83 protein-coding genes and 1 pseudogene (1 of these 84 running past the window's edge) are annotated in these 89,888 nt (G+C 61.7%); 52 read left to right on the top strand and 32 right to left on the bottom strand.

Going from position 1 to position 89,888, the window contains the following annotated elements; translation table 11 throughout:
• Positions 1 to 48: 48 nt before the first annotated feature.
• From FJ443_RS21300 to FJ443_RS21280, 5 genes are all read left to right on the top strand, one after another.
• A complete protein-coding gene (locus FJ443_RS21300; protein ID WP_348641936.1) occupies positions 49 to 9,858 on the top strand; it encodes a DUF5801 repeats-in-toxin domain-containing protein in 9,810 nt (3,269 codons plus the stop codon).
• A 26-nt stretch (positions 9,859 to 9,884) separates the two neighbouring features.
• Entirely contained in the window at positions 9,885 to 10,253 is a 369-nt protein-coding gene (locus FJ443_RS21295; protein ID WP_140665718.1) for a hypothetical protein, read from the top strand.
• Positions 10,254 to 10,706: 453 nt separating this feature from the next.
• Positions 10,707 to 11,906: an ABC transporter substrate-binding protein gene (locus tag FJ443_RS21290; RefSeq protein WP_140665715.1), complete on the top strand. Its 1,200-nt coding sequence runs from the start codon at positions 10,707 to 10,709 to the stop codon at positions 11,904 to 11,906.
• A 19-nt stretch (positions 11,907 to 11,925) separates the two neighbouring features.
• Positions 11,926 to 12,612 (top strand): thermonuclease family protein, encoded by a 687-nt coding sequence (locus FJ443_RS21285; protein ID WP_140524689.1) that lies wholly within the window; start codon positions 11,926 to 11,928, stop codon positions 12,610 to 12,612.
• 104 nt (positions 12,613 to 12,716) lie between these two features.
• The gene (locus FJ443_RS21280; protein WP_140665713.1) at positions 12,717 to 13,463 is read left to right on the top strand and encodes a GGDEF domain-containing protein; all 747 of its coding nucleotides are present in this window, start codon (positions 12,717 to 12,719) and stop codon (positions 13,461 to 13,463) included.
• Between the two features lie 124 nt (positions 13,464 to 13,587).
• Here FJ443_RS21280 and FJ443_RS21275 read toward each other — a convergent pair whose 3' ends face one another.
• The 5 genes from FJ443_RS21275 to FJ443_RS21255 form a co-directional block, all read right to left on the bottom strand.
• Complete coding sequence (locus FJ443_RS21275; protein ID WP_140665710.1) at positions 13,588 to 14,400, bottom strand: formylmethanofuran dehydrogenase subunit C; 813 nt, start codon at positions 14,398 to 14,400, stop codon at positions 13,588 to 13,590.
• A complete protein-coding gene (gene fhcD / locus FJ443_RS21270) occupies positions 14,397 to 15,305 on the bottom strand; it encodes a formylmethanofuran--tetrahydromethanopterin N-formyltransferase (RefSeq protein WP_140515165.1) in 909 nt (302 codons plus the stop codon). The genes FJ443_RS21275 and fhcD overlap by 4 nt, the downstream gene beginning before the upstream one ends.
• Positions 15,293 to 16,924: a formylmethanofuran dehydrogenase subunit A gene (locus FJ443_RS21265; protein ID WP_140665707.1), complete on the bottom strand. Its 1,632-nt coding sequence runs from the start codon at positions 16,922 to 16,924 to the stop codon at positions 15,293 to 15,295. Before FJ443_RS21265 ends, fhcD begins: the two co-directional genes overlap by 13 nt.
• Positions 16,918 to 18,024, bottom strand: coding sequence for a tungsten formylmethanofuran dehydrogenase (locus FJ443_RS21260; protein ID WP_140498161.1), 1,107 nt, complete (start codon positions 18,022 to 18,024; stop codon positions 16,918 to 16,920). Before FJ443_RS21260 ends, FJ443_RS21265 begins: the two co-directional genes overlap by 7 nt.
• Before the next feature lie 118 nt (positions 18,025 to 18,142).
• Entirely contained in the window at positions 18,143 to 18,523 is a 381-nt protein-coding gene (locus tag FJ443_RS21255) for a 4a-hydroxytetrahydrobiopterin dehydratase (RefSeq protein ID WP_140498164.1), read from the bottom strand.
• Positions 18,524 to 18,680: 157 nt separating this feature from the next.
• On the opposite strand from FJ443_RS21255, the gene FJ443_RS21250 reads away from it, so the two are divergent.
• From FJ443_RS21250 to fae, 7 genes are all read left to right on the top strand, one after another.
• On the top strand, positions 18,681 to 19,652 hold the full coding sequence (locus tag FJ443_RS21250; protein WP_140524695.1) for a beta-ribofuranosylaminobenzene 5'-phosphate synthase family protein: 972 nt from the start codon (positions 18,681 to 18,683) through the stop codon (positions 19,650 to 19,652).
• A 30-nt stretch (positions 19,653 to 19,682) separates the two neighbouring features.
• Positions 19,683 to 20,576 (top strand): NAD(P)-dependent methylenetetrahydromethanopterin dehydrogenase, encoded by an 894-nt coding sequence (locus tag FJ443_RS21245; protein WP_140566625.1) that lies wholly within the window; start codon positions 19,683 to 19,685, stop codon positions 20,574 to 20,576.
• Between the two features lie 46 nt (positions 20,577 to 20,622).
• Positions 20,623 to 21,684, top strand: coding sequence for an ATP-grasp domain-containing protein (locus FJ443_RS21240; RefSeq protein ID WP_246681234.1), 1,062 nt, complete (start codon positions 20,623 to 20,625; stop codon positions 21,682 to 21,684).
• Complete coding sequence (gene mch, locus FJ443_RS21235) at positions 21,681 to 22,637, top strand: methenyltetrahydromethanopterin cyclohydrolase (protein ID WP_140515161.1); 957 nt, start codon at positions 21,681 to 21,683, stop codon at positions 22,635 to 22,637. The genes FJ443_RS21240 and mch overlap by 4 nt, the downstream gene beginning before the upstream one ends.
• 51 nt (positions 22,638 to 22,688) lie before the next feature.
• Positions 22,689 to 23,636: a RimK family alpha-L-glutamate ligase gene (locus FJ443_RS21230; protein WP_140515160.1), complete on the top strand. Its 948-nt coding sequence runs from the start codon at positions 22,689 to 22,691 to the stop codon at positions 23,634 to 23,636.
• 12 nt (positions 23,637 to 23,648) lie between these two features.
• A complete protein-coding gene (locus FJ443_RS21225; RefSeq protein WP_140515159.1) occupies positions 23,649 to 24,509 on the top strand; it encodes a triphosphoribosyl-dephospho-CoA synthase in 861 nt (286 codons plus the stop codon).
• A gap of 148 nt (positions 24,510 to 24,657) precedes the next feature.
• Complete coding sequence (fae, locus tag FJ443_RS21220; protein WP_140498176.1) at positions 24,658 to 25,164, top strand: formaldehyde-activating enzyme; 507 nt, start codon at positions 24,658 to 24,660, stop codon at positions 25,162 to 25,164.
• Between the two features lie 135 nt (positions 25,165 to 25,299).
• Here the strand turns inward: fae and FJ443_RS21215 are convergent, their stop codons facing one another.
• A complete protein-coding gene (locus tag FJ443_RS21215) occupies positions 25,300 to 26,091 on the bottom strand; it encodes a HisA/HisF-related TIM barrel protein (RefSeq protein WP_140665704.1) in 792 nt (263 codons plus the stop codon).
• On the opposite strand from FJ443_RS21215, the gene FJ443_RS21210 reads away from it, so the two are divergent.
• Positions 26,041 to 27,087 carry a hydantoinase/oxoprolinase family protein gene (locus FJ443_RS21210; RefSeq protein WP_140665702.1) on the top strand — a complete coding sequence of 349 codons (1,047 nt, stop codon included), beginning with the start codon at positions 26,041 to 26,043 and terminating at the stop codon, positions 27,085 to 27,087. The two genes, FJ443_RS21215 and FJ443_RS21210, sit on opposite strands and share 51 nt — an antisense overlap.
• 20 nt (positions 27,088 to 27,107) lie before the next feature.
• Here FJ443_RS21210 and FJ443_RS21205 read toward each other — a convergent pair whose 3' ends face one another.
• Genes FJ443_RS21205 through FJ443_RS21185 form a run of 5 tightly spaced genes read right to left on the bottom strand, consistent with a single transcriptional unit; the run spans position 27,108 to position 31,712 of the window.
• A complete protein-coding gene (locus FJ443_RS21205) occupies positions 27,108 to 27,692 on the bottom strand; it encodes a DUF447 domain-containing protein (RefSeq protein ID WP_140524700.1) in 585 nt (194 codons plus the stop codon).
• A complete protein-coding gene (locus FJ443_RS21200; RefSeq protein ID WP_140665699.1) occupies positions 27,693 to 29,087 on the bottom strand; it encodes a DUF6513 domain-containing protein in 1,395 nt (464 codons plus the stop codon).
• Positions 29,080 to 29,631 (bottom strand): flavoprotein, encoded by a 552-nt coding sequence (locus FJ443_RS21195; RefSeq protein WP_140515154.1) that lies wholly within the window; start codon positions 29,629 to 29,631, stop codon positions 29,080 to 29,082. The genes FJ443_RS21200 and FJ443_RS21195 overlap by 8 nt, the downstream gene beginning before the upstream one ends.
• 3 nt (positions 29,632 to 29,634) lie before the next feature.
• Entirely contained in the window at positions 29,635 to 31,461 is a 1,827-nt protein-coding gene (locus tag FJ443_RS31705; protein ID WP_140623845.1) for a (5-formylfuran-3-yl)methyl phosphate synthase, read from the bottom strand.
• Positions 31,458 to 31,712: a hypothetical protein gene (locus tag FJ443_RS21185; protein WP_140560484.1), complete on the bottom strand. Its 255-nt coding sequence runs from the start codon at positions 31,710 to 31,712 to the stop codon at positions 31,458 to 31,460. The genes FJ443_RS31705 and FJ443_RS21185 overlap by 4 nt, the downstream gene beginning before the upstream one ends.
• A gap of 38 nt (positions 31,713 to 31,750) precedes the next feature.
• On the opposite strand from FJ443_RS21185, the gene FJ443_RS21180 reads away from it, so the two are divergent.
• From FJ443_RS21180 to FJ443_RS21155, 6 genes are all read left to right on the top strand, one after another.
• Positions 31,751 to 32,980 (top strand): ABC transporter substrate-binding protein, encoded by a 1,230-nt coding sequence (locus FJ443_RS21180; RefSeq protein WP_140632166.1) that lies wholly within the window; start codon positions 31,751 to 31,753, stop codon positions 32,978 to 32,980.
• Positions 32,981 to 33,022: 42 nt separating this feature from the next.
• Entirely contained in the window at positions 33,023 to 33,973 is a 951-nt protein-coding gene (locus FJ443_RS21175) for a YVTN family beta-propeller repeat protein (protein ID WP_246673098.1), read from the top strand.
• Positions 33,974 to 34,002: 29 nt separating this feature from the next.
• A complete protein-coding gene (locus tag FJ443_RS21170; protein ID WP_140557423.1) occupies positions 34,003 to 34,446 on the top strand; it encodes a hypothetical protein in 444 nt (147 codons plus the stop codon).
• Between the two features lie 70 nt (positions 34,447 to 34,516).
• Positions 34,517 to 35,305, top strand: coding sequence for an ATP-binding cassette domain-containing protein (locus tag FJ443_RS21165; protein ID WP_140632171.1), 789 nt, complete (start codon positions 34,517 to 34,519; stop codon positions 35,303 to 35,305).
• A gap of 11 nt (positions 35,306 to 35,316) precedes the next feature.
• On the top strand, positions 35,317 to 36,177 hold the full coding sequence (locus FJ443_RS21160) for an ABC transporter permease (protein WP_181175123.1): 861 nt from the start codon (positions 35,317 to 35,319) through the stop codon (positions 36,175 to 36,177).
• Positions 36,177 to 36,803, top strand: a complete 627-nt coding sequence (locus tag FJ443_RS21155; protein WP_140498203.1) for a hypothetical protein — start codon at positions 36,177 to 36,179, stop codon at positions 36,801 to 36,803. Before FJ443_RS21160 ends, FJ443_RS21155 begins: the two co-directional genes overlap by 1 nt.
• 101 nt (positions 36,804 to 36,904) lie before the next feature.
• Here FJ443_RS21155 and FJ443_RS21150 read toward each other — a convergent pair whose 3' ends face one another.
• Positions 36,905 to 37,837: a LysR family transcriptional regulator gene (locus FJ443_RS21150; RefSeq protein WP_140498205.1), complete on the bottom strand. Its 933-nt coding sequence runs from the start codon at positions 37,835 to 37,837 to the stop codon at positions 36,905 to 36,907.
• A 124-nt stretch (positions 37,838 to 37,961) separates the two neighbouring features.
• Between FJ443_RS21150 and FJ443_RS21145 the strand changes: the two genes are divergently transcribed.
• From FJ443_RS21145 to gph, 10 genes are all read left to right on the top strand, one after another.
• On the top strand, positions 37,962 to 39,008 hold the full coding sequence (locus FJ443_RS21145) for a class 1 fructose-bisphosphatase (RefSeq protein WP_140515144.1): 1,047 nt from the start codon (positions 37,962 to 37,964) through the stop codon (positions 39,006 to 39,008).
• 8 nt (positions 39,009 to 39,016) lie between these two features.
• Positions 39,017 to 39,889, top strand: a complete 873-nt coding sequence (locus tag FJ443_RS21140) for a phosphoribulokinase (protein ID WP_140498210.1) — start codon at positions 39,017 to 39,019, stop codon at positions 39,887 to 39,889.
• 10 nt (positions 39,890 to 39,899) lie between these two features.
• Positions 39,900 to 41,909, top strand: coding sequence for a transketolase (tkt, locus tag FJ443_RS21135; protein WP_140557417.1), 2,010 nt, complete (start codon positions 39,900 to 39,902; stop codon positions 41,907 to 41,909).
• An 11-nt stretch (positions 41,910 to 41,920) separates the two neighbouring features.
• The gene (gene fba, locus FJ443_RS21130; protein ID WP_140498214.1) at positions 41,921 to 43,000 is read left to right on the top strand and encodes a class II fructose-bisphosphate aldolase; all 1,080 of its coding nucleotides are present in this window, start codon (positions 41,921 to 41,923) and stop codon (positions 42,998 to 43,000) included.
• 21 nt (positions 43,001 to 43,021) lie between these two features.
• The gene (locus tag FJ443_RS21125; RefSeq protein WP_140498217.1) at positions 43,022 to 44,515 is read left to right on the top strand and encodes a ribulose-bisphosphate carboxylase large subunit; all 1,494 of its coding nucleotides are present in this window, start codon (positions 43,022 to 43,024) and stop codon (positions 44,513 to 44,515) included.
• A gap of 18 nt (positions 44,516 to 44,533) precedes the next feature.
• A complete protein-coding gene (locus FJ443_RS21120) occupies positions 44,534 to 44,968 on the top strand; it encodes a ribulose bisphosphate carboxylase small subunit (RefSeq protein WP_140498220.1) in 435 nt (144 codons plus the stop codon).
• A gap of 7 nt (positions 44,969 to 44,975) precedes the next feature.
• Entirely contained in the window at positions 44,976 to 45,914 is a 939-nt protein-coding gene (gene cbbX, locus FJ443_RS21115) for a CbbX protein (protein WP_140515140.1), read from the top strand.
• A 61-nt stretch (positions 45,915 to 45,975) separates the two neighbouring features.
• On the top strand, positions 45,976 to 46,662 hold the full coding sequence (gene rpe / locus FJ443_RS21110; RefSeq protein WP_140665693.1) for a ribulose-phosphate 3-epimerase: 687 nt from the start codon (positions 45,976 to 45,978) through the stop codon (positions 46,660 to 46,662).
• A 21-nt stretch (positions 46,663 to 46,683) separates the two neighbouring features.
• Positions 46,684 to 47,241, top strand: a complete 558-nt coding sequence (locus FJ443_RS21105) for a thioredoxin family protein (protein WP_140665690.1) — start codon at positions 46,684 to 46,686, stop codon at positions 47,239 to 47,241.
• The gene (gene gph, locus FJ443_RS21100) at positions 47,238 to 47,939 is read left to right on the top strand and encodes a phosphoglycolate phosphatase (RefSeq protein ID WP_140665687.1); all 702 of its coding nucleotides are present in this window, start codon (positions 47,238 to 47,240) and stop codon (positions 47,937 to 47,939) included. Before FJ443_RS21105 ends, gph begins: the two co-directional genes overlap by 4 nt.
• A 48-nt stretch (positions 47,940 to 47,987) precedes the next feature.
• Here the strand turns inward: gph and FJ443_RS21095 are convergent, their stop codons facing one another.
• Positions 47,988 to 48,368, bottom strand: a complete 381-nt coding sequence (locus tag FJ443_RS21095; RefSeq protein ID WP_140498230.1) for a cytochrome c family protein — start codon at positions 48,366 to 48,368, stop codon at positions 47,988 to 47,990.
• A gap of 360 nt (positions 48,369 to 48,728) precedes the next feature.
• Between FJ443_RS21095 and FJ443_RS21090 the strand changes: the two genes are divergently transcribed.
• The 6 genes from FJ443_RS21090 (at position 48,729) to FJ443_RS21065 (ending at position 53,477) form a co-directional block, all read left to right on the top strand.
• A complete protein-coding gene (locus FJ443_RS21090; protein WP_140498232.1) occupies positions 48,729 to 48,938 on the top strand; it encodes a hypothetical protein in 210 nt (69 codons plus the stop codon).
• A 31-nt stretch (positions 48,939 to 48,969) separates the two neighbouring features.
• Positions 48,970 to 49,956 carry an ABC transporter substrate-binding protein gene (locus FJ443_RS21085; RefSeq protein WP_140665684.1) on the top strand — a complete coding sequence of 329 codons (987 nt, stop codon included), beginning with the start codon at positions 48,970 to 48,972 and terminating at the stop codon, positions 49,954 to 49,956.
• A gap of 77 nt (positions 49,957 to 50,033) precedes the next feature.
• Positions 50,034 to 50,780 (top strand): ABC transporter permease, encoded by a 747-nt coding sequence (locus tag FJ443_RS21080; RefSeq protein WP_246681233.1) that lies wholly within the window; start codon positions 50,034 to 50,036, stop codon positions 50,778 to 50,780.
• Positions 50,749 to 51,489, top strand: coding sequence for an ATP-binding cassette domain-containing protein (locus FJ443_RS21075; RefSeq protein ID WP_140498534.1), 741 nt, complete (start codon positions 50,749 to 50,751; stop codon positions 51,487 to 51,489). Before FJ443_RS21080 ends, FJ443_RS21075 begins: the two co-directional genes overlap by 32 nt.
• Positions 51,490 to 51,497: 8 nt before the next feature.
• The gene (locus FJ443_RS21070) at positions 51,498 to 52,496 is read left to right on the top strand and encodes a quinoprotein relay system zinc metallohydrolase 2 (protein WP_348641935.1); all 999 of its coding nucleotides are present in this window, start codon (positions 51,498 to 51,500) and stop codon (positions 52,494 to 52,496) included.
• A 30-nt stretch (positions 52,497 to 52,526) separates the two neighbouring features.
• On the top strand, positions 52,527 to 53,477 hold the full coding sequence (locus FJ443_RS21065; protein ID WP_224655931.1) for a quinoprotein dehydrogenase-associated SoxYZ-like carrier: 951 nt from the start codon (positions 52,527 to 52,529) through the stop codon (positions 53,475 to 53,477).
• A gap of 52 nt (positions 53,478 to 53,529) precedes the next feature.
• On the opposite strand, the gene FJ443_RS21060 is transcribed toward FJ443_RS21065, so the two are convergent.
• Positions 53,530 to 53,883: a hypothetical protein gene (locus tag FJ443_RS21060; protein WP_140498241.1), complete on the bottom strand. Its 354-nt coding sequence runs from the start codon at positions 53,881 to 53,883 to the stop codon at positions 53,530 to 53,532.
• 686 nt (positions 53,884 to 54,569) lie between these two features.
• Here FJ443_RS21060 and FJ443_RS21055 point away from each other — a divergent pair.
• From FJ443_RS21055 to pqqE, 8 genes are all read left to right on the top strand, one after another.
• Entirely contained in the window at positions 54,570 to 56,471 is a 1,902-nt protein-coding gene (locus tag FJ443_RS21055) for a methanol/ethanol family PQQ-dependent dehydrogenase (protein ID WP_140498243.1), read from the top strand.
• 176 nt (positions 56,472 to 56,647) lie between these two features.
• Positions 56,648 to 57,172: a c-type cytochrome, methanol metabolism-related gene (locus FJ443_RS21050; RefSeq protein ID WP_140515133.1), complete on the top strand. Its 525-nt coding sequence runs from the start codon at positions 56,648 to 56,650 to the stop codon at positions 57,170 to 57,172.
• On the top strand, positions 57,144 to 58,037 hold the full coding sequence (locus FJ443_RS21045) for a substrate-binding domain-containing protein (RefSeq protein WP_140515132.1): 894 nt from the start codon (positions 57,144 to 57,146) through the stop codon (positions 58,035 to 58,037). Before FJ443_RS21050 ends, FJ443_RS21045 begins: the two co-directional genes overlap by 29 nt.
• Positions 58,034 to 58,594: a PQQ-dependent catabolism-associated CXXCW motif protein gene (locus FJ443_RS21040; RefSeq protein ID WP_140515131.1), complete on the top strand. Its 561-nt coding sequence runs from the start codon at positions 58,034 to 58,036 to the stop codon at positions 58,592 to 58,594. The genes FJ443_RS21045 and FJ443_RS21040 overlap by 4 nt, the downstream gene beginning before the upstream one ends.
• A gap of 413 nt (positions 58,595 to 59,007) precedes the next feature.
• Positions 59,008 to 59,946, top strand: coding sequence for a pyrroloquinoline quinone biosynthesis protein PqqB (gene pqqB, locus FJ443_RS21030; protein WP_140665679.1), 939 nt, complete (start codon positions 59,008 to 59,010; stop codon positions 59,944 to 59,946).
• A complete protein-coding gene (gene pqqC, locus FJ443_RS21025) occupies positions 59,943 to 60,701 on the top strand; it encodes a pyrroloquinoline-quinone synthase PqqC (RefSeq protein WP_140498254.1) in 759 nt (252 codons plus the stop codon). Before pqqB ends, pqqC begins: the two co-directional genes overlap by 4 nt.
• A complete protein-coding gene (gene pqqD, locus FJ443_RS21020; protein WP_140665675.1) occupies positions 60,698 to 60,994 on the top strand; it encodes a pyrroloquinoline quinone biosynthesis peptide chaperone PqqD in 297 nt (98 codons plus the stop codon). Before pqqC ends, pqqD begins: the two co-directional genes overlap by 4 nt.
• Positions 60,991 to 62,112 (top strand): pyrroloquinoline quinone biosynthesis protein PqqE, encoded by a 1,122-nt coding sequence (pqqE, locus tag FJ443_RS21015; protein WP_140557402.1) that lies wholly within the window; start codon positions 60,991 to 60,993, stop codon positions 62,110 to 62,112. Before pqqD ends, pqqE begins: the two co-directional genes overlap by 4 nt.
• A gap of 9 nt (positions 62,113 to 62,121) precedes the next feature.
• Here the strand turns inward: pqqE and folP are convergent, their stop codons facing one another.
• Entirely contained in the window at positions 62,122 to 62,898 is a 777-nt protein-coding gene (gene folP / locus FJ443_RS21010; protein WP_246679502.1) for a dihydropteroate synthase, read from the bottom strand.
• A 557-nt stretch (positions 62,899 to 63,455) separates the two neighbouring features.
• On the opposite strand from folP, the gene FJ443_RS21005 reads away from it, so the two are divergent.
• Positions 63,456 to 64,295 (top strand): hypothetical protein, encoded by an 840-nt coding sequence (locus tag FJ443_RS21005; RefSeq protein ID WP_140515124.1) that lies wholly within the window; start codon positions 63,456 to 63,458, stop codon positions 64,293 to 64,295.
• A gap of 109 nt (positions 64,296 to 64,404) precedes the next feature.
• Here the strand turns inward: FJ443_RS21005 and FJ443_RS21000 are convergent, their stop codons facing one another.
• Both FJ443_RS21000 and FJ443_RS20995 read right to left on the bottom strand, forming a co-directional pair.
• Positions 64,405 to 65,028 carry a GNAT family N-acetyltransferase gene (locus FJ443_RS21000; RefSeq protein ID WP_224680293.1) on the bottom strand — a complete coding sequence of 208 codons (624 nt, stop codon included), beginning with the start codon at positions 65,026 to 65,028 and terminating at the stop codon, positions 64,405 to 64,407.
• A gap of 60 nt (positions 65,029 to 65,088) precedes the next feature.
• A complete protein-coding gene (locus FJ443_RS20995) occupies positions 65,089 to 65,985 on the bottom strand; it encodes a LysR family transcriptional regulator (RefSeq protein ID WP_140560465.1) in 897 nt (298 codons plus the stop codon).
• Between the two features lie 276 nt (positions 65,986 to 66,261).
• Between FJ443_RS20995 and FJ443_RS20990 the strand changes: the two genes are divergently transcribed.
• A complete protein-coding gene (locus FJ443_RS20990; protein WP_140665669.1) occupies positions 66,262 to 66,996 on the top strand; it encodes an SDR family oxidoreductase in 735 nt (244 codons plus the stop codon).
• Positions 66,997 to 67,082: 86 nt separating this feature from the next.
• Positions 67,083 to 67,685 (top strand): NAD(P)-binding domain-containing protein, encoded by a 603-nt coding sequence (locus tag FJ443_RS20985; protein WP_140498270.1) that lies wholly within the window; start codon positions 67,083 to 67,085, stop codon positions 67,683 to 67,685.
• A gap of 292 nt (positions 67,686 to 67,977) precedes the next feature.
• On the opposite strand, the gene FJ443_RS20980 is transcribed toward FJ443_RS20985, so the two are convergent.
• The 13 genes from FJ443_RS20980 to FJ443_RS20920 all read right to left on the bottom strand — a co-directional run bounded on the left by FJ443_RS20980 (position 67,978) and on the right by FJ443_RS20920 (position 81,235).
• On the bottom strand, positions 67,978 to 68,862 hold the full coding sequence (locus tag FJ443_RS20980; protein ID WP_140581050.1) for a LysR substrate-binding domain-containing protein: 885 nt from the start codon (positions 68,860 to 68,862) through the stop codon (positions 67,978 to 67,980).
• Entirely contained in the window at positions 68,849 to 69,688 is an 840-nt protein-coding gene (locus FJ443_RS20975; protein ID WP_140632201.1) for an alpha/beta hydrolase, read from the bottom strand. The genes FJ443_RS20980 and FJ443_RS20975 overlap by 14 nt, the downstream gene beginning before the upstream one ends.
• A gap of 5 nt (positions 69,689 to 69,693) precedes the next feature.
• Positions 69,694 to 70,800 carry a zinc-binding dehydrogenase gene (locus FJ443_RS20970; protein ID WP_181165318.1) on the bottom strand — a complete coding sequence of 369 codons (1,107 nt, stop codon included), beginning with the start codon at positions 70,798 to 70,800 and terminating at the stop codon, positions 69,694 to 69,696.
• The gene (locus FJ443_RS20965) at positions 70,800 to 72,050 is read right to left on the bottom strand and encodes an FAD-dependent oxidoreductase (RefSeq protein ID WP_140581057.1); all 1,251 of its coding nucleotides are present in this window, start codon (positions 72,048 to 72,050) and stop codon (positions 70,800 to 70,802) included. The genes FJ443_RS20970 and FJ443_RS20965 overlap by 1 nt, the downstream gene beginning before the upstream one ends.
• Positions 72,051 to 72,056: 6 nt before the next feature.
• The gene (locus FJ443_RS20960) at positions 72,057 to 73,058 is read right to left on the bottom strand and encodes a fatty acid desaturase (RefSeq protein WP_140581060.1); all 1,002 of its coding nucleotides are present in this window, start codon (positions 73,056 to 73,058) and stop codon (positions 72,057 to 72,059) included.
• Positions 73,059 to 73,155: 97 nt separating this feature from the next.
• A complete protein-coding gene (locus tag FJ443_RS20955) occupies positions 73,156 to 74,643 on the bottom strand; it encodes a sugar ABC transporter ATP-binding protein (RefSeq protein WP_181170011.1) in 1,488 nt (495 codons plus the stop codon).
• Between the two features lie 5 nt (positions 74,644 to 74,648).
• Complete coding sequence (locus tag FJ443_RS20950; protein WP_140581066.1) at positions 74,649 to 76,199, bottom strand: FGGY family carbohydrate kinase; 1,551 nt, start codon at positions 76,197 to 76,199, stop codon at positions 74,649 to 74,651.
• A 16-nt stretch (positions 76,200 to 76,215) separates the two neighbouring features.
• Positions 76,216 to 77,244, bottom strand: a complete 1,029-nt coding sequence (locus tag FJ443_RS20945) for an ABC transporter permease (RefSeq protein WP_140632206.1) — start codon at positions 77,242 to 77,244, stop codon at positions 76,216 to 76,218.
• On the bottom strand, positions 77,241 to 78,239 hold the full coding sequence (locus tag FJ443_RS20940; RefSeq protein WP_140632209.1) for an ABC transporter permease: 999 nt from the start codon (positions 78,237 to 78,239) through the stop codon (positions 77,241 to 77,243). Before FJ443_RS20940 ends, FJ443_RS20945 begins: the two co-directional genes overlap by 4 nt.
• A 76-nt stretch (positions 78,240 to 78,315) precedes the next feature.
• Positions 78,316 to 79,614: a sugar ABC transporter substrate-binding protein gene (locus tag FJ443_RS20935; RefSeq protein WP_140581075.1), complete on the bottom strand. Its 1,299-nt coding sequence runs from the start codon at positions 79,612 to 79,614 to the stop codon at positions 78,316 to 78,318.
• A 52-nt stretch (positions 79,615 to 79,666) separates the two neighbouring features.
• Positions 79,667 to 80,014, bottom strand: a complete 348-nt coding sequence (locus FJ443_RS20930; protein WP_181165314.1) for a non-heme iron oxygenase ferredoxin subunit — start codon at positions 80,012 to 80,014, stop codon at positions 79,667 to 79,669.
• A 338-nt stretch (positions 80,015 to 80,352) separates the two neighbouring features.
• Positions 80,353 to 80,808 carry a carboxymuconolactone decarboxylase family protein gene (locus tag FJ443_RS20925; RefSeq protein ID WP_140498278.1) on the bottom strand — a complete coding sequence of 152 codons (456 nt, stop codon included), beginning with the start codon at positions 80,806 to 80,808 and terminating at the stop codon, positions 80,353 to 80,355.
• A 13-nt stretch (positions 80,809 to 80,821) separates the two neighbouring features.
• Positions 80,822 to 81,235, bottom strand: coding sequence for a cupin domain-containing protein (locus tag FJ443_RS20920; protein WP_140557381.1), 414 nt, complete (start codon positions 81,233 to 81,235; stop codon positions 80,822 to 80,824).
• Positions 81,236 to 81,321: 86 nt separating this feature from the next.
• Here FJ443_RS20920 and FJ443_RS20915 point away from each other — a divergent pair, with 86 nt between their 5' ends.
• Positions 81,322 to 82,749, top strand: coding sequence for a PLP-dependent aminotransferase family protein (locus FJ443_RS20915; RefSeq protein ID WP_140498280.1), 1,428 nt, complete (start codon positions 81,322 to 81,324; stop codon positions 82,747 to 82,749).
• 22 nt (positions 82,750 to 82,771) lie between these two features.
• On the opposite strand, the gene FJ443_RS20910 is transcribed toward FJ443_RS20915, so the two are convergent.
• On the bottom strand, positions 82,772 to 83,683 hold the full coding sequence (locus tag FJ443_RS20910; protein ID WP_140498281.1) for a LysR family transcriptional regulator: 912 nt from the start codon (positions 83,681 to 83,683) through the stop codon (positions 82,772 to 82,774).
• A 111-nt stretch (positions 83,684 to 83,794) separates the two neighbouring features.
• On the opposite strand from FJ443_RS20910, the gene FJ443_RS20905 reads away from it, so the two are divergent.
• From FJ443_RS20905 to FJ443_RS20890, 4 genes and pseudogenes are all read left to right on the top strand, one after another.
• Entirely contained in the window at positions 83,795 to 84,970 is a 1,176-nt protein-coding gene (locus tag FJ443_RS20905) for an alkene reductase (protein WP_140498282.1), read from the top strand.
• Between the two features lie 155 nt (positions 84,971 to 85,125).
• Positions 85,126 to 85,242 (top strand): annotated as a pseudogene (locus FJ443_RS20900) (SDR family NAD(P)-dependent oxidoreductase); the annotation flags it as partial.
• Between the two features lie 194 nt (positions 85,243 to 85,436).
• Positions 85,437 to 85,649 carry a hypothetical protein gene (locus FJ443_RS20895; protein ID WP_181168590.1) on the top strand — a complete coding sequence of 71 codons (213 nt, stop codon included), beginning with the start codon at positions 85,437 to 85,439 and terminating at the stop codon, positions 85,647 to 85,649.
• A gap of 527 nt (positions 85,650 to 86,176) precedes the next feature.
• Positions 86,177 to 86,575, top strand: coding sequence for a hypothetical protein (locus FJ443_RS20890; RefSeq protein WP_140498284.1), 399 nt, complete (start codon positions 86,177 to 86,179; stop codon positions 86,573 to 86,575).
• Positions 86,576 to 86,731: 156 nt separating this feature from the next.
• On the opposite strand, the gene tssH is transcribed toward FJ443_RS20890, so the two are convergent.
• Positions 86,732 to 89,491 (bottom strand): type VI secretion system ATPase TssH, encoded by a 2,760-nt coding sequence (gene tssH / locus FJ443_RS20885; protein ID WP_140524738.1) that lies wholly within the window; start codon positions 89,489 to 89,491, stop codon positions 86,732 to 86,734.
• Between the two features lie 321 nt (positions 89,492 to 89,812).
• Between tssH and tssA the strand changes: the two genes are divergently transcribed.
• A protein-coding gene (gene tssA, locus FJ443_RS20880; RefSeq protein WP_140557377.1) for a type VI secretion system protein TssA crosses the window boundary here: on the top strand, positions 89,813 to 89,888 show its 5' end (the start). It continues 1,097 nt past the right edge of the window; the window shows 76 of its 1,173 coding nt (coding positions 1-76); its start codon is at positions 89,813 to 89,815; the stop codon falls past the right edge of the window.

Genomic DNA, 89,888 nt, shown 5'->3' with positions numbered 1-89,888 from the left:
GTCACGGCGACCGATGGCGACGGCGACCACGTCACACAAAGCGCCGACATCTCCCAGACCATCGTCTTCGAGGATGACGGGCCGAAGGCCGTCGGAACCGCCTCGATCACGGCGAATGTCGACGAAGACGGGCTTGCCGGGCACAACCCAGATGCCGGCAGGCCGGGTGAGACGGGAGCGATCGGCCTTTCCGCGACCGTCACGGGCGCTGCCGGCGCGCTGACCGCGCTCGTCGGCTTCGGCGCCGACGGCCCGGGCGCCCAGGCGTTTCATCTTGCCTCGACGGCCGTGCCGGCGGATTCCGGCCTTACGTCGCAGGGCGCGCATGTGCTCATCGTATCCGATGGGAGCACCTTGCATGGTTATGCCGAGGCAGGAAACGGCGCCGGCTTCTCGGCCGGCGACCGCGAGATCTTCCAGCTGACCGTGGGGGCCAACGGCTCCTACGTCTTCACGCTCAAGGATCAGATCGATCATCCGGCGCTGGACGGCCAGGCCGGAGACAATGGTGAAAACCAGCTGACGAGCCCGATCGATCTTTCCTCGTATATCGTCGCGACCGACGGTGACGGCGACTCCATCCCCCTTGGCGCCGGGACCTTCCTGATCCAGGTCCTCGACGACATTCCGGTGCAGACCAGCGCCACCGTCTCCGGCAATGTCGGCGAGGACGCGCTTTTGCTGGCGAACTCGAATGGTCATTCCGTCGGCAATCCCGACGGAGATGGCCTCGGCACGGTCGCGACCGGTTCGCTGAGCTCGCTGGTCTCCGCCGGGGCGGACGAACCCGGTTCCTTCTCGCTGATCCAGAACCCCGCTGGCTTGCCGGCGGCGACATCGAAGGGCGAGGCGATCGTCTACCACGTCGACGGCACGGTGCTGACCGGCTATGTCGAGAGCGGAACACCCGGCCTCGATGCGGGCGACCGCAAAGTCTTCACCCTCGATGTCCAGCCGAACGGCACCTACACCTTCACCTTGCTGGACCAGATCGACCACCTGCCGAACTCCCCCGCCAACGATGACAACCAGAAGCTGGTGCTCGACTTCACACATGCGCTCCAGTTCACCGACGCCGACGGCGACACGATCGCGATCACCGGCGAGACGACGACCACCACAGCCACGACAGGCCTGAGTCTGCATTCCGGCCATTACGGCACCTATACCGTGGGCGGCGTTACGTTCGACGGACTAACGTTCAAGGGAGCCTTGGCTCACGATTTCAACAATGGCGCCGGAAGCGATTCCTTCAACGTTTCGGGTCAGGGCGTCGGCATCGGCGACAATCATATCCATGACAATGAGGGCTTCATCTTCTCGCGGCCCGGCACCGATGCGGTGAGCTTCACCATCAACGGCAACGGTTCGGGCACAATTTCCTGGGAAGCCTACAATGGCGCCGGCGTGCCGGTTTCCGGCAGCTCCGGTTTCCAGATAGGAACGATGACTGTGCCGGCCAACGGCTCAGTCGTCACGATCGACCCGGCGGGCACGTTCGACCATCTGGTGATCCGCTTCGATCTCGACAGCGGCGACAAGATCCGCGCCGAAAATTTCCTCTATACGTCGACCACCACCACCAGCGGCGGCGTCTTCACCATTGGCATCGAGGACGACATTCCGGTAGCGCTGAACGGCAGCGCCACTCTTCCGACCGTCTACGAAGACACGCTGACCGGCCTGTCGAGCGGAAATTCGGAAGGCGGCAGCCAGCCAACCTCGGTTACGTTTGGGGCATCGGCCTTCGTCCCACTGCTTTCGATCGGCGCTGATGACGACGCGACTTTCTCCTTCAACGTCGAAAAGAATGGAACTCAGGCGGGCGTGTCGTCGGGGGGATCGGCGGTTCATTTCGTTGTGGGTGTCGATGCCGTCGATGGCGTCGCGGCGGACGGTCGCACCGTATTCACGATTGCGGACAACAACAACGGCACCTTTACGCTGACGCTGCTCGATCACCTCGACCATAGCCTCAATTCCGGCGACAGCGGGACGATGGCGATCGACATCGGCTCGCTCTTCAAGGCGACCGACTTCGACGGCGACAGCGTCAACCTGGCCGGCACGTTGAACATTGTGGTCGAAAATGACAGGCCAGTGATCGCTGCGGCGGAGGCCACCGTGGCGGAAAGCACCGCAGCGGGTTCCACAAACGCATTCAACGCGGCCTCCGCGACCGGCTCGCTGGGAATCTCGTGGGGAGCCGACGACGCCAATCCCAACAGCGGCATTCACGACCGCTCGGTTGCCTTCAATCCGGCGTTGGCCGGCGTCCAGGCTGGCCTGACGTCCAATGGCGATGCCATCACCTACACTCTGTCCAGCAACGACACCGTGCTGACGGCGACCGCCACGCACAACTCGGTCATCCGCACCATCTTCACCGTGTCGATCAACGATCAGACGAACGGCAACTATTCGTTCAACCTGGAAGACAATATCGACCATCCGGCTGGAGCCGACCACAACGACAAGGCCCTGTCCTTCGGCTTCAACGCGACGGATTCGGATGGCGACAGCACGTCGTCCGCCTTCACCGTGCATGTCACCGACGACATTCCGGTCGTCACCAGCCCTGCGGGTACGGGCAATGTGTCGGAGAGCCTGCTGCCCCTGGTACAGCCGACATCAGGCAATCTCAATATCGACTGGAATGCGGACGACAAGGGATCGAGCCATCTCGAATTCGCGCGCGGTCCCGGCAACACTCTCATGGCGCCCGAAGAGCTGACCTCGGGCGGCGTTTCGCTGGACTACACAGTCCGTCTTGCCGCCAACGGCGTCGATGAGGAACTCGTCGCCTTCAAGCAAGGCGACACCGTATCCAATCCCGTCTTCATGGTGACCCTGAACGGCGTGGGCACCCCGACCTTTGTCTTCACCCTCTGGCAGCCGCTTGACCACGACCACATCGGCGGCAGCGACGCCTCGCTGCCGCTCGGCTTCACCATCAAGGCCGTCGACGGCGACGGCGACTCCGTCACCCAGAGCTTTACGGTCAATGTCGCGGACGACGTGCCGGCGGCAGCGATGAATGCACAGGTCCAGCTCGATGACGACGCGCTGGGCGGCAATCCCGATGGCACCGGCGATGTCACTCCCGACACAGCCCACGCATCCGGTACGCTCGGCCACACCTACGGCGCCGACGGCGCCGGTACGACGCTGCTCACCGGCGCAACGCTGCCGGTTGCGGGCGGGTTCTCGGTGACCTCGAACTCGGGAACCGACCTGATCATCAGCCAGATGCAGAACAACGTCGTCGTCGATGTGCTGAAGGTGCATCTGGCCGACACCACATCCGGCGCCTACACGGTCACGCAGCTTCATGCGATCGAGCACCCTGCCGGCGACGACGAGAACAATCTGCAGTTCGGGGTCAACTACACCGTCACGGACGGCGACCACGACACGGCCACCGGCACGCTGTCGATCGATGTCGACGACGACACGCCGACGGCGAGTGTGAGTGCCTCGCAAAACGTCGCCGAGGGCACAACGGTCACCGGCGTGCTGGACTTCGTCGCCGGCGCCGATGGTGCCACGGTGACGCAGATCAACGGCAAGACCCTGGTGTTCGGCGCCGATGGCTACTCGCAGCCAATCGTCTTCGAGCACGGCACGATGGCGGTCATGGCGAATGGCAGCTACACATTCACCGCGCAAGGCGACGACGTCTATCTTACTGGAGGCACCGCAACCGGCACCTTCACCGTAAAGGATGGCGACGGCGATACGTCGACCGCCAACTTCGGCTTTGCGATAAACGACACCACCAACGACACGACGGTCAACCTTAGCGCCTCGACGGTGTCGGAAGGAGCGGTGGCCAACTACGTCTTCACGGCAACACTGTCGAACGCCTCCCAGGGCGTGACCACGATCACAACCAACCAGGGCGACATCACGATCGCGAACGGCCAGACCACCGGCACGCTGACGATTGCCTCAGGCAATGATGAGGACGTCTATCTCGACGCGTCGAGCCGGACCGCGACCATCATCAACACCAGCGGTGGCAATTTCGAGCATCTCCTGGTCGGCGCCGCAACGGCGACGGCGCAGGTCACTGACACTACCAACACGGTGACGGCGACGCTCACGTCCTCAACAATCCCGGTCTCGGAAAATGGCGGCTCGATCCTTTATACGGTGACGCTGACCGGCACTCCTGGTTCGGTCGCACCGACCGCACCACTGACCTTCACGCTGGCCAATGGCGAGACAGTGACAGTCGCCACCGGCGCTACAACAGGATCCGTGACCCACACCTACACGGACGCCCAGATCACCGACCAGGCGAATATTTCCAATTCGATCGCGTCGGTGCAGTCGGGGGGCAGCGAATACGAGCATCTGGTCACGGCGGGCTCGACCACTGTCGACGTCAACTACTTGACGACGCTTACCGGTCTGACGCTGCAAGCTTCGGGCGGGGATACGTTCGTCGATGAAAAGGGCCTGGATATCCGTAGCGGCGAACCTGCGGGATCTGGCGAAAACGACAACAATCCGGCTACCAATTTCGATCCGTCGGAAAGCAACACCGGCGCCTTCGGTTTCACATCGCCCGACGGCCTGGTCACGATGACGATCGGGACCACAGCGCTGACCTTGTCGGAGTTACAGGCCGCCTCGCCTGGAGCGCCGGTGACCATCTTGGGCGGCCCGGCCTACGGATTGCTCCAGGTGACAAGCTTTGTCGGAGACGCGACCGGCGGCACGGTGACCTACAAGTTCACCTTGCTCGACAATGTCACTCATCCGAATACAACGGCGGATGCGACGCCCGGTGACCGTGGCCTCCAGGATCAGGTGTTTGCGAACTACGGTGTTGTCGTTACAGACACCGACGGCAGCAGCACCACCTCTTCGCTCGACATCGCGATACGCGATGATGGCCCAACGGCCCACAATGACACCGATTCCTTCGGCACGGGCATCATAGGCAGCTCGATCCTCGGCAATGTGACAGACGGCACCGGCACCAACGAAGGTCTGCACGGCACCGGTATCGACACCCTGGGTGCCGACGGCGCCAGGATCAGCGGCGTCACTGGCTCTGGTGGATCGGACACCGATGTGGCTGGCGGCGGCTTCGTCGTCAGCGGCCAATTTGGCACGCTGGCTCTGCAGGAGGACGGCAGCTACGTCTATACCCGTGTCTCCGGCCTGGCCGGCAGCGACGTGTTCACCTACACGCTGAAGGACGGCGACGGCGACACCTCGACCGCGACGCTGACCGTCGGGCTCGACAGCACCGGTCAGCCGACCGCCACCTCGTCAAGCATCGTGGTCGACGAGGACGATCTTGCCGCGGGCGTCCACAACACCAATAGCACGGGCGACGATACGACTTCGAACCCCGCGGACATATCGCTCGGCAGCTATGGACCGGACGGGCATGGCTCGCTCAGCTTCGACGTTGCCAATGGCGACACCGTCATGGACGGCGCTTTCACAGTGAAGCATGACGGCGTCGCGCTCCACTATTACTACGACACGGCCTCACACACCTTGTACGGCACGACCGACACGTCCGGCGCGACGGCCGCAGCCAACCACGCCGTCTTCAAGATCGAGGTCAACCAGACAGCGGCGACCTATAACTTCACGCTGCTGCAGGAGGTCGATCATCCGCAAGGCGGCGGCGAGAACGACATCAATCTTTCGCTTGGGTACACCATCACCGACTCCAACGGCGATCACGCCCACGGCGCGATCGGCATCAAGATCGACGACGATATGCCGGTGGCGAAGGCGGATACCGTGCAAGTAGACGAAGGCAGCAAGCCGACGCTCAATGCGATCCTTGTGCTCGATCTTTCGCTCAGCATGAACAGCGATCCCGATGGCGGGGGCGGCTTCACTACCCGGCTTGCACTCATGCAGTCGGCCGTCCAGAATTTCCTGAGCAGTTCGACAGTGATCTTCAACCAGATCACGATCTACTCTTTCGGAGTAGGAGCCGAGCTCGTCGGCCAGTATACGATCGGCGAAGGCAACTACATCCAGAGTGCCATCAACACCGTAAACGGGTTCAATTCGAATAGTCTCTCGGCTGGCACGCAATATGACTCCGCCGCCAACCTGATCGACGGCAGAAGCAATAGTGCCTATCGCTACGCGAATTTGCCGCATCCCACGGCCGACGCCACCAACATCTACTTCCTGAGCGACGGCGACCCGCAATCGGGAGCGAGCCTGGACGCGAACGAGCAGACCAGTTGGAGTAATTTCCTGGCCACCAGCCATGTGAACCAAGTCTTCGCGCTTGGCTTCAGCGATATCGCCAATACAACCTTCCTGGCGCAGATCGCCTCGCGCCCAGGCGATATTGCCGAAGCGGTGACGGATCCGACCGAGCTTTCATCGACGCTGGCGGGTGCGCTGCCATCGTCCGCCTCGGGCAGCATTCTTGCCGATCATGGCCTTGGCGCCGATGCGTTTGGCGCCGACGGCGGCCACATCCAGTCGATTGCGATCGACGGTACGACCTATACGTTCAATGGAACGAACGCCATCAGCCTTTCCGGCGCATTACCCGGCGCGCATCTGCTTGCAAACGACGGCAAGTCGATCGAGGTGACCACGAGCGCCGGTGGGAAGCTGACATTCTATTTCGCCGACGAGGGTATCCATCATGCGGGCGACTACGATTACACCGCACCGGTGAACGTCAATGCGGACAAGACCGAGACATTCCACTATGTCCTGGTGGATGGCGACGGCGACACGGCCGGAGCGGATCTCACAATAACGGTCCACAATATTCCTGAACCGCCGCGCATCGATCTGGACAATCATGCGACAACAACTGGCAATGTGACCGACAATTTCTCGTCTGGTAACTATAGCGGCGGCACGGGATGGGCAGGCAACTGGACGGAGACCAGCGATGACAGCAGCGCATCCGGTGGCGATATCCGCATCGTAAATGGGCAGTTGCGCCTCGGCGACAATTCGAGCAACACCGGCGGGGATGCCTTCATTCAACGCAATGTGGATTTGTCGAATGCCACGAGCGCAACGCTGACGTTCGACTATAACAAATCCGGGCCGGACGGTGGCGAAGACCTGATCGTCCAGGGATGGAACGGAACGGCCTGGGTTGAAATCGGCCGGATCGACGGGGACTCTGCCGACGGCAATGGCAGCATGAACATCGCGCTAACATCATCGTTGATCTCAGCCAGTTCTGCTATCCGTTTTGTTGCCGACGATAACCTCGACCAAAGCGAGTACTACTATATCGATAACGCGAACATTGCCTGCTCCAGCGTCGACACAGCCACCGGCAGCACCGCTACTTTCACCGAAGGCGGTCCGGCGGCGGCTATCGCCACCGTCAATTCGCTGATCACCGATGCAGACAGCGCCGACATGGCCTCGGCCACGATAGTACTGACCAACAAGCAGGCCAGCGACGAGTTTGTCATCGCCGGGACGCCGGTTTCAGGCGGCGACATCGGCACGGTGAACGGCATCGGCTATAGCGTTGCCGACAATGGCTCGCAGGTCACCATCACACTGACCGGCAATGCAGCGAAAGCCGACTATGAAACGGCGATCGAAGCCATCGCCTTCCACAACACCTCGAACGCCCCGGCGACAGTTGACAGGACCGTGCAGGTCACGGTCAACGACGGAACGTCGAATTCCAACACCGCGGTCTCGACGATCCATGTCGTGGCGGGGAACGACGCTCCGACGCAGACTGGCGACCATGCTGCGACCGTGGCAGAAGGCGGCACTTACGTCATCACCACTGCCGACCTGAACTTCACCGACCCTGACGACACTGCGGCGGGTGTGACATTCACGGCATCCTCGCTTACCAACGGCATCATCCAGGTCAACGGCGTGACGCAGAACACTTTCACCGGCACACAGTTGCAGGCCGGTCAGGTGACGTTCACCCACAATGGTTCGGAGACGACAGCGGCGAGCTTCCAGATCAATGTCGAGGATGGCAACGAGGACAGTAGCACACCGGTCAACTCGGCGTTCGATTTCACCGTTACGCCGGTGAACGACGCCCCGATCGGGGCCAATGACTCGATCATCATCAGCGCGACGACAAACGAGACTGTCACAATTCCAAATTGGGCTTTGCTGCTCAACGACAGCGACCCAGATGGAAACAGCCTGACTTTGACCGCAGCCTCCGGGGCAACCAGTGGAACCGTTGCTTCGGACGCATCCAATGTGACTTTTACCGACGTTGGCAACAATAATGGCCAGGCGGGTGGATCATTTACCTACACGCTGTCGGACGGAACTGCGACGGATACAGCAACCGCAACTGTTTCGCGTGATACGAGCGGAAGCTTGGACGGCACCGCAAACGCTGACATCCTGATCGCCACCAGCGCGAGTGGTGAAACTATCAACGGAGGCGGTGGCAACGACATTCTTGTCGGTGGCGCAGGGGCAGATACCCTGACTGGAGGAACAGGCGCCGACACCATGATGGGGGGGGGCGGTGCCGATACCTTTGTGATTGCGAGCGTCAATTCGCCGGGGACAACCGGCGGCATCCTGAATTCCGGAACCATAACCGGCTTTGACGTTATCACCGATTTCGATCCTACGTCCGACAAGCTTACGCTGGCTGGGACACCCTTTGCCGCCGCCAATGTCGGGATTCCCACCCATGTCGATGGAACAAATTCCAGCCTGACCATCGGCAATAGCCTGATCAGCCAGCATAGCATTACGAATGGCATCATCACGTTCTACAACGCATCGAACACGGCAGTGGCGCTGGGGTCAGCGGCGAACGTCGCCGCTGTTGTCCAATATCTGCACAACAATGATCTGGGTAACGCTGGCGTGACGGTCGCCTTCACCGCGACTTACGGCAGTGCCAACCACACCTTCGTCTACGAGCAAGTTGGAAATAATCCGAACTCCGCCAATGACATTCTCATCGATTTGCAAAATGTACCGGGCGGTATCTCCAATCTGGGGACATTGATTGGCAACGGTCACATAGATCCCATTATCCTCGACCTCAACCACGACGGCTTTGCCTTCTCCGACCTCAGCCACGGCGTTCAGTTCGACATCAACGGCGATGAGACAAAAGATCAGATCGCATGGAACACATCGCACGACGGCATGCTGGCGGTCGATCTCAACCATGACGGCAAGATCGACGACGGCACGGAACTGTTCACGCCGAGCTTCGGCGGCGGCAAGTTCGCCAGCGGGGCGGCGGCACTCGCCTCGCTCGACGGCAATCATGACGGCGTCATCGATCACAACGACGCGGCGTTCAGCAGCCTGCTGATCTGGAAGGATGCCAATGCCAACGGCACTAGCGAGGCCGGGGAATTGTCACACCTCGCTGATAACGGTATCGTCTCCATCAGCACGGCGGCCAACCCGGCCGTGGGCGAAATCGACGGACAGACCGTGACAGGCAACGGCACGTTCCAGATGGCGGACGGCACCACCGGCAACTATGTCGAGGTCGAACTCGACACCTCGCTCGGTGCCCCCGCACAGCCGACCGTCGCCTCCGACGGCACGAAGACCTTCGCCATCGGCTCTCTCGAGGTGACCGATCTGATCGCCGACTTCCACGACGGCGCCAAGGGCGACCAGATCGATCTTACGGCATTGCTGAAGGGCCTGGCCGGCGTCACCGATCTCGAAGCCGGCGGCTTCGTGGAGATCGCGCAGTCCTCGGCCAATGCGGCGAACGCCGAGGTCAAGGTCGACACCAATGGCGGCGGCGACAACTATCACACGGTGGCCGTCCTTGAGAACTATACGTTCCACAGTGCGGCCGAAGCAGTCAAAATACTCTATGACGACAGCCACGGTACCAAGCAGGACGTGGCCTAAGGGGCGAAAGGAACGGGGTGAGCAACATGAACAGAATCTTGCGGGTGGCTTTGGGGGCCGGTCTGCTGTCGATCTTGTCGACGGGCCTCAATGCCGCCGACATCATCGAAGGACCCACCGGCGATTATTGCGGTGTCGTCGGCACCTCCAACCTGGTGCTGAACGACAACATCGTCGATCTCAGGGATCAGGTTGTGAAGCTGATGGACGAGTCGGTCGTCGTCGCCAACAGCTCGGAGTGGATCAATTCGTCCCGGCCGGTTTTCGTCTGGGCCTCCGAAGCCAAGGTCGCCTGCGGCATGGCTTACGGCTATCTTAAGACGAACTACAAGGACGAAGACACGCTCAACAAATGCGAGTGTTTCCACGATCGCATGGTCGAGTACATGCACTGACCGGATAGGCAACCTGCGCCTGTTGGCCACCATGGCAGCGGACGGATCAACTCCTGAAGGCGATCGCCGCAACGATCGCCCTGGCCGGCATTGGCCAAGTCGTCACGCTGGCTTGCGCCGACCGGCTGGAGCAGCCTCCCATGGCACAACCTCCGTCGTCCGGCTCGGCGCAGCCGATCCCATTGTGACGCAACCGCAGTGTGGTATGCGACAGACATTCAAGGCGTTCGCGAGCTATCAGCCGACCGTGCCGTTGCCGATGGCGACGTTCGGCGTTTCCGCGTTTTCGTCGGACCGCGATACCTTCTCAGGGCAAGCGCGACGGGTCGGGGCGCTGAGGGCCCGGCTCTTCGGCGGCTGAAGAAAAACAGGACGGCACGACCAGTTCGCCGTAACATGCGTCGGAGACCAGACCGGGAATAATAAGCCGGCGGTGAACAGGGTGGGACAATCATGGAAGCTGGCCGACGGGTCCGTGGGCTGAAGATTTGGGCAACCGCCTTCGCGCTCGCCGCGGTATTGTCGGGCTGCCAGTCGAAGGGGGGCGTTACCGAAGCGCTCGATCCGGCGGCGATTGCCGCGCCTGCCGGGCAGGACGGCGCCCCGGCCGCCGGCCCGGCCCAGGCAACCCAGTCGATGGGTGCCGGTTCGACGAAAATTACCATGCTATTGCCATTATCCGCCTCGGGAACGGCGGGGGAAAATGGCCGCAAGATGCTCGATGGCGCCAAGCTCGCGATGACCGATATCGGCAATGGATTGCTTACGCTGACGGTGGAGGACACCAGGGGCGACAACGCACAGGCCGGCAAATTGGCGCTGCAAGCCCTGACGACCGGCACGAAAGTCGTCATCGGGCCGACCGAACTGCCGGCAGCCCAGCATATCGCCACATTGTCGGGATCGAAGCGGCCGCCCGTGCTGGCGCTTGCCGACAATTTCGCGGGCGGCGCCGGTGTTTATGCCGTGCGCCTCAGCGAAGCGGACAGTGCGGCGGCGGGCGCTGCGGGCATCGCCGCAAAAGGCGGAAAAAAATTCGTATTGTTTGTCGCGGGTGGCTCGAATGCCAGCACGGTCGAGAAGCGGGTCGCCAACAGTCTCAGCATCTATGGCGCGACGCTCGCCGTCACCGTTCCATATTCGGCCGGCGACAGCGCCGCCAAGGCGGTCGACGAAATGGCCTCGCTCGTGGACACTCCCGACGCTGTCATCATTGCCAGCGGCGATGCCAGCCCGTCGCCGATACTTGCCGCTCTCAAATCAAAGGGCATTGCGGGCAAGGCGACCTCCGTCGTCGGAACCAGCCGTTGGCTGGAGCATCCCATGGAACCATCGTTCGAGGGAGCCTATATCGCAACGCTCGATCCGGGCGAAACCGGGCCGATCGCCGATCGCTTCAGGACGACATACAATTATCCCGCCGACGTCAACGTAGCCTACGCTTATGATATGGTTGCGCTGACTGCAGGAATTGCCAGCGCGGTCGGACCTGACGGTTTCAGCAAACAGGTGCTCGAAAATCCGAGTGGATTTCGCGGATCGACCGGCCTGTTCCGCTTTCGCGCCGATGGATCCAGCCAAAGATCGATGCCATTCTATCGGATAGAAAAGGGTGCGCTCAAACTGGTTGCCAAATCGACCTCGGGGTTCTGACCGTCCGGTAACGAACGCTGTGCTGGCCCGCCTGGTCATTACGGTCGGAGGCCTCGAGCTGCTGTTCGGGATTGCCCTGATCATGCATGCCGGAGCCTTGCTTGCGACCGACAGGCCTGCCCTTGGGACTCGTGTCGAGAATGCCGGGCAACCAGCCCGGTCGCAGACGACTGTTCTCGACGGAAGATGGCGAGAAGCGCGCAGGGTTGCCGAGGGCATTGTCGCGCTGCCGTCGATTGACCTGCCCGAGATCGAGCGGATCGAAGCCCGGCCGCCGCTCGGCGACCTCGGCCTCGCCGTGCCCCCTAAAACGCCCATGCCAGATGACTGGCGCGAAACCCTGCTCTTCCGGCCAATGGCAACGTCATCGGCGACTTTCGAATCCATGGGACGCAAAGTGGCCGTCAGTGGTGTGGCCAGCATAGAACCGGAAGCCACCTGCTCGTTTCACGATGTCGCTTGGTCCTGCGGCCAGCGCGCACGCGCCGCCTTCAACTCCTGGCTGCGTGGGCGCGCGCTGAAGTGCTTCATGCCGCCGGAGATCGAGCGTTTTGCCATTGCCGCGCCGTGTAGCCTTGGCAAGCAGGATGTCGGCGCCTGGCTTGTGTCCAACGGCTGGGCGATCGCGCTGCCCACCGGCATCTATGGCAAGGCGCAAGCAGTCGCCGAGGACGCGGAGGTGGGAGTTTTCGGCCCGCCGCGATAGGCGAAATCGATTCACGATTCGCACATCGATCAAATTGTATGGTTTGCCGCAACTGAAATTGCGCATGCCGGCGCTATGCTCGCCGATCTGACAGGAGATTGGTAATGGCACAAGCCGAAACGACCGCCACCGAGCCGGTATGGAAGAGTGTCGCGTGGCTCGCCGTCCTGGGGACCGTTGGCAGCCTTGCCCTCTCAGTGGGCCTCAATTACCTGCTGTTGTTCAGCGATGTCTTGACGCCGTTCGCGCGCAGCATGGTCACTGCGGTGCTGCTGCCTCTGATCATCGGTCTGCCGCTTTTCGTATTGATCGGCTTGAAGCAGGCCCAGATCCGCGGCTACCGGCGGGAGCTCAACAGGGCCGAGACCTATGACAGGGTGACAGGCTGCCTGAACGGCCCGGTTTTCACCTCGATGGTCGAGCGGCGCGCGGCCAGGCCGTCAGCGCCAGGGCCGCGCTCGGGCGCCTTCCTGGTGATTCATGCCGAACACCTTCGCTCCATAAATCTTCGCTTCGGCCCAGATTGGGGCGATGAGGCCTTGCGGCTCGTCGCATCGGCCATTCAGTCTTCGGTCCGCAAGGAGGATATGGTAGGTCGCATAGGAACATCGATGTTCGGAGTCTTTCTTCCAGGTACGACCGAAGCGGAGGCCGCGGAAATTGGCGAGCGCATTCGGGCAAGCGTCGCGCGGGTCTATTTCGCGCCCAAGGGGACCGAGGACGTTCTGGCGATCAGCCTGGGAAGCACCGTGTTTGAAACCGAGCTTGGATTCGAGGACATGTTTCGCTCAGCGGAAGCGCAATTATCCGCCCGCGCATCCGCCGAAACGCGCCCTACAGGTCTCCAATAGCCCGGTGTAACGTGACCGAAGCCAATACCTGGCGGCAAATCGACGTTTGGACACATTCCTAAAGCTCAGCGAGCAGGGCCGATCGACAGGCACAAGCACTTGATCGATCTCGTTGCCGGAAACCTCATCGGCGCGGAAAGAGAACCTCGCCCATTCCAAGCACCGCGTTGTCGCCGCCATATTTATGTGGTGCGCTCCCCAGCAGCGGCCGTTTCAAAATGCCTTCGGCGATCAGATGACGATCGATGATGGTGGCAAAAACGCTCTCGGGCGCGCCACACTCGACGAAGCTCGGCGACAGATGTCCTGGCGCGCGATCAAGAAGGATCGAACCGCGACGCATCAGGTAGCCGGGCATTTCACCGATGCCACCGGCTACCACCAGCGTGCCCGCGATCATGCGACTGCCGGCATAGTCGCCCGAGCCTTTCAGCACCGAGATCAGACCGCGCCGCATCCGGTCTGCGGCGAAGGCGCCCGCCCTGCCCCTGACGATCAGCACGCCGCCATTCATGCCGGCCAGTTCGCCGACGAGCGGCGCACCAAGGTGATCGCCGGCATTGCCTATTATCTCCAGCCTGCCGCCGCGCATGCCAGAGCCGGCGTGCGGCCCCGCATTGCCTTCGATCGTCAGCTTGCCGCCGCGCATGGCGCGCCCGGCCTGCGCGCCAGTATTGCCGATCACGCGAACCGATCCACCTCCCATGCCTTGCGCCACCCGGTCGAGGCGCGCGCTTCCTCCTTCGAAGACGATGCTTAGCGGATCGCTGCCGGCGAGGCGAAAAATGTCGCCCACCTTCGATCCGTGCTTCGACATGCCGATCCGGATTTTTTCGATATCCCGTCTTTCGCTCCCAGCAAGCCGCTCCGGCGTCAGCGGCGACAGGTCGAGGCGCTCAGGCGGTTCGGCAACAAGAGTGAAGGTCAGCGCCTTCATGGCAACATATCCTTCAGCGAATAGATGAACTTACCGAGCTTGCCGCCGTAATTGCCGGCGCCGATGCGAACCGCGCCTTTCTTCGGTCCGATCTGGATGACGGCCTTGATGCCGGCCTTCATCGCCGCGGCAACGGCATCATTGGTCTCACCATCAATGACGATTTCCAGGACGGCGTTGATGTCGGGGCCGAGCTCACTCGCAACCACACCGCGCAGTGTCGGCGCGTAGGCTTCGTTGGCCGAGGCGATCATGCCCTTGTATTTGCCACCTATCTTGGAACCCGAACGGGCGATGCCGCCCGGGAACGGCACGATGGCACCGGGCACCATTCCGATCGCGGCGACCGCGGCCTCGGCCGCGACCAATGCGTTGGCGCTGCTTTCGGCCATGACAAAGAAATTGCCGCCGCCGACGGCTTCTTTCGTCAGTCCGGTTGTTGCCTCGCAGAGGAATTCACCATCCATGACGGGAATGCGCCAGAAATGCCTGTCGCCGATCTTCTTGGAGATTTGCCAGCCGTCGCCGAAATAACGCAGTGCCGAACCGAGCTTGAGCTTAGCGCTGCCCTCCAGCCCGGCAAAGCAGGCGGAGCCCGGCGAAGTCAAAACACACTGCCCGACGCGATTGAGCAGTTGCTTCTGCAATTCATCGGTTCCCATCGCGAAGATCATCACGCGGCAGCCGGGCCGGCCATCCGGGGTGGCTGACGGCGGCAGGTCGGCATCGATTGCCGCTTCGCAGCCGCAACCGATTACCGAGGTGGCGAAGCCGGTCATCGTGATCGCCGCCTGCCGTGCCCATTTCCGGTTCGGCGCGGTGATGATGATGGCGGTTGCCCGCATCCCAAAGGCTTCGGCAAAAGTATCGTCGATCGTTACGCCATTTACGCTCACGTTCGGCATGGCACCTCGCCGAATGGCTGTTCACGCGCAATCGCGGAATCCGGGAAATTGAACCAATCTAAGGACAGGCCGTAGCGCTGCTGGTGATAGTCCTCCAGACGCCGCACCATCGCCTTGTCCACAGGTGGATTAAGCCTGAGGGCCTTGCCCCAGCGGTAATGGATGATCTCCCCGTCCTGCACGACGAGATCGCCATCCTTGAAAACATATGCCGCCTGTCCGAGCATTTTCGCGATACTTTCGTTCCTGCGATAGACAGCAATATCGGCTATCGCGCCGGCGCCGAGATGGCCTCGATCCGTCAACCCAAGCAGCCTGGCCGGCGCTGCGCGCGTCATGATGGCTATTTCCTCGAACGTGTATTCGCGGTCGATTGCGGACAGGGTAGAGTGCGCTAAGGCGGATCGTGAAAGTCCAGCGGCCATTTCGGTGCGTGCTTCCCGCCTCATCAGCAGCTCGAACAGAGCCGGATAAGCGGTAAAGGGTGCACCGTTGGGGTGATCGGTGGTGAAGAACACACGCCAGGGATCGTCGATCAGGAGAAAAAGCTCGAGCCCGATCGCCCACTGCATCGTGCCATAAAAGTCCTTGCCATAGCTGTAGGGCACGATGCCGCCGCCATTGCCATCCCCGTCATGAATGACGGACTTTTTCGGATGCGCGCTGCCCCGCGCCGAGAACTGCCGCATGACGTCGGAGGAGACCGTGACCGTCTGACCGAACATTACCTGACCGATATCGATGGTGACTTCCGGAGTCGTGTTGACAAGCTCGGCAAGCCGCGCGGCGGCGGAGGAAAATCTGCGCTTTCCTTCCGTGCCATAGCCATAGAACTGGAGGTGGGCGAGGTGCATCGGCAGCCCATCCGCCGCCGCAACCGTCGCGGCCGCCGTGTCCGCAGATCCGGGAATGCCCAGATTGTTGCAATGGACATGCAAAGGATGCGGCAGGCCAAGATTGTCGACGGCGGCCTGCAGCGTCTTGACGATGTTGCGCGAGCTGACGCCGTAGGAAGGCACCACATCGTCCAGCGCGAACGTGCGTGCGTTTTCCTTGAAGGCGGCCGCTGCACCGGCGTTGATCACCTTGACCCCGAGCGCTCGCGTCGAGGCGACCGTCCAGGCGACATAGTCCTCGATCATTTGAGGTGTGGCGGCGTCACGGATCATTGACAGCAGGAAGTCGTCGTTGCCGAGAATGGCGAGCGTCGCCTTGTCGATGATCGGGATGTCGGCCAGCTCGAGATGGGTGTGGAGTGCAGATCCCGGCGACATCGCCGGTTCGACGACCGTCGTGAAGCCCATCTTGGCGTAGAGACAGCCGGTCTGGAAGGTCGACCAGCCGGCATTGGAGAGCGGCGTGGTCGCCGGTCGGGCCTGATGGGCGGCATGCTGTTCGGGCAAGAGAAGCCGCGCGGTATTCACGTTACCGCCGCCAATGTGGGAGTGGATGTCGATGGCGCCCGCCATCACGATGCAGCCGGCGGCTTCGATGGTCCGGTCGGCCACCCCCTCAGCCGGCGCCGCGACGATCTTGCCGTCCTTGATCCACAGGTCGCCCTTGCCGAGACGGCTGTTGACGGGGTCGACGATGTCGCCGTTGGCAATTTTCGTCAGCATGGCAATGCCTCGGCGAAAACCCGACTGGCGACCAGGCGAATGATCGTCGCGGCGGAGGGCAATTTCGAAGCAGCGCGGGTATCAGTCGACTTCAGCGAGCCGGTACGGCTGGAATAGACAACCGCATCGTGATCGACTCCAGCTTCGCCAATGGCGATGGTGACCGCGGCGCCTGTGACCGGCTCTTCCGTTTTAGCCAGCGCAATCAGTGCCATGCGTCCCCTTTTTCTCGGGAGTTGGGCAACCGTGGCGGAGATCCGCAGGTGCAGGTCGGCTTCGCCGGCGGCGATCATGCGCGCCACATCGTAACGCCAGGGATCGAATTCCGGGAAGCCCCGCGCAAAGCCCGTGCGCAATGGAAAACCTGTCATCCAGGTCGAGGCGAGCACGCTTCCCCACCCGTTTTCGCTCGCGGGCAGATGAAGACCAGATGCACGTGATTTGCGATTGAGATCGGCGATCAGCCCCTGCAGCATCTCCAACGCCAACCCATCGGTCGCATGGCCTGAAAACAGGAACACGGGAAAATGCGCAGCCGCCAGAGCCTTGGCGAAATCGTTGAAGTTCGACACCGGTCGCGATGTTTGCCGCCCCTTGTACTGCGCCCTCAGCGCCGCCAGCGTGGCGCCGAGGCTAGCCTGGCCACAGGAAAGGAGCGTTGCCTTGCGCCCGTTTTTCAACGGCGGCGCGGACACCCCGTTCGATCCCACCAGGAAGAACTCGCGCTCAATCCCGGTCGAGAGATCGGGCCTGGTCGAGAGATCGGGAACCGTGCCAGCGAGTTCGGTAACAAGATCATGATGGGTTTGTGCGAGTTCGCCCACGATCACCACGATATCGGCACGCCGGCGCGTCTCCCCAGGGGCGACGGTCATCGCGCCCCTGTCGGTAAAAAGCATGGTCTCTCGGGCAAGTGCCGCGCCGTCGGTGTGATCGTATGCCGCGCCAAGCCGCTCGGCCAGCGCGATCGCCGCCCTCGTGCCGTGTATGTCCGTATCAAAGCTGAAAACCGGGCACCGGCTTGACGATAACAGCGACGCGGCATGCGCAGCCGCGCGCTCGACCAGCGCTTCCCGGTTGCCTATCCAAGCAACCGCCATTCGCTACACTACTTTCTGGTGCCGGCCCGATCCTAGACGAAACTGGATTGGCCGTGAACCCCGCTTGCCAGCAGATTAACGAATGTTTTCATACGCTATCAACAAACTCCGACCGCGCTTAATCATATTTGATGTAAGCGAAGCGTTGATCGGTCGCCGGAGTTCCCTCCAGCGCTCCGCCTTCCTTGGCCGGCTGCCACTGGACAACGTCCTCGATCTTTCTCGCCAACTCGAAGTCCTTGTCGGTGATACCCTTCGCCGCGTGGTTCATCAGGCGTACCTCGACCCAGGCATAGGAAGCGGTGATATCGGGATGGTGCCACGCCGCCTCGGCGAGATGGCCAACCGTGTTGATGACCATCAGCGTCGACTTCCAGCTGTGGGTCTTGTATTTGCGCCGTATCCAGCCGTTTTCGTAGCGCCATTTCGGCAACTCCTTCTCAAGCCGGTCGGCAATCTCGGCGTCCGAATAGACCTTCTCCTTGACCGTTTCGCTCATCTCGACCTCCCCGAATTGCTCGGTCCGTCAACACGACAGGCCAAAGCAGAAACATGAATGCACTCTCTTTGGCTTGCTCCCTCGACGAAAACAGTTATCATCGTGGCGGGCACCTAAACTTCCATGATGCATCCATGATGCACCCATCGGGGGGCAGATGTCGAATTTTGTTACCGTACGAGTGCCCGCTCGCCTTCACCTTGGCTTCCTCGATCTCAATGGCGATGCCGGACGTCGCTTTGGCAGCGTTGGGCTTCCGTTGAGTGAACCCGAAACCGTTGTCACCCTGTCGCGGTCCGGCGAGACCATAGTCGAAGGTTCCGAGAGCGTTCGCGCCGGTGAGCACTTGTCGACGCTCTGCAGGCATCTCGGCATTCGCGGCCAGCACCATTTGGTGATCGAACAGTCGATCCCGAGTCACGCCGGCCTTGGGTCCGGCACGCAGATCGCCCTTGCCGTCGCCTCTGCACTGCGAACGCTCCACAACCTGCCTCTCGATGTCGCCGGCGACGCGACCCTGCTCGAAAGAGGCGGCCGATCTGGAATCGGCATCGCAAGTTTCGAAGACGGCGGCGTGATTGTCGACGCGGGCAAGGACGAGCGTGGCGGACCGCCTCCGGTCGTGGCGCGACTGCCGTTTCCCGAAGAATGGCGCGTCATCCTCATCCTCGACCATGCCGGGCATGGACTGCATGGCGAAGCCGAGGTCGCGGCGTTCCGTTCACTGCCACCCTTCCCGACGGCGGGCAGCGGCGAGATCTGCCGGAGGGTGCTGATGGGTATCATGCCGGCCTTGGTCGAGCGCGATCTTGCGGCATTCGGCGCTGCCGTCACCGCGATACAGATGCTGATCGGCAGCCATTTCGCTCCGGCGCAAGGCGGCGTGTTCACTTCAAAGCGGGTCGAGATGGTCGCTCACCGTCTCAATAAAGCGGGCGCCGTCGGGATCGGCCAGAGTTCCTGGGGACCCACAGGCTTTGCCTTCGCGCCGTCGCATGACGCCGCGCTCAAATTCGTCGGCGCGGTTCAGAAGACAGCCGTTGAAGACGGCCTTCAGATCAAGATCGTCAAAGGCAGGAACTCCGGCGCGAAGATCAGTTCGACCGGACTCGGTCTCGTCGGCAGCTGACGCTTCAGATTCCAAGCAGAAAGGCGAGAAATGGCCCGCAAACATATCCTGCATATGCTGACGCCGTTGAAGCACATGAGCCCGTTCGACGTGAACATGGCGCTCGACGCTGGCTTCGACAGCGTGGTCCCCTATGTCGATGTCGACCTTGGTGAGGTGACAGGCCTGGTTCAGGACGCGATCTTTTCGCGCCCGCCGGATGCCGGCGTCGATACCGGCATCTTTATCGCCGGGAAGGATGCTTCGTTGGCGCTCGACATGTTCGATGCCGCGAAGAAGGCGATGGTGCCGCCTTTCCAGGTTTCGGTATTTGCCGACCCGGCCGGCTCGTTCACCACGGCCGCGGCGATGGTGGCCAAGGTCGAGAAGGCGTTGGAGAAGAAATTCGAGCGCGGGCTGAAGGACACGAGGGTGGCTGTTTTCGGCGCCACCGGCGTGGTTGGCTTCTGCACCGCCGTCATCGCGGCAAGGGAGGGCGCCCGCGTCACGCTTGTCGGCCATGACGGCATCGAAAGGGTGAAGCAGATCGCTGCCGAGATCAAAAGCCGATTCAAGATCGGTGTCGATGCGGCTGACGGATCGAGCGATGCCCGGAAAGCCGATCTGGTCGAAGCAAGTGAGGTCATACTGGCTTGTGCGAAAGCCGGCGTCCAGGTGGTTTCAAAGGCCCAGTTGAGAGGCAGCGGCTTGCTTATCGCCGCCGACGTTAACGCGGTCCCGCCCGCAGGCATCGAAGGATTGGCCGTCAATGCCAATGGCGACCCGCTAGAAGCGGCAAAGGTCGTCGGGATTGGCCCGCTTGCCATCGGCAACGTCAAATATAAGGTCGAGTCTGGCCTTTTCAAAAGAATGATCGAATCCGAAAAAACGATCGCGCTCGATTTCCAGGAAGCGTTTTCCCTTGCACGCGAGATTGCCAAATAGCGCCAGATCTCTGCTGATCGCGGCGATTTCAGGCCGGGCATTGGCCATGGCTGCGCGGCGTGCGGGCTACCGTCCGTTGGTCGCTGATTTCTTCTGCGATACCGATACGGTTGCGCTGGCAGAACGAACGACCAAGCTGCCGGGCAACCTACAGGACGGCATCGACGGCGAGCGCATCATCGAGACGCTTCGGCACCTGGTCGGCGAAGACCAGCCGGTCGCCGTCGTCCTGGGCTCGGGCTTTGAGCGGATGACGGAGACTGTCGACGCCGTCGCTCGCCATTTTCCGCTTGCCGGCAATCGCGGCGCGGCGATCAGCAGGATCAAGGACCCGCAACTGCTGGCCGCGGATTGTGCCGAACTCGGCATCCCACATCCGGAATTCCGGTGGGATCGACCGCCTGAGCCAGACAGTTGGGTGGCCAAGACCGTGGGCGGCGCCGGGGGTGGGCATATCAGACAGGCGGCCGGAGAAAGCCAGACCACCGGCCGCTATTTCCAGCGTTTCGTCGCCGGACGCAGCATCTCGGCCCTGTTCGTCGGCGACGGCCAGGCCGCGCGCATCGTCGGCTTCAGCCAACAATGGACTTCCCCCGTCTCCACGGCGCCCTACCGCTATGGCGGGGCCGTGCGGCTGAGACGCTTCGACCGCAGGCGGGCGGCGGTCATCGGCGGCTGGCTTTCAGCCCTGACGCGCCGTGCCGGCCTGGTTGGATTGTGCAGCGCCGATCTCATTCGCGGATCGGATGGCTACAAGCTCATCGAGATCAATCCGCGGCCAGGCGCCACGCTGGACATTTTTGACGAGGCCGACGCGCCGCTGATCGAAGCACATCTGCGAGCTGCAACCGGCGGAACTTACCGTTTGCCACGCTTCGTCGATTCGATGGCTTCAATGGTGACCTACGCCGCGACGCCAATCGCGCGGTTTCCGTCGATTGCGTGGCCCGAATGGACCGCTGACCATCAGTCGCCCGGCACCCCTCTGATTGCCGGCGACCCCGTCTGCACCGTCTTCGCGCGCGGTCCGAACGCCGATTTGACCAGGCGGCTCATCAAGGGGCAAGCCCGCCGGTTGCAACTCCAATGGGAAGGAGACCGGACATGAAAGACGGTTCGGCATTCCTGAACGACAATGCACAGCGCATCGCTGACGGCATGATCAGCGACGCCGAACGGCTGCGGATCGCCGCTTCCAAGGGAACCTTGGGCGAGCTCCTTATCGATGTCGGCGCCAAGGCGCCCGGCAGCGTCGAGGCCGGGCTGCGCATGGCGGAGGCGGCGATGGGCGGTCTCGGCAGCGTGTCGGTGTTTATGGACCGCACGGAGCGGAAATGGCCGTTCACCGTCGAGGTGCGCTCGTCGCAGCCGGTACTAGCCTGCCTAGGCAGTCAATATGCGGGCTGGAACCTGTCTGCCCAGGACTATTTCGCCATGGGATCGGGACCGGCGCGGGCACTCGCCCGCGTCGAACCCCTGTTCGACGCGCTTTCCTATCGAGACACCGCATCGTCCGCCGTGCTTATCCTGGAGACTGCCAAACCGCCTCCCCCAGCAATCGTCGAGAAAGTGAGCAAGGCAACCGGACTGGCAACCGACAAGCTCACCTTCCTCTACGCGCCGACGCAAAGCCTTGCCGGCAGCCTGCAGATCGTTGCGCGCGCGCTCGAGGTTGCCCTGCACAAGGCCAACGATCTCAAATTTCCGCTGGAGAACGTTGTCGACGGCATCGGAGCGGCGCCAATCCCCGCCCCCCACCCGGATTTCCTGACCGCCATGGGCAGAACGAACGATGCCATCATCTATGGCGGCAGCGTCCAGCTCTTCGTAAAAGGGTCGGCAAAAGAGGCCAGCAACCTCGCGGAGAAACTTCCGAGCCGCGCCTCACGGGACTACGGTCAACCCTTTGCCGAGATCTTCAAGCGGTTCAAGGGGGATTTCTATGCCATCGATCCACTGTTGTTCAGCCCGGCCGAAGTGATCGTGACGGCGATCGAAACCGGCGACACGTTTCGCGCTGGCCGGCGTGATCCAAAGATGCTCGAACGGAGCCTCGGTTAGCATGGCGGCACAAAGAGACCCGTCCGTCATCCGCCACATCCGAGGCACCACATGATCCCTCGCATCCTGATCGTCAGCGACAATTCGGACACCGGCTCAAGTGGCCTCGCGGCAAGGCTTGGTCGACGGGGCGCTATTGTTGCAACCGTGCCGCTGGCGGCGATCGCGTTCGACACCGGCAGCCCGGGCGGACTTTCGATCCCCGGTTTCGGCGGTGCGCTGCCCGATGCCGTGCTCGTCCGTTCGATCGCCGCAGGATCGTTCGAAGCGATCACCCGGCGCCTCGGGGTACTGCACGCGCTGAGCCGGCTGTCGGTTCCCGTGTGGAATTCGGCGCAGGCGGTCGAACGCTGCGTCGACAAGTCGATGACGACTTTCCTCTTGAAAAATGCTGGCCTGCCAACGCCACCGACATTCGCCGTCGAAGGACTTGCCGCCGCCAAGGAGATCGCGGCGCAGGAGCTTCGGGAGGGACCGCTGGTGCTGAAACCATTGTTCGGGGCGCAAGGCCGCGGGATAAGGCTGATCCGTACGCTCTCCGACCTTCCCGCCGCAGACGAGGTGAACAGCGTCTACTATCTCCAGCATTATGTGTCGCGCGCCGGCCCGCCCTTCCGGGATTTCCGCGTTTTTGTCTGCGCCGGCGAAACAGTCGCGATGATGAGCCGCAGCAGCGACGACTGGATCACGAACGTCAACCGGGGTGGCGTGCCGGAGCCGGTTTCGGGACCTGGCAAGGCTGAGCTGGCATCGCTGGCTGTCGCCGCGTCAGCCGCCGTCGGCGCGGATTTCGCCGGCGTGGACATCGTGCGAGCCGACGATGGCAGCTTGTTCGTACTCGAGGTGAACAGCATGCCCGCCTGGTCAGGACTGCAATCGGTGGTCGCTGTGAACATCGCCGAAGCGATCGCCGATGCCCTGCTGAAATTCCTGGCCGACCGCACCGAAGCGACCGCCGCGCCGCGGCCCTTCCGTTTCACCGCGCCGGCGAATTCGTAACGGAGCGGCAGGATGGCGTTATCGCGTGAACGCCTCCGGGCTAGCTACAAGGATGCCTGCCGGATGGAGATCGAAGCTCTGAAGCCGGGCAATGTCCACCTGTTCGCCGACGGACACGGCATGTCCGCCGCCCAGTTCATGATGAGTGCCGAGGTTTCGTCCGAGCCGCTGACCGATCCTCGCCTCTCGGTCGGGCAGCGCATGCTGGAGGCGGTGCGTGCGACACGCCTGGCGGTAGCAACCAACACCAATCTCGGCATCGTCCTCCTGGCGGGGCCTCTGATAGGCGCCGCCGAAATGAGGAGTGGCAGCTTGCAGGACAATCTCGACTCGCTGCTGCGCGCGTTGAGCATGGACGATACCAGGGCAGTGTTCGAGGCGATCGCCATGGCAGCGCCAGGCGGCCTGGGAGATGCCGCGAATGATGTGCGGCAGGAGCCGAAGGTTCATCTCTTGGAAGCAATGCGGGAGGCTGCCGACCGCGATATGATCGCCCGCCAGTATGACACCTGTTTCGGCGACGTGTTCGGGGTAGGGCTGGCCGCGCTGGTAGGGGCGCTAGCTCGCGGAGAAAGCGGCATGTGGCCGACCGTGTTCGCCTATATGGCGTTTCTCGCAGGCTTCCCCGACAGTCACGTGGTGCGCAATCACGGAATTGAAGTCGCAAATCAGGTGCGGCAGGACGCTCTTTCCGTTCAGGCGACGCTCCATGCCAACGGCGACGAGCCGTCACGCATTCGCCTGCTCATGGAGTTCGACCGCCGGCTGAAGGCGGACAAAGTAAACCCCGGCACCTCGGCCGATCTGACCGTGGCTACTCTTTTAGTCCACACTCTAGGCACTCGCTTGCATAATCGCGGCGTTGGTGCTTGACTTCCAAAAGCGGGAGCTGTGCTTCCGCGGCTATCTAGCCAACCGGTCCGGGCAATCCGGGCGCTGCCAACAAGGATAGCTGTCCATCGAGCGCCTGCTCGGTTGCAGCGTCCGTGGACATCATAATTGTGTCTTGGAGGAAATTGGCATGGCAAAAATCTCGAAGGTAATGGTCGGTGAATCGCTGGTCGGGGACGGCAACGAAGTCGCGCATGTCGACCTGCTCATCGGGCCGCGAGGGAGCGCAGTCGAAACGGCATTTTGCAACGCGCTCACCAACAACAAGGACGGTTTTACCTCGCTTTTGGCGGTGATCGCGCCCAATCTTCAATGCAAGCCCAATACGGTGATGTTCAACAAGGTCACGATCAAGGGCGCCAAGCAGGCTGTACAGATGTTCGGCCCGGCGCAGCACGCCGTTGCAAAGGCAGTGCAGGACAGCGTCGCGGACGGGACAATTCCGGCAAACGAAGCGGACGACGTGTTCATTTGCGTTGGCGTATTCATCCATTGGGACGCGGCCGACGACGCCAAGATCCAGAAATACAACTACGAGGCGACAAAGGAGGCCATCCAGCGCGCTATCGCAGGAACCCCGACCGCCGCCGAAGCCACCGCTCAGCGCGACAACGTCAAGCATCCGTTCGCGGCCTAGACAAGAGACAGCCCCGCACAGGAAAAGCCATCTTCCGAAACGGATGGTCTGTTGCGCCGGCTGAAAAGGGTTCTGGGCTTTTGAAGCGACACTCCCGAAGGGCGCCCGCCTTTCGGGGGTGAGGAGCAACTGTGATCAGGCGCCGAACGACGCCAGGTGACTAGGTGTGAGCGTGGCGTTGTGCAGTGAGGTTGCGACCAGCGCTGCGGCGATGCCCATCGCTGACAATGCGTGGATATCGTTGTCATCGCGGACGCCGCCGGCCGCGATGACCGCGCGACTTCCCGCCTTGGCCTTGACCTCCTCCAGCCGCCTGAAGTCCGGGCCGGCGGCCGCACCGACTTTGGCCAGCGTCATGACGATCACCTTTTGCGGCCAAAGCTCGGGCTCAGCGAGAAGAGAACGCGGTCCGCAAAAATCATCGCCAAAGAAGTCAAGGGACAGGATGAGATCGGGATGATCGCGAAAATGCCGGAGCAGCACATCGTCCTGCTGCGATTCGGAGCCCAACACCGGGTAAACCGAATGTTCAGCGAGCGCCGCCAGAAGCGTTTTCCTGTCTGCTACGCCGGCATCGACCCAGAGCTCAGGCGGCTGCGTCATCGCCCTCAGCCGGGCAAGTGCGTCGCTGTTTGGAGTACCGCCTCCAATGGCGTCCAGATCGGCGATGTAGAAGGTCGAAAAGGGATGAAGCGTGCGCAACCCTTCGGCGACGGCGAGGACATCGGAACTTCGGCTGAGCGGCGTAACGATCGGCCGGTAGCGATCGCGTTTTCCTTGCTGGGCGCGAACCACCTCGCCGCCTTTCAAGTCGAGAACCGGAATGATGCGCAACGTTTTTCTCGCCGACCAACTGCTGTCATGAAAGCTTGAAGTGTGGAAAAAAGAAAGAGCATCATTGCGGGCTTCGACATTGGCGGCGCGCATCTGAAGGTGACGCGCGCGCAAGGCGGCCGCATCGTCGGCGCGGTAACGATCGCCACGCCGCTTTGGCAAGGGTTGCATAGCCTGACCTCGGCCCTCGACGAAACAGCCCCGATCTATGCGGAAGCCGATCTCAACGCGTTCACCATGACGGGCGAACTATCGGACATCTTTGCGTCCCGCGATATCGGCGTGACGACGCTGCTGGGTCAGATTTCCAATCGTTTTCCCACAGGCGAAAAGCTGATCTATGCCGGATCATCCGGCTTTGTCGAGGTCGAGCAGGCAGCGCGGCTGAGCACTGATGTCGCCTCCGCCAACTGGCACGCGACAGCCTCTTTGGTGGCAAAACTGGCCGGCGATGCCCTGTTCGTCGATATGGGCTCCACCACCACCGACATTATCGCCATCAAGGACGGCGCCGTCGTCAATGAGGGCTACACCGATGCCGGACGGCTTCTGACTGGCGAACTGGTCTATACGGGATTTACCAGGACATTTCTGTTCGGCGTAGCCTCGTCTGCTCCTGTCCATCGAAGACTGACGCCATTGATGAACGAGTATTTCGCCTCGATCGCCGACGCGCACCGGATCCTGGGTGTGCTCGATGAGGAGGACGACATGCACCCTTCCGCCGACGGCAAGGAAAAGACGGTCCACGGCTCAATCGCGCGACTGGCGCGCATGGTCGGGCGCGACGCCGCTGAACTTTCGCCGCCGGAATGGGGTGAAGTCGCACGCTGGTTCAGCGAGCAGCAATTGCGGAAAATCCACGACGCAGCATCCCTGGTTGCCTGGGGTCTTGCTCAAGATGTTCCGATCGTCGGCGCCGGAACGGGCCGCTGGCAGATCAGGCGGCTGGCCGAGCGCATGGAACGTCGCTTTGTCGATTTCGCCGACATCGTCCCCGCTCATGAAGCTGTTCGCGGCGAGGCCAGCCGCGCCGCACCAGCATCGGCGGTGGCGCTGCTGGCTGGATATCGATCACAAGCAGCGTAGCGGCGCTCGCGCCGTCACGCTCACGCGTCCCCGCTGCTGGACCCTTTGGCGGCTAGGTGATCGCTGACACGCTGCATCAGCCAACCCCAGGCTTCCCGTTCGTCGGCGCCGGCTGTCTTTTCGATAGAGATCGAAAGATACGCGATCTCGGCCTCGATCTTGTCGCGGGGTAGCATGCCAAGCCGGCTGACCAGGATGGCCAGTTCCAGAACAGCCGCCTTGGCACGGTTAAGGCCGGTGAAGGGCGCATGCATTTCCTCTCGAAGCACGCGGCAGAAATGGCGAGGGCGCACGCCATCATCGTCAACGCTCTCGACTTCGAGAACCGAATGCGCCAGCGCAGTCGCCAACCGGGGAACCAGAAAATCTTCAAGGGGAACGGTCGGCCAGTCCTTGCGCCCGGTCAGGCATCCAGCGAAGACGCGCACGTCGTCGGTGTAGTTGGCGATGGCGAACGGCACCGCCGCCAGATTGTCGAGCGTAACCGAGGGACGAAACGGTGCGATGACCCAGCCGTCTTTTTCGGAGATTATGCCGATCGGCGCGATATGGACCTTTCCTGTCTTGTCGACAGTGGTGATGATTGTCTCGCGAATGTAAGGCACCTAGCCCTCCTTCTTCGCGCGAAGCGTTTCGCCCGGTTTGGCAAGACGGGTACGGTCGGTTTCGGGAGCCGGTGCGGCAACGCCCCATGCGAGCGGCTCGTCCTGAACATAGCGCTTGCCGAGGCGCCACGCGATCTCGGCCTTCGTCAGTTCCGCGCCCAGATAGAAAGCATGCGCACCATCGGTCTCCACGCCAAGTCCGGCGAAGAATTCGAACGCATCCGTGGCAACCGCGTGCCCTTTGCCGTTGAAAATATGAATGCCGTCCTCCGCTGCCGCGATACGGTAGTTGGCGTCGCGCACCTCGGCCGCCAATCCAGCGATATCATCGGTCGAGGCCGTGAAGGGCTTGCGATCGTGGATCTGCAGCAAGCCTGGGTGATAGCTACGCGGCAGTGCACCGTCATTGCGGGCGGCGAACATGATGCGACGGGCAATGTCGTGCTCCTCGATCGTCCGCACCGTGTGAGGGCTGACATGTACGGCTAGCACGTTTCGAATCCCGAGTTCCGAGCAGAGCCCCGTTAGAACGGCCGTAACGCCAGAACTGTCGGCGTCGGTAAGTTCGGTGAGATTGCCGGTGCCCATCAGCAATTCGATCTTCGGCCAGCGGCGGCGCGCCTCGATGAAGCGGCCGAGCGATTGGGCGAAGCCGAAGTGGATCGGATCCAACACGGGATCGGCGATAAAGGAAATGCCAGCCCTTTGCGCCGCATCGATAGCGCGGCCAAGCGAATCCAGATCGCCGGGGGCGGACGGGATCAACACCGCCGTAGCCCCATGGCCGAACACTAACGGCAGCGTGTTCTCGTCGAGGCTGAGAAGATAGTCCGCACCGGCGCGTGCACCGATCGACAGTTCGTCCGCGCTGGCCGAATCGACGCTGACCTGAAATCCTTGTGCCTTGAGCTCGCGCACAGCCTCCGACAGCAACGGAAATGGCGTTTCAGGCAGGCAGCCAAGATCGATGACATCGGCGCCGGCCGCAGCTAGCGTCCCCGCCCGCAGCGTGAGCGCTTCGATCGACAGCATTGGCGCATCGACGATCTCGGCGAAGATGCGCATATCGTGACGCGTAAGATCCGGCGGCTCGCCGACACGGCCGAGAAAGGCCGGCAGGTCCGCGATCTCGTCAGGACCGCGCGCAAAGGGCACGCCGAAATGGTTCGACAATTGCTCGATATCGCCGCGATAGCGCCCTGGCAGGATAAAGCGGTCAACGGCGTTGGACGCGATGAGACGCCGCTTTATGATGTCTTCGGTCATCAGTGCGGCGACCTTGACACCTATGTCGACCACCTCCCACGAAAACTCCGTCTCGCCCAGACCGGATAGCAGCTTTTCCAACCGTGCCCTGGCCAGATGTCCCGTGAGAAAGACCAGCCGCTCAGCCATGGCCGGACAGCTCGGCCCGGCGTTGCTGAACCGCCGCGTTGAGGTCCGCGAGCGACTCGACGACCTGGGTTCGTTCGAACCCCTTCAGCCGCTCGGTGTTTTCCAGGTCAATCCTGCGCGGATAGACTTTGACCAGGCCATGCGGCGCCATGGTTTCGAGTTCGGGTGCGGTGTCGCAGGCAAAGACGATGATCGGCACGCGGCACTTTCCGGCTTGCGCAAAGACGTTGGTGGCAAGCGTATCGGATATACCCCAGACGCATTTGGCAACCGTGTTGGACGAGGCAGGCGCCACCACGACCGTGTGGTAGACGCCGTGGTAAAATTCGCCGACGGGAATGGCGCTCGCCGTCTTGTCGTGCAGCACGCGCGTCGTCTCCGGAAAATCGAGTTTGAGCTTGTACATGCGCAGCACTTCATTGGCGGCTTTCGACACGAAGACATCGCAATGTTCGAGTTGGCGAACAAGTGCGAAGCTCTCCGTGAAAAAATGCCCGGACCCCGTCAAAACCCACGCCCAGCGCGGCACGTGCAGCTTCACCATCGGCTATCCTGCCTTCTTTGCCGAGCGGGTCGAAGCCACAATCCCGATGCCGGGCAGCTTGCCCGATGCGAGTAGCGCGCCCGCCTCGGCGGCATCCTTCGGACCGGCGAGACGGAAATCGATGCCGTCGGGCAGCATGGCGGCAAAGCCTGGGTCGACAATGCCCCTGGCCTTCAGGCTGTCAGGGGTATCGTTGTCGAAGAATGCATCGGTCTGCTTGATAAGCAACAGCGCGTTCGCGCCAAGCTTCCCGCCAAGCCAGGCAGCCAGGGAATCGGAGGTAATGTCCCAAGAGGCCGGAAGGTCCGGTGCCGGCAACGCAAGTGACGACGGCAGCCACACCGGAACCTTGCCTTCGTCCAATGCTCGCACAATCTCCTCCAGCGATCGTGCCGGCGTCAGTCTTTCGTCCCGATCGAGGATGATTTGGCCGAACTGCTCCATGGCGAGGATCGCCATGGCATGTGCGGCGGTGTCGGAAAAATCCATGCGGGTCTGCGTCTCGCGCACCTGATCGGCAAACAGGCCGCCGCCGGGCACGATGACGATCGGTAACCTGGAACCCGCCAGCGCCGCGATCCAGCTCGTCATTTCCGCCGCATGGGCAGTGCTGCCGCCAAGCTTGACGACGGCCCGCCCGAGGACGTCGGAGCCTTGCTGGCGCGGCCGGGAAACACTGCCTCTGTCTTTTCGGCCGGCAGAGCCGGAGGCGACACCGCGTCCTGCCGATTGGCGCTTGCGTTCGATCTCGACGCCGACACCGCCAGGCCCGAGCTCGAGTTTTTCCACCCTTACCGTGACGCGCACGACGCGCTCGTTCTCCAGAACGTGCGCCGCCACTTGCTCGGCCAAAGCCTCGCTGAGCTGAATGTGCCCCCGCGCGACGATGGTGCGAATGCCATCCATGATGATGTCATAGGAGAACACATGGCGCATGTCCTCGGGATGGTCGGTGACTTGCAGCACGTCGGCGATCACATCAAAGCGCACCTTTTGAGTATGACCATGCTCGAAGCTGTAGGCACCGATCTGGACCGGCAGAACAAAATCCCGCACGAAAATCCTGTCCGTGCCCAGTGTCGGATCGGTGCCCGGCGAATAGCCTCTCGCTGCCAACAGGCGATAGTCGATGCTCGATTTACCGCCCGTCCCAGGCTCTGCCGGGACCAATTCGCGAATCTGCGAGACCGCCTCGGCGCTGATTGAACCCGCGCGGTCGGCATGGCCACACAGCGCGCCGCGAAAGCCGAGGAAATCGGGAGCGAAAGGCAATAGACGTGGAATATCCGGGGCTTCGAGCGATCCGCTCAGGCCAACCATCAGACCGAGCGACTTGGCTCGATCGACGAATCCCGGAATCCGCTCCGGTGGCAAATGGTCGAGCAGCCGGCCCTTTCCCTTCTGCGCGGTATCAACCATCACGCCGTGGAAGCGGTGCCTGCCGAATACCGGCAGGAGCTCGAAGTCCGGCGCCAGATCGGCAAAGAGCACAGCGATCAACTTCGTTCGCGCGGCCAGCGGTTCGAGCGCCTCCGCGCAGGCAGGGATGTGAGCCGATGGGAAAAACCCGATCTTGACATAATCGACGCCGGTCGCCGCGATCTCTTCAGCCTTGGCGCGGATCGTTTCGGGTTCCATCGGCAGGTCGCCGCAGACCGCGCTGACCGGAGCCCGACCAGCGATGAACGAAATCGTTCGGCGGATGGTTTCCGTGGGTACCGCGCCCAACGCTCCCGCCTTCGGATCCTTCAGATCGACGATGTCGGCGCCGCTCGAAAGAACGATCTCCGCCTCTTCGATGCCGGTGACGCTGGCCAGCATTCTGGTCATTTGAACAGTTTCTCCAGTTTGGAGGACAAGATCTTTTGTCCTTCGTCCGCTTGATTCTCGCGCACGTCGCGGATGACATAGCTGCGAACGACCTCGAAATCGAAGATGGCAATCTTTTCAGCCGCCATGGCATGTTTGTCAAAAAGACACCGAGCCAGGGCAGACGCGAAAAGTCGTCCGATAGGGTTTGATAAATTTTGCGGGTCGGCTAAGTTGACCATGGGCACCTGGACTTGGCGCTGCTCCGACACCCGTCGGACCTCAGCGCAAGAATGGGTAATTACTATCGATGACGAGCGCGGTGCCGGGCACTCTCGCCGCCTTTTTGTGCTTTTTTTCCCTGACCGTCAACGCTCCGGGCGCGATAGCCCAGGAAGCGGCGGCGAAGCCGGAAAAAAAGGTCACTGAAATCAAGATAGGGTATTTGCGGGCCTACGCGCCGCAATTGACGCTTTCCATGCTCGACCTGCCGCCGCGTGATGAAGGTGTCGCCGGCGCCACTGTGGCAATCGGCGATAACAACACCACCGGAAAATTCACCGACCAGAAATTCAGCCTCGACGTGACCGAGATCAAACCCGAAGCCGACGCGGTTCAGGCATTCGAGGACCTGATCGCCAAAGGTGACCACTATGTCGTCGCAGACCTCTCGGCCAAACAATTGCTGTCGATCGCCGATATAGCCCGCGACAAGGGCGTGCTGATCTTCAACATCGGTGCCACCGACGATAGCCTGCGCGAGGAGGACTGCCGCATCAATGTTTTTCATATCGCGCCGACGCGCAGCATGCTTGCCGATGCGCTGGCGCAGTATCTCATGGTGAAGAAGTGGCCGAATTGGGTGCTGCTCTACGGCTCGCATGAGCAGGACCATCTCTACGCCGACGCGTTGCGCCGCGCGGCAACCCGTTTCGGCGGCCAGATCGTCGCCGAGAAGGAATTCAAGGACACCGGCACGGCCAGGCGTACCGACACCGGCGCCACGCAGATACAGCAGCAGATTTCCGTATTCACGCAGGATCTGCCGGAGCACGACATTGTGCTTGTCGCCGACGAAAGCCAGGTGTTTGGCACCTACGTGCCCTACCGCACCTGGACGCCGCGGCTGGTCGCCGGCACGGCCGGGCTTGTTGCATCGTCGTGGCATCCCGCCAGCGAGCAATGGGGCGGCATCCAGATGCAGAGCCGCTTCCTGAAGACGACGGCCCGGCGGATGCTTTCCAAGGACATGTCGGCGTGGACAGCAGTGCGTGCCGTCGGCGAAGCCACCACGCGCACCAAAGGCGACGATGCCAAAAAGATCAGTGACTACATCCGGTCGGGCGATTTCTCGGTTGCCGCCTTCAAGGGACAGAAACTCACCTTCCGCAAATGGAACCTCCAGCTTCGCCAGCCGATCCTGCTTGGCGACACCAAGTCGGTCGTGTCGACATCGCCGCAGGAGGGCTATCTCCACCAATTCTCCGAACTCGATACGCTTGGTATCGATCAGCCGGAAACGAAATGCGTTCTCAAGTAGGGCCAAAGGGGAGGAATTTGCGTGCAGACACGAGCTTGTGCATTGGCCATTCTCGCGGCCGGCCTCACGGCCAGCCCGGCATCGGCCTATACGGCCTACGTTTCCAACGAGAAGGACAACACGATGACGGTCGTCGACACGGCCACCATGCAAGTGGTGAAGACCGTCGAGGTCGGCCAGAGGCCACGCGGCATCACCATCTCGCATGACGGCAAATTCGTTTATCTTTGCGCCAGTGACGACGACACGGTCGAAATCATCGACACCGCGACGCTGCAAATCGTCGGCACGCTGCCATCTGGCCCCGATCCCGAATTGTTCGTGCTCTCGCCTGACGGCAAGACGCTCTATGTCGCCAATGAGGACGACAACCTCGTCACCGCCATCGACGTCGAGAGCAAGCAGGTCATGGCCGAGATTCCAGTCGGCGTGGAACCGGAAGGCATGGGTATCAGCCCTGATGGCAAGATCATGGTCAACACCTCGGAAACCACCAGCATGGCGCATTTCATCGACACTGGCACCCACGATGTAACCGATAACGTACTGGTCGACACGCGCCCGCGCTTTGCCGAATTCAAGCCGGACGGCTCGCAGGTCTGGGTCAGCGCCGAGGTCGGCGGCACCGTCAGCGTCATCGATAACGCCAAACGCGAAGTGGTGAAGAAGATCCAGTTCGCGATCCAGGGATTGCGGGCTGAGACCATCCAGCCGGTAGGCATCGCCATCAGCGCCGACGGCAAGAAAGCCTATGTCGCGCTCGGCCCGGCGAACCATGTCGCCGTGGTCAATACCGACACCTACGAGGTCGAGAAATACATCCTCGTCGGCCAACGCGTCTGGCACCTGGCCTTCACACCCGACCAGAAAACGCTGATCACCACGAATGGCAACTCCAACGACATCACGTTCATCGATACGGCGACCGACGAGCCGGTCCAATCGCTCACCGTAGGCCAGCAGCCTTGGGGTGTGGCCATTTCGCCCAAATAGCAGACATTGATCATGGGGAGGATCGCGACATGAAATTTCGCCATAGGTTTATCTTCGCCGCGCTCGCCGGATTTGTGCTTGCTCCGATCGCCGCAAGCGCGGATGACGCAACGCCAAAACCATCGCGTGCCAGCAAGAACCTGCCGGAATTGATTATCGGCTCGGCCGATTCCACCTATGCCGTCAATCAGAAGGATTTCGAGCTGATCGCCGGCCAAGGCTATCGCTGGAAGATCACCTCCAAGGGCGGTTTCGAATACAAGTTCGTGACCGACCTGTTCCGCAATGTGTGGATGGACCAGATCGTCATCGACGATCTGGAGGTGCATATGGACGGCGGACCGGCCTGGCTGGAATTCGACGACGCGGGAACGATCCAGGTGCAATTCCACACAGTTCGCCCCGGCGAGTATACCTGGTCGGTTCCCGACCTCGCCGACAAGGGCCTGAAGGGCAAGATCACGATCAAGTGAGACCAAAGGAAATCAGGCGCGCTAGATAGCAGTGCGTCCTGCCAACGCGTCCTGAAGGAGCGATCCGGGCATGCAGCATGTGAGAACAAGCGGACCGGGAGACGAGGCGGCGGCACTCGACGTCAGTGCCGTCAGCCACTCCTATGGACCGAAGCGGGCACTCAAAGAGGTCTCGTTCTCGATCTTGCCCGCGACGTTCACCGTCCTGCTCGGCCTCAACGGGGCCGGCAAGACAACACTGTTCTCCCTGATCAGCCACCTCTATGACACGCGTCACGGGTCGATCCGCATCTTCGGCCACGACATCCGCAGCGCTTCGGGCGAAGCGCTCAGACGGGTCGGCATCGTGTTCCAGGCGCGCACGCTCGACCTCGATCTCAGCGTCTATCAGAATCTTTCCTACCATGCCTCGCTGCATGGCATTGGCGGACGCGAAGCCCGGCAGCGCATCGCCGCGCTGCTTGACACAGTCGACATGCAGGGCCGCCAGCATGACAAGGCACGCAGCCTCTCCGGCGGTCAGATGCGGCGCATCGAGATCGCCCGGGCGCTGCTTCACCGACCTTCCCTGCTCCTGCTTGACGAAGCGACCGTCGGCCTTGACATCGAGTCGCGTGCTGGCATCCTCGCCACCATCCGCAAGCTCGTCGAAACCGATGGTATCGGCGTGCTCTGGGCCACGCATCTGATCGATGAAGTCGATGATACCGATCATGTCGTCGTGCTGCGGCGGGGTGACCTGGTCGCCAGGGGCAAGGTGTCGGATGTCGTCCAGGCAAATGGAGGAAATTCCATTCGCGATGCCTTTTCGAAGCTCAGCCGCGTCGACGCGACGGGCATGGCGGAGACATCGTCATGAGCGCTCCTGCGATGCCCGGAAAAGTCGTCGGCATCAAACCGGTAGGGTCTGAACCATTCGGCCTCCGCCACCATCTCATTTGCCTGAAAGGCATCGTCCTGCGCGAGTGCCTGCGCTTCCTGCACCAACGCGAACGGTTCATTTCCTCACTGGTGCGGCCGCTCGTCTGGCTGTTCATCTTCGCCGCCGGCTTCCGCCAGGTGCTCGGCGTGTCGATCATCCCTCCTTACAAGACCTATGTGCTCTACGAGGTCTACATCACTCCGGGTCTGTGCGGCATGATCCTGCTGTTTTCCGGCATGCAGTCTTCACTGTCGATGGTCTACGACCGCGAGATGGGCAACATGCGCATCCTGCTGGTCAGCCCATTTCCGCGCTGGTTCCTGCTGGTGTCGAAGATGTTGGCCGGCGTGGCCGTATCGATCGTGCAAGTCTACGCATTTCTGATCGTCGCCTGGTTGTGGGGCGTCAGGGCGCCGCCGCTCGGCTATCTCTACGTGCTGCCGGCACTGTTTCTGTCGGGCATGATGCTTTGCGCGCTCGGCATGCTTTTGTCGTCCGTGATCAAGCAACTCGAAAACTTCGCCGGCATCATGAACTTCGTCATCTTTCCAGGCTATTTCGCGTCGCCGGCGCTGTATCCTTTGTGGCGTATCCAGGAGGCAAGCCCCCTGCTCTACAAGATCTGCCTCGCCAATCCGTTCACCTATGCCGTCGAACTGATCCGCTTCGCCTTCTATGGGCAGATCGACTGGCTGTCGCTGGGCGTCGTCGCCGGTTGCACGCTGTTGTTTCTGGGCGGCGCCATCATTGCATACGATCCTTCGCGCGGCCTGATGACCCGCAAACAGGACACGGGAGGAAACGGCTGATGGCGCGAATGAGACTTGTCCACACCCTGGTTCTGATCGCCATGCTTGTCCCGATGGACGCCAGGGCGGCAAACACCGATCCCGACTGGCCTTGCATGCAGCGCAAGGTGCCGCAGCTCTCGCTCGGCCAGATCTGGAATGGGCCGGAGCTTCCCCCGGCGGCGAAGGATTGGTCGAAGGATTCGGGCGTCTCCGCGCTGGTCGAGGCGGTGGCGGCCCGACGGACGCCGATTGCCGAAGCCCAGAAGGAGATCAAGGACTTCGTGGCTTCTCTGCCGGCGGAGCAGGTCGCACCAAAGATGGCGATGCTGGTGCAGGGAATGTTCGATCACATGGACGCCGAGCGTTCGCACGTGATTTCCGGCATTTCCCGCTATGCCCACAAACAGCTCGAAATGGCGGCTGAATTGCGCAAGGAAGCATCCGACGTCGACGCCCTACGTGCCAAAGCCGACGCCGATCCGGACGAAGTCGAACGGCGAACCGACCAGTTGAATTTCGCGACGCGCATTTTCAACGAACGTGTCCAGTCGCTGACCTATGTCTGCGACGTGCCGACGATAATCGAGCAGCGGCTCTATCAATTGTCCAGGACCGTCTCGGAAACGCTCGGTCGGAAGAAATAGACCTTCAGTCGACCTTGCGACGGATTTCACGTCTCTTGGCAGGCGACACGTCCGGCGTCTCGCTCCGGTCGATTCCGAACGCCATCCGTCGGTCATCCCGCTCAGGAATCGGGATAAAGCTTACCGAACAGGGGCAGATACATCGCGCCCTTGCGCATCAGGAAATCGTTGAACGTAGCCATGGCCGGCGAGATTGCGTGATCGGTTCGTATCACCGAGAACCATTGTCGGCGGATCGGCATGCCGACAACGTCGAGGATGACGAGCCGGCCAGCTTCCGTTTCCGCGGCGATGGTGTGGGCAGAAATGAAGGCGATGCCCAGACCAGCCATCACCGCCTGCTTGATCGTTTCGTTCGAGCCCATCTCGACACCGAGTTCGTCGATGCGGCCAGGCACGTCGCTCAGGAATATTTCCAGCGAGATGCGGGTTCCGGAGCCGGGCTCGCGAATAAGGAAATGCTCCTCGGCAATGCGCTCTTTGGAGATATCGCGCGCCGCCGCCAGCGGGTGTTCGGGCGGCGCGATGATGACCAGCGGGTGGTCGCCGAAGACCGAAGCACGCACCGGTACCTCTTTCGCCGGGCGCCCCATCAGCGCGATGTCGATGTCGTGATTCTTGAGGTTGTCGATTGTCTGGGCACGATTGCCGATGGCAAGCCGCATGTCGATGTCGGGATGTTCCTTCATGAACGCAGCCATCAACCGCGGCGCGAAATACTTGGCGGTGGAAACGACGCCGAGCCTCAAGCTACCCGTACGAACGCCCTTGATGGCGTCGATCTTGTCTTCGAGCAGACCGAGATGCTCCTCGATAGCTTGCGCTGCCTCAACGACGGCCAAACCTGCGGCAGTGGGACGCATGCCGTCCGACGTCCGGTCGAACAGAGCCAGTTGGAATTCTTCCTCCATTTGCCGCAACTGAATTGTCAGTGCTGAAGGAGACAGACCTAACGCCTTGGCCGCACTCACAATTTTTCCGTGCCTGATGATGGCCTGGATGGTCTTGAAATGCTTGAGCGTGAGGTTTCTCATGTCTCATGCTAAATTATTTTTAGTACCAACGTAAAGTTATTGAATTTTACTTATCAAGTGTCGTTTGTTTTCATTCCCCCGATCCAGCCGATCCGAGGAGACGCGGCTGGATCGGGAGGTTACGATGCCAGCGGCAACGCTCGACGCTTTTCTGAACTCCTATCTCGGCCAGCCGGACGAACTTCGCTCCGCGGTCGTAACGACTGTCCGTCAGCTGACACAGGCCGCCAGCAAGATCCGCAATACCATCAATCAAGGTGTGCTCGGCGCCGCCTTTGCCGGGACCCGTGGCGCCAACGCCGACGGCGATGTCCAGAAGGATCTCGACGTCTTCTCCGACGACATCTTCCTCGACGCCATGCGCCACGCTCCGGTCGCGCTCTACGCTTCCGAGGAGCTGGAGCAGCCGGTCCTACTCGACAGGCAAGCACCACTCGCCATTGCCATCGACCCGCTCGACGGCTCTTCCAACATCGACACCAACGTGTCGATCGGAACGATCTTCTCGCTCCTGCCCGCAACTGGCGCGCCGGATGCCGATCCGGCCGCCTCTTTTTTGCAGGCGGGCGTGAATCAGCTAGGCGCCGGTTTCTTCATCTATGGGCCGCAGTTGGCGCTCGTCCTGTCGCTCGGCAGCGGTACGCATATCTTCGTCCTGTCGGCCAGGCTCGGCACCTTCGTCCAGGCATACGAGAGCCGGATCATTCCGCAACGCACCCAGGAGTTCGCCATCAACGCCGCCAACTACCGGCACTGGGACGAGGCCGTGCGGCTCTATGTCGACGACTGCCTGGAGGGCACCGAAGGACCGCGAGAGAAGGATTTCAACATGCGCTGGATCGCCTCCCTGGTCGCCGACTGCTACCGCATATTGATGCGCGGCGGCGTGTTTCTCTACCCCGGCGACCGGCGCAAGGGCTACGGTCAGGGACGGCTGCGCCTGGTCTACGAGGCCAACCCGATTGCCTATCTCATAGAACAGGCTGCCGGTGCGGCCACCGATACGATCAACCGCATCCTGGACATCGAACCCGACAGCCTGCACCAGCGCGTGCCGATGGTCTTCGGGTCGGCGCGGGAGGTCGCGCGCGTCACCCGCTACCACACCGAGCCGAGCAACATCGGCGAACGAGCGCCGCTGTTCAGCCGCCGTGGCCTCTTCAGAGCCTGAGCAGCACCATGTCAGCCAAGCACCCCATCATCACCATCACCGGCTCGTCGGGCGCCGGCACCACTTCGGTCAAGCGTATCTTCGAGCTGATCTTCCGGCGCGAGAACATCGAGGCCGCGTTCATCGAAGGCGACGCATTCCACCGCTACGACCGCGCCGCGATGAAGGCAAAGGTGGCCGAAGAGGAGAAGGCCGGCAATCCGAACTTCACCCACTTCCATGCCGCGGCCAACGAACTCGGGATTCTCGAAGAGGTGTTCGCGGAATACGGCCGCCGGGGATCCGGAAGAACCCGCACCTACATCCATGACGAGGAAGAGGAAAAGCAGTACGGCACGCCACCGGGAAGCTTTACCGAATGGCGAGAGTTCGGTCCCAGCGACCTGCTCTTCTACGAGGGGCTGCACGGCTGTGTCGTCACCGACACGATCAATTTGGCGAAGCATGCGGATCTCAAGATCGGCGTCGTGCCGGTCATCAATCTCGAATGGATCCAGAAGATCCATCGCGATCGTTCGACACGCGGCTATTCCACCGAGGCGGTGATGGACGTGATCCTGCGCCGGATGCCCGACTATGTCCGCTACATTGTCCCGCAATTCTCGCAGACCGCCATCAATTTCCAGCGCGTGCCGATTGTCGATACGTCCAACCCCTTCATCGCGCGCTGGATTCCGACGCCTGACGAATCGATGCTGGTTATCCGCTTCGCCAATCCACGCGGCATCGATTTTCCCTATCTGCTGTCGATGATCCACGACTCGTTCATGTCGCGGCCAAATTCCATCGTGGTGCCAGGCAACAAGCTCGACCTTGCCATGCAGCTGATCCTGACGCCGCTCATCCTGCAATTGATCGAACGCAAGAGCCGTGTGTCGTGAGGAGGACGCCATGACCAGCCAAACAGCACTAAAGCCTGCCGCCACCGCCGTCGTCTCGGAGCTCGACATGGCGAACGCCATTCGCGTGCTGGCGATGGACAGCGTCCAAAAAGCGAATTCGGGACACCCCGGCATGCCGATGGGCATGGCCGATGTCGCAACGGTGCTGTTCAACCGCTTCATCAATATCGATCCCTCCAGGCCGGGCTGGCCCGACCGTGACCGTTTCGTGCTTTCAGCCGGCCATGGCTCGATGCTGCAATACGCGCTGCACTATCTGCTCGGCTATGAAGACATGCAGATCGAGGAGTTGCAGCGGTTTCGGCAACTGGGCAGCCGCACGGCCGGACATCCCGAATATGGCCACGCGCTTGGTGTCGAGACCACCACCGGCCCGCTCGGACAAGGCATTTCCACGGCGGTCGGAATGGCGCTGGCGGAGCGCATGCTTGCTGCCCGCTACGGTGCCGATCTGGTCAACCATCATACCTATGTGATTGCAGGCGACGGCTGCCTGCAGGAAGGCATCAGCCACGAGGCGATCGACCTCGCCGGCCACCTGAAGCTTTCCCGCCTGATCGTGTTCTGGGACGACAATGCGATCTCCATTGACGGGCCAACCTCCCTGTCCACGTCGATGGACCAGCCGGCGCGCTTCAAAGCCGCCGGCTGGGATGTCCAAACGGTCTCCGGCCACGACATGGAAGCTGTCGCCGCGGCTATCGAGGCGGCGCGGCAGTCGGATCGACCGTCGCTGATTGCCTGCCGCACTGTAATCGGCAAGGGCGCCCCCAATCTCGGCGGTTCGGAGAAGACGCATGGCGCGCCGCTGGGCGAAGCAGAGATCGCCGCGACCCGCGAGAACATCGGCTGGACCTTCGCGCCGTTCGAGGTGCCGGACGACGTGCTTTTCGCCTGGCGCGAAATTGCCGGCCGCGGCGAAGCGATGCGGGGTGCGTGGGAGCAGCGGCTTGCCGCCTCGCCGCAGCGAGAGGCCCTCGAGAACGCGGTCGCCGCCAGACTGCCCGACGCGGTCTTCGAAGCGCTCGATGCCTTTCGCCGAGAGCATGTCGAGAAGGCAACCAAGGTGGCAACGCGAAAAGCTTCCGAAATGGCGCTGGAGGTCATCAACGGCGCCACGGAATTGACCGTCGGCGGCTCGGCCGATCTGACGCACTCGAATCTGACGATCACCAAGGGCATGAACCGCATTGCGCCGAGCGATTATGCCGGCCGCTATATTCACTACGGCATTCGTGAACACGGCATGGCCGCCGCCATGAACGGCATCGCATTGCATGGAGGCTTCGTGCCCTATGGCGGTACGTTCCTCTGCTTCGCGGACTATGCGCGTGGTGCGATACGGCTCTCCTCGCTCATGGGCCAGCGCGTCATCTACGTGATGACGCATGATTCCATCGGCCTCGGCGAGGATGGCCCAACGCATCAGCCGGTCGAGCACCTGGCGATGCTGCGTGCCACGCCGAACCTCAATGTCTTTCGCCCAGCGGATATCATCGAAACGGCGGAATGCTGGGAACTTGCGCTGAAGAGCAGGGATCGGCCGAGCGTGCTGGTGCTGTCGCGCCAGAACCTGCCGATGCTGCGTGAGGCGCACAGCGACGCGAACCGCTCCAGCCAGGGCGCATACATCCTGCGCGAGCCAGCCAGGCACCGTGCCGTCACCCTGATCGCAACCGGCTCGGAGGTCGAGATCGCGGTTGCCGCCGCCGAAAGGCTGGAGACCGAGCATGGCGTCGCCGCCGCGGTCGTCTCGATGCCATGCTGGGAGCTTTTCGAGGAGCAGGAAAGCGCCACCCGCAAGGCCGTTCTCGGCTCCGCGCCGCGCGTCGCGGTCGAAGCGGCGGCCCGGCTGGGCTGGGACCGCTGGGTCGGCGAGACGGGCGCTGTCGTCGGCATGGCCGGTTTCGGCGCCAGCGCCCCTGCCCCCGATCTGTACCGGCATTTCAACATAACGTCCGAAGCGGTTGCTGCGGCGGCGCTGAAGCTCATCATCTAGGAGGACCCACAATGGCCCGCATCACCCTTCGCCAGCTTCTCGACCATGCCGCCGAGCACGGCTACGGCGTCCCTGCATTCAACATCAACAACATGGAACAGGGCCTCGCAATCATGGAAGCGGCCAAAGCCTGCGACGCGCCTGTCATCATCCAGGCCTCACGTGGGGCCCGGTCCTACGCCAACGACGTCATGCTGGCCAAAATGATGGAGGCATTGACTGAAATGCATCCGACCATTCCGCTGTGCATCCATCAGGACCACGGCAACGACGAGGCCACCTGCCTTTCCGCGATCCGCCACGGCTTCACCTCGGTGATGATGGACGGATCCCTGATGGCAGATGCCAAGACGCCGGCAAGCTATGCCTACAACGTCGCCGTAACCGAACGAGTCACACGCATGGCGCATTGGGTCGGGGCTTCCGTCGAAGGCGAACTGGGCGTGCTCGGATCGCTGGAAACCGGCCAGGGCGAGGCCGAGGATGGCCACGGCGCCGAGGGCGCGCTCTCCCACGACCAACTCTTGACCGATCCCGATCAGGCGGTCGACTTCGTGGCCACAACCCAGGTGGACGCGCTGGCGATCGCCTGCGGCACCTCGCACGGCGCTTACAAATTTACCCGCAAGCCGGACGGCGACATACTGGCCATGCAGGTGATCGAGGCGATCCACGAGAAGCTACCCAACACGCATCTGGTCATGCATGGCTCTTCCTCCGTGCCACAGGAACTGCAGGACATCATCAACAAATATGGCGGCGAGATGCCCCAGACCTTTGGCGTCCCGGTGGAGGAGATCGAGCGCGGCATCCGCTACGGCGTGCGTAAGGTCAACATCGACACCGATTGCCGCATGGCCATGGCCGGGCAGTTCCGCCGCGTCGCGACGGAGAATCCGCGCGAGTTCGATCCCCGAAAATTCCTGAAGCCCGCCATGGATGCCTTGCACGATCTTTGCCGAGACCGCTTCGAGCGTTTCGGCACGGCGTCCAACGCCTCGAAGATCAAGGTCATCGCCATGGACGAGATGGCCAAACGCTATGCCGCGGGAAAACTCGCGCCCCATATCGCAACCGCGAAAGCCGCCTGAGCAACAAACAGGAGACCTGTCATGAACAAGATCGATATGCTGCCAGCGGGTACGCTCAAGGAAGGCAAGGAACGCTACAAGTCAGGGGTCATCCCTTACAAGAAGATGGGCTACTGGGAGCCGGACTACAGGCCCAAGGAGACCGATCTGATCGCCATGTTCCGGATCACGCCGCAACCCGGCGTCGACCACGAGGAGGCAGCGGCCGCCATCGCCGGTGAATCCTCGACCGCGACGTGGACCGTGGTGTGGACCGACAGGCTGACAGCCTGCGAGCTCTACCGCGCCAAGGCGTTCAGATCCGAGCCGGTTCCAAACACCGGTCCCGGCACCAAGACCGAGCAACAGTACTTCGCCTACATCGCCTACGACCTCGACCTGTTCGAGCCGGGCTCGATCGCCAACCTGACCGCATCGATCATCGGCAACGTGTTCGGCTTCAAGGCGGTCAAGGCGCTGCGACTGGAAGACATGCGTATCCCGGTCGCGTATCTCAAAACCTTCCAGGGACCCGCAACCGGCATCGTGGTGGAGCGTGAGCGGCTCGACAAGTTTGGCCGTCCGCTGCTCGGCGCGACGACGAAGCCGAAGCTCGGCCTGTCAGGCCGCAACTATGGCCGCGTCGTTTACGAGGCCCTGAAGGGCGGCCTCGACTTCGTCAAGGACGACGAGAACATCAACTCGCAGCCCTTCATGCACTGGCGCGACCGCTTCCTCTACTGCATGGAGGCGGTGAACAAGGCTTCAGCTGCCACTGGCGAGGTCAAGGGCCACTATCTCAACGTCACCGCCGGCACGATGGAGGAGATGTACGAGCGCGCCGAATTCGCCAAACAGCTTGGCTCCTGCATCATCATGATCGATCTCGTCATCGGCTACACGGCGATCCAGTCGATGGCCAAGTGGGCACGCCGAAACGACATGATCCTGCACCTGCACCGCGCCGGCAATTCGACCTATTCGCGCCAGAAGAACCACGGCATGAATTTTCGCGTCATCTGCAAATGGATGCGCATGGCCGGCGTCGACCATATCCACGCCGGCACTGTGGTCGGCAAGCTGGAAGGCGACCCGCTCATGATCAAGGGGTTTTATGACACGCTGCGCGAGGAGCGCACGCCGCAGAATCTCGAGACCGGGCTGTTCTTCGATCAGGACTGGGCCTCGCTCAACAAGGTGATGCCCGTCGCCTCGGGCGGTATCCATGCCGGCCAGATGCACCAGTTGATCCATTATCTCGGCGAGGACGTCATCTTGCAGTTCGGTGGCGGCACGATCGGCCATCCCGACGGCATCCAGGCAGGCGCGACGGCCAATCGCGTTGCATTGGAAGCGATGATCCTGGCCCGCAACGAGGGACGCGATTATTTGCGCGAAGGAACCAAAATCCTCGAACAGGCGGCCAAATGGTGCACCCCGCTGAAGGCTGCCCTGGAGACCTGGAAGGATGTCACCTTCAACTATGAATCGACCGACACGGCCGACTTCGTGCCAACCGCAACGCCCAGCTTCTAGAAGAAAGGAACCGTCGCCATGATGACCAATCCGGGAAACAAGGTCACGCAGGGACAGTTCTCGTTCCTGCCCGATCTCACTGATGAGCAGATTTCGGCGCAGATCAAATATGCGCTGAAGAACCACTGGGCCGTCAGCGTCGAGTACACGGACGATCCGCATCCGCGAAACACCTATTGGGAAATGTACGGCAACCCGATGTTCGATTTGAGAGACCCGGCGGGCATCCTGCTCGAAGTCAACGCTTGCCGGAAAGCCTGTCCGAACATGTATGTCCGGGTAACCGCCTTCGATTCGACCAAGGGATGGGAAGCGCCGCGCATGTCGTTCATCGTCAACCGGCCACCCAGCGAACCCGGGTTCCGGCTGCTGCGCCAGGAGCGTGACGGCCGCAGCCAGGGCTATTCGATCGTGCCTTATGCCACCGACAGGCCCGAGGGCGAGCGGAGCTAGCTGAGCCATGCTGGACACGATAGCCAAAGGCGCAGCCGCGCAGGACGAATTGGTTGATCTGCAGGCCGAGTTCGAAGCGTCCAACATCGACGAGGTGATGGATAAGCTTGACCGCGAACTCGTTGGCCTGAAGCCGATCAAGAACCGCATCCGCGAGATCGCGGCCCTTCTCCTGGTCGACCGGCTTCGCCGCAAGTTCGGACTGACCTCGGGCGCACCGACGCTGCATATGAACTTTACGGGAAACCCCGGCACGGGCAAGACCACCGTGGCGCTGAGGATGGCCGAAATCCTGCATCGACTCGGCTATGTCCGCGAAGGCCACCTGGTCGCGGTGACGCGCGACGATCTCGTCGGCCAGTATGTGGGCCACACCGCACCCAAGACGCGCGACGTGATCAAGCGTGCCATGGGCGGCGTGCTTTTCATCGACGAGGCCTATTACCTCTACAAGCCCGAGAACGAACGCGACTACGGCCAGGAATCGATCGAGATCCTGCTGCAATGCATGGAAAATAATCGTGACGACCTGGTCGTGATCCTTGCCGGCTACAAGAACAAGATGGATCGTTTCTTCGACAGCAATCCCGGCATGCGTTCGCGCATCGCTCACCACCTCGATTTTCCCGACTACGGCGTCAGTGAGCTGAAATCGATCGCCGAGATCATGCTAGCGGAGCAGAATTATCGCCTCAGCGAGGCGGCCGCCCAGGCCCTCGAAGAGTATCTTCCGATCCGAATGAGGCTGCCGCATTTCTCCAACGCGCGCTCGGTGCGCAATGGGCTGGACCGGGCGCGGCTTCGCCAGGCCAATCGGCTTTTCGCATCGCGAAGCCGTGCCCTGACCAAGGCAGACCTTATTACCATCGAGGAATCCGATATCCGCGGCAGCCGCGTATTCGCGGAAGGGAAGCTCGAAGGCGAACCGGAGACGAAGACGCGCTGAGGGCGAAGCCGGCTGGCGGGCGGCGACCCGACACGGAAGACAGAAATTGGAGACGACGACCATGGTCACCAGGACAATCATCGCGCCCTCCGTGCTTTCCGCGGATTTCTCGCGGCTCGGCGACGAGGTCGAAGCTGTCGTTCAGGCGGGCGCCGACTGGATCCATCTCGACGTGATGGACGGGCATTTCGTGCCCAACATCACCTTCGGTCCGCCGGTCATCAAGGCGATCCGTGGTCGAACGGACAAGATCTTCGACTGCCATCTGATGATCGCGCCGGCCGACCCCTATCTGGCCGCCTTCGCCGATGCCGGTTGCGACATCATCACGGTGCATGCCGAGACTGGACCGCATCTCGACCGCTCATTGCAGGCGATCGGGAATCTTGGCAAGAAGGCCGGGGTGTCGCTCAATCCGTCGACGCCGGAGAGCGTCATCGAGTATGTGCTCGACCGGCTCGATCTGGTGCTGCTGATGACGGTCAATCCAGGCTTCGGCGGCCAGGCTTTCATCTCAGCGGTCGTCGAGAAAGTCAGACGGATCAAGGCTTTGGTTGGCCATCGCCCGATTGACATCGAGATCGACGGCGGAGTCACGGCCGAGACCGCCCCGCTGGTCACCGCGGCTGGCGCCAACGTACTGGTCGCCGGTTCGGCTGTATTCAAGGGAGGCACCGAGGCAGCCTATCGTGCCAATATCGGCGCCATCAGACAGGCGGCCGATGGCGCGATCCGGAAAGCCGCGTAAACCGTTGTCGGGGAGACGAACATGGCTGCGGTCCCACCTGTATGCGATTTCGGCTGGCCCGCCATCGATGCCGTTTTGCCCGGCGTCGACGGCACGTCGCATTCCATCTTCGGTCACGCCGGCCCGAATGGCCTGGTCGTGGCCTTCATCTGCAATCACTGCCCTTATGTGAAGGCCGTGATCTCTCGCATCGTACGCGACGCCAATGACCTCAAGGCCGAAGGCATCGGCTTCGTCGCGATCAACTCCAACGATGCCGACACCTACCCGGACGATTCCTTCGACCACATGAAGCGCTTCGCCATGACGAACGGCTTCAGCTTCCCTTACCTGCACGACGGGGCCCAGACTGTAGCGCGCGACTACGCAGCGGTGTGCACTCCCGATTTCTTCGGGTTCAACAGCGAACTGAGACTGCAATATCGCGGCCGGCTGGACGCGTCGCGACGCGAATCCGGACCGCTCGGGCTGCGACGCGATCTGTTCGAGGCGATGAAGCAGGTTGCTCGAACCGGCGATGGTCCGTTCGACCAGATCGCCTCGATCGGCTGCTCGATCAAGTGGAAGGATGCTGCATGAATGTCGGCGCAGGTAGGTCGCTTCGACCGCCGAAGGCGATCCTGTTCGACCTCGACGGCACACTGGTCGATTCGGCGCCTGATATAGCGGCCGCCGTCAACGAGTTGCTGGCCAGCCGCGATCTGCCGCCGTTGGGCCTGGACCAGGTCAAGGCCATGATCGGTGGCGGCGTCAGGAAATTGATCGAGCGGGCCTTCGCGGCGTCGGGAGCGCCGCTCGTCGGCAACGCGCTCGATGAGGCCAACCGCGTCATGGCGCCGATCTACAGCCGACATCTGACCGGCCTGACAAGACTGATGCCTGGCGTCAGGGAGGTTCTCACACACTTCTACGCGAAGGGAATGGCCATGGGCGTGGCGACCAACAAACCGCAGTTGGCGACTCGCGAGATCCTGCTGCATTTCGGACTGACGGAATATTTCCGTGCGATCATTGGCGGAGACGCGGTGACATGCCTGAAACCCGCGCCCGATGCTCTGCTGCTGGCGCTCGCCCAGCTTGGAGTCGACCCCTGTGACGCGCTGCTGGTCGGAGACAGTGGCGCCGACGCAGGCGCCGCACGCGCCGCCGGCATGCCCGTCATTCTGCTGCGCGGCGGATACACCCATTTTCCGGTTGAAGAGCTTGGCGCCGACCAGGTTTGCGACAGCCTTTTCGACCTGCCTGCGGCGATGCAGGGGCTGCAAGCCGGTGCTTGATCGGGGCGAACGCCGGCCGGACGCAAGTTCGAACGGCCGGCGGCGCCGCTATTTCGAGAATTGCTTCAAATAGGCGATGACGTTGGCGATGTCTTGGTCCTGCTTGAGGCCGACGAACGCCATCTTCGTTCCTTTGACCATGGCCTTGGGATCGCGAAGGTAAGTCGTCAGCGTGGGTTCGTCCCATTTGACGCCGGACTTGCCTGCCGCGACCATCGCTTGGGAGTAACTGAACCCCGGGTGTGTGCCAGCCGTCCGGCCGATGACGCCGTTCAACGACGGGCCGACCTTGTTCTTGTCCTGGTCGGCGACATGGCAGACCTTGCATTTGGCGAAGACCTTCTCACCCGCCGCGGCATCCTGTGCCTGGGATTGGCTTGTGATGAAGGACACAGCAAACACGACTGCGAAAAATGCGATTGCGCGCATGGCATTTCCTCATGGATCGTCTGGGTGCCCTGGACGATTTTGCGCATGCCGATCTTTCATCCATTGGCATGCACCTTACGCGGTGGAGTGGAGTATCCGCTTTCCCTTTGTGAAGCGGCGCCGCGCGAATCGAAAAGCTAGTTGGCGTGGGGTGAAAGTCAATCGTATAAAGGTATAGAGGCTTGGGTACCCAGGGTACCGGTATTCGTCTTTGTTGACGGCTATCGGGCGAATGCGTAGCTTCAAGACATCCGGTTTCTCCACTGGCACCTCGGGAATCCGGCAACTGGCGATTTTGTCCAGGCTCCTCATTGGGCCGGACCAGTCGAGACAGGCGTCCCGGAGCGCAAGAGGTGCTAAATGGATATGGTCGATCTCATATTAACGGTGTGCCTCAGCACCAATCCGGGCAATTGCCGAGACGAACACCTCTATTTCGAGAGCCGCGGCTCTCTGCTCCAATGCATGTTCCTTGCACCCAGCGAGATCGCGAAATGGTCTCAGGAACACCCGGCCCTCAAGGTCATGCGCTGGAAATGCGCCTTTCCGAGCAAGGAACGAGCGATCTGATTGACGTCCTGGAGCCCAGGGAGGAGGTGTCATGATGATTTCACGGCGCAACACGCTGCATCTAGCGGTTCTCGGCACAGTCGCTGCTCTTGCCGCAAGGCCTGTCTTTGCAGCAGCCAGGATTCGCGTCGGTGTCCTGAAGTTTGGAACCGTGAGTTGGGAACTCGACACGTTGAGGCAACACAAATTCGATGTGGCGAACGGGATCGATCTGGAGATCATCGATTTCGCCGGGGAGGACGCGACCAACGTCGCCTTGCTGGCCGGTGCGATCGACATGATCGTCTCCGACTGGTTGTGGGTCTCGCGCCAACGGTCGGAAGGCGGCGACCTCACATTAGCCCCCTATTCGACCGCTGTGGGGGCGATCATGGTGAAGGAGGGGTCGCCGATCCGGACCGTCGCCGACCTCAAGCACAGGAAGATCGGCGTCGCCGGCGGCCCGCTCGACAAGAGCTGGCTCCTGATACAGGCTCTGACCAGACGCGACTACGGGGTCGACCTGTTGGCAACCAGCGACATCATCTTTGGCGCGCCACCGCTGATTTCGGAAAAGGCCATGCAGGGCGAACTCGATGCGGTGCTGAATTTCTGGCATTTTTGCGCCCGTCTCGAGGCCAACGGCTTTCGTCGATTGATGGGCGTGAACGATGCGGCGCGTGCGCTCGGCGCCTTGGGACCTGTGTCGGCACTCGGTTACGTCTTCCACGACCAATGGGCGAACGAGAACCCGGAGGCCGCCAGGGGCTTCGTCAGGGCCTCCGCGCAAGCCAAGGACCTGCTGGCGAGATCCGACGAGGAGTGGCTGCGCCTGGCGCCGATCATTCGCGCGGAAGGCAAAGAACTGGAAAAACTCCGCGACCGCTACCGCCAGGGCATCCCCAGGCGGGCGGTCGCCGAGGAAGCGGCCGACGCCGGCAGGCTCTATCATGTGCTGGCGGCGATCGGTGGCGCGAAGCTGGTCGGCAGCGCGCCCGAGATGGCGCCCGGCACATTCTGGCAGGACCGCGCGAAATGACCGCACCGGAAACCAGCAACGGCACGCGAGGTACCTCGACGAGCATGTCCGGGCGATCCAGCTTGGCGACAACGCTGATGCCCGCGCTGACCGTGGCGGTTTCCTTGCTCGGGCTTTGCCTGCTGTGGAGCCTTGCGGCGAGTGTCTGGCGGAGCCGTGCCCTCCCGGGGCCGGGACAGGTCTGGCAGGTGCTCCTCAGGGAGGCTGCGAGCGGCGACCTCTTCTATCATCTCGGCGCGACCCTCGGCCGGGTCACCGCGGCCTATATCGTCGCGATGATCATAGGATCGGTCATCGGCGTTCTGCTCGGCAGCTATCGTCGCGCCGACCGCTTTTTCAACCCATGGGTAATTCTATTCCTCAACATCCCGGCGCTGGTCGTCATCGTCCTCGGCTATATCTGGTTCGGACTTAACGAGGTCGCGGCGATCGGCGCGGTGGCGGTGAACAAAATCCCGAATGTCGTAGTGACGATGCGTGAGGGCGCCAGGGCGCTTGATCCGAGCTACGCCGAAATGGCCACTGTCTATCGCTTCGGTCCTCTCGATCGCATCCGCCACATCCTGCTGCCGCAATTGCAACCCTATCTTGCCGCCGCGTCACGATCCGGCATCGCCCTCATCTGGAAGATCGTCCTGGTCGTCGAACTGCTCGGCCGGTCGAACGGCGTCGGCTTCCAGATCCATCTCTATTTCCAGCTCTTCGACGTCGCCGCCATTCTTGCCTACACACTGGCTTTCGTGGCGGTGATGCTCGTCATCGAACTTCTTCTGGTGCAACCCGTTGAACGACATGCAACCCGTTGGCGCCGTCGTCCCGCTTAGGGTCGATATCGCTGAAAAGACTTTCAGGTCCGCGCAAGGCGTCTCGATCACGGCGCTTCAGGACCTTTCCTTCGAGGTCCGGCAAGGCGAATTCGCCTGCTTGCTGGGACCGTCGGGCTGCGGCAAAACCACGACGCTGCGTATCCTGCTTGGGTTGGACAAGGATTTTTCCGGATCCTTCCAGTTGCCGCAAGGAGGCTCCAACCGCATTGCGGCCGTGTTCCAGGAGCCGATCTTGCTGCCGTGGCGAACGGTGGAGCAGAATGTCAGGCTGGCCTTGCCGAAAAGCTTGAGAACGAAGAATCTTGACGGGCTCTTTGAAACTCTCGGCCTCGCCGGCATGCGTTCTCTCTATCCTGCGGAACTGTCGCTCGGCCTTGCGCGCAGGGCAGCACTTGCCAGGGCCTTCGCTACCGAGCCGGCGATGCTTGTCCTGGACGAACCCTTTGTCTCGCTCGACCACCAGACCGCCGAGCGGCTTCGTCACCTGCTTCTGTCGGTATGGTCGGCACGACCCACGACCGCCTTGATGATAACGCACGATCTACGCGAGGCGCTGATGCTGTCGGATCGCATCATCGTGCTCGCGCCGCGACCAGCACATGTGCTCGGCGTGTTCGACGTGCGGTTGCCTCGGCAACATCGCAATTCACAGGTGATGAGTGACCTTCTGCGGTCGTTCCGGCAAAGGTTCCCGGGCGTCACCTGAACGCCCTGATGGTGAAATGCATATCGGAGGACCCCATGTCGATTGATCGGCTACGACGCAGGGTTATGAGTGGCTTTGCCTGCACCGCCGTCAGCGCTGCCTTGCTGCCATGCTGCCTCGGACGAGCCGCCTTGGCCGCGGCTGGCAGCCTGCGGTTCTCGGTTGGCCAAATCGCCGACGGCGTCTTCGCCTTCCAGGGCGTGGATGAATTGATGACCGCAACAAACGACGGTGCCATCTGCAATCTGGGCGTCGTCGTCGGCACCGACGCGGTTGCCGTCATCGACAGTGGCGGCAGCCTGACCGAGGCGCACGCCTTGCTCGCCGCGATCGGAAAGATAACCGCAAAACCGGTTCGCTTCCTGATCAACACCCACATGCATCCCGATCACATTTTCGGCAATGCGGCATTCCGGGAGATCGGCGCGACCATTGTTGGCCATCGCAATCTGCCGCGTGCCCTCGAGGCGCGTGGCGCGTTCTATCTGCACAATTATCGCGAACAGGTCGGCGAAGCGCTTATGAACGGAGTCGAGATCGTTTCGCCGGCGATGCTGGTCGACGATCGCCTGGAACTCGATCTCGGCGGGCGCATGCTCGAACTGCGGGCATGGAAGGCTGCGCACACCGACAACGACCTGACCGTCTTCGACCCCGAGACCCGCACTCTCTTTGCCGGCGATCTCGTGTTCATGGGGTCCTTGCCGACGCTCGACGGATCGCTGCTTGGCTGGCTCCGCCAGATGGAGGCGCTCGCCGCGATCAGCGCCGCGCGCGTCGTTCCGGGTCATGGTCCGGTACCGGCCGACTGGCCGCAGGCGCTGGCAGGAGAACGGCGCTATTTCGAGATTCTGGCGCGCGATATCCGCAAGGCGATCGCCGACGGGACGCCGCTCCGAGAGGCCGTCAAAACCGCCGCCGGAAGCGAACGGGGCAAATGGCACCTGTTCGACGACTACAATGAGCGCAACGCAACGGCTGCTTTTGCTGAACTCGAATGGGAATAGACCACACCGACATGCGCCAGAGATCATGAAGTGGGGCGATTTGCCAACGCGTCGTCAAAGGCATATTCTAAACGCCAGCCTGGGCACCACCTCTGTTGCATTGGTGGAGGCATCGAAATGCAAAATCACGCTTACGCGAGCAGGCAGTTCGCCTTGTCGCTTGCACCATTCTTGGCCGCAATCATCTTGACCATCGGTACGCTGTTCGGCGTCTCCTCAGCCGCCAACGCACAGCAAACAACGGCTTCTTCGGAGAAGATCTGGGAAGACTTGAAAGGCGACGTGTTCGGCGACCGAGCTATTCTGGTCGATACCGGCGTGGTCAGGATCGAAGCGCCAAAGCGGGCGCAAGATGCCGCCATCGTGCCTGTCGACATCTATGTTGACCCAGCCAAGGCGCCGGACGGCATCAAATCCGTGACCTTGATCATCGACGCCAATCCTGCGCCGGTGGCGGCAACGTTCCAGATCGGCAAGGACGCCGGGGTGACACATCTGTCGACACGCGTGCGCGTCAACGATTATTCCTATTTGCGTGCCATAGCGGAGACTCAAGGCGGCCAACTCCACATGGCTCAGACCTTCGTCAAGGCGTCAGGCGGCTGCTCCGCCCCTGCGGTCAAGAACCAGGACGAGGCCATGGCGACGATGGGGCAGATGAAGTTGCGCCAGTTCCCACCCCAAGAGACGATGAGCAAGGCAGAGGAGTTGCAGTTGATGATCCGCCACCCGAACAATTCGGGCCTGCAGCGGGATCCGTTGACCCAGTATTTCATTCCCGCGCATTTTGTTCAGAAGCTGTCGATCTCGCAGGCCGGCCGGCCGATCCTCTCGATGGAAGGTGGAATATCGATTTCAGAAGACCCTAATTTCCGATTCGATTTCACGGCGCACGGCAATGGTGAAATCCAGGTCGAAGCGATCGACACGGATGGCAAGGTATTCCGCAATCAATGGCCGCTGGAGAAAACGGGGCTCTGAAGTCTCGAAATACGGTATGCCGCGCTGCCACCGCGATGGGCACGCTTGATCTTTAGAAGCAACGCACGTCGGCTTCCGACTGCGCACGCTTCAGCTCTGTACGGGCTGCCTTCGCCGGTGCGCTTTCCCGAAACAGCCCCGCGTTTTCCCCCGTCGTCAAAGACATGCTCTTGAAGGTCTCGGCCGTCTCATAGTGGTCGTAGGGAAGGATCGAGGCGATGACGTCGATCGAGCAGGAACAGCTTTCCAGCGCCTGACGCGTCTGGCCGTTCGTTCGCATGCAGCCGAGCACGTAGTCGACAACCGTTACTGTGGGATAGTCTCCCGCAGCACCTGCCGGGTTTGCGATGGCCAGTGTCGCGGTGAAGAGCAGCGGCAAGGTCGAGAATCCAACATATCTGATCATGAGAAACCTCCGGTTGGTCCGGGTTCGATGCGCCCGGACGAGATCGGCGTGCCAGTTGGCAACGCGCCGTAAAGCCAGTCAAGCACCCATGGGTTCCGTATACGACCAAAGGAGGAAAGGGCTGTCCACGAGCGATAGCTATGGATGACGACTTGATCACCGGCTCCGCGCCCAGGCTCCTACGACCGCTTCGCATCTCGCTCAATACCGGGCAACGGCGAGACTTTTTACATGCCATCCAAGATGGGCAGTGATAAACATTAGCAAATAACCTTGGTGTATATTAAAATCAAAAGATCGCCCGTAAGACTATCTTAATACCGTTCTCGGTCTCCACGGAGGCGCAAAACACTTCATATTAAGTTTGTAGTTCTGTTCATTTCTACATATTGCAGTGCATCATTTAGAATATTGCGGTGCAACAATGCACTAGGCCTTTTTTGCTTGCCTAGCCTTTTGGGATGACATAGCCTTTCCCTGTTTCCGGCTTCAAGGGCGTCACCGTCATTAGGGAGCGGCGACAGTCTTTCGTAGGCCAAAGTGAGGTGGGCAGTAACGGTGCCCTCTGCACATCTGGCTTAGGTCGTGACACGCTGCCGGAAATATTTCCCCCCCGTGAATCGCTTGGGCGAGCCCTTGTGGGCCTGACAGTCGATTCATCACTGTGAACCCCGGGAGGAATTCGGATGCGTGTACTTACGAAAGCTACGTATATTCTAACCACTGCGGCGTTTCTGTCGCTCGGCGCGGCCTATACGGCGTCGGCCAACGAGGATCTTGCAAAGCTCGCTTCGGATGCGAAGAACTGGGCGATGCAGACGGGTGACTACGCCAACACCCGCTATTCCAAACTCAACCAGATTACTGCGGATAATGTGAAGAACCTGCAGGTCAAATGGACCTTTTCCACCGGCGTGCTGCGCGGGCATGAGGGTGGACCGCTGATCATCGGCGATGTGATGTATGTCCATACGCCCTTCCCAAACAATGTCTTTGCGCTCGACCTCAAGAATGACGGGAAGATCCTCTGGAAATACGAGCCCAAGCAGGATCCGAATGTCATTCCGATCATGTGTTGCGATACGGTCAATCGCGGTGTTGCCTATGGTGACGGCAAGATCATTCTCAATCAGGCCGACACCACGGTCGTCGCCCTCGATGCAAAGACCGGCAAGGTCGTCTGGTCGGTCAAGAATGGCGACATGACCGACGGCGGCAAAGGCGAATCCGGCACGGCTGCCCCCGTCGTGGTCAAGGATAAGGTACTCATCGGCGTGTCCGGCGCCGAATTCGGCGTTCGCGGCTGGCTGGCCGCCTACAATCTGAAAGACGGCAAACTTGCCTGGAAAGCCTATTCGGAAGGTCCCGACGCCGACACCCTGATCGATCCCGAGAAAACCACCCAGCTGGGCAAGCCGGTAGGCAAGGATTCCGGCACCAACACCTGGGAAGGCGAGCAATGGAAGACAGGCGGCGGCACGACATGGGGATGGTATTCCTATGATCCCAAGCTGAACCTGGTCTACTACGGCACCGGCAATCCCTCGACATGGAACCCGGTCCAACGGCCTGGCGACAACCGCTGGTCAATGACGATCATGGCCCGCGATGCCGATACCGGTGTTGCCAAATGGCTCTACCAGATGACCCCGCATGACGAATGGGACTATGACGGCATCAACGAGATGATCCTCGTCGACGGCATGGAGGTCAATGGCGCCAAACACGACGTGCTGGTGCATTTCGATCGTAATGGTTTCGCCTACACCATGGATCGCGCCACCGGCGAGCTTCTCGTCGCCAAGAAATACGATCCAGCGGTGAACTGGGCGACGGAAGTCGTCATGGACCCAAAGAGCGAACAGTATGGTCGCCCGCAGGTCGTGGCGAAATATTCGACCCAGCAGAACGGCGAAGACACCAACTCGACGGGTATTTGCCCGGCGGCGCTTGGAACGAAGGATCAACAGCCAGCTGCCTATTCGCCGAAAACCGGCCTGTTCTATGTTCCGACCAACCATGTCTGCATGGACTATGAGCCGTACAAGGTAAGCTACACCGCCGGTCAGCCTTATGTTGGCGCCACAGTGTCGATGTACCCGGCACCTGGCGGCGACGGCAGCATGGGCAACTTCATTGCCTGGGATGCGGCCAAGGGCGAGATCGTCTGGTCGAAGCCTGAGAAGTTCTCCGTGTGGTCGGGCGCGTTGGCGACAGATGGCGACGTCGTCTTCTACGGCACGCTCGAAGGCTACATCAAGGCGGTCGATAAGGACGGCAAGGAACTTTACAAGTTCAAGACCCCGTCCGGCATCATCGGCAACATCACCACGTACGAGCATGACGGCAAGCAGTACATCGCCGTTCTGTCCGGCGTCGGTGGGTGGGCAGGTATCGGTCTGGCAGGCGGTCTGCTTTCGCCTGACAACGCTGCTGCCTGGCATGGCGCCGTCGATCAGGGCCGTGCGCAAGGCGATCAGTCCGCGGTCGTTGGTACCGCAGGTCTGGGTGCCGTCGGCGGCTACGCGGCACTTGCCGACTATACGACGCTGGGCGGTCAGCTCACCGTCTTCGGTCTCCCGGACTGACGGGCGGGGAACCTTAAGCACGCCTCGGGTCTTGTTGGACCGGAGGTTTGAAAAACGAGAGCCCGGATCATCCGAAACCATGGCCGGGCTCTCGATGCGGTTGCACCCCCGACACACCGATCAATGCCGGCCACGGCAGCAAAACCGTGTCCACGGCAAATGAAGGAAGCGTTTGAATGTCCGTTCGCATTGTAATTTCGGCTTTCGTCCTGGCTCTGCTGCCTCTGGCAAGCTCAGGCGTGGCGTGGGCCGAGGACAGCATGGAAAAAGCCAAGGCGGTGAAGCAAGAAGGCGGCAAGTATTTGGATGCGGATGGAAATCCGACCTACAAGATCGAGAACGGAACCGTCGACTGGTACACGTTCAGCGGCTACCGCCGGTATCACTCCGATTGCCATGTCTGTCACGGACAGGATGCGACAGGTTCGAGCTACGCGCCGGCCCTGGTCAACAGCTTGAAAACCATGGACTACGCCACGTTCCTCTCGATCGTCGCCGAGGGCCGCAAGAATGTCGGCGGCGGCAAGGAAAACGTCATGCCTGCCTTTGGCGACAACAAGAACGTCTATTGCTACCTGGACGATCTCTATGTCTACCTGCGCGCGCGCGCCGATGGTGCGGCGCCACGCGGCAGGCCGCCCAAGCACGAAGACAAGCCGCAGGCGGCGAAGGATGCCGAAGCATCCTGCATGGGCGGATGACATGAACGGCTGCGGTGCATTGAAGCTGCGCGTCGTTCTGCCGATTCTAGGCGCGCTGGCCTTGTTGCCATCGAACGCGCAGGCGCAAGGCGCCGGCCTCGGCGCGGCGGGAGAACTGGTCGATCCCGACATTCTGCGCGTCTGCGCCGATCCTTCGAATATGCCCTTCACCGACAAGAGCGGCGAAGGCTTCGAAAACAAACTTGCCGAACTGGTAGCCGCGAAAACCGGACGGAAGTCCGTCGCCTATACCTGGTTTCCACTTGTCACCGGCTTCGTTCGCAACACGCTGGGGGCCAACCGATGCGACATCATCATGGGCTATGCCCAAGGCGATGAACTGGTGCAGAACACCAACGCCTATTATCGCTCCACCTATGTGCTGGTCTACCCGAAAGGCAACGATATGGAGGGCGTCGAAACGATCGAGGATCCCAAACTCACGGGCAAGACGATCGGGGTTGTCGAGCGCACGCCGCCAACCGCCAACATGGCCGCCAACAAGCTTCTGCGGACCGCCAAGATCTATCCGCTTGCGGTGGATACGCGTGTCACCCCCTCCATGGGGGAGGTCATGATCAAGGACATGCTGGCCCACAAGATCGACGCGGCGGTCCTGTGGGGACCGATGGCAGGCTACTATGCCAAGCAACTTGGAGCCGATGTGGCGATTGTTCCGCTGGTAAAGGAAAAAACCGGCTCGCGCATGTCCTACCGCATCACCATGGGCGTACGTCCGTCCGACCAGGAATGGAAGCGGACGCTCAACCGGGTGATCAGGGAAAACCAGGCGGAGATCAACAGGCTCCTGCTGAGTTACAACGTGCCGCTGATCGACGAACACGACAAACCGATCACCCAATGAAGGGAAGGGAGACTGTTTTTTTGCTGGTCGCTGCGAGCCTTATGGGTCTGGCCGAACCGACGCGGGCTGGCGAGATCGCCGAACCCAACGGGTACCGGATGGACGACTATCGGGCGCCGGTGCCGCCGACGCTGCAAGGCGCCAGGGTGGTGACGACGGCGGAAGCTGAAGCGCTGTGGCGAGCGAAGAAAGCTGTCTTCTTCGACGTGATGCCGAACACGCCCAAGCCGACCAATTTGCCGGCAGGAACGATATGGAGAGACAAGGTTAGAAAGGACATTCCAGGCAGTACATGGCTGGCCAACGTGGGATACGGCGCTATTTCGCAAGAGACCACCAGCTATTTTCGCCAAGGCCTCGAAGCCAAGGCCGGCACGGACAAATCGCGAGCGATTCTGTTCTATTGCATGACGAATTGCTGGATGTCCTGGAATGCCGCTAAACGGGCGATCGAGTGGGGCTACAGTTCGGTAATCTGGTATCCACTCGGCGCTGATGGGTGGGAAGGTGCAAATCTTCCGCTGGAGGTGAAAAAACCATATGAAACGAACAATTGAAGAAAGGTTATGCAATTATTCCAGGTAGTTTTGCTTTTCGATTTTTCAAAACCTACTTTTTCATTTGTCCATTTTGAGACGTGATGGACGAGCCATTGCTTTGGTGCCCTGCAATGGTTGGCTAACAACAGGGATCGGTCCCTACGGACTGGTATAAGAGGAGAAATGTCATGAAGAAGAACTGGAAAAAACCGACCATGTGCCAGGTTGCTGCGGGCATGGAAATTTCTCGGTATCTGCCTGCCGAAATTACTCCCAAGAGGTAGGCCGCAGAGGTGCGTGTCCCTGGCAACAGGGGCACGCATCCCCGCAAGGGTTTTGGCGAAAGGTTTTGACGCGTGTAGGGCGCGCGCGGCACTTTTCAGGGCTGCAAATTGCCTGCTGGTCAGAGAAGCCGCGGGGCGGGCATTTTCATGCGTTTGAGGATCATCGGATCGGCGGCAGGCGGCGGCTTTCCGCAATGGAATTGCAATTATCGTCTCAGTCGTGCGGCCCGCTCCGGGATGGCTGGCGTGCATTCACGAACCCAATCAAGTGTCATCGCCTCGGCGGATGGGGTCGGCTGGGTCCTTTTCAATGCCTCACCCGACATTCGCCAGCAGATCGCGGCAACGCCAGAGTTGCAACCTGCGGGCGACGCGCCGCTGCGCTCGACCCCTATCCGCGCGGTGGTGCTGACCAATGCCGATGTCGATCATATCGCCGGACTGCTCAGCCTGCGCGAGCGGCAGCCTTTCGCCATCTATGCAACGGCGCAGGTTCTGGCGACGCTGGAGGCGAATTCGATTTTCAACGTTCTCGATCCGGCGGTCGTGCCGCGGCGCATCCTGCCGACAGCGAAAGAATTGGTCATCTGCGATGCCGAAGGCAGCGAGACCGGCGTGATGATCGAGAGCTTTCCGGTGCCTGGAAAGATAGCACTCTATCTGGAGGACAAAGACCATCCGGATGCCAATTTCAGCTCCGACGCCGGTGACACGATTGGAGTCCGAATTGCGGGTATTGGCAGCCGCGATTCTGTCTTCTACATCCCAGGCTGCGCGCGCATCGATGCGACGCTGCGCGCGCGTCTTTGCGATGCAGCCTGTCTTCTGTTCGACGGCACTGTCTACACCGACGACGAGATGATCGTCGCCGGCGTCGGTCAGAAAACCGGCACGCGCATGGGGCATCTGGCGATTTCGGGAGACGCGGGTTCGATCGCCAGCCTGGCCGATGTGAGGCTGGGCCGCCGCGTCTTCGTCCATATCAACAACACCAATCCGATCCTTGACGAGAATTCGGCCGAACACGCGGCGGTCAAGGCGGCAGGCTGGGAAGTCGCAGGCGACGGCATGGAGATGGAATTTTGAACGATTTCCGCGATGCGGCCAAAGGCGGCCTGTCCACGAGCGATCTCGAAGCCGTGCTGAGGCAGGTCGGCGCCGAGCGCTACCACAATCATCATCCCTTCCATCACAGGATGACCAGCGGCGCGCTGTCGAAGGCCGAGATGAAGGCCTGGGCGCTGAACCGTTATTGCTACCAGGCTGTCATCCCGCGCAAGGATGCCATGATCCTCGCACATGCCGAGGATCCGGCGTTTCGCGCCGCCTGGCGCAAACGTATCGAAGACCATGATGGCGAGGACGGCTGGAGCGGCGGTATCGCGCGCTGGCTGCATCTGGCAACCTCGCTCGGCCTGGATGCCGAGGCCGTGAAGAGCGAAAGGCTGGCACTGCCGGCGACACGGTTCGCCGTGGGGGCATACCTCTCCTTTTGCACCAACCGAACGCTGTTCGAGGCGGTCGCGTCGTCGCTGACCGAGATGTTCTCACCGCTTATCATCGGCGAGCGCGTACCGGCGATGCTGGCCAAATACGATTATATCACCGAGGATACGCTGGCCTATTTCAAGCAACGGCCCGAACAAGCCTCGCGCGACGCCGACTTCGCCCTCACCTACGTGCTCAGCCATGCCGATACGGCGGAACGCCAGCAGCAGGCAATAGATGCGCTGGTGTTCAAATGCGATATACTCTGGGCCATGCTTGATGCGCTTCAACACGCCTATGGCGAGCCGGGAAACATACCGCCCGGCGCCTTCCGCCCCGAGGCAGCCCCATGATGATGCTGCGCGAAAGAGCCTTGGTGTCGCTGGGATCGATACCCTTCCTGCCGAAGCACGTGCGCATACAGTACGATTCCGTGCGGCAGGCATTCGCCGTGCTGTCACCGGAGAGAATATTCTGGCCGAACGATATCAGCCTCGACATATTGCGGCGCTGCGACGGACGGTCCACGGTCGGCGAAATCATCGCCGGCCTTGCCACGGATTATGAGGCCGAGGAGGAGGCCGTGGCGGCCGACGTCATCGCCTTCCTGCAAGAGTGGTCGGACAAGCTGCTGGTGAAGCTATGAACACGCCCCTCCTCCCTCCTATCGGCATGCTGGCGGAACTGACACATCGCTGCCCGCTGCAATGTCCTTATTGCTCCAACCCGCTCGAATTGCAGAAGGCCAATCGCGAACTCGACACACAGACCTGGCTCAGCCTGTTCTCGGAGGCCGCCGATCTCGGTGTTCTGCAGGTGCATCTGTCAGGCGGTGAGCCGACGCTGCGCCGCGACCTCGAGCAATTGATCGCCGGACTTTCAGCGCGCGGCGTCTATACAAATCTGATTACCGCGGGCGTCGGCATCGCCGAAGGCCGCATCGAAGCATTTGCCGAAGCCGGGCTCGACCATCTGCAATTGAGCTTTCAGGGCGCACGGCCTGAGACCACCGAACGCATCGGCAACCACAAAGGCAGCCACGACAAGAAGCTGGAGACGGCACGCCGCGCGCGAGCTGCCGGCTTGCCTCTCACCATCAACGCGCCGATCCATCGCCATAACATCGAGGAGGTACCGGAGTTCATCGATCTTGCCCTTTCGCTGGACGCGGAGAGGCTCGAGATCGCCAACGTCCAGTACGCTGGCTGGGCTTTGATCAATCGCGATCAGCTGATGCCCGAGCGTGCAGCAGTCGACCGGCAGGCGGAAATCGTCGCGGAAGCACGCGAGCGGCTGGCCGGCATTATCAACATCGATTTCGTGACACCAGACTATTTCGCCATCTACCCCAAACCGTGCATGGGTGGCTGGGCGCGTGACGCGTTCATGGTGGCGCCTGACGGCACCGTGCTGCCGTGCCATGCCGCGCAGACGATCCCGTCGCTCAGCTTCGAGCGTTTCAAACCACACACCCTCTCCTCGATCTGGGCCGATTCGCCGGCGTTCAATGCCTTCCGCGGCACGGACTGGATGCAGGAACCCTGTCGCGGCTGTGAACGACGCGAGATCGACTGGGGCGGTTGCCGCTGCCAGGCGATGGCGATCGCCGGCGATGCCGCCGCAACGGATCCGGCTTGCGCGAAGTCGCCGATCCACGCGCGCATGGCGATGCTGATCGACGAAGCCAAGCGTACCGCGACAGTTCCTTCGGAGGACGAACCATTCACCTACCGGCGTATCGGCGTCGTGACCGAGCCCGCCTGACAGGTTCTTTCATTCCGCCGTATTCTCGCGCTCGCGCACTGCGTCGGCGAAAGCCAGGGCATCGCGATTGATCCCGACATTGTGCACACGAAAAATCGAAGCACCCTTCAACCGCAGGATGACGCTGGTTGCAGCTGTGCCAACGTCCCGCCCTTCGTCGCTTTCGCCGACCAGGTGATGGGCAAGCCTCTTGCGCGAGGTGCCGACGAGCCATGGAAAACCAAGAGCGCGCAGTTCGCCGAAGCGAGCCATGAGTTCAAGGTTCTCCTCTCCGCTCTTGGCGAAAGCGAAGCCTGGGTCCAGCACGATGCAGTCGTCCGGAATGCCGGCGTTGCGCGCGATCTCCAGCGATCTGTTCAGGAACAGGAACTGGTCGGCGATTACATCGGCCAACTTTTTCCGGTCGCGCCCGGTGTGCATGATGACGAGGCCAGCGCCGGCTTCCGCTGCGACGTGCGCAATGTCGGGTTCGCGCTGCAGGCCGTGTACGTCGTTGACGATATGTGCACCCGCCGCGACCGCGAGACGCGCCGTCTCGGCCCGATAGGTGTCAACCGAAACGATGCAGTCGCCGTCCGACGACAGCGCCTCGATGATCGGGAGGATACGCGATTGTTCCTCAAGCGCCGAAACGCTGCCGGCGCCGGGCCTGGTGGACTCGCCCCCGACATCAATGATCGCCGCGCCCTCGCCGATCATACGCCGTGCCTGTTCGAGTGCCCGCTCCGGCCGATCGAATTCTCCACCGTCGGAAAAACTGTCCGGCGTAACGTTCAAGATCCCCATCAGTAACGATCTCGCACCAAGATCGAGATACCGTCCATGAGCAAGTTGCCAACGGTTCATCGGGCGAGCGCGGCGAGCATCGACGCCACGCCTCCCTGGTGATCGCTCGGACATAGTCCGCCGGGTGCATTCTCGCGAGGGATGCTGAGCTCCATGCCGCGCAATACCGCAGTTGGTGTCGTGGTCATCGTCATTGTGGAATTCGCGTCGTATTCGATCTTTCGGTCGCCCAGGCTATCATAACCCCACAGTGCGAGAAGCGAATGTTCGGGCGCCGCAGGGTGTGCGAGAGCCGCCGAGGAAGGAACCACGGAGATGGCAATGGCAATTTCGATTTTCGGCTGGTGTCGTCAGTTCGGGCCAGAGATTAACGGAGCCATCGCTGCATAGGCGTCTGCCTCAATGAGTATGGACGGATTCACTCATGCGCAATATGTATGAGGATTAAGCCTGCCGTGGCGCTCACATTTTTGCCCGCATCGCTAAGGCAAGTAATGCTCGTTCAATGACGCTGCTAACGCCGCCCGCCTAAGTGTCGATATCAGGGGATCTGGTCAATGACCGACAACAAGTCAGACGTTACCAAGGATTGGCAAGCGACGCAGGGCCAGAAGTCCTCCGCCACGCGTCTTCGTCTTTTCGCCGCACTCTCGTGGATCGTCGCCATTGGCGGCGAAATCTACGGGATTATGCTGCTTCGCCAGAACAAATTCGATCAGGCACACCTGCCGCTGATCATCGGCCTTCTGGTCGGCATCGCGATTTTCGCAATCGCCGGCAACTTGCTGTGGAAGGCGGCGAACAGGCATGATCCGGCCCGTGCATCCGACACGGCCAGGTTCTTCTTCCAAAACCAGCTCGGCGCAATCATCACGCTGATTGCCTTTCTCCCGCTGGTTTTCCTGATCCTCACCGACAAAAACATGGATCCGCGGACCAAGAAGGTTGCCGGCGGCGTCGGCGCTGCGCTGGCCGTGCTCGCGACGGTCATGGGGATCAGCTTCAAACCCCCGTCGGTCGAACAATACACCCAGGATATGAACGCATGCGCAGCCCAGATCAAGTCGGGGCAGCCCACCACCGCCTGTTCCCCCGACGTCGCCGCTCAGGCGCAGGCGATCGCGACGGACACCGCGGCGGTGGCGGCGGCGACGCGAGACGCGAGCCACCCCGCAGGTCAGGATGTCGTCTACTGGATCGCGCCCGAAAACGGAGCCGCGAAGTCCACCGAGCCGCATGTTTTCCACCTCTGCGCAGGCGTGAGTCCGCTGAAGGACAAAACCGTGAATAGTGGCTCCGTGACGGAAGCCTACGCACAGAACGCCGTCCGCATCACGAAGCAGATCGATATGGAACAGAAGCAGTGCGGGTTCACAGCCACAACCAGCACCAACTGAACCTGGCTGCGCTCGATCGCGTCCAGCCGTTGGTCTTGTCGAGAGAGGCGCGCAAGCGCAGGTCGGTATCGACTCGCCGGAGCAACGCTATTTGCCATGGCTCAGAGCCCTAGCAGTCCGGCATGGCGTTGCTTGCCAACAGTGACGGCCCGATGTCTCGGTCGAGCGTAAAGCGCTCGCAACGCTCGCCGTCGGACTCATCGATGAAGCTTTCGACATGTTTGAATCCAAGCTTCGCAAATATCCGCACCGAGGCAAAATTGCGCGCCGCCGCTTCGCCCGTCACCCGTTCAAGCGCCAGAGTTTCGAAAGCGTAGCGGAGAACTTCGCGCGCCGCCTCGCTGCCCAGTCCGTGCCCCCAATGCGCACGCGCGAGCACAAATCCCAATGCGGCTGCCTTGGCGTCGGTTGCGCCGAAGGACAGGGTTATTGTCCCGATCGCTTCCGAAACTCCTACTTGATCTATGGACCACTGGATCGCCGTGCCGTCAGCGAAACGCTGACGCGAACGGGCGAACCATCGCTCGCCCGCGCTTATGTCGTCGGGAACAGGATCGCCGGCAAGAGAGGCGGATTCGACGTCCGTCGCGCGCGCAAACCATGCCGGGATATCCCGTTTTCTCGGCGCCCGAAGCACGAGCCTTGGTGTCGTGAGCTTGGGAAATCGCACAGTTTCCATCGAAGCATTTTCCACCTGAGGCGGCGCCAATGATAGCCGGAAAGCGGCGATCATAAGCAGCCGGCAAGCCCCCCGGAAAGCCGTCGGCAAGGCAGGCCGTCAACCCGCCAGGCGTCAGTCGCGCGATATGGACAGTCCCGCGAGAAGCGGAGCGTACGCGGCGAGCCTGCGGGATACGAATTCCGTGAAGAGCCGCACGCGCTTCGTCTTGCGTGTCTCCCCCTGCGTGAGAAGCCAGAGCGTTCCGTACATGTGCAGGTCGGTACCCGGCACCCTCACCAGCAGGGGGTCGGCATCTCCGACGAAGCACGGCAGTGTCGTGATCCCGAGCCCTTGCCGTACCGCAACGATCTGTGCCTCGGCGTCCGTGGTCCTGAATGGAACCTCCGTGGTGCGAACCTCGCCCTCGCGAGCCCAGTCCGGAATTCCATGAATGCTTATGACGATCCACCGGACGGGATCGGGCGCGCCCGCATGCCAGGCGGCAAGTCGATCGCGGGACATATAGACGCCGCCGAACAACTCTGGCCCCTTCAGGCCGTGAAGATTGAGCGGCAGGGTTTTGCGGTCATAGACGACGCGGATCGCCACGTCGGCCTCTCGGTTGGTCAGATTTGCCAGCTCCCCGGACGACAAGACGTCCATCTCGATGTCCGGATGCAGACGCGCGAACTCGGCGAAATCAGGCATGAGCAGGTGTGTCGCAAGGGTCGGAGCCAATGTCACCCGCAGAAGCCCGCGCACGCTCTGGTCGCGCCCGAAGACGCGTGTCTCCAACTGGTGCGACGACGCTTCCATCTGGTTCGCGAGCTCGAGCACCTCCTCGCCCGCAGCCGTCAGGCGGTAGCCCGAAGGCAGCTTTTCGAACATCTGCGCCCCGAGGCGTTCCTCGAGCTGTGCAACGCGTCGCAGCACGGTCGAGTGGTTCACACTGAGGCGCTCGCCGGCAGCCCGCACCGAGCCTCCGCGCGCCACGGCCAGAAAATAGCGAACATCATCCCAGTCGATCATGGCGCGATCCCGCACCGCGCGGTGCGCTTTCCAAAGCCCGTATCCAACGCAGTCGTACAGCAGTGTGGGCGGTTATCATAGCTTATGTCGACGAGCGCGGCCCAATTCCGAACGACGGACCCGATTCGTCGCGGCTGGCGGCAGTCGTCCGACCGGATCGATTTTGCACCACCGATGTGCGCACATCCGCACTCAAAGCCTGACCCATGCAGACTTATTTCCAGGCTCTCGGGGTTCTTCCCGAATGATCAAAGGCAGAGCCTGGAAGGAAAAGTCATGGGAAAGCTAAACGGTAAGGTTGCAGTCATCACGGGCGGCGCTACCGGCATCGGCCGCGCCGCGGCAAAGCGCTTCATCGAGGAGGGCGCCTTCGTCTTCATCTTCGGCCGCCGGCAGGAAACGCTCGACGCGGCTCTGGCCGAGCTCGGGCCCAATGCCCGCGCGGTGACGGGCTCGGTCTCGGATGAGGCCGACCTCGACCGACTCTACGCGACGGTGAAGGCCGAGCGCGGAACCCTCGACATCGTCTTCGCCAATGCCGGGGCGGGAAGCCAGCTTGCGCTCGGCGAGATCACCGCCGAGCACATCGACCAAACCTTCGACACCAATGTGAAGGGTACGATCTTCACTGTCCAGAAGGCGCTGCCGCTGATGGGCCAGGGCGGTTCGATAATCCTGACCGGATCGAGCGCCGGCACCACGGGCGCCGCGGCAATGAGCGCCTACAGCGCGAGCAAGGCGGCAGTGCGCAACCTCGCGCGGACCTGGGCGGAGGACCTGAAGGGCACCGGCATCCGGGTCAACGTGCTATCGCCCGGGGCGACCGCCACCGAACTCGCGAAGGAAGCGCTGGGCGAGGAGGGCCAGAAGGTCTTCGCCGCGATGACGCCGCTCCAGCGAATGGCCGATCCGGCGGAGATCGGCGCCGTCGCCGCCTTTCTCGCGTCGTCGGACAGCAGCTTCATGACCGCCAGCGAGGTCGCCGTCGACGGCGGCCTTGCGCAACTCTGACGCGCCACGCCCGGCCGGCACTCCATTCAATTAACCAGCGCCGTTGAGGGCCGGGAATCGACATCAACACGGATCGGAGAAGTATTATGAGCTATGCAATTGTAGGATTCGGCAAGATAGGCCAGGCCCTCGCGCAGGCCTTCGCCCGTAAGAACATCAAGGTGGCCGTCGCAAGTCGCCGGCCGCCCGAGGCATTGGCGCCGCAGGCTCGGGCGATTGGACCCACGGTCATCGCCAAGTCGCTGCGGGATGCGCTCGAGGCCGACACAATCATCTTGGCGGTCCCGTTCTGGGAGCATCGCGAGGTCGCGAAAGCCCTGCCGAACTGGGAAGGCAAGACGGTCATCGACGCGATGAACACTTTTGGAGTTCTCCCCGAAGAGCTGGACGGTCTGCCGTCCTCCGCCTTCGTCGCGAAGGCGTTCATCGGCGCCAAGCTCGTCAAAGGGTTCAATCACCTGGCTGCGGCCACCCTGGCTGCCGATCCGATCGTCGAGGGCGGCCACCGCGTGGTTTTCCTGTCGAGCGACGACGAGGACACGACCGCTCCCGTGGCGGCCTTGGCCAAACAACTCGGGTTCGCACCCGTCAAGCTGGGAAAACTCGACGAGGGTGGCGCGCTGGTGCACGCACGCGGCCGCACTTGGGGCCATCTCATCTTCCAGGATTTGTTCAAGAAGGAGCAGTAATCGATCTACGACCGCGTGATCGACGCTGGTCGCGCGCTAACTTCTTCGAGCAGCGCGCGACCGAATATTTGAAGACCACAAGGTCGCGAAGGCTGGCGTGGGATTGACGGCGTATGGGCGCCGTTCGAAGAGCGGGGAGCGGCCAAGCGTGCGCCATGCGGCGGCCGCAATTGGTCGTAGAGCTTTGGGCTGCGGACTGACCGATTGCGCCGGCAGCAATGCCATGCGGCGGCGCGAAAAGGCACTTGGTTGCTGGGCAACGCCCTAAAAGGGCGGAAGTACCGCGGTCAGTCTAATGATCCCTGACCAGCTGCATGAAAGCCTCTATCGGACGTAGCGTTTGGCGAACCTTCAGACACGCCGCGAAGGATTGCGTGAACGGCTTGTGATCCGAGATCGAAAGCGCCGTCAAACGATCGTCCGGAAGGTACTCGGTCCTGGAAACAATGCCGGCGCCAAGGCCGGCGGCGACAGCTTCACGAACGCCGTCGCGTGGAATTTCCATCACCACATTGGGCCGCACGCGATTCCTATCGAGTACCTCTTCCAGTGCGCGCCGTGTCATCGAGCCCGGTTCGCGGAAGATCAGGCGCTGCCCGTCCAGTTCCTCCAACTCGATCTGCTGGCGCCCGCCCCAGGGGTGGTCGCGATGCACGAAGATGATCACTTCATGGCTGCCGAGTTGGACAAGATCGAGACGCGGATCATCATAGTCGCGGCCGATGATGGCGACGTCGACCTCGTAGTTCAGCAATTTGTTATAGATGACATCGGAATTACCGCTCTCGAGGAAGACCTGCATCAGCGGGTATTTCGCGTGGAAGGCACTGAGCAGTTCCATGACAAAGAACGGGCCAACGGTGCCGACGCGCAGCTTGCCCGATATCTGGTTGCCCTCGGCCTGCAGAATGCCGACCGCCTGCTCCTCCAGCGAGAAGATCTGGCGGGCAACGATAAGCAGCGCTTCGCCTGCGTCGGTGAGCTTGAGGCCGCGCGGCGAACGCAGGAAAAGCTGAACGTCGTATGTTTCCTCCAGCGCCTTCACTTGCGTCGTCACCGTCGGCTGACCGACACACAGCAGATCGGCCGCCTTGGTGAAACTCAGTTCGCGTCCCACCGCATAAAATGAACGCAGCTGGCTGAAATTGACGAAATGCAGCTTGTTAGAGCCACTCAACCCGTTTCTCCTCCCTGCGGAACGCTTGCGCCAACCGCATGATCCCTTCGGCTATTTCCGACCGCTCCTCCAGCAGATCGCATAGGACCGTGTAGTGGTTTTTGTCCCTCAGCGAAACCAGTTCGGCATGCTGGCCGGCTGCACGCCAATGTTCGACGAACTGTCGCGACTGCCCCGCAAAGTCCGATGTTTCGGCGGCCCCGACAAAGGCCGTCAACGGGCAAGCCATCGGCCGGCGGCGTATCGGGCTGAGTTTTGCGGCTCGCTCCTGATCCAGCTCCAGAGCCGCATTGAGCGACGTTTCCACCAGAGGCTCGAGATCGAAGATGCCGCTGATCGGCGCACAGGCCGCGAGCGCCACATTCGCGGCGTGGCTCGTCATTGCCAGCATCGCGGCGAGATGCCCTCCCGCCGAATGGCCAGTCGCGATCCAGAACGGCGGCGGCGGCCGGAGCGCTTCCAGGACCATTGGCAGGCAGCCGCGGACGCTTTCGACGATCTCCGCGACGCCGGCAGCCGGCGCAAGCGGGTAGTTGAGCAGCGCCACCGAGAAACCACGCGGCACGAGCGCCGCCGCGACGAACGAATAGCGATCCTTGTCGAGGCTCTGCCAATAGCCGCCGTGAACAAAGACGACCAGCGGCGCGCCGTCACTTCCTGGAAACAAGTCGAAGATCTGGCGAGGATGCGCGCCATAGGGCACGTCGCGGCGGCATGGAAAGGAAGCGCGCGCTGCGGCGCTCGCCTCGTCGAACCGGCGATAAACATGCTCGCGCTCCGGATAACGGTCGCGGAAGACATAGCCGGCTTCATTGGCAAGCCCCATGCCGCTCACTCGAAGTGGACGACACTGCGAACAGTTTCTCCCGCCCGCATCAGGTCGAAGCCGCGATTGACCTCATCGAGCGCAAGCGTGTGGGTGATCTGCCGGTCCAGATCCAGCCGACCCTCCATATAGAAGTCGATCAGGCGGCCGAGCCCGCTGCGCCCCTTGACGCCGCCGAAATAGCTGCCGCGGATGCTCCTCCCGTAACGGACACCGACCGGCGGAAAGCCCAGTTCCGTACCTGGAGGCTCGACACCGAGCAGCACCGCCGTACCCCAGGCAGGCTGGCAGCAGTCGAAAGCTTGGCGCATGACCGGGACAATGCCGGTGCATTCGAAAGCCACGTCGACGCCGCCGTCCGTCAAGTCGCGGATCGCCTGCACGACCTTTGCGCCTTCGCGGCCGGCATTGACGAAGTCGGTCATGCCGTAGGCTCGGGCAAGCGCGTTCTTGCGATCGGTGACATCAATGCCGATGATAGTCTTGGCGCCCGCCAACCGCGCACCCTGCACGACATTGATGCCGATGCCGCCCAGGCCGAAAACGGCGACGGCGTCGTCTTCGCGAATTTCGGCCAGCGCGGCGCCCACGCCGGTAGTGACGCCACAGCCGAACAGGCAGACTTTATCAAGCGGGGCATCCGGCCGTATTTTGGCCAGTGCGATCTCCGGGACAACCGTATAACGAGACAGTGTCGATGTTCCCATGAAATGATGCACGGGCTGGGTCTCGAATGCGAAACGCGACGTGCCATTCGGCATCACGCCTCTGTCGCGCGTCGGCTTGATCGTCCAGCAGAGATTGGTGCGGCCGCTGCGGCACATCCGGCAATGCATGCACTCGGGACCGTAGAGCGGGATAACGTGATCGCCGGGTTTCAGGTCGTAAACCCCCTCGCCCACCTCGAGCACGCGACCCGCGCCCTCATGGCCCGGGATCAATGGATAGACACAGGTCGCGTTGACGCCTTCCAGCGCGGTCAGATCGGTATGGCAAAGGCCGGAAGCGACAATCTCGACCAGTGCTTCACCATGGCCGGGCGGCGCCACCTGGACCTCTTCGACGGCCAGTGGCTTGTTCGGCTCGAAACAGATCGCGGCGACAGAGCGGATCACAATGCCAGCCTTTCAGGCTGAGCTGCGCCAAATGCCGCAAACCCCTTCCCTGCGAGTTCGGCAGGATTCAGTCGGCCGCCGGTCCTGATCGTCTCGCGAGCGATGCGGATGTCGCGTCCGCAGGCGACGCCGATAGCGCCGACAAGACGCTCCGCATCGGCAAAGTAGGCGAGATAGGTGCGGTCGCCCGGCCTGCCGCGCTCATAGGCGGGTTCCCGATCGCCTGGTATTCCCGCAATCTGGATGTTCAGGTCGTATTGGTCGGTCCAGAACCACGGCACCTCGTCATATGACGCCGGGGTGCCGCAGATCTGTGCGGCGACGATGCCGCCCTGGTCTTCGGCGTTCTTCCAGGATTCGAGCCTCCAGCGCCTACCGAACAGACGATTCTCATGCGAGGCGACGTCCCCGGCGGCGAAGATATCGGGATCGCTGGTCTGGCCGAACTCGTTGACCACGATGCCGTTGTCGACGTCGAGCCCGGCATCGCGGGCGAGCTGATCGTTCGGTGTTCCACCGATGCCGACGAGCACGACGTCGGCCTCGATCTGGGTGCCATCGTTCAGTCGGAGCAATGTCTTGCCGCCCAACGGCTCGGAAGCAGCGACCTGCCTGCCGCAGAGAATCCTGACGCCCGCCTGCCGATGAACGCCCGCCAGCCATTGCGACATATAAGGCGGGAGCAGCCTGCTCAGCGGACGATCCGCTGTTTCCAGCACCGTCACGGTCGCACCGCGCTTCACTGCGCTCGCCGCGACTTCCAAACCGATGAGCCCTGCCCCCACCAGCACCACCGAAGAGCCGGGCAGGATGCGGTCGCGCAAGTCGAGCGCGTCCTGAAACGAGCGGAGATAGGCGACCCGGTCCGCGACCGGCTCCAGCGATTCGATGCGGCGCGGCGAGAGCCCGGTCGCGAGCACCAGCTTGCGGTACGACAGCCCGCTGCCATCGGCCAGCATCACCGCCTTGGCCTGCCGGTCGATGCTGGTCGCCTCGGCACCGAGATGAAACCTGACACCGAGCTCGCTCCAGCGAGCCGGCGGCAGAAGATAGGCGTTCGCCGGAACCTCGGCCGCGGTCAGCACGCTCTTCGATAGCGGCGGGCGCTCATATGGCAACTCGTGTTCGATCCCGATCACATCGATCGGGCCAACGAAGCCACCGTGCCGCAGCCGCTCGGCGGTACGACCGCCGCCATGTCCTGCGCCGACGATCACCACGCCGGCCGTTCGTCCCAAACCAGCCACGGCCGATCAAGCCTCCTGGCCGGCTGGTGCGGCGCCGGGACGATCGTTCTTCAGCACTTCGCGGATTATCTCGCGATGCACCTGGATGTATCCCTTGCTGACGCATTGCAGATGCGGCGAAACCTCACTGTGAAGGTCGCCGAGCGCATGGAACGGCACGGACGAGGCCAAGTGGTGCTCGGCGTGGAACGGCATGTTCCAATAGAGCATCCGCAGGACCGGATTCGCCAGGGTGGTGCGGGTGTTGGCGAGCAGGTTAGGGCTTTCTTCCGCACCGGTATGCTCGGCCATGCGTATGGCGCGCAGCACCGGTTCGCCCATGATGCGCGGTAGCAGCCAGTAGACCAACGCGATCGTGCTTCCGTAGTAGATCGAGAAGACAGCGACGACGACGTAAGCCAAGACCAGCAGCCGGATCTCCAACATCACCTGCTTCCAGACGGATTCCGGCAGGAATTCGCGCTCTTCTTCGGTGAAGCGCCCGATCGAGCCACGCCATAGGGTACCGGCGAGCTTGGGCCAGAAGGACAGGCCGAGTATCTGCCCGAAATAGTCGCGCAGCGAGGTGGGGAACGGCACGATATCGGGATCGTGGTCCTCGTGCTGGGTGTAGGTATGGTGCGCGGCATGGCGGTATTTGAAATACAGAAAGGGCCGGAAGGTGAACGCGGCGACGGCGAAGCCAATGAGGTGATTGATCCAGCGCGAGTGAAAGGCCGTGCCGTGCGAGCATTCGTGCAGCGGTGCAAACAACAGCACGATAACGACGCCGTAGACGAACATCGCCGGTATCTGGAGCCATGGCGTGCCTGACGACAGATAGACGGCGAGAGCGCCAAGCACCAACGCGCTGATGTGCACCGCGAGCCGGACAAGGCCCGGTCCGTTGGTGCGCGTGCGAAGCCTTTTCAGCTTGTCACGCGAAATGATCTCGGGTCCCGTCAGCGGCCAAATCTTGCTGCCGATGCCGCCGATGCCCGCATAGCTGGCAGAATTATCGCCCTGCATGCCGATCCTCCTTCAAATTAATCGTTATCGAGGAGACCTACCGACCCGGATGGGAAATAGAAAATTCATTGTTTCCATACCGTTATCGATCCTGCGTTCAGGCGACGAAACAATGAGCTATCGCCTCGGCCGAGAATTCCTTGCGCTGGAAATGCCCGGTTATCCGACCACGGCTCATGACCAGGATACGGTCGCAAGCGTCCATCATTTCCTGCAGCTCCGTGGTGAGCAGCAGCACCGCTTTGCCTTCATCGGCAAGGCCCTGGATCGCACGCCAGATCTCGAATTTCGCGCCGACATCGACACCCCGCGTCGGATCTTCGGCGATTACGATATCGCCGCCGCGCGCAATCCATTTGCCGATGACGATCTTCTGCTGGTTTCCGCCCGAGAGCTGGGAAGCGGGCTGCGACAGGCCGCTGGCCTTGATAGCAAGCTTGCGCACCAGGTCATTGGCTGATGCATTTTTCCGTCGGCGCTTGAGAAAGCTGCGGCGGCCAAAGCTGCGCAGGACCGTCAGCCCGAGATTGTCGCCGACGCTCATCGGCAGGACCAGCCCCTCACCCTTGCGGTCGGCCGGCATGAAGGCGATGCCGGAAACGATTGCATCGCGCGGTGAGCGAAACGCCACGCTCTTGCCGTGCACAAGAATTTCCCCGCGGTCGATCGATGAGGCGCCGAAGATCGCACGCGCGACGGCTTCACGCTGGCAGCCAAGCAGGCCGGCGATGCCGACGACCTCGCCGGCACGCACCTCAAGGGATATGTCGTCAAACACCCCGGCCTTGCCGATCGCCTTGGTCTCCAGGGCGACGGAACCTTGCCGGCGCTCCTTGTAAGCGCTCTGGCCCGGCTTGTGCTCGCGCCCAACCATCAGAGAGACGAGCGCCGTCTCGTCGAGGTCGGCAACGTCGCGCGTGCCAACGACACGGCCGTCGCGCAGCACGGTCACGCGATCGGCTATGTCCAGCACCTCGCCGAGCCGATGCGAGACATAGACTATGCCGAGGCCACTTGCCTTCAGCTTGCGGATGACGGCAAGCAGGTGACCCACCTGATCATCGTTCAACGAAGCGGTCGGCTCATCGAAAACCAGCACTTTCGGCCGGCTTGCCAGCGCACGGCAGATCTCGACGATCTGCTGCTCGTTCAGACTGAGTTCGCCGACCGGACGCGAGGGATCGAGGCTGACATGGATTTCGTCGAGGAGTTCCCGCGCCATGCAGTTGAGCGCCGCCCGGTTGTTGCGGCCGAGGCGGGCCGCGGGCTCGCGGCCGAGGAAGATGTTCTGGGCGACGCTGAGGTTCGGGCACAGCACCAGTTCCTGGTGGACCAGAGACAGTCGGTTCGCCAACGCGACCGTCGGATCGCTTAACACGACCGGCTGGCCATCGATGCGGATCTCCCCGCTGTCCGGCGCGATCAGGCCGTTCATGACCGACAGCAGCGTCGACTTGCCCGCGCCGTTCTCGCCAACCAGTGCATGCACCTCCCCGGCCTTCAGGTCGAAGGTGACGTCGGCCAGCGCGACCACGCCGGGAAACGTTTTGCGGATCGACTGGACCTCGAGCAGCGGGGTATCCATCGCTGTCATCCCGAATGGTATTGGTTGAGCAGGGCGCGATGACGATCCATGTCGCCACGCAAATTCTGATAAATCGAGGACCAGACCTCGAAGAAATCCTGGTAGCGCTCGTGCAGCTTCGGATCCGGGTCGATTGTCTCCTTGATACGCACGATGCTTTCGAGGGGCTCGATCGGCGACTTGTATATGCCAGCCGCAACGCCCGCGAGGATGGCGTCGCCGATGGGCGCTGCTTCGCCGATGTCCGGCACCTTGAGCGGCAGATTCACGACGCTGGCGGTGATCTGGTTCCAGAAACGGCTCTTGGTCGGGCCGCCGTTCAGGATCAGCCCATCGACATTCACGCCGGCCTGATTGGCGATACGCACGTTCGAGTACAGGTCGAATGCAACGCCTTCGATAAGCGACCGAATGAAATGCGCGCGCGTCGTCGTCGGGCGCACGCCGAAGAAGACACCCGCGGCGCTGCTGTTCCAGTTCGGCGACAGCGTATTGCCGAGATACGGCAAATAGAGCAGACCGTCGGAACAGGCGGGCACATGCTTGGCCTGCTCTGTGAAAAGATCGAAGACATTGTGACCCATGCGCTCGGCCAGCCGGAACTCGGAATCCCCGAACTGGTCGCGAAACCATTTCAGCGATGCGCCGGTGAAGGCCATCGGCCCGTCGAACATGGTCAGGCCGGGCAGTACGTGCGGCCATTTCAAGATGCGATATTCGTGGACGTCCTGCTCGGTCGGGATCATGATGCCGAGGTTCGAGCCAGTGCCCATCGAATAATAGGCCTCGCCGGCCTTGGTTACACCAACGCCCAGTGCCGCCGAGCTGATGTCGGTGCCGCCGGCCGCCACGATGGTGCCGGGGCGCAGTCCGGTCTCTTCCGCCGCCTGCCTGGTGACTTCGCCCACCACCTCGTGAGACTGGTATAGGCGTGGGAATTTCTCCAGTGGGATGCCGATCGCCGTAGCAATGGATTCGTTCCAACGCTCCTTCTGGTACTCGTACGCATAGGCCAGGCCGGCGTCACCGGTGTTCATCGTGAAGTTGCCGCACATGCGGTAGGTGCAGTAGCCGGATGGCGACAGGAACTTGTGCGTTGCGTTGAAGATGTGGGGCTCGTGTTTCTTGATCCACAACGCCTTGGGATCGATGAACCATGGGGCGACGCGGTTACCGTTGTTCTTGTTGATGGTCGCCTCGCCGACGCTGCGGCGAATATCCTCGCATTCTTCTTCCGAGCGGGAATCCATCCATATCATCGCCGGACGCAGCGGCTTGCCCTGATCGCTGACCGGCAACGTGACGCCGACCAGGCCAGACAGCGCGATCGCCGCGATGTCGTCGGAAAACCGGCCCTGCTCCAGGCACTGCCTGACGGCTGATACGACCGCCCCCCAATAGTTCGAGGCTTCCTGTTCCGCCCATCCGGGGAACGGATGGAACAACGGATGCTCCTGCGAGCCGAACGCCACCACCTTTCCCGTGTTGGTATCGAGGATCGCCGCCTTGACGTTGGTCGTGCCGATGTCGATGCCGAGCGTTAGATGTCCGCCCATGAAATGCCTCTCCCCATTATGGATGTGTCTTCTTGCGGCTCATCTTCGACAGGCCGACCGATGCGATGAGTGCGATGCCGACCGCCAGGTTCTGATACCAGGTGCCGACGCCCCAGATCGCCAGCAGGTTCAAGCCGGCGGCAAAGGCAACGCTGCCGAGCAACGTGCGCCATGGCGACCCGACGCCCCCTGAAAGCGCTGTTCCACCGATGACGGCGATGGCGATGGCCGTCAGTTCGTAGCCTGCCGCAAGCGGTGCGTCGACCGACTTCAGCCGCGCCGTAAAGACGACGCCGGCAATGGCGGCGCAGAGCCCGCTGATGACGTAGGCCAGCAGTACGTAGCGATCCGTCTTGATGCCGGCATAGAGTGCCGCTTTCTCGTTGCCGCCGATGGCGTAGAGGCGAGCGCCGCGCACAGTTCCGTTGACGAAGGCGATGAGCGCCAAGAGCACCGCGAGGAAGATCAGGAAGCTCACCGGCATACCGAGGATCTTGCTGTCGCCGATCCAGCCATAGAATGGCGCCTTGAGGTAATAGGGATGGCCGTTGGTGAGCACGTAGTTGAAGCCGCGCAGCGCGGTCAACGAGACCAGCGTCATGATGAAGGACGTAACCTTCAAGTAGGCAACGCCGACGCCGTTGATAGCGCCGGCGATGATGCCAGTCGCAAGCGCGATCAGAATCACCGGCACGATCGGCCCCGCATAGGTGTTGCCGCGCACCAACCAGCGGCTGCCCAGCATCGGCCCGATCTCCGCCATCACGACCACGCCGACAATGATCGAAAAGATCATCAGCGCCGCCACGGAGAGGTCGATGCGGCCGGTGAGCAGCACCACCGTCATTCCGAGCGACAGCAGTCCGATGACGGCCACGTTGCGCATCAGGTTTTCGAGATTCAGCGCGGTCAAATAGTATTCAGAGGTCAGCGCGCCGACCAGGAAGATAACAGCGATCAACCAAACGATCGGGTCGCGGAGCAGACCCTGCGGAAATGGGGCTGCACGGGACGACGACGGACCGGACAGTTCAATGGCACTCATTTCGCGATCCCCCGCTGCCGCATGCCGGGCAAGACCACCGCCAGGATGACCGCCGCGGTTACCACCTGCTGCAGGTATATGCTGACGCCAAACTGGTTGAGGAGGTTGTTGACGATACCGATGATGAGGGCGGCAACCAAAGTGCCCGCGATGGAACCTGAACCGCCGGCGAGTGCCGCGCCGCCCAATACCGTCACCGCCAGCACCGAAAGCTCCATGCCTTCAAGCCCGGCAGGATTGATGTAGGACAGCCGTGCGCTCTCCAGCATGCCGGCGAGCGCGGCACAGGCGCCCGAGATAATGAAGACAGTGGTGCGTACGCCTACGACATTGATGCCTGACAGCGCGGCGGCCCTGACGTTCCCGCCGGTGGCGTAGAGTTCGCGACCGAAGATCGAATACTTGGTCAGCGCGATCGCGGCGACGCCGAGAACGACAAGCAGCACGACCGGGACCGGAATGCCGGCGATATTGCCACGGCCAAACCAGAGGTAAGCACTAATGGCTTCGGGATAGAGCGCCTGCCCGCCGGACGCTATGTTGGCGAGCGCGCGACTTATCCCCAGCATGCCAAGCGTAGCGATCAGCGACGGAATGCCCAAGACGGCGACAAGCACGCCGTTCATCAAGCCGACGACCAGCCCGGTGAGAAGCGTAGCGCCGATGACCAGCACCGCCGATCCGGTCGGAATCAGCAGCCCTCCCACGACACAAGAGAGGATGGCCGCGCCGGCGACGGAAAGGTCGATCTCGCCGGTAATGACGACCAGCGTCATGCCATAGGCCATGATGCCGATCGCGGCCACAGCCAGCAGGATCACGTGGATATTGGCAAGGGAAAGAAAGGACGGCGCGATCACCTGCCCGAGGATGACGAGAGCTGCCAGCACCGCCACCCGGCTTATCGCTCCGATGCTCAGATGCCGACAAGCATCGGAAGGCCGTGCCGGCAACGCGGGCTCGACCACTTTTGTCTCAAGAGTATTCATCGTCATGACGCACTCGCCTGCCTTGGATCAGCAACCGCCGCCCCTCCCGCGAGAGGGCCGGCGGTCGTCCTGGGAGCGGATATCAGCCCGAGACCTCCGGGCCATATGCATAGGGCCATTCGTCGGGCGTCAGCGTCTCGATACCTTCGATGTTCATCTTTTCCTTGGTGATCATCGGCAGGTTCGGCGTCATGATAAGCTTGGGCGGCGCTTCGTTGAGGCTCGCCTTGGCGCCGATGTGCATGACGACGGCGCGGATGCCGATGTCGCCGATCAAGGGCGTGTAGGGCGATACCATGTCGATATTGCCGGCCTTGATCTCCTTCAACACCTCGCGGGCGTCGTCGTTGGCGAGTATCATGATCTTCTTGCCGCCCGGCGCGCTGTTCAGCCGGTTGGCTTCGCGGATCGCGTCGAGCGCACCCATGGCCTCCTCGCCGCCGGTGTTGAACGACACCGAGATGTCCTTAAAGGCCTGGAGGGCATCCGCTGTCGATTTGAACGCCAGCGTGCGCTGGCTGTTGGTGTGGTAGTTGGCCAGCACCTTGTAGCCGGCCGTGTTGCCGATCGCTTCGAGGAAAGCACCGGTACGGATCGAGTCCGCGGTGCTGCCGAGATCCTTGCGATTGAATATGATATTGCCGTCCGGAGCAGCATGCTTGAGGTAAAGGCCCTGCTGGAGACCGTTTGCATAGAAGTTGCCCAGAACCTCAGAGCTGATCTGCTCGGACGAGGTGCGGCGGTCGAGGCTGACGACCGGAATGCCCGCGGCGATGGCACGGTCCACGGGCGGGCCCATCGGCGCTTCACGGTTCGGCCACAGCACGATGCCATCATATTGCTTGGCGATCCACGTATCGATCACCTGACCCATCTTGTTGTCGTCGAACTCGGCGTCGATCACCTCCAGTTCGATATTCGGATGGCGCTTGGCTTCCCAGGCGGCGGTGTCGGCGAGGCTGATCAGCCAGGGATGGTTGAAGCCATGGAAGACGAGGCCGATGCGATATTTCTTGCTGGCGTCCAGCACCGGACCTTCAGGCAGCGGCAGATAATCCGTGAAAGGCGCCTTGATCTGCAGCTTGCTGTAAGGGCCGACGAAGCTGGCGCCCATGCCCGGCTTCCAGACGAATCCGCCGGCGAGGTCCCCGACCGGATAGACGTCGAGATAGTCCCGGAAACCGTCCTTTTCGAACAGCGCACTGACGTCGGCATTCGATATGCCCGCCTTGGCTTCGTCGGAGTATTTCTTGATCAGGCCATTGAGAACGGCGTGGACGGAGTCTTCGGCGAAGGCCGGAACTGTCGTCAGCGGTGCAGCAGCGAGAACGGAAAGCGCCGCGGCTGTCTTCAGCAGATGGCGACGTGATAATTTCAGCATTTTAGGTCTCCTCCCATATTTTGGTTTCAGCCCGGGATATGTCCCGACAAGTTCAAGTCACTCCTCCTTCCACCAGGATGTGGACGTAGCCGTCCGACACCTTGGTTTCGTAGGTCTTCAGCCGCTCGGTGACGGGCGGTGAAAGCGGTGTGCCGGTGGGGATGTGGAACAGTCCCTGATGCAAAGGACACTCCACCGTCTGGCCGTCGATATAGCCTTCCGAAAGGAAGGCGTGGGCGTGCGTGCAAATGCCTGAAGTGGCGTAGAACTTGCCGGCAAGATTAAAAATGGCGATACATACCCCCTGGTGCTCGATGCGCGTCGCATCGTCGACGGAAAGACTGTCGGCACGGATCGCCTGGATCCACTGCCTGCTTTCTGGATTAGTCTGCGCGTCCATGCGCCTCCCCATATCCGTTTTGTTTCGTTTATTTTCGTTCTCTTTCCTTCGCTCGCAAATTCATTGTGGGAATAGAGATATCGATGAACCCCATGCCGAGTGATCGACCACAGGCAAGCAATCGCCGAAAATACAGCTGCATGGCAGCCGGACGCGGCGATATGTCAGGCACGGAGATCTATCGGAGAATTCGAACCGGTCGTGCCCGAGACGATGCGCCAAGCGCCAATCTGGTGATCAGAAATGGCCCTCACGGTCCATTGCGATGCCTCGCGCGCCAATTTGCTGTCCGGGATCTTGATCCTGGAAATCACGTTACCATTCATTATTCTGCTCCATCAATTCTCGAGAACGGCCTGGGGCGTATTCCGAAAGCTGATGGCCATTCGGTTGTAGCTGTTCATCAGGCTGATCGCGATCGTCAGGTCGACGAGCTGCTTTTCATCGAAGACGGCACGCACGGCTTCATAGGCGGCGTCCGGAACCCCGGTCTGTGCAACATTGGTCACGCTCTCGGCCCAGCGAAGCGCGGCGCGCTCTCTCTCGCTGAACAGGCTGCCGCCTTCCTGCCAGGCTTGCACCAGCGCGATCTTCTCGATCTTCACGCCCTTCTTGACGAGGTCACGCGTGTGCATGTCAAGGCAATAGGCGCAGTTGTTGATCTGGGAGACCCGCAGATAGACGAGCTCGACCAGTTCGGCAGGCAAGCCGCTCTGGAGAACATAGCCGTAGACGGTGCCGAGCGCCTTGGCGCCGCTCGGGGCGATCTGGTTGTAGTCGAGCCTCTTGGCCATCGTTCCGATCCGTTCAATTGAGGGGAGTAGTGAGGGCCTTGTCGTCGGAATCGACGACGAAGACCGCAAGCAGCTTCGCTGGCCTGGTCTTGCTGGCGTTGCGGCTGACCGAATGGGTTGCGTTGGGCAGCTCCGACCAACTCTCGCCCGCTTTGTAGATGCGGGTCTCGCCATCGTTCACCTTGGACTCGATCTCGCCCGAGACGACATAGGCGAAGATAAAGGCGGACCTGGCATGCCGGTGCGGCTGCGAAGCGGCGCCCGGCGCATAATCGACCTCGACGACGACCATCGATTTGCCGGGGATGTTGGGGATCACCTGCTCGAACTTCGGCGTGACCGTCTCCGATTGGTCGTCGCGCGCCCAGGCCGGCCCGACGATGGCAATCGCGGCGCAGGCGGCGGTGAAAATGGCACGAATTCGCATTGGCATCTCCTTGCCCGTCTAGATGCCGGCGAATCGGGCCAGGAAAAAGCACCAAGAACGCAAAAAAAATCGTGTACTGAGGCTTCATGAGCAAGCCGCTGGACCTGGATTTGGATCGCGCCGCCAAGACTTCCCTTGCGGAGCAAATTCGCAAGGGCGTGGCCGTCGCAATCGAGGAAGGCGCGCTGGAACCAGGCGCACGGTTGCCCTCATGGCAGGACCTGGCAGCACAGCTGGGCGTCGCGCGCGGCACCGTCCGGACCGCCTATGAGAAGCTCGCGGCCGCCCAGTTGATCGAGGCAACGCCAGCTGAGGGAACGCGCGTCGCACAGCGCCCCCGCACCGTCGCGAAATCCGAGCCGGTGCCGGATGAAGGCTCCTTCATGCGGATTTATCAGGAGATGACACAGGGTCCCCGGATCTTCCAGATGGGCATCCCCGCAAGCGATATCTTCCCCGCCACCTTGTTCGCGCGGATACGCGCGCACGCCATCCGCGCCGAAGCCGCTGCCGCCGCCCTCTACCCCGATCCTCGCGGCGAACTCGAGTTGAGGCGGGAAATCGCTGGCTACCTCGCCGTAGCACGGGGCATCATCTGTCTGCCGTCGCAGGTCATTATCACTGGAGGTTTCGGTGCGGGGCTCGGCCTGGCGCTATCCGTTCTGAAGCTGGCGGGGGAGACCGCCTGGATCGAGGAGCCCAGTTTCCCATGGACCCGAAAGGGGCTCGAACTCGCCGGTTTGTCTCTCGCTCCGGTCCCGGTCGATTGCAACGGCATCGATCTCGATGACGCACTGTGCCAGCATCCGACCGCGAAGCTTGCCCTGGTCACACCGGGTCAACATGCGCCGCTCGGCTCGACCTTGTCGCTCGAGCGGCGCCTGCGCCTGCTCGAATGGGCAGCTTCGACCCAGGCCTGGGTGATCGAAGACGATTATCTGAGCGAGCTTCAGCTGACCGGCAGGGCCGCGCCGGCGCTCGCGTCGCTCGACCGCGACGGGCGCGTCATTCACATCGGGTCCTTCAGCAAGACAATCAGCCCGACCCTTCGGCTGGGTTTCGCAATCGTGCCGGCCAGCCTCGTATGCGCTTTCGCTGAAGTCGCGGCGTGCTTAGCGCCCGCCCCGGGGCCGGCAGTGCAGCTCGCGACCGCCGAATTCATGCGGGAGGGCCACTATATTCGCCATCTCCGCCGCACGAAGCGGGCCTATGTCGCAAGGCGCGCGACGTTGCTCGAGCAGCTTTGGGCGAATGTGAATGCTGACCAGATTGCAACGCCGGGCCTGGCCGTGCTGCTGAAGCTGCCGAGGGAAATATCGGACATTGCCGTGGCGCGCGAGGTTTCGGCCTTCGGGATGTCGCCCGCACCGCTCTCCGCGTGGTATGCGTCGCCCGCAACTGCCGAATCCGGCCTCTTGCTCGGGGTCGCCACCACGCCGGGCAAGAACCTGGCAAAATCCTGTGATCGGCTCTTCGAGGCGATTAGGCGGATCGACGGCGGACAGCCGATTTGAGACTGCTCTAAGTAAGACGTTGCTAGGCAGCGACACTCGTTGAAACAAGCGACCACTGAACGAGGCCGTCTATGGTAACGCGAATCTTCGCCGGCAGCGCCTTTGTCTGCGGCCACAGGACGCTGATCGGCAGTTCGCCGCCTGACAGGCCCTCCAGGACAATCTGAAGGGCCCCGTCTTGAAGATCGCCTTCCACCATCCATGACGGAAGTTGCGTCAGACCGTGTCCTGCCTTAGCGGCCATTAGCACCGTCTCGAAATCCTGCAGTTCATGCTTGACGGGGACGGCCTGCCGCGCTGTCGAGCCGTCGGGTTGCTTCATCAGCCAGGCGATGCGGTTGCCTTGCCGTCGTCCGACGATGCAATCGTGTCCGGCAAGATCGCTCCAGGATCGCGGAACGCCCCGCCGTGCGAGATAGCCAGGTGCTCCGACTATCACCGTCTGCTGGACCCCAATCTGTCGCGCGACGAGGTCGGTCGAATCCTCAAGATTGCCGATACGCACGGCGAGGTCGATGTTTTCGCCGATCAGGTCGACCCGCCGGTCGGTGAAGCTGACATTGAGGTTCAGCGCTGGATAGCGTTTCGCAACCCCTAACAGTACGGGCATGACGTGCAGTCGACCGAACGCCGTCGGGAGATCGATGCGGACTTCGCCGCCAGGCGTGTCCCGCGCGAGCGCGAGGGCGCTCTCGCCACGCTCAAGTTCGTCGAGTGCCGCGACGCAGTGCTCCAGCCAGGCCTCTCCGGCAGGCGTCAAGGTCAGGCGGCGGGTCGTCCGGTGGAGCAGCTTGGAGCCCAAGCGCGCCTCCAGACGCGACACCGCCCGGCCGATCGCGGACTTGGCCATGCCCATTTCCGCCGCAACCGCGGTGAAACTACCGAGCCGAATAACGGCTACGAATTCGGCGATGCCATCGAAACGCGAGTTCATCCGCCTATTGTAGCTTCAGACGCAATAGTGAGTCCACCAGGCCGGCACTAATCTGCTGAGGAGTATCCCTTTATATCTTCTGGAGCTTTAATTCTCCACAGGAGCCGCCCCATGCCCTCTCTATTCGATTCCTTCGATCTAGGTCCCGTCCACCTCACGAGCCGCATCGTCATGCCGCCGATGACGCGCACCCGCACCTCCGAGGGTGCTCTTCCGACAGATGGCGACCTCCCGAACGAACTGACCGTCAAATATTACGGTCAGCGAGCTAGCGCCGGCCTGATCATCTCCGAAGTCAACGACGTGGATCAGTCCAGCCACGGCTACGCGCGGATTCCCGGGATTCACTCCGAAGCCCAGAAGCAGGCCTGGCGCCCGGTGACCGAAGAGGTTCATCGTCAGGGCGGCACCATCTTCATGCAGCTGTGGCATGTCGGCCGACTGGCGCATTCCTCGCTTCTGCCGAACGGCCAGGCGCCAGTGGGCGTGACCGCGGAACAGGCCGTCGGCTCAGAGGTGTTCGCCCATGGCCCGGACGGCCGGTTGCGCTTCATGGCGGCAGAGACGCCGAGGCCGCTCAGCACCGAGGAAGTGACGGCCATGGTGGGAACCTTCGCCAAAGCCGCCGCCAATGCGCGGGAGGTCGGGTTTGACGGCATCGAGATCCATGCCGCCAACGGCTATCTGATCGAGCAGTTCATGAACTCGGTGCTCAACACCCGTACCGACCGCTACGGCGGCGGCAGCATGGAAGATCGTGCGCGCTTCCTGATGGAAGTCGTCGACGCGGTCGTGGCGGAATTCGGCGCGGGACGCGTGGGGGTTCGCCTCTCACCGTTCGGCAAATATGGTTCAATGCCCGCTGATCCGCTCGTCGAGGAGACGTTCCTGTACATCGTCGAGCAGCTCGGGCGCCGTGGCGTGGCCTATGTCCATCTGCTCTACGAACTGCTGCCCGACGGCAACATGGAATCGGCCACATTCGAGGCGCGCCATCTCGACCACGACATGCTCGCCAAGGCGCGAGCGTCGTTCCCCGGCGCGTTCATCTGGTGCGGCGGCTTCAATGACGTCGAGCGCGCCCAGGCAGCGCTCGATACCGGGCTGGTGGACCTGATTGCCTTCGGCAGGCCGTATATCGCGAACCCGGATCTCGTCGAGCGTCTTCGGAGCGGCTGGCCATTGGCCGTAGCGGACCGGTCCGTCTATTACACCCGCAATGGCGAGGTGGGGTACACGGACTTCCCCACCTATTCGAAGAATGGCGCCGCAAGCAGGGCCGCCTGACACGACGATAGGCCGAGCAGGAGTCCGGCGCAGCGCCACGCACTCCTGCCGGTCGAGACGACCTCCATAGGTTCCGGCGGAGTCGCCCTGTGCCCGCGCAGATCCTGGATCTGGGTGCGCCTGACCGCCCTTCTTTCACGACAGGTAGAGACATCATGACAAAGCGAACATTTCTCGTCACCGGCGCCAGCAAGGGCATCGGCCGCGCGCTCTCGGCGCGGCTCGCCGCCGACGGTCATCACGTTGTCGGCATCGCTCGTGGCGATGATCCAGCGGACGAGCTTGGCGTGAAGGCCATCGCGAAATGGAAGAGCAGCCCGCCTCGAGGCCATTGGCAGGAGGCGGGCGTGAGGATTAAATATTCGCTTGTGCTAATATAAAAATGACGTAACGTAATGTCCGGCATCTTGAGGATGCGCAACCGTGGGGGAGTACGATGAGAGTTGCTATATTTTGCGCGGCTATCATGATCGCTGCGACTGGTGGCACCATTGCCAAGGAAAAGAAAGTGGTGGTCGGTGATGCTGCGGCCCTGTGCTCTACGAAGCATTCGACCAAGAAGCAGGTGAGAGATCTGGACTGCGGTTTGACTGGCACAGCCAAAATGCCGGATGGAGCAACCCCGGAAAAGCCGCGCCTCGGATACGACACCGATCCGTGGATGGTCATTGGCTTTTAAAGCTGGCTGCAGATAGCCGCCAACTTGCGGCGTGGCCGATGGTCGCCAGGTACTTGGAATGACACTCGTATCAAATTCCAGTACAACCAAACGAATTACCGCAATCCACCAGCAATCCCCAATTGCCGTGAGCCCATCGGGCGCTTGGCGAATTGGGACGATGGTTTCGCACGACTACCTGCCGACAAAGTAGCTATCTGCGTGCCGATTGTTGCTGATTATCTATGGAATGTTTTACTTTTGTTTTCAGCACGTTACGTCGCGGGTTTCGGCGACGTTTGAGTGGGGGTCAGTAATGATCCGGTGGTGGGCCGAACTCGACGATCCTGCCACGATGCATGACAGGGAACCGCTCGCCAAAATGGGCGACGACGGCAACATGGCATGGTGCACCGGCTTGCATACGATCTGAGGCATCACGTTTGCACTCACAAAAAGCTTGATCTCGGCCCTGCGATATTCATGGATGAGGCGTAGGTGTAATAGTTGTGGTAAGGGAATGACGCTTTCTTTTCATGGAGATTGCGATGAGGGAGAGAACAATTGAAAGCGGCCTCAGCCCGCAAATGCAGGAGGCCATTCCGATAATTCGACGCGTTTTCAGACAACATGCGCCGAGGCGGCTTGAGCTTGAGCTTACTGCTGGAAAAGAGTGGTATAATCATTCCCGCTGGTCCCTGCATCATTCCGGCAATGCGGTTGATATTAGGACGAAAAAGCTGGCGGATCGCGGGACCGGTATGTTGTCAATCCTTTTAGGATACTTTTTGCAGCAGGAGCTTAACTCTGAACTTGGCAAGGCCAAGTATTTAGTCCTGGTGAACGATCAAGGGCCTATGTTTCCGCATATTCACGTTCAGTATAATCCAGGGGCCAGAATGAGCACACCCGGGGACTATGACGGCAAGCGACGGCGAGCGGTCTAGCAGCCCAAAGGAAACTCCTTTGCGTGCTTGGTTGCCTTTTGCACGCAAGCGCGGACAAAAGCCTCGCCGCGCTCTTTGCGCCATGCCGTGGAAGACATCCTTCAATCCACCGCGCGGATGCAAAGCCGTTTGATGCGCCGGTACCATCCGCCCAAATTACTCGAAGAAATAAGTAAAGCCCCCGTCGGAGGCTCCGACGGTCACCTTCGTCATCTTTTCACCGTCAAGCGACCGGTTGAGCACGCCGCGGCTTAATTCCGGCAGAAGCGTGTTGGTTAAGATGGCATCGATCATCCGCCCGCCGGATTCGATTTCCGTGCAGCGTGCCCTGACCAGATCGATGACGCCGTCGCCGATCACCAGTTCCGCGCCACTGGTTGCACGCAGCCGGCGAGCGATCCTGGCGAACTGATGACGGGTGATCGCCTCGATCATCGAATCCGACAGCGGGTAGTAAGGAATGGTTACCACCCGTCCAAGAAACGCCGCCGGAAAAACCTTCAGCAACGGCCGGCGCAAGGCCGTATCCAGATCTTCGAGGCCGGTCCGAACCGTGCCGTTCCTCGTCCGGTCCATGATGACTTCAGAGCCGACGTTCGAGGTGAGCAGGATCAATGTGTTCTTGAAATCGATGCGCCGCCCTTCGCTGTCGTCCATCATGCCCTTGTCGAAAACCTGGAAGAAGATTTCGTGGACGTCCGGATGCGCCTTCTCGACCTCGTCGAGCAGGATCACCGAATAGGGTTTGCGCCGAACCGCCTCTGTCAGGATGCCACCCTTGCCGTAGCCGACATAGCCGGGGGGCGCTCCCTTTAAAGTCGAGACAGTATGCGCCTCCTGAAACTCCGACATGTTGATCGAGATCAGGTTCTGTTCGCCACCATAAAGCGTCTCCGCCAAGGCCAGCGCGGTTTCGGTCTTGCCGACGCCGGAGGGGCCACAAAGCAGGAACACCCCCACCGGCTTTTCCGGCGCGCCGAGCCCGGCGCGGCTGGTCTGCACACGCTTGGCGATCATCTCCATGGCATGCTCTTGGCCAACCACGCGCTCGCACAGAGTGGCCGCGAGCCGGAGGGCTTTTTCGGTCTGGCTCGACAGCATGCGCCCCGTGGGGATGCCGGTCCAGTCCTGGACCACCGCGGCCACGGCATTTCGATCAACCGAGGGCAGGATCAGCGGCGCCTCGCCTTGCGCCTCGGCCAGTTCAGCCATGCGTTCGCGCAACCGGGTAAGATCGGCGACCGGATCAGGTGGAAGTCCATCGGCAACAGCCGTTTTCACTTTGGGATCGGATGCCTTGTCCTTGGGCGTTTGGATCTCAGGCAACTCAGACTCAGAGGCGTTGGCATCCGCTGGCGTTTCCATCGCATCGAGCGGCATACCGTCGCCGCGCAGTCGGGCACGCAATTCGAGTATCTCGGCAACTAAAACTCTTTCGCGGTCCCAACGTTGTTGCGCGGCAGCCAGCGCGACCCCTGTTTCGGCAAGTCCGGTGTCGACCCGTGCCTGCCGTTCGGTCACCTCGATCCCGATCGCCGCCTCACGATCGATGATGCCGTGCTCGACCTCCAGCGCCTGGCGCCGCCGTATGATATCCTCGAGCTCGGCCGGCGTGGCATGCTGCGAGATTGCGACCCGGGCGCAAGCGGTGTCGAGAAGGCTTACCGCCTTGTCGGGTAGTTGCCGCGCCGGGATATAGCGGTGTGACAGGCCCACTGCCGCCTCGATCGCCTCATCCAGTATCTGCACCCGGTGGTGCTGCTCGAGAACTCCGGCCACCCCGCGCAACATGAGAACGGCCACAGCTTCGGAAGGCTCGTCGATCTTTACCACCTGAAACCGACGGGTCAGCGCCGGGTCTTTTTCTATGTGCTGCTTGTATTCAGCCCAGGTCGTTGCCGCGACGGTACGCAGTTCACCGCGTGCCAGCGCCGGCTTCAGGAGATTGGCCGCGTCGCCGGTTCCAGCAGGGCCGCCTGCGCCGATCAAGGTGTGAGCTTCATCGATAAAAAGGATAACCGGTGTTTCGGACGACTGCACCTCGTCGATTACAGCCTTAAGCCGTTTTTCGAACTCGCCCTTTACGCTTGCCCCGGCCTGCATCAAACCGACATCGAGCATGCGCACGCTGACGCCCTGTAGCATCGGCGGTACATCGCCCTGGGCAATACGCAAGGCGAAGCCCTCGACGACCGCGGTCTTGCCTACCCCGGCTTCGCCCGTCAGGATCGGGTTGTTCTGCCGCCGCCGCATCAGCACATCAACGATCTGCCTGATCTCGGGGTCGCGGCCGACGACGGGATCGATCTTGCCGTCGCGGGCGCGCTGGGTCAGGTCGGTGGCGTATTTCGCCAGCGCCGAATCCCCACCCGGAGCCCGCCGTGGCATCTCCGTTGCGGAGACCGTGGTCGAGGTGCCAGCTTCGAGTGAGCCCTCCATGACATCGGCGAACCGCGCGATCACCGCGTCGGCGTCGATCTCGTCGAATGCGCCGCTGATCTTCGACAGCAGGCCTTCTAGGACCGGGGTCTTCAGGCAAGCGAGCAGAATATGCGCGCTGCGGACTTCCTCGACGCTGAACTCAAGCGTCGCCAAGTTCCAGGCCTCCTGGATGGCATGAAAGATGTGGTCGGAAAATTCCTCGATCGATGTGGCGCCGTATGGCAGCTTGTCCACGGCGCGGGTCATATCGGCCGTGAGCCGGCTGGCATCCACTCCCGCATCGGCGATGATCATTTGCACGTCCGAGCGATCGGAAAGCACCAGTTGCTCGATGAAGTGGACGAGTTCGACGTAAGGGTTGCCGCGCAGCTTGGCGGTGTCCGCGGCTGCCTTGAAGGCGCGCACGCCGACAGGATTGAGCTTGCCGACCAGTTCCTTACGCTTGAAGCTCTGTGACGACCGGCGCTGTTCCATCGAACCTGCTCCTGCAATCTGCCAGTCGACAACCTGCCACATAAGCCGTCGCTTGACAAAGCGCCCGATGGACGGCGTCGCCAAGGCCGTTCGCGGGGCCGTCAGCCTTTGGAAGCCCGAACCACTGGCGGCAGAAGAATTCGCGCATCCGTGTGGTGTATTTTGCCGATTGGGTTCGGCAGTCTCGCCAAGCCATCCCATAGCGAACACGCGGTGGTCAGCTTTCGTTAGCTTTTAAGCAGCGGCTTTAATTGGCGTACGGCACATCAGTGTGGTAACCTTGGGTCAGGTGCCGTTGAGGGCCGGTCGCTGGGGGTCTGTGTGATTGATGTCGCACTTTGGCTTACTCCGCTCGACGGTGAAAATCCGTCAGGGGAGGATTTGCGCAACGACCCGG

Origin of the sequence: Mesorhizobium sp. B2-6-1, assembly GCF_006440475.1 — a bacterium.
Taxonomy (GTDB): Bacteria; Pseudomonadota; Alphaproteobacteria; order Rhizobiales; family Rhizobiaceae; genus Mesorhizobium.
Note: the sequence above shows the minus strand (reverse complement) of the source record. Positions and strands in the feature narration are given on the sequence as shown.

Bases quoted from the DNA above. Each gene is read 5' to 3' on its own strand.
- FJ443_RS20995 (WP_140560465.1), bottom strand. From the start codon at position 65,985: ATGATCGACTGGGATGATGTTCGCTATTTTCTGGCCGTGGCGCGCGGA.
- FJ443_RS20940 (WP_140632209.1), bottom strand. From the start codon at position 78,239: ATGACGATGAATACTCTTGAGACAAAAGTGGTCGAGCCCGCGTTGCCG.
- FJ443_RS20910 (WP_140498281.1), bottom strand. From the start codon at position 83,683: ATGAACTCGCGTTTCGATGGCATCGCCGAATTCGTAGCCGTTATTCGG.
- FJ443_RS21170 (WP_140557423.1), top strand. From the start codon at position 34,003: ATGAAATTTCGCCATAGGTTTATCTTCGCCGCGCTCGCCGGATTTGTG.
- FJ443_RS20895 (WP_181168590.1), top strand. From the start codon at position 85,437: ATGATCGCTGCGACTGGTGGCACCATTGCCAAGGAAAAGAAAGTGGTG.
- pqqE (WP_140557402.1), top strand. From the start codon at position 60,991: ATGAACACGCCCCTCCTCCCTCCTATCGGCATGCTGGCGGAACTGACA.
- folP (WP_246679502.1), bottom strand. From the start codon at position 62,898: ATGGGGATCTTGAACGTTACGCCGGACAGTTTTTCCGACGGTGGAGAA.
- mch (WP_140515161.1), top strand. From the start codon at position 21,681: ATGAAAGACGGTTCGGCATTCCTGAACGACAATGCACAGCGCATCGCT.
- FJ443_RS20930 (WP_181165314.1), bottom strand. From the start codon at position 80,014: ATGGACGCGCAGACTAATCCAGAAAGCAGGCAGTGGATCCAGGCGATC.
- FJ443_RS21040 (WP_140515131.1), top strand. From the start codon at position 58,034: ATGAAGGGAAGGGAGACTGTTTTTTTGCTGGTCGCTGCGAGCCTTATG.
- FJ443_RS20985 (WP_140498270.1), top strand. From the start codon at position 67,083: ATGAGCTATGCAATTGTAGGATTCGGCAAGATAGGCCAGGCCCTCGCG.
- pqqD (WP_140665675.1), top strand. From the start codon at position 60,698: ATGATGATGCTGCGCGAAAGAGCCTTGGTGTCGCTGGGATCGATACCC.
- FJ443_RS21230 (WP_140515160.1), top strand. From the start codon at position 22,689: ATGATCCCTCGCATCCTGATCGTCAGCGACAATTCGGACACCGGCTCA.
- FJ443_RS21125 (WP_140498217.1), top strand. From the start codon at position 43,022: ATGAACAAGATCGATATGCTGCCAGCGGGTACGCTCAAGGAAGGCAAG.
- FJ443_RS20890 (WP_140498284.1), top strand. From the start codon at position 86,177: ATGAGGGAGAGAACAATTGAAAGCGGCCTCAGCCCGCAAATGCAGGAG.
- FJ443_RS21070 (WP_348641935.1), top strand. From the start codon at position 51,498: ATGGTGAAATGCATATCGGAGGACCCCATGTCGATTGATCGGCTACGA.
- FJ443_RS20960 (WP_140581060.1), bottom strand. From the start codon at position 73,058: ATGCAGGGCGATAATTCTGCCAGCTATGCGGGCATCGGCGGCATCGGC.
- FJ443_RS21050 (WP_140515133.1), top strand. From the start codon at position 56,648: ATGTCCGTTCGCATTGTAATTTCGGCTTTCGTCCTGGCTCTGCTGCCT.
- FJ443_RS21240 (WP_246681234.1), top strand. From the start codon at position 20,623: ATGGCTGCGCGGCGTGCGGGCTACCGTCCGTTGGTCGCTGATTTCTTC.
- FJ443_RS20975 (WP_140632201.1), bottom strand. From the start codon at position 69,688: ATGGGGCTTGCCAATGAAGCCGGCTATGTCTTCCGCGACCGTTATCCG.
- FJ443_RS21180 (WP_140632166.1), top strand. From the start codon at position 31,751: ATGACGAGCGCGGTGCCGGGCACTCTCGCCGCCTTTTTGTGCTTTTTT.
- FJ443_RS21265 (WP_140665707.1), bottom strand. From the start codon at position 16,924: ATGCTGACGAAAATTGCCAACGGCGACATCGTCGACCCCGTCAACAGC.
- FJ443_RS21045 (WP_140515132.1), top strand. From the start codon at position 57,144: ATGCCGAAGCATCCTGCATGGGCGGATGACATGAACGGCTGCGGTGCA.
- FJ443_RS21225 (WP_140515159.1), top strand. From the start codon at position 23,649: ATGGCGTTATCGCGTGAACGCCTCCGGGCTAGCTACAAGGATGCCTGC.
- FJ443_RS21140 (WP_140498210.1), top strand. From the start codon at position 39,017: ATGTCAGCCAAGCACCCCATCATCACCATCACCGGCTCGTCGGGCGCC.
- FJ443_RS20915 (WP_140498280.1), top strand. From the start codon at position 81,322: ATGAGCAAGCCGCTGGACCTGGATTTGGATCGCGCCGCCAAGACTTCC.
- FJ443_RS21295 (WP_140665718.1), top strand. From the start codon at position 9,885: ATGAACAGAATCTTGCGGGTGGCTTTGGGGGCCGGTCTGCTGTCGATC.
- FJ443_RS21105 (WP_140665690.1), top strand. From the start codon at position 46,684: ATGGCTGCGGTCCCACCTGTATGCGATTTCGGCTGGCCCGCCATCGAT.
- tkt (WP_140557417.1), top strand. From the start codon at position 39,900: ATGACCAGCCAAACAGCACTAAAGCCTGCCGCCACCGCCGTCGTCTCG.
- fae (WP_140498176.1), top strand. From the start codon at position 24,658: ATGGCAAAAATCTCGAAGGTAATGGTCGGTGAATCGCTGGTCGGGGAC.
- FJ443_RS20990 (WP_140665669.1), top strand. From the start codon at position 66,262: ATGGGAAAGCTAAACGGTAAGGTTGCAGTCATCACGGGCGGCGCTACC.
- FJ443_RS20920 (WP_140557381.1), bottom strand. From the start codon at position 81,235: ATGCGAATTCGTGCCATTTTCACCGCCGCCTGCGCCGCGATTGCCATC.
- FJ443_RS21095 (WP_140498230.1), bottom strand. From the start codon at position 48,368: ATGCGCGCAATCGCATTTTTCGCAGTCGTGTTTGCTGTGTCCTTCATC.
- FJ443_RS21150 (WP_140498205.1), bottom strand. From the start codon at position 37,837: ATGAGAAACCTCACGCTCAAGCATTTCAAGACCATCCAGGCCATCATC.
- FJ443_RS21255 (WP_140498164.1), bottom strand. From the start codon at position 18,523: ATGAGCGAAACGGTCAAGGAGAAGGTCTATTCGGACGCCGAGATTGCC.
- FJ443_RS21200 (WP_140665699.1), bottom strand. From the start codon at position 29,087: ATGGCTGAGCGGCTGGTCTTTCTCACGGGACATCTGGCCAGGGCACGG.
- FJ443_RS21005 (WP_140515124.1), top strand. From the start codon at position 63,456: ATGACCGACAACAAGTCAGACGTTACCAAGGATTGGCAAGCGACGCAG.
- FJ443_RS20935 (WP_140581075.1), bottom strand. From the start codon at position 79,614: ATGCTGAAATTATCACGTCGCCATCTGCTGAAGACAGCCGCGGCGCTT.
- FJ443_RS21075 (WP_140498534.1), top strand. From the start codon at position 50,749: ATGCAACCCGTTGGCGCCGTCGTCCCGCTTAGGGTCGATATCGCTGAA.
- FJ443_RS21165 (WP_140632171.1), top strand. From the start codon at position 34,517: ATGCAGCATGTGAGAACAAGCGGACCGGGAGACGAGGCGGCGGCACTC.
- FJ443_RS20955 (WP_181170011.1), bottom strand. From the start codon at position 74,643: ATGGATACCCCGCTGCTCGAGGTCCAGTCGATCCGCAAAACGTTTCCC.
- FJ443_RS21120 (WP_140498220.1), top strand. From the start codon at position 44,534: ATGATGACCAATCCGGGAAACAAGGTCACGCAGGGACAGTTCTCGTTC.
- FJ443_RS21280 (WP_140665713.1), top strand. From the start codon at position 12,717: ATGGCACAAGCCGAAACGACCGCCACCGAGCCGGTATGGAAGAGTGTC.
- pqqB (WP_140665679.1), top strand. From the start codon at position 59,008: ATGCGTTTGAGGATCATCGGATCGGCGGCAGGCGGCGGCTTTCCGCAA.
- FJ443_RS21250 (WP_140524695.1), top strand. From the start codon at position 18,681: ATGTCGAATTTTGTTACCGTACGAGTGCCCGCTCGCCTTCACCTTGGC.
- fhcD (WP_140515165.1), bottom strand. From the start codon at position 15,305: ATGCCGAACGTGAGCGTAAATGGCGTAACGATCGACGATACTTTTGCC.
- FJ443_RS21195 (WP_140515154.1), bottom strand. From the start codon at position 29,631: ATGGTGAAGCTGCACGTGCCGCGCTGGGCGTGGGTTTTGACGGGGTCC.
- FJ443_RS21000 (WP_224680293.1), bottom strand. From the start codon at position 65,028: ATGATCGCCGCTTTCCGGCTATCATTGGCGCCGCCTCAGGTGGAAAAT.
- FJ443_RS21085 (WP_140665684.1), top strand. From the start codon at position 48,970: ATGATGATTTCACGGCGCAACACGCTGCATCTAGCGGTTCTCGGCACA.
- gph (WP_140665687.1), top strand. From the start codon at position 47,238: ATGAATGTCGGCGCAGGTAGGTCGCTTCGACCGCCGAAGGCGATCCTG.
- fba (WP_140498214.1), top strand. From the start codon at position 41,921: ATGGCCCGCATCACCCTTCGCCAGCTTCTCGACCATGCCGCCGAGCAC.
- cbbX (WP_140515140.1), top strand. From the start codon at position 44,976: ATGCTGGACACGATAGCCAAAGGCGCAGCCGCGCAGGACGAATTGGTT.
- FJ443_RS21145 (WP_140515144.1), top strand. From the start codon at position 37,962: ATGCCAGCGGCAACGCTCGACGCTTTTCTGAACTCCTATCTCGGCCAG.
- FJ443_RS20950 (WP_140581066.1), bottom strand. From the start codon at position 76,199: ATGGGCGGACATCTAACGCTCGGCATCGACATCGGCACGACCAACGTC.
- FJ443_RS21275 (WP_140665710.1), bottom strand. From the start codon at position 14,400: ATGAAGGCGCTGACCTTCACTCTTGTTGCCGAACCGCCTGAGCGCCTC.
- FJ443_RS21215 (WP_140665704.1), bottom strand. From the start codon at position 26,091: ATGCGCGCCGCCAATGTCGAAGCCCGCAATGATGCTCTTTCTTTTTTC.
- FJ443_RS20905 (WP_140498282.1), top strand. From the start codon at position 83,795: ATGCCCTCTCTATTCGATTCCTTCGATCTAGGTCCCGTCCACCTCACG.
- FJ443_RS21160 (WP_181175123.1), top strand. From the start codon at position 35,317: ATGCCCGGAAAAGTCGTCGGCATCAAACCGGTAGGGTCTGAACCATTC.
- FJ443_RS21245 (WP_140566625.1), top strand. From the start codon at position 19,683: ATGGCCCGCAAACATATCCTGCATATGCTGACGCCGTTGAAGCACATG.
- FJ443_RS21260 (WP_140498161.1), bottom strand. From the start codon at position 18,024: ATGGCGGTTGCTTGGATAGGCAACCGGGAAGCGCTGGTCGAGCGCGCG.
- FJ443_RS21055 (WP_140498243.1), top strand. From the start codon at position 54,570: ATGCGTGTACTTACGAAAGCTACGTATATTCTAACCACTGCGGCGTTT.
- tssH (WP_140524738.1), bottom strand. From the start codon at position 89,491: ATGGAACAGCGCCGGTCGTCACAGAGCTTCAAGCGTAAGGAACTGGTC.
- rpe (WP_140665693.1), top strand. From the start codon at position 45,976: ATGGTCACCAGGACAATCATCGCGCCCTCCGTGCTTTCCGCGGATTTC.
- FJ443_RS21080 (WP_246681233.1), top strand. From the start codon at position 50,034: ATGCCCGCGCTGACCGTGGCGGTTTCCTTGCTCGGGCTTTGCCTGCTG.
- FJ443_RS20945 (WP_140632206.1), bottom strand. From the start codon at position 77,244: ATGAGTGCCATTGAACTGTCCGGTCCGTCGTCGTCCCGTGCAGCCCCA.
- FJ443_RS21290 (WP_140665715.1), top strand. From the start codon at position 10,707: ATGGAAGCTGGCCGACGGGTCCGTGGGCTGAAGATTTGGGCAACCGCC.
- FJ443_RS31705 (WP_140623845.1), bottom strand. From the start codon at position 31,461: ATGACCAGAATGCTGGCCAGCGTCACCGGCATCGAAGAGGCGGAGATC.
- FJ443_RS20925 (WP_140498278.1), bottom strand. From the start codon at position 80,808: ATGGCCAAGAGGCTCGACTACAACCAGATCGCCCCGAGCGGCGCCAAG.
- FJ443_RS21060 (WP_140498241.1), bottom strand. From the start codon at position 53,883: ATGATCAGATATGTTGGATTCTCGACCTTGCCGCTGCTCTTCACCGCG.
- FJ443_RS21090 (WP_140498232.1), top strand. From the start codon at position 48,729: ATGGATATGGTCGATCTCATATTAACGGTGTGCCTCAGCACCAATCCG.
- FJ443_RS21155 (WP_140498203.1), top strand. From the start codon at position 36,177: ATGGCGCGAATGAGACTTGTCCACACCCTGGTTCTGATCGCCATGCTT.